We start from the raw sequence: 102640 nt of genomic DNA, 5'->3' as shown, positions 1-102640 counted from the left end.
GTCACCGCCACGGGCCGGGCCATGCCCCGGCCCGTGGCGACCACAACTCTGACAGATCCCGGACACACAAGGGGTCGCGCCGTCCTGTCCGCCGCTCGCGGCTGATCCGTTCATTAACCCCTCATCCGACCTCGCTCCGCGAGGCCACCTTCTCCCGCAAGGGGAGAAGGAAGACCGCTCATGCCACCGCGTGGTCCTTCAGCACGCCCAGCGGCACCACCGCCAGCATCTCCTCGTGGGTGGCCTCCAGCACCACCCGCGGGGCGACGCCGGCGTCCAGGGCCTCCTTCCAGCGGCCGGCGCACAGGCACCAGCGGTCGCCGGGCAGCAGGCCGCGGAAGGCGTATTCGGGGCGCGGGGTCGACAGGTCGTTGCCGGTGGCCGCCGAGAAGGCCAGGAATTCGGCGGTCATCACCGCGCAGACCGTGTGCAGGCCCAGATCATGCGGCCCGGTCTCGCAGCAGCCGTTGCGGTAGAAGCCGGTCACCGGGTTCAGCGAGCAGGGCTGCAGTTCCTGGCCCAGGACGTTCTTGGCGGTGTCGTCATAGCGCGTGGTCATGGCGTCAGCTTAACCCCATTCCGGGGATTTCGACCGGGGAATCTGGGCCCCGTTCGGCTGTTGCGGCGCGTGACGGCTTCCGGTGGCGTCGTTCCGGTGCTTAAGAGGAAGCGCAAGAGCAAGACGTCTCGCGGGAGCCTCATGTCCGACCTCGTCCGGCCGCGCCGCAGCGCCCTCTACATGCCCGCCTCCAACGCCAAGGCGGTGGACAAGGCGCGCACCCTGGACGCCGACGTGATCATCCTGGACCTCGAGGACGCCGTCGTCCCGGAGATGAAGGACGCCGCCCGCGAGGCCGCCGTGGCGGCGGTCAGGGCCGGGGGCTTCGGCCCGCGCGAGATCGTCGTCCGCACCAACGGCCTGGACACCCCCTGGGGCGAGGCCGACCTGAAGGCCGTCGCCGAGGCCGGCCCCGACGCGGTGCTCGTGCCCAAGGTCAACGACGTCGCCGACGTCCACGCCTACCAGGCCGCCCTGCACGCCGCCCCGGCCCACACCCGGCTGTGGACCATGATCGAGACCGCCAAGGCCGCCTTCCACCTGTGGGAGATCGCCGCCGCCGCGCGCGCTACCCGGCTGAGCGGCTGGGTGATGGGGGTCAACGACCTGGCCAAGGAGATGCGGGCCCGCCAGACGCCGGGCCGCGAGGCCTTCCTGCCGATCCTGTCGCTGTCGGTCGCCGCCGCCCGGGCCCATGGCCTGGCTATCCTGGACGGGGTGCACAACGACATCGACGACCTTGCCGCCCTGGAGGCGGTCTGCGGCCAGGCGGTCGACTTCGGCTTCGACGGCAAGACCCTGATCCATCCCAAGCATCTGGAGATCTGCAATCGCGCCTTCTCGCCCACCGCCGACGAGATCGCCTGGAGCCGGGCGGTGATCGCCGCCTTCGCCGCGCCCGAGAACGCCGGCAAGGGCGCCCTGCGGGTCGAGGGCCGGATGGCCGAACGCCTGCACCTGGTCCAGGCCGAACGGCTGGTGGCGGTCGCCGCCGCCATCGCCGAACGCTCGGCCGCCTAGATTCGAAAGACCGTCAAAGCTTCTCATGCGCGCGCTCCTGATCTCCCTGCTGGCCCTTTCCGCCGCCCCCATCGCTTCCGGCCAGGCCTGGGCCCAGGAGGCGCCGGTCGTAACCGCGCCCGTCTCGACCGCGCCCGTCTCGACGACACCCGTTCCGACCGCGCCGGCCCAGACCGCGCCCGCCCCCGCGCTGAGCGACCCGAACGCCGTGCCCGTCGTGGCCGCGCCGCCGGCCCCGGACACGGCGGTCTCGGCCGACCAGGCCGTCGATCCCCTGGCCGACCTGATTTCCCAGAGCGGCCCCCAAACCACCGACGAGGAAGACGCCGCGCCCCAGGCGCCGGCCCCGCCGCACAAGCCGACCATCCTGCCGATCCCCACGCCCGACCCCGACGAGCAGCCCGGCCATGCCATCCCGCAGGGCGGCTACGTGCCGGTGGCCGAGGCCTACGACCTGCGGGTCAAGGGCTCGATCCTCGCCGCCCAGGGCCTGCAGGGGCCGCTGGACGGCGGCTGGTCGATCGAGGGGACGGATGGCGCGACGCTGTACCGGCTGCAGATCGTCGACAAGGTCGGCGGCGGCGACGCCCTGGAAGGCGCCTGGCGCGACCCGCGCCGCACGGGCGCGGTGGGCTCCACCGGCCTGATCGATTTTCTCGACCGCTCCGACAGCGGCTTCCTCGCGCGGTTCTCGCCGCGCCCGGGCCAGCTGGCGACCCTGGACCTGACGCCGCGCGGCGACGGGTCCTGGACCGGCAAGCTGAACGAGAACGGGACCGAGACCCCGGTCACCGCCCGTCGCGTGGCCCAGGCGACCGTGCCGGCCGGCTACGTCCCGGTGGGTCGGGGTCCCGTCATCTGGGGCGCGCGCCCGGCCGCGCCGCGCCTCGTGGCCGCCGCGCCCGCCAAGGCGCCGGCCTGCTCGACCCGCGGCAAGAAGGGCAAGGCCCTGAAGGCCGCCAAGGCCAAGTGCGCCGCCGCCGCCCGCAAGGCCGGCAAGGGCAAGGCCACGGCGGCCAAGGGCAAGAAGGGCGGCAAGGCCAAGGCCGTGGCCTCGCGGAAGGGCGGCAAGAGCAAGGCGGCCAAGGGCTCGAGCCGCAAGAAGCGCCGATAGGCGGCTAGACGCCCAGCGCCGCTTTCGCCGCGACCGTCGCCCGCTCCAAGGCGTCGGCCGCGTAGGCCAGACCCGGCGAATGGCCCCAGACCGGACCGGGCCAGGCGGGGTCCCCGACCCGCCGGCCCAGGACGTGGACGTGCAACTGCGGAGTCACATTGCCCAGGGCGCCGACATTGAGCTTGTCGACCGCCAGGCCCAGCGCCTGGGCCACGGCGCGGACGGCGGCGCCGGCCAGCACCGTCTCCTCCATCAGCCGCGCGCGGTCGGCCGCGGCCAGGTCCTCCAGCTCCCGCATCGCGGGGCGGCGGGGGATCAGCACCACCCACGGATAGCGGGCGTCCAGCTGCAGACGGGCCTGGCACAGCGGCAGGTCGCCCAGCGGCGCGGACGTGGCCACGAAGGCCGGGTCGAGGACGAACTCAGCCACGCTTCGGAACCGCCGCCCAATGGTCGAAGTCGAGGATGACGCCCGGCGCATAGGCTCCGGTATCGTCCTTGTCGGGAAAGTCGGCGCAGGGCCGGTCGACCGTCGCCACCAGCCGCAGGCGAAGGGCCCCGACCGTCGGCGACAGCTCGGCCTTGTCCAGCACCTGCGACCAGGCGAACACCGTGCCGCCGGCGAAATAGGGGCTGACATGGCGCCCGCCGTTGATCGCCAGGATCAGCCCGGCGTTCTGCAGGCCATTGAACGACAGGGCCTTGGCCGTCGAGATCACCACCCCGCCATAGACCAGCCGCCGGCCGGAGGGGTCTTTCGCGCGCTCGAACTGGTTGAAGTGGACCTTGGCGGTGTTCTGCCAGAGTCGGGTAGCAAGCTGGGCCTCGGCTTCCTCGACCACCATGCCGTCGACATGGTCGATCTTCTCGCCGACCGCGTAGTCCTCGAAGGCGTGCGGCGCGCCGGCGTGGGCGAAGTCGTACCGCTTGAAGTCCAGGCCCGGCGGCGGGACCAGGGCGGCGGCGGCCACCGCGGTCGCCAATTCCGGAACCGACGCCCCCTCGACGATCGCACCGGGGTCGCGCTTGCGCACCATCACCCAGCGCACATAGCTGAGCACCGCCACGCCGCGCTGGTTCACGCCGGTGGTGCGGACATAGACGACGCCGGTCTTGCCGTTGGCGTTTTCCTTCAGCCCGATCACCTCGGACCGGGCCGACAGGGTGTCGCCCGGGTGCACAGGGGCCAGGAACCGGCCCTCGGCGTAGCCGAGATTGGCCACGGCGTTCAGGCTGATGTCGGGCACGGTCTTGCCGAACACCACGTGGAAGGCGATCAGCGGGTCGACCGGCGCGGGCTCCAACCCGCAGTCGCGCGCGAAGACGTCGGACGAGAACAGCGCGAAACGGGGCCCATACAGCGCCGTGTACAGGGCCACGTCGCCGGCGGTGATCGTGCGCGGGGTGGCGTGGACGATCACCTGGCCCAGGCGGAAGTCCTCGAAGAAGCGTCCCGGATCGGTCTTGCTCATCCCCGCATGTCCTTATCGCCGTTCAGGCAGTCTTGCCGCACCGCGGCGAAACGGGAAAGAGGGCTTGAGACTGAACCGCAGCGGGCGTAGACCGCGCCCCGACATTCATCGTCCACAGCCTTGACGGAGACCCCATGGCTCGCGCGAAGATCGCCCTCATCGGCGCCGGCATGATCGGCGGCACCCTGGCCCACATCGCCGCGCGCGAGGAGCTGGGCGACATCCTGCTGTTCGACATCGCCGAAGGCACCCCGCAGGGCAAGGCCCTGGACATCGCCGAAGCCTCGGCCGTGTTCGGCAAGGACGTCGCCCTGAAGGGCGTCAACGACTATGCCGACATCGCCGGCGCCGACGTCTGCATCGTCACCGCCGGCGTGCCGCGCAAGCCGGGCATGAGCCGCGACGACCTGCTGGGCATCAACCTGAAGGTCATGAAGGCCGTCGGCGAAGGCATCAAGGCCCACGCCCCCGACGCCTTCGTCATCTGCATCACCAACCCGCTGGACGCCATGGTCTGGGCCCTGCAGCAGTTCTCGGGCCTGCCCAAGGAAAAGGTCATCGGCATGGCCGGCGTCCTGGACTCGGCGCGCTTCGCCTACTTCCTGGCCGAGAAGACCGGCGTGTCGGTGGAAGACATCCACGCCTGGACCCTGGGCGGCCACGGCGACGACATGGTGCCGATGGTCCGTCACTCGACGGTCGGCGGCCTGCCGCTGCCGGAACTGGTCAAGCAGGGCTGGATGACCCAGGAAGAGCTCGACGGCATCGTCAAGCGCACCCGCGGCGGCGGCGGCGAGATCGTCGCCCTGCTGAAGACCGGCTCGGCCTTCTACGCCCCGGCCGAAAGCGCCATCGCCATGGCCACCAGCTACCTGAAGGACAAGAAGCGCGTCCTACCGTGCGCCACCTTCCTGACCGGCCAGTACGGCCTGGACGGGCTCTATGTCGGCGTGCCGGTCGTGATCGGCGCCGGCGGCGCGGAGAAGGTCATCGAGTTCGAAACCAACGACGAGGAAAAGGCGATGTTCGCCAAGTCCGTCGAGTCGGTTAAGGGCCTGATGGAAGCCTGCAAGGGCATCGACAGCTCGCTGGTGTAAGCTTTCCGGCCTTCGGAATACAGAAAGGGCGGCTCCGGAAGGAGCCGCCCTTTTTCTTTTCACCCTCTCCCGGAGGGGAGAGGGAGGGGCCCAAGCAAAGCTTGGAAGGGTGAAGGCGCTCGACGGCGTGCCAGCACGCCGGCCAGCAACCTAACCCCTCATCCTCCCACGCCTGCGGCGCGGGCCCCTCCTTCTCCCTCTGGGAGAAGGTGTTATTGAGCCGCCGCCGTATCCGCCGGTTCCGCCGAGATCTCCTCCAGCGTCTTGCCGACCTGCTTGGCGCCGTAGTCCTTGGCCACGTCGCCCAGCGACAGGATGCCGGTCAGCTTGCCGGCCTCGTTGAGCACGACCAGGCGGCGGATCTGGTGGCTGGCCATCTTGGCGGTGGCGTCGGCCAGGATGTCGTCCTCGCGGACGCTCTGGACGTCGCCCTCGCTCATCGCCTCGGAGATGGGGCTGTCGAAGCTGCGGCCCTCGGCGACCACGCGCAGGACGATGTCGCGGTCGGTGACCAGGCCCACCACCTTGCCGTTCTCGACGATCGGCACGGCGCCGGTTTCGACGTGGGCCATCACCTGGGCGACCTTGCGCACGGTGTCGGTGGGGGCGGCGGTGGAGACCTGGCTGGTCATGGCGTCGCTGACTTTCATCGGGAAGGCTCCTGAAGGAGTGAATTGAACCCCTAGGAAACCCCGCGCCGCCGCGCCCGTTCCGCCGGCCTAGCCCAGCGCCGCCCGGTTAGCCTCCAGGAACGCCGCCACCGAGACCGGCGCCTGGCCCGTCAGCGTCTCGACCACGTCGGTGACGATGGCGTGCTGGCCCTCGGCGGCCGCGACGTCGAAATCGACCAGCACCGCGACCAGCGAGGGCGGCAGGCCCGCGCCGAGCAGGCCCTGGCGCAGGGCGTCGGCGGGCAGGGCGTGGTGGGTGACCGGCTTGCCCGAGAGCTTCGCATAGAGGGCGGCGACCTCGTCCTGGGTGACGGCGGCGGGCCCCGAGACGTCGAGGATCCGGCGGCCCTCGCCCTGGAGCAGGGCCGCGGCGTCGGCGCGGGCGCAGTCCTCGCGGCTGACATAGGCCCGGCCGGCCCCGGCGGCAGCCGAATAGAGCGCGCCGCTGGCCACGGCCTGGCCCGCGCCCATCAGCAGGATTTCCGCATAGATGTTGTGGCGCAGGATGGTCCAGCCGGGGACGGCGCTGGCGGCCAGGGCCTGCTCGGTCCAGAAGTGGTCGTCGATCACCCCGCCGCCCTCCTGGGGCCGCGCGCCCGGCGCGGAGGTGTAGACCACGTGCTTGACGCCGGCCGCTTCGGCCGCGGTGATCGCCGCGCGATGCTGGGCGATGCGCCGGCCCGGCTGGTCCAGGCTGTCGGTGCTGACCAGCAGCAGGCGGTCGACGCCGGCGAAGGCGGTCGCCAGCGAGGCCGGCTCGTCGAAGTCGACTCGACGGGTCTCGACGCCGCGCGCCGCCAGCTCGGCCAGTTTGGACGGATCGCGGCTGGCCGCCACGATGTTCGGCGCGCCGGCCTCGAGCAGCAGCTCGACCACGCGGCGGCCCAGCTGACCGCCGGCGCCGGTGACCAGGAGGCGGGGAGAAGAGGCGCTCATGGGATGATCCTTGCTTTGGTCTCTGATTGAGACCACGTATAGATGTGAGACTATGGTCCGGCCGTAAAGACGGCAGGTTTTCGGGAGATAGGCAGCTTGAAGGAACCACCTGAAACAGTCGAGCCGTCCGCCGGCCAGACCCTGTCGGCCTCGTTCCAGGCCTGGACCGACCAGGAACTGAACGCCCAGGCCTGCCCGGTGCGCGACGTCCTGGACCACCTGGGCGACAAGTGGAGCACCCTGCTGATGATCGCCCTGGCCGGCGGGCCGCTGCGGTTCGGGGCCCTGCGCCGCGCCGTGCCCGACATTTCCCAGCGGATGCTGACCCAGACCCTGCGCGACCTGCAGCGCGACGGCCTGATCGAGCGCCGGGTGTTCCCGACCAAGCCGCCCAGCGTCGAATACAGCCTGTCGCCGCTGGGAACGTCGCTGCAGGAGCCGCTGGCCCAGCTGGTCGGCTGGGCCGAGCGTCATCACGCCGAGATCCGCGCCGCCCGAGCCCGGTTCGACGCCGAAACAGAGGCCGCCTAGGGTCCGTCCTCAATTGCGTTTCGGTGATACCCAAGCGAAATCAGCGCTGTAATTCGTTGTCATCCCGGAAAGCGCGTAGCGCTTGTCCGGGACCCAGGGGCCGGCGCAATGCGGTCGCCCCTGGGTCCCGGCTCTACGGTCCGCCAGGCGGACCTTCGGCCGGGATGACAATTGAAAATCAACGATCCAATCGAGTCCGGACCCTAGCCCGGCGCGCCGGGCTTGGCGGCGAGCGCCTTCAGGGCCGCGGCCTCCTGGGCCGGCAGGTCCAGGCGGCGGGCGGCGTCCAGCACCTGGCGCCGCAGGGCCTGGGCGGCCTCGACCCGGCCCAGGGCCTCCTCGGTGTCGGCCAGCGACAGCTGGGAGAAGGGCGCGAACACCTCGAAGCCGATCTTCTGGCGGATCTCCAGCGAGCGGGCCATCAGGTCGCGGGCCCCGGCCTTGTCGCCGGCCGCCTCGCGCACGGCGGCCTGGTGACGCAGCACGTAGGACAGCTCCAGCTCGCAGCCGCCGGCCGTGGCGGCCTGGAACGCCTCGGCCAGGGGTTCGGTCGAAGCCGCCACGTCGCCCGCCGCCTGCGGCATCAGCCCGGCGAAGAACAGGGCCTCGGCCTTCAGGCAGGGATCGGTCAAGCCGGCGGCGGCCTCGCGATAGGCCGGCTGCAGGGCCATGGACTTGGAGACGTCCCCGGCGGTCAGGTCGTGGAAATAGGTCGAGGTCGTCTGGCGCAGGCTGGCCAAGGCCAGCAGGCCAGGGTCCCGGACATGGGGCAGGAGCACCTTGACGGCGCCCAGGGTGATCCTCTCGTCCGGGCTGACCTTGCCCGACAGCCGCTGGGTCTGGTGCACCCGCACCCGCTGGAGCAGGAGCCGCAGGACCTCCTCGGGATCCTCGGAGACGGCGAGGGGCGCGGCCAGAGATTCGGACGCGGCTTCGAAGGCCCCGGCATAGACCGCCTTCTCCGAAGCCCGCAGCGCCTGCTCCGTCCGGGCCGGAACCGGGCCCCGCGCCATGGCCGGGCCCGCGCACAGCAGCAGGGCGGCGACGACCAGGACCAGGCGACGAAGGAGCGGAGCGAAGGCGTCGGTCATGGCGGACGGGCTTGAAGGCTTGGAACGACGATCAGGCGTCACGGCGGCGCTCCCCTTTTCCAGCCGGTCTGGCTCACGGCGATCCGGCGCGCTAGGACTGCGCCCTTCTCAGCGGAGCTCCCATGACCCTCACCATCCATCAAGCCAGCGTGCCGGTCTTTGTCCAGGGCCTCAAGGGCCTGAAGGGCGTGCTGACCAAGGCGGGCGCCCATGTCGAGACCCGCAAGCTGGACCCCGACGCCCTGCTGAAGGCCCGGCTGTTCCCCGACATGTTCCCGCTGCTGCGCCAGGTGCAGATCGCCACCGACTTCGCCAAGGGCTGCGCCGCGCGCCTGGCCGGCGAGGAGGTCCCGGCCTGGGACGACGTCGAGACGACCTTCGACGCCCTGATCGCCCGGATCGACCGCGCCATCGCCTATGTCGAGGGCCTGGACCCCGCCCGGTTCGAGGGCGCCGAGGACCGCGACATCACCCTGACCCGCCGCGGCGAGACCAGCGTGGTCAAGGGCCTGGCCTATCTGCAGGCCCAGGCCCAGCCGAACTTCTTCTTCCACCTGACCACCGCCTACGCGATCCTGCGCAAGAACGGCGTCGAGATCGGCAAGAAAGACTATCTGGGCGTGGCTTGAAGCCTGAACCCGGGGTCCCCGGCGGAAGCTCAAGGCTTCCGCCGGAAGGCCCACACCAGGGTCGCCAGGGCGGTGAACACCCCCGCGACCGCCGACAGAATGATCGGCAACTGACTCAAAAGCTCCTTGTCCATGACCGCACCCACTGACCCGCCAACAGCGGCGGGCTACGCGCCAGAATGACTCCCGGCCACGTCGAGTCCGGACGTATGTTCGCTTTTTGTTCCGGTCTTCCGGCGTCCTGAGACAAAGTGATGCCACCAGCGAAACGGCCGCTAAGCATAGGTTCCTAGGTCGTCGCCTTAGCCTTCGCGTGCAGCGATTCCTTGTAGCCCGTGTTGCAATATGGATGGGTGAGTTGGGCGTTCTCCACGGTCGCCATGCCGCCATCCTCACGCCGGTCCCTATGATCGATCGATAGCGCCTGCGTCGGTACGAGACCCTTACAGATCGGGCATCGGGAAGCGTTACCGATTAGCTCGCGGATCACCAGGCCAGATTTGACCTGCATCGAATAACGCGTTGGAGCCACGCCCTCATAAGGCGTTTCAGCAGGCTGCAAATACGAGTAGCCGTCCATTTTTACGAGTTCGTTCGCGATCAACTCGGAGGACGTCCCTTGGTCGATCAGCGTGAACACGTTGTCGTAGAAGGTCCGTAGGTGTTTAAGGCCCGAGTCCTTCGTTCCGAATTTCCGGACGATTTGATTCACAAGCGTTCGGTTTGCGATGAGGAAGCCCTCAAAGGCCTCGCGACGTCGAATGAAGTCCGGGAGCTTCTTGGCACGATCCAGATCCACCAAAATTTGCGCCATCGCCAAGAGAAGGACAGGTTGTTGTTTTCCGGTCCAACTATAGAAATAGATGGCGGGATGCAGCCCTATCGACGCTGGCTTATTACTGATCAACAACTCGGCAACACGCTTCGTGCGCTTCAAATATTCAATGGTACGCAGACCGGTCTCGTCGTTCTCCCCCGACTCCACGCCGACGCTCAACCGGACAAATTCAAAGACCATGCGCAGAGTAGGGGCGGAATAGACCGTCCCACCAGCCGGCAAGTCCAAGGACTTGATCGGGTAGCTGAGCGGGGGCTCGAATAGTAGAGCATAAACCTCGCCAGCCAGGCGGCGTAGCTCATCTTGAACGGGCTTTCCAAATGCCGACCAGTGTTGGTGTCCGGTACCCCGTCGGATAATCGCGCGAGCCGCCATGACAGCGGGCTGGCGCCGTCCCCGAAGCAATTCCAGCTCTTGAGGGGTAATCATCGCGGCCTGTTGATTGATCCGCACGAAGGATTGTTCGGCCTTAGTGTGGTCGCCGCGCACCCACTGGACGTTCAGCACTCGACTGGCCAGGGCCCGAGCGCGGGCGACAATATCAGGTCCGAATTCAGCCGGGTTCTCCGCTGCCGCAACGTGATCCGCGTACGATCCCAGTTCCTTTGAGACCATCTCCCGCGTCCGTTTTGCGAAGTTCGCCTGTTCGATAGGAACGGCATGCCCGAAGAACTTCTGTGACGTCTCGCCATCGCCATAGTCATCGTGGACCCAAGCGATGAGTGCACTTAGCCGGTGCGAGCCATCGATAACGAAAAGTAGGTCGCGGTGTTTCCAGAGGATGATCGCCGGAATCAAATCGCCTTCGATAAAGGTTCGGATGAGACCTACGACCCGCTTGGGGTCCCACTCCGAGGTTTCGCGTTGAAAGTCCGGTTTGCGAACCGCCGGATAGAAGAATGACCGCGTTTCAAGATCGCGAACCGCAATGGCTAAGAGGGAGGTGGCGTCGTCATTGCCCGTCTCAACCTCGAAGTCTTCCCGCGCGATCAGGGCATCCAGATTGACGTTGGTAGCCATAGCTCCCCCAGCGAGCCGCCGTCGAACTAGCATCCTAGCCCTCCGCACGCTGGAGTCGAGAAGATCGTCTCCTCCAAAGGCGAAGGCGAATCCGCGACCTCAAACCGCATGGCCGACCGATCAGCGTAAACGCCCCTTAACCCTCTTGGGTCACAACATCGGGGTTCTACGAGTGCAAGGTGACTTCTGATGGCGCGAGCGGCGCGGCGATCGAGCATTGAACTGGTCTGGGACGCGGTGCGCTATGGCTGGGCCCAGCCCTGGTCGGCCCGGTTCCGGGGCGGGGTGATCTGCGTGGTCGGGGCGGGCCTGCTGCTGTCGGTCGCCACCTACAACGCCGCCGATCCCAGCCTCAACGCCGCCACCGGCCTGCCGGCCACCAACGCCCTGGGCGGGGCCGGCGCGGCCCTGGCCGACATCGTCATGCAGTCGATGGGCCTGGCCGGCTGGATGGCCGCCGCCCTGATGCTGGTGTTCGGCATGTCGCGCGTCACCCAGCCCGACCCGGCCGCCCATCGCCGCGACCTGCGGGTCCGCGCCCTGGTCGGGGGCCTGGGCCTGCTGGCCCTGGCCGGCCTGCTGGCCGCGCCGCCGCGTCCGGCGGCCTGGCCGCTGGCCAAGGGCCTGGGCGGATTCTGGGGCGACGGCGTGCTGAACCTGCTGGCCGGCGTGCTCGGTTTCGCCCGCCTGCCCGGCGCCCACTTGATCGCCGCCCTGCTGCTGGCGGTCGGGGCGATCGTCGCCCTGGGCTATGCGATCGGCGTCCGCCGCATCGATCCCGAGGCCGTCGGCGACCTGATCCACGGCCTGATGCAGCCGCGCGAGCGCGACCCCGCGCCCGTCCAGGCGCCCCAGCCCGAACCCGCCGCCCGACCGCGCGCGCCGCGCAAGGCGGCCGCGCCGGTGATCGACATCGAGCCCGAGGCCGCGCCCCGCAAGGCCGCCAAGCCTTCCAAGGCCCCGCCGCCGCCGGTGGAGGACGACGACGCCTTCGAGCCCAGCTTCGAGGTCCGTCCCCTGGCCATCGCCCAGCCCAAGGTCCCGGCCAAGTCCAACAGCCGCGAGCAGCGCGAGCAGCAGAAGGCCTTCGACTTCGAGGACGAGGGCGGCTTCCAGCTGCCCGAGCTGGCCATGCTGGCCAAGCCCAAGCCGCGCTCGGCCGAGTTCGACGAGGAGGCCCTGCGCCAGAACGCCCGCCTGCTGGAAAGCGTGCTGGCCGAATTCGGCGTGCGTGGCCAAATCGACCAGATCCGCCCGGGCCCGGTGGTCACCATGTACGAGCTGGTGCCGGCCGCCGGCACCAAGACCGCCCGGGTCGTGGCCCTGGCCGACGACATCGCCCGCTCGATGAGCGTGATCTCGTGCCGCGTGGCCGTGGCCCAGGGCCGCAACGCCATCGGCATCGAGATGCCCAACTCGCGGCGCGAGACGGTCTACCTGCGCGACCTGCTGTCGTCGTCCGACTACGACAAGGCCACCCATATCCTGCCCATGGCCCTGGGCGAGACGATCGGCGGCGAGACCTATATCGCCGACCTGGCCAAGATGCCCCACCTGCTGATCGCCGGCACCACCGGCTCGGGCAAGTCGGTCGGGGTCAACGCCATGATCCTGTCGATCCTCTACAAGCTGCCGCCCGAGAAGTGCCGCTTCATCATGATCGACCCGAAGATGCTGGAACTTTCCGTCTATGACGGCATCCCGCACCTGCTGGCCCCGGTCGTCACCGATCCCAAGAAGGCGGTCGTCGCCCTGAAGTGGACGGTGCGCGAGATGGAGGACCGCTATCGCCGGATGTCGAAGATCGGCGTGCGCAACATCGGCGGCTTCAACGAGAAGGCCGTCGAGGCCCTGGAGAAGGGCGAGCACTTCGAGCGCACCGTCCAGACCGGGTTCGACGACGCCGGCCGGCCGATCTACGAGACCGAGAAGATCCGCCCCGAGCCCATGCCCTACCTGGTGGTGGTGATCGACGAGGTGGCCGACCTGATGATGGTGGCCGGCAAGGACATCGAAGGCGCCGTCCAGCGCCTGGCCCAGATGGCCCGCGCCGCCGGCATCCACCTGATCATGGCCACCCAGCGCCCGTCGGTCGACGTGATCACCGGCACCATCAAGGCCAACTTCCCGACGAGGATCAGCTTCCAGGTCACCTCCAAGATCGACGCCCGCACCATCCTGGGCGAGCAGGGCGCCGAGCAGCTGCTGGGCCAGGGCGACATGCTGTACATGGCCGGCGGCGGCCGCATCACCCGCCTGCACGGCCCGTTCGTCAGCGACGGCGAGGTCGAGGCGGTGGCCAAGTTCCTGCGCGACCAGGGCATCCCCAACTATCTGGAGGAGGTCACGGCCGGCGGCGACGAGGAGCAGGAAGAGGCCATCGAGGGCGCGTTCGCCGGCGAGGGCGGGGCCAACGACCTCTACGACCACGCCGTGGCCGTGGTCACCCGCGACCGCAAGGCCTCGACCAGCTACATCCAGCGCCGCCTGCAGATCGGCTACAACCGCGCCGCCTCGCTGATGGAGCGGATGGAGAAGGAGGGCGTGGTCGGCGCCGCCAACCATGCCGGCAAGCGCGAGATCCTGGCCCCGCCGCCCCCGCCGATGTAGCCACCGCCGGGGACAGGCGCAGGCGCCTGTCCCGCCCATCGCAAGGTCCTGGCGCGTCCTGGAAACCTGGGCCGTTCGCCGGCGTTTCCCCTCGCTCCAACCGCCCGAACCTGAACGCCGCTTCATCGCAGCGCCGGAAAATGGTCGCGTCGTGGCCTTTCGCTCGTCGCACCGTCAGGGCAAAGGTTGAGCCATACCGTGACGGGCGTTCCGTTCGCAAAGCCGCGCACATCTTTGCGGAACGCCCTCGAGGAGATCGCATGAGCACCACCACGACCCCGACCCGTCGCCTGATCCTCGCCGCCGGCCTGGCCGCCGCCGCGGGCGGACAGGCCTTCGCCGCGCCGAGGCCGCAGGCCGCCGTGCTGTCGGCCGAGGACCAGGCCCTGGTCGACAAGGCCACGGCCTATATCCAGACCCTGGGCTCGGCCAAGGGCCGCTTCGTCCAGACCGACGCCCGCGGGACCCAGACGCAGGGGACCTTCTACCTGCAGCGCCCGGGCAAGGCCCGCTTCGCCTATGACGGCCCGGCCGGCCTGCTGGTGGTCAGCAACGGCAGCGCCGTCAACATCTTCGACAGCCGGCTGAAGACCTTCGAAAGCTATCCGCTGAGCCGCACGCCCCTGAACCTGCTGCTGGCGCGCGAGGTGCGGCTGGACCGCGGGGTGGTCATCACCGGCGTGCGCAGGCTGTCGGACGGCTTCACGATCACCGCCGTCGACGCCAAGCGCCAGACCCTGGGCCGCATCGCCCTGAACTTCAGCAACGCCCCGGCCCTGACTGGCTGGACCGTCACCGACGTCAAGGGCGGGGAGACCCGCGTTCGGCTGGTCGACTTCGAAAACACCGCCGGCCTGGACCCGAAACTTTTCGTCCTTACCGATCCCAGGCGCCGGGTCGGCAAGCCCTAGTTGCAATCCGGCGGTTCGACGCGGCCGGAATGCGACAATTTCACAACATGCAAGTTGTTAACGCGATTGTCCTTGACTTAGATTCTCGCCGTGGCAGATTTAACACGCATGGCGAGGAGCGCCCGACCCGCTCTTCGCAACCGTGCCGGACCTATCCCCTCCCGGCGGCGGCATGAGAGACCCGACTTTCGCCCAGGCGCTTCCGGCGCCTGGGCGTTTTTCGTTAGCCCGGACCTCGTTCGCGCTCTAGAGGAACGGCATGCGCCTCCGTATCGCCACCTGGAACGTCAATTCCGTCCGCCTGCGCGCCGAGCAGGCCGCCCGCTTCGTCGACGAACAGGCGCCGGACGTGCTGTGCATGCAGGAGATCAAGTGCCAGGAGGGCGAGTTCCCCCGCGAGGCCTTCGTCGCCATGGGGCTGCCGCACATCAAGATCATGGGCCAGAAGGGCTGGCACGGGGTGGCCATCGCCTCGCGCCTGCCGCTGGAAGACGCCCCGGTCCTCAACGCCTGCCGCGAGGGCCACGCCCGCTGCGTGTCGGCCAAGGTGGCCGGTGTCGAGATCCACAACTTCTACATCCCGGCCGGCGGCGACGTCCCCGACCGCGCCCTGAACCCCAAGTTCGACCACAAGCTGGACTTCTACGAGACCCTGACCGCCGAGATGAAGCGGCGCGACCCCAAGGCGCCGCTGATCCTGACCGGCGACCTCAACGTCGCCCCCGGCGAGAACGACGTCTGGAGCCATCGGCAGATGTCCAAGATCGTCAGCCACACGCCCATTGAACTGGAGGCCTTTGCAGGCCTCGTGGGCGCGATGGACTTCCTCGACCTGCCGCGCCTGGCCACGCCCGAGCCGGAGAAGCTGTTCTCCTGGTGGAGCTACCGCGCCGCCGACTTCCGCAAGTCCAACCGCGGCCTGCGCCTGGACCACATCCTGGCCAGCCCCGGCCTGCGCGACGCGGCGATCGTCGATGGCAAGGTCTCGTCCAAGGTCCACGACACGGTGCGCGAATGGGAACGGCCCAGCGACCACGCCCCGGTGACGGCGGACCTGCGGGTCTAGGCTCCGGACTCGATTGGATCGTTGATTTTCAGTTGTCATCCCGGCCGAAGGTCCGCTTGGCGGACCGTAGAGCCGGGACCCAGGGGCGATCGCATTGCGCCGGCCCCTGGGTCCCGGACAGCCTCTGCGAGGCTTCCGGGATGACAACCAATTAGGGCGCCGATTTCGCTTGGGTATCACCGACACGCAATCGAGTACGGGCCCTAGAGCAAGCCGCGCGATGCTCTAGGCCCCGCCGCCCAGGTCCGCATGGCTGGCCAGCCGGAACAACGCTTCGGTGTCCGGATCCGCCGGCCGGCCCATGACCCGGTCGGCCAGGTAGTCGCCGACCAGCGGCCCGTGCTTGAAGCCGTGGCCGCCGCCGCCGCTGGCCAGCCAGACATTGTCGTAGTCGGGATGCCGGTCGATGATGAAATGGCTGTTTTGGGTATTGTCGACCTGGCAGGCCCGGGTCTCCAGGATCGGGGCGTCGCGCATGTCCGGGAACCGGCGGCCGATATAGTCGCGGCCGCGCTTGAGCAGATAGTCGGTCGGCAGGCGCTCGGCGGTGTCGGGATCCTGGGTGACCCGGCCGCCGGCCTCGGGCGAATATTTCAGCCCCCGCTCCAGGCTGCCGAAGCCATAGCCGCCGGCGACATGGTCGTGCCAGGCCGGCTGGTGGGGCCAGGAGAACCGCGCGTCGCCGGCCGGCGGACCCCAGTAGAAATATTCGCTGCGCCAGACCGCCACCTTGGGGCCGACCAGCCTTGGAAACAGCTTCGGCGCCCACGGGCCGCAGGCGAAGACGAACTGGCCGGCCGCCAGGGTCCCGCCGTCGCCGAGCGCCAGGGCGTCCATGCGGCGGCCGGTGGCCGCACCGGGCAGGGCGCGGGCGATGCGGAACTGGCCGCCCTTCTTCTGGAACACCTCGGAGACCACGATCATGCTCTCGCGCGCCTTGATGACCGCGGCGCTGGCCGCCGTCTCGACGAAGGCGAAGTCGACGTCATCGAACGCCATCTGCGGATAGCGGACCCGCAACTGGTCGCGCGACAGGATCTCATAGGGCAGCTTCAGGTCGTCGAAGATGCGACGCTGGGCGACCATCTCGGGCAGCCAGCGGTCGGCCAGCTCGATGCGGTCGTTGGCGTAGAGCAGGGTGCGGCCGAACTCGGCCTCCTTCAACCGCCACAGCTTCAGGGCCTTGACCGCCCAGGCCGAATAGAACCCCTGGGCCCCGTAGCCGGCCCGGATCGAGCGGGTCTCGCCGGCCGAAGAGGCGCGGGGATTGGCCGGGCCGTATTCGTCGAGCGACACCACCGACAGGCCGCGCTCGCGCAGGGCCAGCGCCGCCCAGCCGCCGAACGCCCCGGCCCCGACCACCACCACGTCCGGCGCGCCCTTGACCAGATGGGCGGCGGCCGGCCCGGCCGCGGCCAGGGCTCCGCCGGCCGTGAGGTTCAGAAAGCCCCGCCTGTCGATCATCCCGCTAATCCCGCCTCGAGTCCGCGCTCCGGCGATCAAGCCTGGACGCGGCGGGCGCGGCGATGAAATCCGCCGCGAGCGTGGCCGGGCTCGCCGCCAGGCCAGCGATTGTCCGGTCACTGGGCGCCGACGCCTGCGGGATGAGCGGGAAGGGTTTTCCTCCGAACGGGATGGCTTCACTGGCAGGCCGATGGAAACGGAGCCGGCGCCGAGGGTCGCTCGCCCCGTTGCGGACTGGCCGCCGGGGGCGGACTTGGCAAGGGCCGGGAAGAGCGCGGGAAAAACTTGTCCTCATCGCTCCCAGCGTAGTTTCTCAACGAATTCAACGCGCCAAAATCGTTTATCCTCCCCCTTTCGCGTCCGCTGCATAATCAACCCACTTCAAGGCGATGGGGAGGGCGTGAGGCCTGCGACCTTCGCGGCCTTGGAGGACGGTCGAGCGGGAAGCGCTCGTCGGCGGCGGTTCCACCAGGGGCCGCGACCTCGTCATCTGGTGCCGGCCGGGCCCGTTTTACGGATACGGCGTTGACGAAGGGCCGAAGAGGGCGACAGGCCTGCGGTGACGCAGGCGTTCCGGGACCGGGCTCCGCAAGCCCGGCCCGCCCGTCGGGGGCTAAGGTCGGCGAGGCCCGAACAGGGCCGACCGCCGGGCGCTCCTGAGACAACGATCGCGCGGAGCGTCGGTCCTGGTCGAAACGGTAATTCTTACAAAGCTTCCGGGCCCGGCCCGGCGCTCCGCCTCCCTCCCCACCTTCAGCGGCTCGCCGTGTGAGGCGGCCCCGTCATGCCACGAGGAGAGACATGCCCAGATCCAAGACCCGCGCCCTGATCCGCGCCGCCGCGCGGACGGCCCGCGAGAACGCCGGCGAAACGGACGATGACAGCGGCCGCACGCCCGCCCGCGTCGACTATGTCCGCCGCGAGATCCGCAGGCGGCTGGGGCTGAGAGACGAGGTCAAGGCCCGGCAGGCCGCGCGCCTGGGCGAAGACCCGTGAGGCGGCGTGAAGCGTTCAGGCCTCGACCACCACCCCAACGCCGAACTGGATCCAGACGGCCTTGTCCTTGAGGTTCTTGCGCACGAACGCGGCGTGGATCTCGCGCTCTTCCTCGGTCGAGCGCGGGGCCAGCGGCCGGGGCCGGGCGCCGTACGACCCGGCGCGGGCGGCCGAAACGGCGGTGGCGGCGACCACCTGGGTCAGCTCCAGCGCCCGCTCCTTGCCGCCCTGCAGCTCGAGATAGACCTCGGCCAGCAGGTGGGCGTCGATCAGGGCGCCGTGCTTGTCGCGGCTGTCGAGGCTGATCTTGAAGCGTTTGCACAGCGCGTCGAGCGAGTTGTACATGCCCGGGAAGCGCTTCTTGGCCATGGCCAGGGTGTCGACCCAGCGGCTCTCGGGCACCGGCGCGCGGCCGCACTTCTCCAGCTCGAAATTGACGAACTGCCGGTCGAACGCGGCGTTGTGGGCGATCACCGGGCTGTCGCCGACGAACTCCAGGAAGCGGTCGGCGATTTCGTGGAACTTGGGCTTGCCGGTCAGGAAGGCCGACGACAGGCCGTGCACCTTCTCCGCCTCGGCCGGCATGTCGCGCAGGGGATCGCAATATTCGTGGAACGACCGGCCCGTGGGCATGTAGTCGACCACCTCGATGCAGCCGATTTCGACCAGGCGGTCGCCGGTCTTGGAGTCGAAGCCGGTGGTTTCGGTATCGAGGATGATTTCCCGCGCCATCGGATTCTAATGGGCTTGTTCGTCCCGGCCTTCAAGCGCGGCCGGCGATCCGAGGCGAGTCAGGATGTCGCGGACCTGGTCGCGGGCGGCGTCCAGGCCCCGGCCGGTGTCGATGACGAAATCGGCCCGGGCCCGCTTTTCGGCGTCCGGCGTCTGACGGGCCAGGATGGCCTCGAACTTGGCCGGATCCATGCCCGGCCGGGCCAGGACCCGCTGGCGCTGAACATCGGCGGGCGCGGAAACCACCACCACCTTGTCGACCTTCCGGTCGCCGCCGGTCTCGTAGAGCAGGGGGACGTCGAGCACGACGATGTCGGCGCCCCGGGCCTTCGCGTCCTCGAAGAAGCCGATCCGGTGGGCGCCGACCAGTGGGTGGACGATCGACTCCAGCGCCGCCAGGGCCTCGGAATCGCCCATCACCGCGGCGCTGAGCCGGGCGCGGTCGATGGCCCCGTCGACCACCACGCCCGGAAAGGCGGCCTCGACCGGCGCGACCGCCGCCCCGCCGCTGGCGTAGAGCGCGTGCACGGCCGCGTCGGAGTCATAGACCGGCACGCCCTCGTCGACGAACATCCGGGCGGTCGTCGACTTGCCCATGCCGATGGAACCGGTCAGGCCCAGGACGATCATCCGGCCGCCTCGCCCAGTTGCGCCAGGGCCAGGGCCCGGACGTCGACCCCGGCCGGCGGGGCGACGCCGAAGAAGGCCTCGAAACTGGGGACCGCCTGGCGCAGCAGCATCTCCAGCCCGTCCACGGTCCGGCGACCGGCCGCCTCGGCGCGGCGCAGGAACTCGGTGCGCAGCGGCTTGTACACCATGTCGACGACCACGGCGTCGGCGGGGGTCAGCTCCAGGCGCGCCGCCGGACCGGTCCCGCCGCCCAGGCCCAGGGAGGTGGCGTTGATTACCAGGCCGGCCCGGGAGAGCAGGGCGTCGAGCTGGTCCTCCGACGCGGCGGCGACGCCAAGGCCGATGGAGGCGGCGAGGGCCTCGGCCCGGGCGACGGTGCGGTTGACGATGCTGACCCCGGGCGCGCCGGCCAGGGCCAGGGCGGCCGCGGCCCCCCGGGCCGCGCCGCCCGCGCCCAGGATCACCACCGGCGAGGCGGCCAGGTCGAAACCCGGCGCCTGGGCGGCGATGGCCCCGATCAGGCCGGGGCCATCGGTGTTGTCGGCGACGACCGTCCCGTCGGGCTCGAACACCAGCAGGTTGGCCGCGCCGGCCAGCCTGGCCAGGTCGCTGCGGCGGTCGGCGCAGGCCAGGGCCTGTTCCTTGAACGGGATGGTGACGTTGAGCCCTCGGATCGCGCCGCCGCGCAGGCCTTCGACGAAGGTCTCGAAGCCATTCTCGGCCGGGGCGAAGGGGACGTACGCGGCGTCCAGGCCGGCGGCGGCGATCCAGGCGTTGTGGATCACCGGGCTCATCGAATGGCGGATCGGGCGCCCGCAGACCCCGGCGATGACGGCCGCGCCCGTAATCTTGCCAGAAGCCGCGCTCATGCCTCGAGGGCTCCATGCAGGCGAAGGAAATCGAACAGGCCCACGACCGGCAGGCCCAGGATGGCGAAATAGTCGCCGTCGATGCGGTCGAACATCTGCACCCCCTCGCCCTCGAGGAAGTAGCAGCCGACCGAGGACAGGATGTCGGGGGCGTTGCGTTGCAGATAGCCGTCCAGCCAGGCGTCGCTGAAGTTGCGGACCGAGAGCTTGGTGGTCTCCACGACCCGCCAGATCGGCCGGCCGTCGCGGGCCACGACCACGGCCGAGTGCAGCTTGTGGACCTTGCCGCGCAGCGCGACGAGCCGTTCGCGGGCCGCCTCGACGGTGTCGACCTTGTCGAACAGGGCGCCGTCCAGTTCGAGCGTCTGGTCAGAGCCGATCACCAGGCCGGGGCGCTTGGTCGAGACCTTGAACGCCTTCAGCTCGGCCAGGGCGTCGGCCACTTCCCGCGGCGAGGCGCCCTCGGCCAGCAGGCCCGCCTTGGCGGCGTCCTCGTCGACGCTCGAACTCACCGCCTCGAAGGCGACGCCGGCGTTGCGCAGGATCGCCTGGCGGGCGGCGCTCCTGGACGCCAGGGTGACGGGGGTGCGCGGTGAGCCGGTCATCCCAGCACCTCGACCTGGCCGCGGCCGCCCGACAGCAGGTTGATGATCGCCGCCGCGGTCTCCTCGACCGACCGCCGGGTGACGTCGATGATCGGCCAGCCCTGGCGCTCGAACAGCCGGCGGGCGGCGATGATCTCCTGCCGGACGGCGTCGGTGTCGATGTAGTCGCTCTCGCGGTTCTCCTTCAGCGACAACAGGCGGTTGCGGCGGATCTGGATCAGCCGCTCGGGCGAGGTCATCAGGCCGACGATCAGGGTGCTCTTCAGGGTGAACAGCTCGTCGGGCGGCGGGCGGCCCGGCACCAGCGGCACATTGGCGGCCCGCACGCCGCGGTGGGCCAGGTAGATGCAGGTCGGGGTCTTGGACGTGCGCGACACTCCCACCAGGATCACGTCGGCCTGGGTCAGGTCCTGGCCGCCCTGGCCGTCGTCGTGGGCGATGGCGTAGTCCAGGGCCTCGATCCGGTCGAAATAGTCGTTGTTCAGCGCGTGCTGGGCGCCGACCCGGGTGGAGATCCGCGCGCCCAGATAGCGCGACATGGCGCTGACCACCGGGTCGAGAGCGGCGATGCACGGCATCTCCAGCCGCCGGCAGCCTTCCTCCAGCGCCGCGCGCAGGTTGGCGTCGATGATCGTGTGCATGACCACGCCGGGCGCCCCGGCGATCTCCTCCAGGGCCCGGTCGAGCTGGCGGGTGGAGCGCACCAGGGCGTAGATGTGCTCGATCGGCAGGATGTCGGTGAACCGGGCGCAGACGGCCCGGGCCATGGCGTTCAGGGTCTCGCCCGTCGAGTCCGACACCAGGTGGATATGGAAATAGGTCGCGAACCGCGGCGCGGTCCTTTCGCTCTCGGGAGCCCCAGCTTCCTGTGGATCATCCGTTAACGGTTGCTTAACCACTGGCCTGGCCCCTGGGGATGAGCGGGGGTGAATCCCGGCTCGTTACGGTGCGTCGAACTGACCCTGTGTTAAACGGTCGCGTTGATCGCGGACAATCCCCAGTCTCGGTTCGTCTTCACAGCCCGTGCGAATCCGATTCCCCCAAAGCGGGGATGAGCGGACGCTCATGGTTACAGCGCTGTTCACCATATTAACGTTTCATTAGTAATTTCGAAGCACTAGCGGACTGTCCCCAAAGTTCACAGCCCCGCGCCCACATGTGGGCCGAGCCTGGATGGTTTTGTGACGGGCGGGTGACAGGCAGCGTCGCGAACGGGTTTTCCCCGTTAGGCACTTGCTCACCATCTCCTACAATCTTCCTTAAAATCTTCTTAAAGAATGAAGGAAGAAGGGAAGAAGGCCTCCGGGGAGATACGGGCTTGAGCCCAAGGGCCTGACGGGATTTAAGCCTGACATGACCTCGCCCTCGAAGCCCTCCGTCCAGCCCAAGCTCCTTTCCGTCCTGGACGGCGCAAGGACCGAACGCCCGCCCGTCTGGTTCATGCGTCAGGCCGGGCGGTACCTGCCGGAGTACCGGGCCGTTCGGGCCACCGAACCGACCTTCATCGATTTCTGCCTGAACCCGGAGAAGGCCGCCGAGGTGACCCTGCAGCCGATGCGGCGGTTTCCCTACGACGCCGCCATCGTCTTCGCCGACATCCTGCTGATCCCCCAGGCCCTGGGTCAGAAGGTGTGGTTCGAGGCGGGCGAGGGGCCGAAGCTGGGGGAACTGCCGTCCATCGAGTCGATGCGCGCGCTGACGGGCCAGGCCGGCCAGGCGCTGGGCGCGGTGGGCGAGACCCTGAGCCGGGTGCGCTCGGCGCTGGAGCCCGAGCGGACCCTGATCGGTTTCGCCGGCGCCCCCTGGACCGTGGCGACCTACATGATCGAGGGCGGATCCAGCGATCGTTCCGGCGCGCGGACCTTCGCCTACCAGAACGCCGAGCAGCTCGACGCCCTGATCCAGGTGCTGGTCGACGCGACCATCGACTACCTGGCCATGCAGGCCGCCTCGGGCGCCCAGGTGCTGAAGCTGTTCGAGAGCTGGGCCGAGGGCCTGTCCGAACCGCTGTTCGACCGGCTGGTGACGAAGCCGCACACGGCCATTGTCGAGGGCCTGCGAGCCCGGGGCGTGACCACGCCGGTGATCGGCTTCCCGCGCGGGGCCGGAACCCTGGTCGAGGCCTATGCCAGGACCGCGCCGGTCCAGGGCGTGGCGCTGGACACCCAGGCCTCGGCGGCCCTGGGCCAGGCGATCCAGAAGACCAAGGCCATCCAGGGGGCTCTGGACCCGCTGCTGCTGCGGGCCGGCGGCGACGCCCTGCTGGCGCGGGTCGATCAGCTGCTGGAACAGTGGGGACAGGGTCCCTACATCTTCAACCTGGGTCACGGCATCCTACCCGACACGCCCATCGCCCATGTCGAGGCGGTGCTGGCCCGGGTCACCGGCAAGTGACCGCCAAGCGCGGGAATGGGCGCAAGATCGCCGTCGTCCTGTTCAATCTGGGCGGGCCCGACGGGCCGGACGCGGTGCGGCCGTTCCTGTTCAACCTGTTCCGCGACAAGGCGATCATCGGGCTGCCCGCCCCGCTGCGCTATCCGATCGCGGCCCTGATCGCCGGGACGCGCGCCAAGCTGGCCAGGCAGAACTACGCCCTGATGGGCGGCGGCTCGCCTCTGTTGCCGGAGACCGAGAAGCAGGCGAGGGCGCTGGAAGCGGATCTCGCCGCGCGGTTTCCCGACGCGGACGCGCGCTGCTTCATCGCCATGCGCTACTGGACGCCGCTGACCGACGACACCGCCAAGGCGGTGAAGGCCTTCGCACCGGACGAGGTGGTGCTGCTGCCGCTCTATCCGCAATATTCCTCGACCACGACGGGGTCATCGCTAAAGGCCTGGGCGCGGGCCTATCGCAAGGGCCCTGGCCGGGTCTCGACGGTCTGCTGCTATCCGGTGGACGAGGACCTGGTCCAGGCCCATGCCGAGCTGATCAAGGCCGCCTACGACAAGGCCGGACGCCCGGGTCCGGCGCGGCTGCTGTTCTCGGCCCATGGCCTGCCTGAGAAGGTGATCCTGACCGGCGATCCCTACCAACAGCAGGTCGAGGCCACGGCCGCGGCGGTGGCGGCCCGGCTGGGCGAGGGCTGGGATTGGCGGGTGACCTACCAGAGCCGGGTCGGGCCGATGAAGTGGATCGGCCCGTCGACCGAGGACGAGATTCGAACCGCCAGCCAGCAGGGCCTGGCGCTGGTGGTCACCCCGATCGCCTTCGTCTCCGAGCACATCGAGACCCTGGTCGAGCTGGACCACGAGTATCGCGAGGTGGCGATCAAGGCGGGGGGTCCGGCCTATGTCCGTGTCCCGGCCCTGGGCGTCGCCCCCGATTTCGTTCGTGGCCTGGGCCGCGCCGTCCAGGCGGTCCTCGGGGCGCCGGACCGGGTCATCACGACCTGCGCTTGGCGCTGTGGCGCTGATCGCACCCAATGTCCGAACCCGCGGGGAGCTTGCGCATGATGGACGTCCTGGCCGGTCACTTCGACCTGATCCGCGGCCTGCACATCATCTTCGTCATGGCCTGGATCGCCGGCATGCTGATCCTGCCGCGCCTGTTCGTCTATCACATGAAGACCGAGCCCGGTTCGGACATGGACGCGGTGTTCAAGCTGGCCGAGCTGCGGACCCTGCGGATCATCATCAACCCGGCGATGATCCTGGCCCTGCTGATGGGCCTGCTGCTGGCGATGATCGACACCCAGCGCCTGGGTCCCGACTTCTACCTGAAGCCCTGGGCCCTGACCAAGATCGCGGCCCTGGTCTTCCTGTTCGCCTGGCACGGGTTCGTCTCCAAGGCCCGTCGCCAGTTCGCCGCCGGGACCAACACCCGGTCGGAGAAGTTCTGGCGGATGACCAACGAGCTGCCCTTCCTGGCGGCGATCGTCATCGTGCTGTCGGTGACGACCAAGTTCCTGGGTCACTGAGGCTGGCAGGCGATAAGGCGGGCTTCGCTTGACCGGCGAGGCCGCTTGTGGTTCCCATCCGGGAGACAGGTCGCCTCGCGGCCTGTTCCCGCCTCTTACGGACTGGCGCTCGTCCTGACGCGCCCCCGGAGCTTTGGCTTCGAAGGTCTGTCCCCCGATCGATACGCGCCGTCGTCATGGCGCGACCCGCTCGCCGTCTCACCGCGACGAGTCCGTTCTAGAACCAAGGCCCGGCTCGCAGCTTCGCGGGCCGTGCGACGTTGAGTGTCATCATGACCGACCAAACCGAAAACCAACCGGGCCTCGAGCTGGAACCCGTCGTCGACACGACGGTCGAGCCGGCCGCCGAAGCCCCGTCCGCCAACGGCGACGACAACGACGACGACTCCGAGATCAGCGCCGCCGTGGCGGCCATGGGCCTGAAGACCATGTCCCTGCAGGAGCTGAAGGAGAAATCCCCGGCCGACCTGCTGGCCTTCGCCGAGACCTTCGAGGTCGAGAACGCCAACTCCATGCGCAAGCAGGACATGATGTTCGCGATCCTGAAGACCCTCGCCGAGGAAGGCGTGGAGATCTCGGGCTCGGGCACCATGGAAGTGGTGCAGGACGGCTTCGGCTTCCTGCGCTCGCCGGAAGCCAACTATCTTCCGGGTCCGGACGATATTTACGTGTCGCCCTCGCAGATCCGCAAGTTCGGCCTGCGCACCGGCGACACCATCGAGGGCGCCATCCGCTCGCCGCGCGAAGGCGAACGCTATTTCGCCCTGACCGGCGTCTCGAAGATCAATTTCGAGAGCCCGGACAACGTCAAGCACAAGGTCCACTTCGACAACCTGACGCCGCTCTATCCCGAAGAGCGCCTGCACATGGAACTGCCCGACCCGACCATCAAGGATCGTTCGGGCCGGGTCATCGACATCGTCGCCCCGCTGGGCAAGGGTCAGCGCTGCCTGATCGTCGCCCCGCCGCGCGTCGGCAAGACGGTGATGCTGCAGAACATCGCCAAGTCGATCGAGACCAACCACCCCGAGTGCTACCTGATCGTCCTGCTGATCGACGAGCGCCCGGAAGAAGTTACCGACATGCAGCGCACGGTGAAGGGCGAGGTCATCGCCTCGACCTTCGACGAGCCGGCGACCCGTCACGTGCAGGTGGCCGAGATGGTCATCGAGAAGGCCAAGCGCCTGGTCGAGCACAAGCGCGACGTCGTCATCCTGCTGGACTCGGTGACCCGCCTCGGCCGCGCCTACAACACCACGGTGCCGTCGTCGGGCAAGGTTCTGACCGGCGGCGTCGACGCCAACGCCCTGCAACGCCCCAAGCGCTTCTTCGGCGCGGCGCGCAATGTGGAGGAGGGCGGCTCGCTGTCGATTATCGCCACCGCCCTGATCGACACCGGCAGCCGCATGGACGAAGTGATCTTCGAAGAGTTCAAGGGCACCGGTAACTCGGAAATCGTCCTGGACCGCAAGGTCGCCGACAAGCGCATCTTCCCGGCCATCGACGTGCTGAAGTCCGGCACCCGCAAGGAAGAGTTGATCACCCCGCGCGACCAGCTGCAGAAGACCTACGTCCTGCGCCGCATTCTCAACCCGATGGGCGCTTCGGACGCCATCGAGTTCCTGCTCGAGAAGATGCGCCAGTCGAAGACCAACGGCGATTTCTTCCAGTCGATGAACACTTAAGCTTGGTGTTTCACGTGAAACACGAAGGGCGGCCGGTGCGAACCGGCCGCCCTTTTTGCGATCCTCTCCCGAGAAGTGTTGGCAAGGCGGACGGGGGCTCGAGGACTCATACCGGCGGCCTGGTCCCGACCAGGGGGAAGACCCCCTCAGTCGCTCCGCGACAGCTCCCCCAGAGGGGGAGCATCTATCACGGCGATCCTCCCTCTCCGGGGGAGGTGGCCCAGAGGGCCGGAGGGGGCCTCGCGGCGTGTCGATCTTAAAGGCCGGGTATCAGCTCTACGGGATCAACAGGGTCGCCCCCGTCGTCCGTCGACCCTCCAGCGCTTCGTGGGCCGCCCGGGCCTCGGACAGCGGGAAGGTCTGTCCCACCTCGATCTTCACCGCTCCGGACTCCAGCACAGCGAACAGCGCCGCCGCGCTCTCGTCCAGCTCGGCGGTGGTGGCGATGTAGTCGAACAATCGCGGCCGGGTCAGGAACAGCGACTTGGTCCCCAGCTCCAGCGGGGCGATCGCCGGGGCCGGGCCCGAGGCGTTGCCGAACGTCACCAGCGTGCCGCGCCGGCCCAGGCTCTTGAAGCTGGCCTCGAAGGTGTCCTTGCCGACGCCATCATAGACCACGGCCACGCCTTGGCCGTCGGTGATCTCCGACACCCGCGCGGCGACGTCCGCCTCGCCATAGAGGACGACATGGTCGGCGCCGTGATCGCGGGCGAGGGCGGCCTTGGCCTCCGAACCGACGGTGGCGATCACGGTCGCGCCCAACGCCTTGACCCACTGCACCAGGATCGAGCCGACGCCGCCGGCGGCTGCGTGGATCAGCACGGTCTGACCGGGCTGGACCTCGTGACAGCGACGGACCAGGAATTCGGCGGTCATGCCCTTGAGCAGCACCGCCGCGGCGGTCTCGAGGCTGACCGCGTCAGGAACTTTCACGGCGCGGTCGGCCGGGACGACGGCCGCCTGGGCGTAGGCCCCGAGCGTGCCGTTATAGGCGACGCGGTCCCCGGCCTTGAACCGGGTGACGCCTTCGCCCAGCGCCTCGACGACGCCCGCGGCCTCCAGCCCCAGGACGGCCGGCATTTTCAGCGGATAGAGGCCGCTGCGGTGATAGGTGTCGATGAAGTTCAGGCCCACGGCCTGGTGACGGACCAGGATCTGCCCGGGACCCGGCGCGGGGACGGGCAGGTCGACGGCCTCGAGGACCTCGGGGCCGCCGGCGCGGACGGCTTGTATGGCCAGCATGACGGTCAGCCCAGGTTGGACTTGAAGAAGGCCAGGCTGCGGGCGTTGGCCTTACCGGCGTCCGCCGCGTCATAGTGCGCGCCGCCCACCCGGGCGAAGGCATGGTCGCGTCCCGGATAGGTATGGATCTCGATCTGCGGGTGATCCTTCAAGGCGTCGAGGATCACCTTCTGGGCTTCCTTCGGGACGAACTGGTCCTCCTCGGCGATGTGCATCAGCAGGGGCCGGGCCAGCTTCTCGGCCTCGGCGACGTGCTTTTCGGTTCCAACGCCGTAATAGGAGACGCTGGCGTCGGCGTCGGTGCGGGTCGCCGTCAGGAAGGCCAGCAGGCCGCCCAGGCAATAGCCGACCGCCCCGACCTTGCCGTTGACACCGGGGAGGGCGCGGACAGTCGTGATGGTCGCGGCGATGTCCGAAACCCCCGCGTCGACGTCGAAGGCGTTGTAGAGTTCGAAGGCCTTCTTCCACTCGGCCTCGCTCTGGTCGGTGATGTCGATCCCCGGCTCGATACGCCAGAACAGGTCGGGACAGACGGCGACGAAACCCTGGGCGGCCAGGTCGTCGCAGATGTCGCGCATCACCTTGTTGACGCCGAAGATCTCCTGGATGACGACGACGGCGGGCGCGGGGGTCGAGGCGGGACGGGCTACATAGGCGGAGAAGGCGCCGTTGGCGGTGGTGATCGAGAGGGTCTCGGACATGGGGCTCTCCGTATCGCTGCAGGGATCGTTCGGTGTCGATGGGACTTTCGACCGAAGCGCTCTAACGTGCGCCGACGCGGTCAGGGCATAACAATATCGTGCCCCCGTGGCAGGGAACCCCAGATCATGAAGATGACCATTGAGATTGACTGCACGCCGGTGGAAGCCCGGGCCTTCCTGGGCCTGCCGGATGTGAGCGCCCTGAACGACCATCTGGTCAAGGAGATGCAGGAGCGCATGACCTCCAACATGGCCATGCTCGCGCCCGAGGAGCTGATGAAGAACTGGATGGCGTTCGGAGCTGGAGCTCAGGACCAGTTCCGCAAGCTGATGACGGCGGCGGCCGGGGCCGCGGTCGGGGGCATGGGCGGCAAGGCCGAATGAACGACACGATCTACGCCCCGGCCACGGGGGCGGGCACGGCGGCGGTCGCGGTGGTGCGGGTCTCGGGACCCCGCGCGGCCGACGCTGTGCGGGCCCTGGCCGGCGATCTGCCCAAGCCGCGACGCGCGGCGCTGCGTCGCCTGGCCCACGCGGGGGTGGCCCTCGACGACGCTCTGGTGCTCTGGTTCCCGGGTCCGGCCAGCTATACCGGGGAGAACGCGGCGGAGTTTCACGTGCATGGCGGTAGGGCCGTGGTCGGGGCGGTTCTGGACGCCCTGGCGTTAGAAGGCCTGCGCCTGGCCGAACCCGGTGAGTTCACGCGACGCGCCTTCGAGAACGGCAAGTTGGACCTGACCCAGGCCGAAGGCGTGGCCGACCTGATCGACGCCGAGACCGAGGCCCAGCGCCGCCAGGCGCTCGGCCAGCTGGGCGGGGCGCTGAGCCGGCGCTACGACGCCTGGCGCGAATGGCTGGTCCAGGCCCTGGCCATGCTGGAGGCGGCGGTCGATTTCCCGGACGAGGAACTCCCGGAGGATGTGGCGGCCCGCGCCCGGCCGGGGCTACAGGCCCTGGAAGCCGAGATCGCCGCGGCGCTGGTCGATTCCTCCCGGGGACGTCGGGTGCGGGACGGTTTCCGGATCGCCCTGGTGGGGGCGCCGAACGCCGGCAAGAGCACGCTTCTGAACGCCCTGGTCGAGCGCGACGCGGCGATCGTCACCTCCACGCCGGGCACCACGCGCGACATCATCGAGGTTCCCCTGACCCTCGGCGGCTACAAGGTCCTGCTCGCCGACACCGCCGGACTGCGGGACACCGAGGACGCCATCGAGGCCGAAGGAGTGCGCCGGGCCCGGGCCTGGGCGCGTGAAGCGGACCTGCGGCTCTGGGTGATCGACGCGGCGATGTTCCACGTGAAACAGGCCGAGGAAGACGCCATCCAGCCTGGCGACTGGGCGGTGATCAACAAGATCGACCTGGTGAACGCCGTTCGGCTGGAAGACCTGCGGACGGCTTTCGCGCCGCAAGGCCTGAAGACGATCGAACTGGCGGCTCGCAAACCGGCGGGCGCTGAGCGGGCGAGGGCGGCCTTGACGTCCCACGTGGTGGACGCCTTGTCCGGCGCGGAGTTTCCGGCCGCGACCCGCATTCGACACGCCGAGAGTCTGACGGAAGCGCAAGCCTATCTGCGGCGCGCGCTGTCCGACGTCGGCCTGGAGGTCGAGTTGGCGGCGGAGGATGTCCGGTTGGCGGCGCGCGCCTTGTCGAGGATCACCGGGCGGATCGATCCCGAAGATGTGCTGGATCGCGTGTTTTCAAGCTTCTGCATCGGCAAATGATGTTCCACGTGAAACATCGGCTTGAATCGTCCACAGGCTGATCACAGATGTCTCGGGGCTGTTTCACGTGAAACACCCGCGAGTGACTCGCCGATCCGGGGAGTTCCACGTATAAGGCTGAATACGCCCCCGCCGCGACGGGGGCGTTCGCATTGAGGCGCGTCTTGTCCAACACCTGGGATGTCATTGTCATCGGCGGCGGTCACGCCGGCTGCGAGGCCGCCGCCGCGTCGGCCCGTACGGGCGCGCGCACCCTGTTGCTGACCCACAAGCGCGAAACGGTCGGCGAGATGTCGTGCAATCCTGCCATCGGCGGCCTGGGCAAGGGCCATCTGGTCCGTGAGATCGACGCCCTGGACGGCCTGATGGGCCGGATTGGCGACAAGGCCGGCATCCAGTATCGCCTGCTGAACCGCTCCAAGGGCCCCGCCGTGCGCGGCCCACGCTCGCAGATCGACCGCAAACTCTATCGCCAAGCCATGCAGGCCGAGCTGTTCGCCTATCCGAACCTCGATGTGGTCGCCGCCGCGGCGGAAGACCTGATCGTCGAGGACGGCGTCGTGGCGGGTGTGCTCGACGGGGAGGGCGCCGTCTATCGGGCCGCACGTGTGGTCTTGACCACCGGCACCTTCCTGAAGGGCGTGATCCACCAGGGCGAGACCCGCATTCCGGCCGGCCGGGTCGGCGACGCGCCGTCGATCGGCCTGTCGGACCGGCTGTACGCCCTGGGCTTCGACATGGGGCGCCTGAAGACCGGCACCCCGGCGCGCCTGGACGGCAGGACCATCGCCTGGGATCGCCTGGAGATGCAGGCCGCCGACGCGCAACCCGAGCCCTTTTCGTTCCTGACGTCGCACGTGGAGGTGCCGCAGATCCAGTGCGGCATCACCTACACCACGGCCGAGACCCACCGGATCATCGCCGAACGCCTGGGCGAGTCGGCGGTCTATGGTGGCCGCGCCACGGGGATCGGCCCGCGCTACTGCCCGTCGATCGAGGACAAGGTCGTCCGCTTCGCCGACAAGACCAGCCACCAGGTGTTCCTGGAGCCGGAAGGGCTGGACGATCACACGGTCTATCCGAATGGCGTCTCGACCTCGGTCTCGGCCGAGACCCAGCTGCTGTTCCTGCGCACCATGCCGGGCCTGGAGGCTGTCGAGGTCATCCGGTACGGCTATGCGATCGAGTATGACTATGTCGACCCGCGCGAGCTCTACCCGACGCTGGAGACCAAGCGTCTGCCCGGGCTCTACCTGGCCGGCCAGATCAACGGCACGACGGGCTATGAGGAGGCCGGCGCCCAAGGCCTGATGGCCGGGCTCAACGCGGCCCTGGCCGTGCAGGGTAGGGACCCCGCCGTATTCGCCCGCGACGAGGCCTATATCGGGGTGATGATCGACGACCTGGTCACCCGGGGCGTCACCGAGCCCTATCGGATGTTCACCAGCCGAGCCGAGTTCCGCCTGATCCTGCGGGCCGACAACGCCGACCAGCGCCTGACCGATAAGGGCCTGGCCCTGGGCGTGGTGGGTCCGGTTCGGGCCAAGGCCTGGGCCGGCAAGAAGGCCGAGCTGGAGACCGTTCGCGCCTTCGCCCGCTCGGTGACCCTGACGCCGGCCGAGGCCAATCGCGCCGGCTTCAAGGTCAATCATGACGGCCAGCGCCGCGACGTCCTGGCCATGCTGGCCCTGCCGGACGTCACCCTGGACGGCCTGACTTCGGTATGGCCGGAGATTTCCACGTGGAGCCCCATGGCCCGGGAGCAGATCGAGATCGAGGCCGCCTATGCCGGCTATCTCGATCGTCAGCGCAATGACGCCGAAGCCTTCCGCAAGGAAGAGGACCTGCGACTGCCGGCCGACCTGGACTACGGCCTGGTCGGCAGCCTGTCGAACGAGGTGCGCGAGAAGCTGGCGCGGGTGAAGCCGCTGACCCTGGGCCAGGCGGCCCGGATCGAGGGCGTGACGCCCGGCGCCCTGACGGCGCTGCTGGCCCACGTTCGTCGCTCGAAGGCGGCCTGATGTCCGCGAGCGCCGCGCCCTTGGTCGTCGAGGAACTCGACCCGGTCGACGCCGCCGCCTTCCAGCGGCTGACGGGCTGTTCGGACGCGCAGCTGGCCGACCTGGCGCGGTTTCAGGTCTTGCTGGCCGAATGGAACGCGGTGATGAACCTGGTGGGCCCGGCGACGATCGCCACCTATTGGAACCGCCACGCCTGGGACAGCGCCCAATTGCTGCAACTCGCGCCCGAAGCCAGGACCTGGGCCGACCTTGGGGCCGGGGCCGGCCTGCCGGGCGTGGTGCTGGCGATCCTGCTGAAGGACACGCCAGGGGCCAAGGTCCACCTGGTCGAAAGCATGGCCAAACGCTGCCGCTTCCTTCGGGTCGTGGCCGATGAGCTGGCCCTTCCCGTCGAGATCCACAACGCCCGCGCCGAGGACCTGGACCTGAAGGTCGACGTCGTGACGGCACGGGCCTGCGCGCCGATGGTCAGACTGCTGGGCTATGCCCAGCCCTACCTGAAGCGCGGCGCGACCGCCTGGTTCCTGAAGGGACAAGATGTCGCGTCCGAGTTGGCGGAAGCCGCCACATATTGGAAATTCGAGTCCGACCAGCGGCCATCCCGGAGCGACCCGCGAGGCCAGATCGTGCAAGTGAAGGGGCTTAAGAGTGTCCGCAAAGTCTGACCAACCGCTGCGCGTTCTCGCCATCGCCAACCAGAAGGGCGGGGTCGGTAAGACCACGACGGCGATCAATCTGGGCACGGCCCTGGCGGCCTGCGGCGAGCGCGTGCTGCTGATCGACGCCGATCCGCAGGGCAACTGCTCGACGGGCCTGGGCATCACCCGCCTGCAGCGGCGGACCACGCTCTACGACGTCCTGATGGGCGAGGCCCCGGTGGTCGACGCTGCGGTCAGGACCGAGCTGCCGGGCCTGGATGTGATCCCGGCCGACGCCGACCTGTCGGGCGTGGAGATCGAGCTGGGGCAGCAGGCGCGGCGTTCCTATCGCCTGCGCGACGCCCTGGAGCCGCTGCGCGCCAACGGCCCCTACACCTATGTCCTGATCGACTGCCCGCCGTCGCTAAACGTGCTGACCGTCAACGCCATGACCGCCGCCGATGCGGTGTTCGTGCCGCTGCAGTGCGAGTTCTTCGCCCTGGAGGGCCTGACCCAGCTAATGCGGACCATCGAGCGGGTGCGCGGCAGCCTCAATCCCAAGCTGGAGATCCAGGGCGTGGTTCTGACCATGTACGATCGCCGCAACAGCCTGTCGGACCAGGTGGCGCGGGATGTCCGGGAGCACTTCGGCGACAAGGTGTATGACGCGGTCATACCCCGCAACGTCCGGGTCTCGGAGGCGCCGTCCTTCGGTAAGCCCGTGCTGCTCTATGATCTCAAATGCGCCGGCAGCCAGGCCTATCTGCGGCTGGCGCGCGAAGTGATCAGCCGCGAGCGCAGCCGCCAGGCCCAGGCGGCGTGAAGCCCACCTGAGGATAACCATCCAAGTCTTTGTCGAAATTGAGTATCGAGCGCGTGAAGGAGTCGGTCGTGGTGGGAGAGCCGGGGATGTCTGAAGGTCGTCGTGGGTTGGGTCGCGGCCTTTCCGCCCTGCTAGGCGAGGTCGAGTCCGCCCCCGCCCAGGCGCCGGGCGACCCCAGCGGCGGCTCGCGCGAAGCCCCGATCGAGCTGATCCGCCGTAATCCCGACCAGCCCCGCCGGACCTTCCGGGAGGAAGACCTGGTAGAACTTTCGGACTCGATCCGCCAGAAGGGCGTCCTGCAGCCGATCCTGGTGCGACCGGCGCCGGGTGCCTCGGGCGAGTACCAGATCGTCGCCGGTGAGCGTCGCTGGCGGGCGGCCCAGCGCGCCGGCCTGAAGACCCTGCCGATCATGGTCCGCGAGCTGGACGATCTGGCCGTCCTAGAAATCGGCATCATCGAGAACGTCCAGCGCGCCGACCTGAACGCGATCGAGGAAGCGCTGAGCTACAAGGTGCTGATCGAGAAGTTCGGCCAGACCCAGGAACTGATCGCCCAGACCGTGGGCAAGAGCCGCAGCCACGTGGCCAATACTCTGCGCCTGCTGTCGCTGCCGGACTCGGTGCAGGGCTATGTGACCTCGGGCGAGATGACGGCCGGCCATGCCCGGGCGATCGCCACGGCGGCCGATCCCGCGATCCTGGCGCGGGAGGTCATCGCCAAGGGCCTGTCGGTCCGCGACACGGAGGCCCTGGCCCGCCGTACCCCGAACGCCGCGGGCGAGGTGCGGACCAAGTCGAGCGGCGGCCGCCCGCCGAAGTCGAAGGATACCGACACCCAGTCGCTGGAAGCCGATCTGTCGTCCTTGCTCGGCCTGGATGTCGAGATCGACGACCGCGGCGGCGCCGGCGCCCTGACCATCCGCTACGCCACGCTCGAGCAGCTGGACGACCTCTGCAACCGCCTGACCCGAGGGGCGTGAGGCTTCGGACAGGGTCGTCTGTGACGCACGGAAGACGGCTTGGCCGTGGTCCTGTCCGCCGAATTCTCGACAGGGCGCGGCCGGCAGTGGGCAATTTTGGATCAAGATATTGATATTTATCCGAAAATACCGCTTTTCAGTTCGAATTCCAACGGCCCTGGCGAACCGGGCTTCCACAGGAAATTTCCGAACTGAAGCCTAACGGCTTTGACAGAATGCCCGACTCGCGGGTGACGGCCGCGTCGGCTAGTGGCTCAAGGCCTTGCCCAGCCATTGTCGGACCCTGCCCAGGATCGACCGGCCGATTGTCCCGGACATCGGCGGCCGGGCTTCCGCCGTCGGCGGGTTGGCGGTCGATCCGGCCCTGACGCCCGGGATCGCGGTGGCGGCCTCGATGGCGTGGCCGAACGATCCGGCGGCCTCGAAGACGCCCTTCACCCGAAACGCCCGTTTACCGGCGAGGTCGTGCTCCCCGCGCGGGAAGAAGGGTCCGCCCAACGCCTCGAAGAGATGAAAGTCGCCCTGCAGCGCGCTGCATTCCGAGCAATGGTTCGCCCAGTAGGCGCTCCGGGTCGTCTGGCTGAAGGCGCGCCGATAGCGCGGGGCCCGCATGATCGCCTGGGCCGCGATCGGCGAGGGCAGGGCGTCGATGTGGAAGGCGAAGCACCAGCCTTCGCCGCCGCCCCACCGGCCTTCGCCGTCGAGGTCATCCTCCCAGACGCTGAAATCCTCGAAGCCCGGCGCCATCAGGAAGCCGGCGACGATGGTGGTCTGGTCGCAACGCCAGCACCGCCGAGGCGCGGTGACCACGTAGGTTTCCAGGGACCGGAGGTTCAGTCCGGGAACGCCCGGGTCTTGCTTGGGAAACCAGCGCCGGAAGGGAAGAAGATCCACGCCGTCCGGCACATACCAGCAGCGACGCGAAGGCTCCCAGCGCGCGCCGAGGGCCTCGGCCTGCTCCTTCTCCGCATAGGGCACATCGAGGTCCATGACGGCTCGCCTTGGGTCACCAACGCTCAAGATAGACGACGGCCAGGGATTCCAAAGCTTGGCCGGCGCTACAGTCCCAGCCGCCGCGCCTTGCCGGCGATCTGCAGGGCTAGGCGTTCGGAGATCAGCTGGTCGGGCGAGCCCGAGGTCTTGCACGCCTTGTCGGCCGCCAGCACCTCGGCCTGGACCAGTAGCAACTGGTCCAGGGTCCAGGCCCGGGCCTGGCGCAGGAATTCGCGCTCGCTCTTCCAGAACACGCCGGAGGCCTTGGCCGCCGCCGCCAGGTCGACGCCGTTCTTGTGCAGCGTCAGGGTGCGGCGCAGGCGGCCCAGATGGTAGCCCATGGCCCGCACGGCGGCGGGTCCGCCTTCGCCCTCGGCGGCGGCGCGCCGCAACCCCGCCTGGGCGGGGCCGACACGGCCGCCGAAGGCGTCGATGGCGGCATCGCCCAGAGACGCCTCGGGCTCGACCCCCAGGAAGTCCGTCAGGTCGGCCGGTGTGGCCACGACGCCGCTGCCGGGACCGAGATAGAGGGCCAAGCGCTCGATCTCGGCGCGGGCCACGCCGCGCTCCTTGGGCAGGCGCGAAACGAACAGGTCCAGCGCTTCGCCGTTCAGGCTGACCTTGTCCTTGGCCAGGGTTTCCCGCGCCAGGCGCGCCAGGTCGCCGGCCTCGTCCTCGTAGCAGGGGATCACCGCCGCGCCGCTGACCTTCTCGGCCGCCTTGCGCAGGGCGGAGTCCCGACCCAGGGCGCCGGCCTCGACCAGGAAGAAGGCGTCCGGGTTCAGCTGGCCCTCGACGTGACGAACCAAGGCCTCGGCGGCCTGCTTGTCGGGGCCGCCCTTCTCGCCGGTCAGGCGCAGGCGCACCAGGCGCCGGCCGCCCATCATCGACAGGGCCGACAGTTCGTCCTCGAGCTTGCCGGCCTGGCTGTCCAGGTCGCTTTCGGTCAGCTGGGCGGTGTCGAACGGATCGTCCGGGCGCTCGAACAACCGCTTGGCCAGCTGGTCGGCGCGGTCGCGCACCACGCCGCGGTCGCGGCCATAGATCACCACGGCGCGAACGTCGGCGGCCGGATCCCGCAGGAAGCGTTCGACGTCCGGCCGTTTCGACAGGATCATGTCGGGACCTTAAGCCTTGGCCTTGCCCGCCAGCCAGGTGGCCAGGTCCATCTGGATCCGGCGGGCCAGTTCGGTGGCGGCGCGTTCCTGGCTGTCCTGCTGGGCGGCGATCGAGGCGTAGGGCTGGTCGGCCGAATCGTAGGTCACCGCCGCGCTCGTCGTGCCCGACCGAACCTGCTGCCCGGTCTTGACGTCCAGAAGCCGCCACTTGGCCGTCAGGTTCAGTTCGTAGCGGTTGGCGACGTTGTCGACGCGGACGCCGCGCGCATAGCGTCTTTCCTCGATCGTGTAGACCAGGCGATGCGACGGCAGCAGGTTGACGTTGCGCGCGAAGGCGTCGTCGAGCTTCTCGCGCAGCAGGTAGCCGGCGCGCCCGTCGGCCGCGATCACCTCGATGGTGCTGAGCCCCTTGGTGACCGATTGGGGGCCGTAGAGGGGCGTGAAGCCGCAGGACGACAGGGCGAGGGCCGTCACGGCCAGGAGGGCGGCGGGAAGGGTCTTGGAGAGCGGAAAGCGCTTCATGGATCAGCCGGCCACGATGTTGACGATACGGTCTTTCACCACGATCACCTTGCGAACGGTCAGGCCCTCAAGGTGGGCCATGACGGCGGCGTCCGCCAGAGCGATTTTCTCGACCTCGGCCTCGGCCGTGCCGGCCTTGACCTTGATCTCGCCCCGGCGCTTGCCGTTGATCTGGATCGGCAGCACGCGCTCGTCGTCGGCCGCCAGCGCTGGGTCGGCCTTGGGCCAGGGCGCGTCGACCACCATGCCGCCCTTGCCCAGCTGCGCCCAGGCCTCCTCGGCCAGGTGGGGGGTGAAGGGGGAGATCAGTCGGGCCAGGATCTCCAGCGCCTCGGCGCGGGCCGCCAGGACGCCCTGGGACGCGCCCTCGGCCGGCGCGGCCTTCAGCATGTTCAGGAACTCGTACAGGCGCGCCACGCCGCTGTTGAAGCGGAAACCCTCGATCGAGTCGGTGACGAAGCCGATCAGGCGGTGGGCCCCCTTGCGCAGGGCCACGGCCGCCGCGTCGGCCTCGTCGTGGGCGAAGTCGCCGGCCGGCTGGCTCTCGAACTCGTTCCAGACGCGGTGGGTGAAGCGCCAGGAGCCCTCCACGCCGCTGTTGGTCCACTGCACGTCGCGCTCGGGCGGGCTGTCGCTCATCACGAACAGGCGCGCGGCGTCGACGCCATAGGCCTCGAAGATATCCTCGGGGGCGACGACGTTCTTCTTGGACTTCGACATCTTCTCGATGTCGCCGATGGTGATCGGCTCGCCGGTCGTGGCGTGGGCGGCGGTGCGGGTATTGCCCTCGACCGTGATGCGGACGTCGGAAGGCTCGACCCATTCGCCGGCCGCGTTCTTGTAGGCCTCGTGGGTGACCATGCCCTGGGTGAACAGGCCGGCGAACGGCTCTTCCACCGAGACCAGGCCCTCGTCCTTCAGGGCGCGAGTGATGAAGCGGGCGTACAGCAGGTGCAGCACCGCGTGCTCGACGCCGCCGATATACTGGTCGACCGGCATCCAGTGATCGGCCGCGACCTTGCTGATCGGCTCGGCGGCGGTCGGATCGGTGAAGCGGGCGAAGTACCAGCTGCTGTCGACGAAGGTGTCCAGCGTGTCGGTCTCGCGTTCCGCCTTGCCGCCGCAGCTGGGGCAGGTGGTGTGACGCCAGGTCGGGTGGCGCAGCAGCGGGTTGCCTGGCTTGTCGAAGGCGACGTCGTCGGGCAGCACCACGGGCAGCTGGTCTTCCGGCACCCCGACCGGGCCGCAGGCCGGGCAGTGGATGACCGGGATCGGACAGCCCCAATAGCGCTGGCGCGAGACGCCCCAGTCGCGCAGGCGATAGACGGTCGCGCCCTGGCCCTGGTCCATGGCCTCGATGCGGTTCACCGCCTCGGTCTTGGCCGCCTCGATGTCCAGGCCGTTCAGGAATTGAGAATTGAAGATCGCCCCGGGGCTGACATAGGCCTCCTTGCCGATCTGGAAGGTCGCGGCGTCTTCGCCCGGCGGCAGGACCACCGGCTTGACCGGCAGGTCGTACTTGCGGGCGAAGTCCAGGTCGCGCTGGTCGTGGGCCGGGCAGGCGAAGATCGCGCCCGTGCCGTAGTCCATCAGGATGAAGTTGGCGATCCACACCGGCAGGGTCTGGGTTGGGTCCAGCGGGTGGACGACGCGCAGGCCGGTGTCGCGGCCCAGCTTCTCGGCGCCCTCGATGTCGGCCTCCGAGGTGCCGCCCTTGCGGCATTCGGCAACGAAGGCGGCCACGGCCGGATCGGCCGCCGCCAGTTGCTCGGCCAGCGGATGCTCGGGGGCGATCCCGACGAAGCTGGCGCCGAACAGGGTGTCGGGGCGGGTGGTGTAGACCTCCAGGCCGTTCTCATGACCCGTCGGGGCCGAACCCCCAAAAGTGTCTTTGGCGAACTTGAACGTGAACCGCAGGCCCTTGGACCGGCCGATCCAGTTCTCCTGCATGATGCGGACCTTCTCGGGCCAGCGATCCAGCGTCTTCAGCCCGTCGATCAGGGCGTCGGCGTAGTCGGTGATGCGCAGGAACCACTGGGTCAGCTTGCGCTTCTCCACGGTCGCGCCCGAGCGCCAGCCCTTGCCGTCGATCACCTGCTCGTTGGCCAGGACGGTCATGTCGACCGGATCCCAGTTGACCGAGGCTTCCTTGCGATAGACCAGGCCGCGCTTCAGCAGGCGCAGGAACCAGGCCTGCTGCTTGCCATAGTATTCCGGGTCGCAGGTGGCGAACTCGCGCGACCAGTCGACCGACAGGCCCAGGGCCTTCAGCTGCTCGCGCATGGCGGCGATGTTGTCGTAGGTCCAGCCCTTGGGGTGGACGCCGCGCTCCATGGCGGCGTTCTCGGCCGGCATGCCGAAGGCGTCCCAGCCCATCGGGTGCAGGACGTTGAAGCCCCGGGCGCGCTTGTACCGGGCCACCACGTCGCCCATGGCGTAGTTGCGCACATGGCCCATGTGGATGCGCCCCGACGGATAGGGGAACATCTCGAGCACATAGTACTTCGGACGCGCGTCGGGAGCGACCGGTGTCAGGAAGGTGTTGGCGTTCGCCCAGGCGGCGCGCCACTTCGGCTCGATGTCTTTGGGATTGTAGCGGGCCATGAAACCAGACTTTGGGGGCAGGAACACGCGCCTGGGGCGCGGTCCGCGGAAGTCTTAAGCGGTTTCGGCCAGGGCGCGCTTCTATAAAGTGCGAACGGGAGCCTTTTGTCGCCAGGACGAAAGGCTCCCGCGAAGAACCAGGGGAACCCTAGTTCTTGATGTTGGAAAGTCGAAGCTGACGGGCGCGGGTCAGGATGGCGTTCTCGATGTCGGTCGCCGTCTGATCCGTGGCCGCCGTGTCCGTCCAGCCGCCGGCGGCGTCCTTGATCTGCTTGAAGATCGTGACGTTCAGGCCGTCGGCGCGCAGGCGGGTGTCCAGGATGTAGACGGTCGCCTTGAAGCGCTCGTCCGGCTTTTCCGGATTGGTGTACCAGTCGGTGACGATCACGCCGCCGTAGGGGTCGGCCGAGGCCAGGGGCATGAAGGCCAGGGTGTCGAGGCTGGCGCGCCACAGGAAGCCGTTGACGCCGATCGCGCCGGCCTGGGGCGCCGACTTGCCGCCACCCCGGCCCTTGAACGGGTTGAAACCCGGTTCGTTGTCCTGGGTGGTGAACTGGCCGCCGCCCTTGTTGCCGCCACAGGCCGAAACCCCGGTCAGAACAGTCAGCGCCAGAACGCCAGCGGCGACGCCGCGCAACACCGACCCACGCTCAAACGCCATAGTACCTCGCTCCAATGTCTCGCCGACGCGTTCGCGCATCACTGACGCGCATCTCTGGCGCGCCCCCGCAGCCGGAAGCCGGTCTATAGCATGGTCGCGCTGCGTCAAAACAGGAATCGCGTGGCAGGACCGCCACAGGCGCCGCTTGAATCGACTCCTGCGACGTCTTGCGTAATCCAAGCGCGGTTGACCGCGTTGTATCAGAGCCTTTAATCGATATTCAGGGAGCCCGCTCCTATATAGGGTTTGACTCTATTTGAGGCGCGGGTTGGGGATTGGGTTCGAGTAACATGTTCGCCGTACGGTATTTCATGGCAGGGGCCGCCACGCTGATCCTTCTGGGATCGGCTTCGGGAGCCTATGCCCAGAGCAAGCCGCGCACGACCACGCCCGATTTCGCCGTCAAGAGCGACTTCGGCAACCCGGCCTCGATCGCCCCGTTCAACCCGCAGCAAGGCCCGAAGAAGTCCCTGAAGTGGGACGACAAGAAGGGCAAGTGGGGCCTCAAGCTCGATCTCGACCAGCCCGTGGGCCGCGAGATGGAAGCCAAGGACGTCCAGGCCGGCGCGTACTACAGCGTCACCCCGTCGATCCGCGTCGGCGGCGCCGTGGCCCTGGGCGACCAGAACCCGGCCCTGGCCGCGCGCCGGAACGAGATCCAGGAACCCGCGCCGCGGGTGAAACTGGAAACCGCGTTCAAGTTCTAGACCGCGATCAGGCGTCCAGAGGGGCGCTCAGCGCTTCCACCGCCGCGATCCCGACAATTCCCGTGTCCAGCAGCAGCGTGACCGTGTCCGCGCGCACCCCGCCCAGGGCGTAGACCGGCGTCTCCACGGCTTCGACGATCCTTTTCAAGCCCGCCACGCCCAGAGGCGCGCCCGCCGAGGGACTACGGCTGGGAAGGACCGGCGACGCCACCAGGGCGTCCGCGCCCGTCGCCGCGCCGGCGCGGGCCGCGTCCAGGCCGTGGGCGGCGACCGTGATCAGCCAGTCGGGCCGCGTTCCGCGCAGGCCGGGCAGGGACGGGGCCAGCCGCTCGGGCAGGTGAAGGCCGTCGGCCTCGACCGCCATCGCCAGCGCCGCGTCCGCCCCGATCAGGAGCATCAGGCCCCGCCGTCGGGTGATCTCGCGCAGCCGCGCGCCCCGCTCCGTCGCGTTGGCCGCCCCGAACGCCCGGAACACCACGCCCGAGCCCGGGGGCAGGCGCTCGGCGACCCGTTCGGGGTGGGGCGTCCGCTCCGGATCGGTGAAGAACAACAGGTTGGGCAGCGGCTTTCCGCGCACCGGCCATGGGCGAAGGCGCGCCGCCGTTCTAGACAGGGTTTCCATCTCGTCGCTCGCGTGCTCGAAGCCCATGTCCTCGCCCATGTCCTCGCCCATGTCCTCGGAAGTCCTCTCAGCCTACGCCTCGATCCAGCGCCGTATCCAGGCCGCCGCCCTGGCCGCCGGCCGCCCGGCCGACGCGGTCACCCTGGTGGCGGTGTCCAAGCTGCAGCCCTGGGATCATATCGCGCCCATTCTCGCCGCGGGCCAGCGGGTGTTCGGGGAAAATCGCGTCCAGGAGGCCATGGGCCGCTGGCGCGAGCGCCGGGGCGAGGTCGAGCTGCGCCTGATCGGACCCCTGCAGAGCAACAAGGCCCGCGACGCCGTGGCCTTCTTCGACGTCATCGAAAGCCTCGACCGCGAGAAGCTGGCGCGGGCTCTGGCCGGCGAGATCCAGGCCCAGGGCAGGGCGCCGCGCCTGTTCGTCCAGGTCAACACCGGCGAGGAGCCGCAGAAGGCCGGCGTGGGCCCGAACCAGACCGACGCCTTCATCACCCTCTGCCGGAGCCTGGACCTGCCCGTGGAGGGCCTGATGTGCATCCCCCCGGCCGATCTCGACCCCGCCCCGCATTTCCGCCTGCTGGGCCAGATCGCGGCCCGCAACGGGCTGGAAAAGCTGTCGATGGGCATGAGCGACGACTTCGAGACCGCCATCGCCTGCGGGGCCACCTCGGTGCGGGTGGGCTCGGCGCTGTTTGGAAGCCGAACCTAGTCCGCCGCGATCTCGACCACGTCGCCGGGTCTGGCCGCCGCCAGCAGAGCCTCGACGTCCTCCCGCGCCAGGGCCACGCAGCCTTCGGTGCCAGGAAAGCCGTCGCGGGCCAGGTGCAGGAAGATCGCCGAGCCCAGGCCGGCCACGGGCGGGTCGTCGTTGTGGCCCAGCACCACCACCAGGTCATAGACGTGATCGTCGCGCCACAGCCGCTCGGCGCTGGCGGGGTAGGGCAGCTTGACCGGCCGGTTGTAGGCCGGGTCGCCCGGCGCGTCGCACCAGCCGTCGTCAGGCGTGATCGGCCTGGCCTCCAGCGCGGTGATCGGGCCCCGCGGATAGACGTCGGGCCGGTAGAGCACGTGGCGGACCGGCCAGGCGCCCGTCGGGCTGCGGTTGTCGCCCTCGCGCTTGTCGGCGGCGGCGATCACCCCGGCCTTGCCCAGGGCGGCGCGCGCGGACTTCCGGTCCCCCTGGCCATCCCAGTCGATCCGGCCGTCCCAGGGGCTGGATCCGTCGGGGCGGGCGCGAAAGATCGTCAAGACGCGGTCTCCAAGGGGGTTGCGACGCCAGGAGCGAGAACCGCCCTTGGCGCCGGGGGCCGCAGCGGTGCATGTTCCCGCTCATGGCGCAACGCAAAACCCTTCTCCTGGTCGACGACGACGATGATCTGCGCGGGGCTCTGGCCGAGCAGCTCGCCCTCCACGAGGAGTTCGCGGTCGCCGAGGCTCCCACCGCCGGCGAAGGCGTGCGGATGGCCAGGGAACTCAAGCCCGACCTGGTCCTGCTGGACGTCGACCTGCCCGACATGGACGGCCGCGAGGCCTGTCGCCTGATGCGCAAGAACGGGGTCACCGCGCCGGTGATCATGCTGACGGCCGCCGCCAGCGACAGCGACACCATCCTGGGCCTGGAATCGGGCGCCAACGACTATGTGACCAAGCCTTTCCGCTTCGGCGTCCTGCTGGCCCGCATCCGCGCCCAGCTGCGCAGCTACGAGGCCTCGGAAGACGCCCTGTTCCGGATCGGCCCCTACGAGTTCCGGCCGTCGGCCAAGCTGCTGATCGACGAGAAGCAGAAGAAGGTCCGGCTGACCGAGAAGGAAACCAACATCCTCAAATACCTCTACCGCGCGGGCTCCAAGCCGGTGTCGCGCGAGGAGCTGCTGACCGAGGTCTGGGGCTACAACGCCGGGGTCACCACCCACACGCTGGAAACCCACGTCTACCGCCTGCGCCAGAAGATCGAGCCCGATCCGACCGTGGCGCGGATCCTGATCACCGAAATGGGCGGCTATCGCCTGCAGCCCTGACGCCGCGAAGACCCCCTCCGGCCCTTCGGGCCACCTCCCCCAAAAGGGGAGGATCTATCTGGTCGCAGATGCTCCCCCTCTGGGGGAGCTGTCGCGGAGCGACTGAGGGGGTCTTTCCCGCAGATACGAAAAAGCCCCGGCCGCTTGGAGCGACCAGGGCTTTTCAATTTCAGACGCTCGGCCCGCGATCAGGCGTTGCCGACCACTACGCCTTCCGCCTGGGCCTTGCGCGCGGCGTAGACGCCGGCGAAGTCGATTGGGTCGATCAGGAAGGGCGGGAAGCCGCCCTCGGTGGTGACGTCCGAGATCAGGCGGCGGGCGTAGGGGAACAGGAAGCGCGGGCACTCGATCAGCAGCACCGGCTCCAGCTGGTCCTCCGGCACGCCGGCGATGTGGAACAGGCCGCCGTACATCACCTCGACGTGGAACACCGGCTGCTCGTCGCGGGTGGCGCGCGCCGACAGCTTCAGGTCGACCTCGAACAGGCCGTCCGGCCGGCCCCGGGCGTTCATCTCGACGCCCATGTCGATGGCCGGCGGCGCGCCGCCGGCGCGCAGGGAGTCGGGGGCGTGCGGGCTCTCGAACGAGAAGTCGCGCACGAACTGGGCGATGATGCGGATGCCGGTTTCGCCGGGCGCGCCGTCTTCGGAAGCGGCGGGCGGAGCGGCGGTGGTGTCGGTCATGTGCGATAAATCCGTATTCGGCGTCGAAATTGGCCGCTAGGAGAGAGCCGGGCTGCTAACACGGGGGCGGCTGGCGCGCAACGCCAGGCGCCTGACGCGCGAGCCCGTTATCGCCTATATAGGTTCCGACAAGGCGCCTTGGCCGAATGAGCGGAAAATATCGTGTTTGAATGGATTATCCTGGCGGCCCTGGCCGCGGTCATCCTCTACCAGCTCTACGCCACTCTTGGGCGCCGGGTTGGACGCCAGCCGGAGGACGCGCCCGCCGTGGTCCCGGCCAGCGCGCCGCAGCGTGACCTGAAGACCGTCGAGGCGCCGCCCGAAGTGCTGTCGGGCGTCGCCGCCCTGCGCGCGCGCCAGGGCGACTTCGACATCGGCCAGTTCCTCAGCGGCGCGCGCCAGGCCTATGAGATGATCGTCAAGGCCTTCGCCGCCGGCGACCGCGAGACGCTGCGGCCGCTGCTGTCGCCGGAGGTGATGGCCAATTTCGAGACCGCCATCGCGGCCCGCGAGGCCCAGAACCGCACCGAGAAGGCCGAGTTCCTGGTCACGCCGCGCACCGACCTGGACTCGGTCACGGTCGAGGGCGATGTCGCCAAGGCGGTGGTGCGTATCCTGGCCGAGATCCGCACGCGCTCGACCAGCGCCGAGGGCGAGGCGGTCGACGACCGCCGCACCGCCGATCTGTGGACCTTCCAGCGCGACCTGAAGAGCAAGAACCCGAACTGGACCCTGGTCCGCGTCGACGTCGCGGAGGCGTGATGCCGCGCCAGGGCCTTGTCGCCGCCTTCGCCCTGCTGGCGCTGGCGGCCTGCACGACCGCGCCGGTGAAGCCGGCGGGCCCGGTCGCGCCGGGCGCCGGTCCGGCGTCGCCGCCGGCCGCCTCCACCGGCCCCTCGACCCCCGTGTCGTTCAGCGACCTGGTCGGCTGGTCGCAGGAGGATCACCTGGGCGCCCTGGACGCCTTCCGCCAGGGCTGCGGCGCGGCCCGGGACGCGGCTCTGGTCGAGGTCTGCGCTAGGGCCCGCGCCGAGCGGGCTTCGAACGACGACGACGCCCGTCGGTTCCTCGAGGCCAATTTTCGTCCTGAAGCCATTCCCGGCCAAGGCCTGCTGACCGCCTATTTCGCGCCGGAGTACGAGGCGCGGATGTCGCGCTCGGCCGAGTTCAGCGCGCCCATGCGCGGCAAGCCCGCCGATCTGGTCACCCTGGACCTCAGCCAGTTCGATCCGGGCCTGGCGGGCAAGAAGGTCGCCGGCGAGATCGAAGGCGGCCAGGTTCTGCCCTATCCTGATCGCGCGGCCATCGAGGCCGTGCCGGAGCCCCGCCCCCTGGCCTGGATGCGGCCTGAGGACCTGTTCTTCCTGCAGATCCAGGGCTCGGGCGTGCTGGTCCTGCCCGACGGCCGGCGGGTGCGCGCGGCGTTCGCGGCCCACAACGGCCGACCGTTCGTCGGCATCGCCACGCCGATGCGCGATCGGGGTCTGCTGCCCGACAACAACACGTCCGGCGACGCCATCCGCGCCTGGCTGGCCAATCATCGCGGCCCCGAGGCCGACGCCATCATGCGGCTGAACCCGCGCTATGTGTTCTTCCAGACCCTGCCCGACGATGGCAAGCAGGCGGTGGGCGCGGCGGGGCTGCCGCTGCCGGCCGGCCGGGCCATCGCCGTGGATCCCAGCAAGCACGCGATGGGCGAACTCTACTGGCTGGACGCCAGCGCGCCCAAGCTGGTGGGCGGCTTCCCCACCTATCGCCGCCTGGCCGTGGCGCTGGACGTCGGCGGGGCGATCAAGGGGGAGGTGCGGGCCGATCTCTACACCGGCACGGGCGCGGCGGCCGGGGCCGAGGCGGGACGCGTACGCCACGACCTGCGCCTCTACCGCCTGGTTCCCCGGGGCTGACGATCGTGAAGCGCCCTCCGCGCCAGGACGAGCTGCGGCTGTGGGGCATGGTCACGGCCACCGTGAAGGCCAAGCCGACCCAGAAGGCCGCCGGCTGGACGCCGAAGGCCGGCAAGTCGCTGGTCCAGCCCACCAGCCTGCAGCCGATGGCGCCGCTGCTGGTCGATCCCCGGACGATCCGGCCCACGGACGCCAAGCGTTCGCCGGGGCCGCTGGAGGGCATCGAGCCCAATCGCCGCCGGAAGATCGCCCGCGAGCACGCGCCGCTGGACGCGCGCCTCGACCTACACGGCCTGGACCAGGATCGCGCCCGGCCGGTGCTGGAGGCCTTCCTGCGCCGCGCCTGGGAGGACGGACACCGCGCGGCCCTGGTGGTCACCGGCAAGGGCAAGCTGGGGGTGGGCGTCCTGCGGGCCCGCACGCCCGAATGGCTGGCCGGCCCGGCCTTGCGTGACATCGTGGCGGGCGTGTCGCCGGCCGACAAGCGGCACGGCGGCGACGGCGCCCTGTACGTGGCGCTGAAGCGGCGTCCGCCGAAGATCTGACCCGCCGCCGCCGCGCCCTCGCCATGATCCCGGCGCCAAGCTCCACCGCGTTCGGAGAGGCGAGATGGACATCGAGATCGGGGCCGAGGCCAAGGACAAGAGCTTCAACCGGCGGGTGGCGATCACCGTGGTCGCCCTGTCGATCTTCATGGGGCTGTGCGGGGTCAAGGACGGCAACATCGTCCAGGCCATGCAGCAGGCCCAGTCGGACGGCGTCGACGCCTGGAACGAGTACCAGGCCACCAAGACCAAGCTGCACATCGACGAGACGGCCGTGACCCAGGCGCGTCTGCTGGCGCTGTCGGGCGGGGAGGCGACGCGGGCCGCCGTGAGCGTGGAGACCGCCCGGCTGGAGGCGGACATCGGCAAGTACAGGGCCGAGATCCCGGCGCTCAAGACCAGGGCGCAGGGTTTCGCCGACCAGTACGACGCGCTGAACGTCCATGACGACCAGTTCGACGCCGCCGACGCCCTGATCTCCATCGCGGTGTCGATCGCGGCGGTGGCGGCGCTGGTCGAGATCCCGGCGGCGCTGTGGGCGTCCTGGGCGTTCGGCGCGCTGGGCGTGGTGATGGGCCTGGCGGGCTTCCTGGGCTGGAGCCTGCACTCGGCCTTTCTCAGCAAGCTGCTGGGCTAGGGGTTCCGCGAGGCCTTCTCGGCGACGCCCGACGTGCCCTCGCGCGCCGCCAGCTTCTCGGCCACCGCGTCCAAGGAGACGCCCGAGGCGGCCATCAGGGCCAGCCAGTGGTACAGCAGGTCGGCGCTCTCGGCGGCCAGGGCGTCGGGACCCTGGGCGACCGCGGCGATCACCGTCTCGACGGCCTCCTCGCCCAGCTTCTTGGCGGCCAGGGCCGGGTCGTTCAGCAGCCTGGCGGTGTAGGACACGGCCGGATCGCCGCCCTTGCGAGTCTCGATGGTCGCGGCCAGGCGCTCAAGGACCTCGAACAGCGTACTCACGCGGCCCCCTTCACGTCGTCCAGGCGCACGGGAATGCCGGCCTGGGCCATGGCGCGCTTGGCCTCGCCGATGCTGATCTCGCCGAAGTGGAAGATCGAGGCGGCCAGCACCGCGGCGGCGTGTCCGTCGCGAGCGGCCTCGACCAGATGGTCGGTCTTGCCGGCGCCGCCCGAGGCGATCACCGGCACGGTCACGGCGCCGGTCACGGCCCGCAACAGCGGGATGTCGTAGCCGATCTTGGCCCCGTCGCGGTCCATCGAGGTCAGCAGGATCTCGCCCGCCCCGCGCTCGACCACCTTGGCGGCCCAGTCGACGACGTCGATCCCGGTGTCCTTGCGGCCGCCATAGGTCCAGACATTCCAGCCCGAGCCGTCCTCGCGCGCCTTGGCGTCGATGGCCACCACCACGCACTGGGCGCCGAACGCGTCGGCGCCGGCGGCCACCAGGTCGGGGTTCTCGACGGCGGCGGTGTTGACCGAGACCTTGTCGGCGCCGGCCAGCAGCAGGCGGCGCATGTCCGACACCTGGCGCACGCCGCCGCCGACCGAGACGGGCATGAAGCAGACCTCGGCGGTGCGGGCGATCACGTCCAGGATCAGGCCGCGGCCCTCGCTGGAGGCGGTGATGTCCAGGAACATCAGCTCGTCGGCGCCGGCCGCGTCATAGGCGCGGGCCTGCTCCACCGGGTCGCCGGCGTCGCGCAGGGCCACGAAATTGACCCCCTTGACCACCCGGCCGTCCTTGACGTCCAGGCAAGGGATGATCCGGGTCTTCAGCATCAGGCGGCCGCTATGGTCAGGGCTTCGGCCGGCTTGATCGTGCCGGCGTAGAGCGAGCGGCCCAGGATGGCGCCGGCGATCTCGACGCCCGGACGGGCCTTCAGCCGCTCGATGTCGGCCACCGAGGCGACGCCGCCCGAGGCGATGACCGGGATCGACACCGCGTCTGCCAGTTCGCCCACGCCCTCGACATTGACGCCGGTCAGGGCGCCGTCGCGGCTGATGTCGGTGACGATCAGGGCGGCCACGCCCACGTCCTCGAAGCGCTTGCCCAGGGTGATGGCGTCCAGGTCCGACAGGCCGGTCCAGCCGTCGACCGCCACCTTGCCGTCGCGCACGTCGACGGCCACGGCGATCTGCTCGGGCCACAGGCGGGCGGCCTTGCGGACCAGTTCGGGATCATGGACGGCCACGGTGCCCAGGATCACCCGGCTGACGCCGGCCTCGATCCAGGCCTCGACGCCTTCCAGGGTGCGGATGCCGCCGCCCAGCTGCACCGGGATCGAGATGGCTTCCAGGATCGACTGCACCGCGGCGGTGTTGACCGACTTGCCCTCGATGGCGCCGTTCAGGTCGACCACGTGCAGCCAGGAGAAGCCGTCGCGCACGAAACGCTCGGCCTGGTCGGCCGGGCTGGTGTTGAAGACCGTGGCCTTTTCCATGTCGCCGTGCAGCAGGCGCACGCACTGGCCGTCCTTCAGGTCGATGGCGGGATAGAGGATCATGGGCGCCATTCCAGGAAGTTGGCGAGCAGGGCGAGCCCCGCGGCTTGGGATTTTTCGGGGTGGAACTGTACGCCAGCGACATTGCCCTTGGCCACAGCGGCCGTGAACGGGCCGCCATGGTCGGTCGTGGCCAACACGTCGGCCGTGTCGGTCGGGGTCAGGGCGAAGGAGTTGGCGTAGTACATGTGGGCGCCGGTCTCGACGCCCTTGAACAGAGGGTGAGCGCGCGTGAAGGCGATCGCGTTCCAGCCCATGTGCGGAATGGTCAGGGCCGGATCGTTCGGCGCCAGCTTCTTCACCTGACCCTGGATCCAGTCCAGGCCCGGCGTGACGCCGAACTCCAGGCCCTCGCTCGCCAATAATTGATGGCCGACGCAGATGCCCAGGAACGGCGCGCCCTTGCCGTGCACGGCCTCGTTCATCGCTTCGTAGACGCCCGAGGCGTCCAGGCCCGCGCGGCACGAGGCGAAGGCCCCGACGCCGGGCAGCACCACCCGGTCGGCGGCGGCCACGAGGACGGGGTCGGCGGTGACAACGATGTCAGCGTCGATGCCGTGGCGGCGGGCCGCCTCGCGCAGGGCCTTCTCGGCCGAGCGCAGGTTGCCCGACCCGTAATCGATCAGGGCGACGGTCTGCATGAAATCGGTTTCCTACAGCACGCCCTTGGTGGAGGGGGCATGGCCGCCGGTCTTGGGGTCGATCTCGACCGCCTGGCGCAGCGCCCGGGCCAGGGCCTTGAACCCGCTCTCGGCGACATGGTGGGTGTTGTCGCCGTAGAGGGTCTCCAGGTGCACGCACGCCCCGCAGTTCATGGCGAACGCGTGGTGGAACTCCTTGAACAGCTCGGTGTCCATCTCGCCGACCTTGGGCCGCTTGAAGTCGACCTTCCAGATCAGGTAGGGCCGGTTGGACAGGTCGATGGCGCAGCGCGTCAGGGTCTCGTCCATCGGGATATAGGCATGGCCGAAGCGGCGGATGCCCTTGAAGCCGTCCAGCGCCTTGTGGATCGCCTGGCCCAGCACGATGCCGGTGTCCTCGACCGTGTGGTGCATGTCGATGTGCAGGTCGCCCTTGGTCTCGACCTTCAGGTCGAAGCCGCCGTGGCGCGCGAAGCTCTCCAGCATGTGGTCGTAGAAACCGATGCCGGTGGAGATCGTCGAGGCGCCGGTCCCGTCGAGATCGATCCAGACCCGGATCTGGGTCTCCTTCGTCTCGCGGACCACTTCAGCGGTGCGGGCCATGGGCTTCCTTAGGGTCCGTGCTCTTTCTAGAGACCGTTTTGGGCGGCCAGCTTCCGCAGATTGACCTGCGGACGCGGACCATAGTGGTCGATCACCTCGGCGGCGGCCAGGGAGCCCAGCTGGCCGCAGACCGGCAGCGGACGGCCCTGGGACAGGCCGTAGAGGAAACCAGCGGCGTATTGGTCGCCTGCGCCGGTCGTGTCCACGACTTTTTCCACCGGATAGGCCGAGATTTCGTGCAAGGCCCCGCCCGAGGCGACAATCGAGCCCTTTTCACTACGGGTGACCGCGGCGATATCGACCCGACTGGCCAGGGCCTTGACGGCGGCGTCGAAGTCGTCGGTCTCGAACAGCGAACAGACTTCGCTCTCGTTGGCGAAGACGAGGTCGCACTGGGTCTCGATGAAGCCGAGCAGGGCGCCGCGGTGGCGGTCGACCATGAAGCTGTCGCTCAGGGTCATGGAGATCTTGCGGCCCGCGCCGTGGCTCAGGGCGGCGGCCTTGGCGAAGGCGCGGCGGGCTTCGGGCGGGTCGAACAGATAGCCTTCCAGGTAGGAGAACTGGGCGGCCTCGATGATCGCCGGATCGACGTCGGCCGGGTTCAGCTCGACGCAGGCGCCCAGATAGGTCGACATGGTGCGCTGGGCGTCGGCGGTGACGTTGATCAGGCTCTGGGCCGTGGCCGGGCCTTCCGCCAGCGGCGGGGTGGTGAAGTCGCAGCCGATGGCCTTCATGTCGTGGCGGAAGACGGCGCCCAGCTGGTCGTCGGCGACCTTGCCGATGAAGGCGACCTTGCCGCCGAAGCTGGCGACGCCGGCGGCGGTGTTGGCGGCCGAGCCGCCCGACGCCTCGATGCCCGCGGCCATCGCGTCGTACAGGCTGGCGGCGCGCGTCGGGTCGATCAGGGCCATGGAGCCCTTCACCAGGCCTTCCCGCTCGAGGAAGGCGTCGTCGCACTGGGCGATGACATCGACAATGGCGTTGCCGATGGCGGCGACGTCGTAGAGCGCGGTCATGAAAGGTCTTTTCCGAAAAGGGCGACGCGCGCGAAGTACCGGATCGGGGGCCGCAAGGCAACGCGAGCCTTGCTCCGACGCGCGCGGCGTTCTACCGCCAGGGCATGATCCCAGTCTCGACCGACGTCCTGATCCTGACCCCCGCGCCGGACGAGCCCCGTTTCGCCAACAGCTGGTCGCCCCTGTTCGAACGCCTGGCGGCGCCGCTGCGCGCCCGGGGCCTGAGGGTCGAGGCCGTCAGCTGGGTCGACGCCGACACGGCCGACGCGCGCGTGGTGCTGCCGCTGCTCAGCTGGGGCTACCATCTGCGGTCCGACGCGTGGTTCGCCCGGCTGGACGCCCTGGAAGCCGTCGGCGCGCGCCTGGCCAACCCGGCCCCGGTGTTGCGGTGGAACACCACCAAGACCTATCTCGCCGACCTGGCCGCCAAGGGCGCGCCCGTCGTGCCGACCCACGCCGTAGACCGGTTGACGATGGAAGCGCTGGACCGCGCCCGCGACCTGTTCGGCGTCGATGTCCTGGTGACCAAGCCTCAGATCTCCGGCGGCTCGCAGGACACGGTGAAGCTGCGCCACGCCGACGGCCTGGCCGGTTGCACGGACGGCTCGGCCCTGATCCAGCCCTTCCTGCCCGCCGTGGGCGAGGAGGGGGAGCTGTCGCTGTTCTATTTCGACGGCGCGTTCAGCCACGCGGTGACCAAGGTGGCCGTGGCCGGCGATTTCCGGGTCCAGCCGCAGTTCGGCGGCCAGGTCAGCGGCGTCGCGCCCGAGCCGGAGGCCCTGCGCGCGGCGCGGATGGTGCTGGAGGCGGCCGGCGCGCCCCTGACCTACGCCCGGGTCGACCTGATCCGCGGCCTGGACGGGACTCCGCAGCTGATGGAGCTGGAGGTCATCGAGCCCGACCTGTTCCTGGAGCACGCGCACGACGGCGGGGCGGCGTTCGCGGCGGCGGTGGTCAAGGCGCTGGAGTGACCCCCCTCAGTCGGCTTTGCCGACAGCTCCCCCAGAGGGGGAGGTGGCCCGACGGGCCGGAGGGGGTCAGGCTCCCAGAAACAGCTCCCGGGACGGACACAGGTCCGCGATCCGACACACCTCGCACTTGGGCTTCCGCGCCACGCAGACATAGCGCCCGTGCAGGATCAGCCAGTGGTGGGCCCGGGTCTTGTAGCGGTCGGGGACCACCCGCATCAGGTCGTCCTCGACGGCGTCCGGCGTCTTGCCGGCCGACAGCTTCAGGCGGTGCGAGACCCGGAACACGTGGGTGTCGACGGCGATGGCCGGCTCGATGTCCAGCTCGTTCAGCACCACGCTGGCGGTCTTGCGGCCCACGCCGGGCAGGCTTTCCAGCGCCGCGCGGTTCAGCGGAACCTCGCCGCCGTACTGGTCCACCAGAATCCTGGCCGCGGCGATCACGTTCTTGGCCTTGGTCCGATAGAGGCCGATCGAGGCGATGTAGGGGACCAGCCCTTCTTCCCCCAGCTCCAGCATCTTGGTGGCGCTGTCCACCTTGGCGAACAGGGGCCCGGTGGCCTTGTTGACCTGGACGTCGGTGGCCTGGGCCGACAGGGCCACGGCGGTCACCAGGGTGTAGGGGTTGGAATAGTGCAGCTCGGTCTTGGGGTGGTCCTCCAGGCTCTCGAACCGCGAGAACAGCACCTCGACCCGCTCGCGTTCGGCGGGCGAGACGCGCTTGGCGAGGGGACGCTTTCTGGTGAGGGGCTTGCGAGCGGGTGGGGCCATGGGCGGCGACCATGCCGTGATGCGCCAGGATCGCCAAGCCAGGAGGTTCGCGGGCCTCGCCAGACCGCTCTGTCGGGCCTAAATCAGCGCCATGGCCCTGCCGCTGTACATGGACGCCGTGATCAAGCCGAACCGCTCGATGAGCCGGCGCGGCCTGCATGTGGTGCTGGGCGTGATGATCGCCTTCAACCTGATGGTCGCGGTGTTCCTGCTGGTGCTGGGCGCGCCGCCGGTCCTGCCGTTCCTGGGCCTGGACGTCCTGGCTGTATGGCTGGCCCTGCGCGCCAGCTTTCGGGCGGCCGAGCGCGCCGAACGGGTCCGTGTCACGGCCGAGGCGGTGACGGTGAGCCGCGAGGACGAGAAGGGCGCGCGCATCGTCTGGAGCTCGCCGACCGCCTTCACCCGGGTGGGTGTCGACCAGCCGGGGGAGCACGAGACCCGGGTGCGGCTGATGATGTCGCGCAAGCGCCTGACCCTGGGCCGGGCGCTCAGCCCGCCCGAGCGCGTCGATTTCGCCCGGGCGCTGGAGCGGGCGATCCTCCAGGCCCGGTCCGAACGGCACGCCTGAGGGGCCGCAAGAACCGGGCGGACGAGCGCCGGTCGCCGCACTATCTTCTGCCCATGGCCCTCGATATCTCCCCTTCGCAAGCCTTCGCCCACCTGACCGAGCGGTCGGCCGACTACGACCGCATGGCCAAGGCCCTGGCCTGGCTGGCCGACCGCTGGCAGGAGCGCCCGTCGCTGGACGAGGCCGCCCAGGCCGTCGGCCTGTCGCCGTTCCACTTCCAGCGGGTGTTCAGCCGCTGGGCCGGGGTCAGCCCCAAGACCTTCGTCGCCGCCATCGCCCACGCCGAGGCCCGGCGATCGCTGGAGGAGGGCGCCAGCGTGCTCGACGCGGCCTATGACGCGGGCCTGTCGGGCCCCTCGCGCCTGCACGACCTGTTCATCGCCCAGGAGGCGGTCACCCCCGGCGACGTGCGCCGGCGCGGGGAGGGGATCGACCTGACCTGGGGCTGGGCCCCGACCCCCTATGGCAAGGGCCTGTTCGTCATGGCCCCACGCGGCCTGGCGGGCCTGGCCTTTTCCGACGGCGACGACGCGGCGACCTTCGAGGACATGCACCGGCGCTTTCCGGCCGCCGGCTGGCGCCGCGACGACGAGGCGGCGGTCCGCACGGCCATCCATGCCTTTGCCGGCGGCGAGCAACCGCTGCCGGTGGTGCTGATCGGCTCGCCGTTCAATGTCCAGGTCTGGAAGGCCCTGCTGCGCATTCCGCCGGGCCGGACCAGCACCTATGGCGAGATCGCCGCCTGGGCTGGCAGTCCGCGCGCCTACCAGGCGACCGGCGGGGCGATCGGGGCCAATCCGATCTCGCTGCTGATCCCCTGCCATCGGGCCATCGCCCGCGACGGCCGCCTGACCGGCTACCATTGGGGCCTGGGCCGCAAGGCGGCGATGCTGGGCCTGGAAGCGGTGGAGGCCAGCGCCCGGCTTTCGGCCTGACGCGGCAAGGCCTAGTCTCGGATCGACGGCCCGGCCGTCTTTCGGGGAGCACCGCATGACCGCCGCGATCAAGGCTTCGGCCAAGGCCTACGAGGCGTGGCTGGGCGCGGCCCTGGGCGGCGACCTGGTCGAGGCCGACCTGGCCGAGAAGCACGACAAGATGCGGGACGGCCCGTTCCCGTTCCTGCGGGCGACCTATTGGCGCTGGGCCGAGACCATCTTCGAGGTCTGTCCCGACCTGGCCTCGGCGCCGCCGGTGCTGGCGATCGGCGACACCCATGTCGAGAACTTCGGTTGCTGGCGCGACGCCGAGGGGCGGCTGGTCTGGGGCGCCAATGACTTCGACGACGCGGCGGCCATGCCCTGGCCGCTGGACCTGGTGCGCCTGGCCGCCAGCGCCCTGCTGGCCCGCGGCGACGAAGAGGTCGGCGCGCGCGAGATCTGCCAGGCGATCATCGAGGGCTACGCCGCCGGCCTGGCCGCGCCCCGGCCGTTCATCCTGGAGCGCGACCACAAGTGGCTGCGCAAGGCGGTCGTGTTGCCCGAGCCCGACCGCGCCGCCTACTGGGCGAAGTTCGCCACGCCCCCGGATCGGCCGATCCCGCCGCGCTATCGCGCCGCCCTGCGCGCGGCCTTGCCGGACCCCGCCGCCTTCGAGACCTTCCCGCGCACGGCGGGGGTCGGCAGCCTGGGCCGGCCGCGGTTCGTCGCCCGGGCCGACTGGCGGGGTGGGCCGGTGCTGCGCGAGGTCAAGGCGGTGGTCGTCTCGGCCTGGACCCTGCGGCACGGCGGCGACCCGGCGATCCGGGCGGGCCAGATCGCCGAGGGCCAGTTCCGGGCGGTCGATCCGCACTACCGCGTCGCCGACGGCCTGGTGGTCCGCCGCCTGTCGCCCAACAGCCGCAAGATCGAGGCCAAGGACTCGATCGACGACCTGCTGTCGCGCGACATGCTGAGCGCCATGGGCCAGGAGATCGCCAACTGCCACGCGGGGGATCCGAACGGCGCGGCGGCCTTGACCCACTTGCGGACTCTGCCGCCGGACTGGCTGCGCGACCACGCCAAGGCGGCCGCGCGCCAGGTCGAGGTCGATCAGGCCGCCTTCTCCTGAACCGTCTCCCGGAGGGGAGAGGGAGGGGCCCATCGCATCGCGATGGGAGGGTGAGGGGTGAAGGCGTTCGAAGGCACGCCGGCCAGCAACCTAACCCCTCATCCTCCCACGCCTGACGGCGCGGGCCCCTCCTTCTCCCTCTGGGAGAAGGTGCTTAGAGGATGAACCGGCTAAGGTCGGCGTTGGCCGCCAGGGCCCCGATGCGGCTCTTCACATAGTCGGCGTCGACCGTGACCGTCTCGCCGGAACGGTCGGCGGCGGTGAAGCTGATCTCCTCCACCACCTTTTCCAGGATGGTCTGCAGCCGGCGGGCGCCGATGTTCTCGACCGAGGCGTTGACCGCCACGGCCGCGTCGGCGACGGCGTCGATGGCCTCTTCCGAGAACACCAGGGTGACGCCCTCGGTCAGCAGCAGCGCCTGGTGCTGGCGGATCAGGTTGGCTTCCGGCTCGGTCAGGATGCGGCGCAGGTCGTCGCGGCTCAGCCCCTTCAGCTCCACGCGGATCGGCAGGCGGCCCTGCAGCTCGGGCAGCAGGTCCGACGGCTTGGCCACGTGGAAGGCGCCCGAGGCGATGAACAGGATGTGGTCGGTCTTCACCGGCCCGTACTTGGTCGAGACCGTCGTGCCCTCGATCAGCGGCAACAGGTCGCGCTGCACGCCTTCACGGCTGACGTCGGCCCCGCCGCGCTGGCTAGAGGACGCGACCTTGTCGATCTCGTCCAGGAAGACGATGCCGTGGTTCTCGGCCAGCTCCAGGGCCTCCTGGGTCAGGGCCTCCTGGTCCAGCAGCTTGTCGCTTTCCTCGGCGATCAGCGGGGCCCAGGCGCCGGTGACGGTGGTCTTATGGGTCTTGGTGCGACCGCCGCTGAACGATTTCATCATCTCCGACAGGTTCAGCACCGAGGCGCCCGGCTGGCCGGGGATCTCGAACATGCCGCCGCCGCCCGTGTCGGCCAGCTGCAGTTCCACTTCCTTGTCGTCCAGCTCGCCGGCCCGCAGCTTCTTGCGGAAGCTGTCGCGGGCGGCGGTCGAGCCGGGACCGGTCAGGGCGTCGAGGATCCGCTCCTCGGCGGCCGCCTCGGCCTTGGCCTTCACGCCCGCCCGGCGCTTGTCGCGGACCATGGCCAGGGCGCTTTCCACCAGGTCGCGGACGATCTGGTCGACGTCGCGGCCGACATAGCCGACCTCGGTGAACTTGGTGGCCTCCACCTTCAGGAACGGCGCCTGGGCCAGGCGGGCCAGGCGACGGGCGATCTCGGTCTTGCCCACACCGGTGGGGCCGATCAGCAGGATGTTCTTGGGCGTGACCTCGTCACGCAGGTCGGCCGGCACGCGGCGGCGGCGCCAGCGGTTGCGCAGGGCCACGGCGACGGCCTTCTTCGCCTCGGTATGGCCGACGATGTAGCGGTCCAGTTCGGAGACGATTTCGCGGGGGGAGAATTCGGTCATGTGTCCGTGTTCAAGGTCTCGAAGATCAGGCGCCAGCCTTCGGGGCGCCTTTGCCAGACATGCATATAGTGCGTGTTGACCGGGCTGTCAGAACCGCCGGTCCAACGGGCCGTCCCGTAGGTCCAGACGAGGTCGCCGGCCGCCGAGGCGCCGCCCCCGTCCATGCGGATCATCATGCGGACGGGGCGCAGGGCGATCCGGCCGGCGAGGTCCGAGGGGACGAGGTCTTCGGTTCCGGCGGGCCCTGTCAGCCAGGCGTCCGGCGACAAGGCCGCGCGATAGGCCTGGACCGCATCGCCGTCGGCCCTTTTGGCCAGCCGGGCCTCGGCCTCGCGGACCGCCGCCAGGGCCCTGGCCGGCGATCTCGCGCCGAGGGTCGCGACCGGGCCCTGGATCGCCGGAGTCTCCGGACCGGGCGCCTTGGCGGCCGGCGCCTCGGCTCCCCCGTCATAGATCCACTTCCACTGGCCGTCCGGACCCTTGCGCCAGATCGTGGCGTAATAGCCCCCGCGCTCGCCGTTGACCGCGGAGGGACCGACCGACAGGCCCAGGTCGCCGGACCGGGCGATCACCACCTTCTGCGGCCACCATTCCAGCCGCGGGGCCTTGCTGGACGGTCGACCTTCGTACAGCGCCTTGGCGCTGACCGGCCCTGGCCGGAAGACGATGGCGTCGTCGGCCATGTGCCTGAGGAACGAGTCCCGCACGCCCAGGGCCAGGCCGTCGGCGGCGAAGGCGCGCTCAGCCTTCTCGATCTCGGCGGGCGAGGGCGTCGCCGCCAGGGCTGGTGTCGCGGCCAGCAAGGCGCAGGCGATCAGGACGGTCTTGAGCATGGTGAAGCCTCCCGCGTCGAACTAAGCGCCGCGCGGGGCCGTTGGCTCGTGAATTCCGCGTAACCCCGCGAAATCAGAGGCTTTCGACCGTCAGGTTACCGTTGGTGTAGACGCAGATCTCGGCGGCGATGGCCATCGCCTTGCGGGCGATCTGTTCGGCGGTCAGGTCCTGGTCGATCAGGGCCTTGGCCGCGGCCAGGGCGTAGTTGCCGCCCGAGCCGATGGCCGCCACCGAGCCGCCGCCCTGGCTCTCGCCGGGCTCCAGCACGTCGCCCACGCCGGTGACCGTGTAGATCGAGGTCGCGTCGGCCACCAGCAGCATGGCCTCCAGCCGGCGCAGGTAGCGGTCGGTGCGCCAGTCCTTGGCCAGGTCCACGCAGGCCCGGGCCAGCTGGTCGGGATATTGCTCGAGCTTGGCTTCCAGCCGCTCGATCAGGGTGAAGGCGTCGGCCGTGGCCCCGGCGAAGCCGGCCACCACCTTGTCGCCGGCCAGGCGACGCACCTTGCGAGCGTTGCCCTTGACGACGGTTGGGCCCATGGAGACCTGTCCGTCGCCGGCGATCACGGTCTGACCGTTCTTGCGCACCGCCAGAATGGTGGTGCCGTGCCAGTCGGGGAAGGAAGTCGAGCTTTGCATGGCTTCGCATGTGGCGAGGCCGGGCACGAGGGTCAAGCGCCATGAGGTTTTCGCCGTGAGCTTCTCGCCAGACGAGGTCGAACGCTACGCCCGCCACCTGGTGCTGCGCGAGATCGGCGGACCGGGCCAGCAGAAGCTGAAGGCGGCGCGGGTGCTGGTGGTCGGGACGGGGGGGCTGGGCTCGCCCGCCGCCCTCTACCTGGCCGCCGCGGGGGTGGGGACCCTGGGCCTGGCCGACGCCGACACGGTGTCGCTGTCCAACCTGCAGCGCCAGGTGCTGTTCGCCACCGCCGACACGGGCCGCCCCAAGGTCGAGGCGGCCGCCGAGCACCTGACCGCCCTGAACCCGCACCTCACGGTCGAGACCCACCCGGTATGGCTGAACGAGACCAACGCCCGGGCGGTCATATCGCGGTATGACCTGGTGCTGGACGGCACGGACGACTTCGCCACCCGCTTCGCTGTCAGCGACGCCTGCCTGGCGGAGGGCAAGACCCTGGTCAGCGGCGCCCTGGGTCGCTGGACCGGCCAGGTCGGGGTGTTTCAGGGCCAGCCCTGCTACCGCTGCCTGGTCCCCGAGATCCCGCCCGACGCCGAGACCTGCGCCCTGGTCGGGGTGGTCGGCGCCCTGGCCGGGGTGATCGGCGCGATGATGGCCCTGGAGGCGGTGAAGGCCATCACCGGCGCCGGCCATACCCTGGCCGGCCGCCTGCTGATCTACGACGCCCTGGCGGCGGAGACGCGGACGGTGCGGATCGGCGCGGACCCGGGGTGCCCGAGCTGCGGCGGCAAGGTCTAGGCCTTGAACGCCTTGCCGATGTGATCCACGGATCGTTCGTACACGACTCGCCAGTTGTCTGGCCGCAGGTCACGGTGGCCGACGCCTTTCATCTCGATCAGTTCGACAGGCTTTCCGGCGTCGCGCAGAGCCTTGGCCATGATCCGCGACTGCCTGGGAGCCACGATCGTGTCATCGAGGCCATGGATCAGGAGCACGGGCGCGGCGATCTTGTCGGCGTGCAGGGCGGGCGAGGCGGCTTCCATCATCGCCCGGTCCGTGTCCGGATCGCCGATCGAGCCCAGCCAGTAGAGGTAGGAGGAGGAATCTTTCCCGTCTTCCGACTTGGCGAAGGCGATCGACTCGAACAGGTCGGAGTCGCCGGCGATCGACACCACCGCCTTGTAGAGGCCGGGGTTGCGCACGGCGCCCATCAGGGCCGCATAGCCGCCGTAGCTGCCGCCGCAGATCGCGACCTTGGTCTTGTCGACCCGCCCGGTCGCCATGACCTGGGCGAGGGCGTCCTCGACGTCTTCCTGCATGCGGTCGCCCCAGTGCTTCCTGCCGGCGTTGGCGAAGGCCCTGCCGTATCCGCTGGAGCCGCGGAAATTCGGTTGCAGCACCATCCAGCCCTGGGCGGCCAGGACCTGGGCGAAGTCGTCGAAATCGACCTGGTCGCGCGACTCCGGGCCGCCGTGCGGCATGACCACCAGCGGGCGTGGGCCTGAAGCCAGGGGCACGGTCAGGTAGGCGGTCAGGACAGCGCCGTCCCGCGTCTTGACCGACAGGGTTTCGACCGGCGCCAGGCGCTGGCGGGTCAGCCAGGGCCGGCACTGGCCGATGCCGCCGAAACGCTTGGCCGCGCTGTCGTAGTAATAGAATGCACCCGATTCCTGAGGCCCGGTGACTCGAGTCAGATAGCGATTGGCGTCGCGGCTGACGTCGACGATGTCGATGTTGCACGCGTCGTTCAGATACTTGTTCAGGCCCCGGAAGTGGGCGGTCATCTTGGGATCGACGAACTGATAGGCCGTGCGGTCGTCGACGTAGCGGCTGCCCAGCACACGCCCATCCGGGGCGACGACGACATTCTCGATGTCGCGGCCAGGACGGCTGGCCACCACGTCGCCCAGGGCCATGGTCCGCAGGTCGAACTTGCGGACCGCCAGAACGTCCTGACCCTCGAGATAGGCGTAGACCAGCATGACGCCCGGCTCTTTGGCGGGCCCCAACAGCCAGAATTCCTGCTTGGTCCAGTCGTCGCGCCGCAGCTTGCGGAAGAAGGTCCAGTCGGCGGCGCCGGGCGCGCGAAGATAGAGGGTGGTGACGGTGCCGCGAGGGTTGATGTCGTAGCGGACCACCGGCACGCCGTTCTGGGTCAGCCACTTCCAGGTCCTGGCCGTGCCGCGCTCGACGATCTCGGCTGCGCCGGTGTCGGCATCGACCTTGCACAGGATCGCCACGCCGGTGGTCGGTTGCCAGGCGTGCATCAGGATGTGACGTGGGTCGTCGGGCAGGCTGTCGACCACGATGCTGAGGTCATAGATGTAATCCGCATCGAAAAGGCCGTCCTTGAACAGCATGACGCCGCGTCGTCCATCGGTGTCGATCGCGAAGATCCGTCGCACGGAGATCTTGTTCGAATCCGGCTTGGGCGGCAGCAGCGTCCCTGTCGCCGCGTCCCGGCGCTTGGGCGCGAGATCGTAGCGAATCCGGATCAGCAGGCGCTGGTCGTTGGCCCAAGCGACCGTTTCGACATCCAGTTCGCCGATCTGGACGACCGCCGTCTTTTCGGGATTGTCGGCGTCCATGATCGTGACGGAGGCGATCGTCTTCTGGCCTTCGGTGCGGGCCGAGAGGATGGCGATCTGCTTGCCGTCAGGCGAAAGGGCGACGTCGCGATCGATCGACGGCCTGAGGAAGTCATCAATGGTCGGCGGCGAGGCCGGGGCGTCCGTTCCGGCGGCTCGCGACCAGGCCGCTTGCAGGAACAACGGAGACGCCAGGGCGCCCGCCATGGCTCGACGACGCGAAATCATACTTGAGGCTTCCCGACACAACCTCCGCGAAGTCAGCGCATCGGCACGTCAAGGTCAAGCTTGTGTCGCCTACAGCATCGACGGGATCACCCGGTCCGGCGGGCGGTGGCCGTCCATGAAGGTCTTGACGTTGACGATGACCTTCTCGCCCATGTCGATGCGGCCCTCGACCGTGGCCGAGCCCATGTGGGGCAGCAGGACGACGTTGGGCAGCTTCAGGAGCTTGGGATTGATGGCCGGCTCATGCTCGTAGACGTCCAGCCCCGCCCCGGCGATCTCGCCGCGCGCCAGCATGTTGGCCAGGGCGCCTTCGTCGATCACCTCGCCGCGGGCGGTGTTGACGATGATGCTCTGAGGGCGCAGCAGCTTGAGCCGGCGGGCCGACAGCAGGTGGTAGGTGGCCGGGGTGTGCGGGCAGTTGACCGAGATGATGTCCATCCGGGCCAGCATCTGGTCCAGGCTTTCCCAGTAGGTGGCCCCGACCTCTTCGGCGATGCGCGGGCTGACTGGCTTGCGGTTGTGGTAGTGGACCTGCATGCCGAAGGCCTTGGCGCGGCGGGCCACGGCCTGGCCGATGCGGCCCATGCCGATGATCCCCAGGCGCTTGCCCCACAGGCGCCGGCCCAGCATCCAGGTCGGCGACCAGCCGTGGAAGCCGCCGGCCTTGACCACCTCGGCGCCTTCGACCACCCGGCGCGAGGCGGCCATGATCAGGGTCATGGTCAGGTCGGCGGTGTCCTCGGTCAGCACGCCGGGGGTGTTGGTGACGATGATGCCGCGGGCGTTGGCGGTGGCGACGTCGATATTGTCGACGCCGGCGCCGAAATTGGCGATCAGCTTGAGCCGGTCGCCGGATCGCGACAGCAGGCGGCCGTCGATGCGGTCGGTGATGGTGGGCACCAGCACGTCGGCCTGGTTCATGGCCTCGACCAGTTCATCGGCCGTCAAGGGTTTGTCGGTGACGTTCAGCTGGGTGTCGAACAGCTCGCACATCCGCGTCTCCACCGGATCGGGGAGTTTGCGGGTGACGATGACTTTGAGCTTGCGAGCTGACATGAGCGGTTCGAAAAGCCTTCCCCAATTGGGTGTTTCCCAGCGGGTGTTTGAAATCTGTAGCAAAGGGGCCCCATGCGGCCAAGCAACATGCCGACGAATTGCAAACATCGTTCGCGCGGCGCCCTGGCCTTCGTCGTGCTCGGCTGGGCGAGTCTTGGCGGCGGCGCCTGGGCCCAGGCGCCGAAGATCACGCCGTCGGGCATGGAGGTGCCACGCTACGTGTCGCTGAAATACGGCGAGGTGAACGCGCGCGTCGGGCCCGACGAGGCGCACCGGCTGCTGTGGATCTACAAGGTCAAGGGCCTGCCGGTGCAGGTGGTGGCCGAAACCCGCGAGTGGCGCCGGATCTGCGATCCGGAGGGCAACCTGGCCTGGGTGCACAAGCGCACCACCGACGGCCGCCGCACCGCCATGCGGGTCCAGGCGACGCCCCTGCCCCTGAGGGCCCAGCCCAAGGCCGACGCCCGGGTCGAAGCCTATCTGGCCGGTCGCGCGACCGCCAATCTCGACCGTTGCGAGAAAGGCTGGTGCAAGCTGAAGGCCGATGGCGAGTCAGGTTGGGCCCCGCAGGCCGAGATCTGGGGCGCGGCGCCTGAGGTGCAGTGCAAGGAATAGGCGGTTTTCGTCCCTTTGCAGCGGTTGCCGTTCACGGGCGTTACCGAAAGTAACATTGAGGCGCGGCCCGCCGCCGTGCTAGGGCGAGGCCATGCAACAAAGTTCCTACACCTTCGACGAGCTTCTGGCCTGTGGCCGCGGCGAGATGTTCGGCCCCGGCAACGCCCAGCTGCCCGTGCCTCCGATGCTGATGTTCGATCGCATCGTCCGCATCGAGTCCGAGGGCGGCAAGTACGGCAAGGGCTATGTCGAGGCCGAGTTCGACATCAATCCCGACCTCTGGTTCTTCGCCTGCCACTTCATCGGCGACCCCGTCATGCCCGGCTGCCTGGGCCTGGACGCCATGTGGCAGCTGGTCGGCTTCTTCCTGGGCTGGTCGGGCGCCCCCGGCCGCGGCCGCGCCCTGGGCGTGGGCGAGGTGAAGTTCACCGGCCAGGTCACGCCGGACGTGAAGAGGGTCACCTACAAGATCGATCTCAAGCGCGTGATCATGCGCAAGCTGGTCATGGGCATCGCCGACGGCGTGGTGGAGGCCGACGGCAAGCCCATCTACGAAGCCAAGGACCTGAAGGTCGGTCTGTTCACCGCGGACCAAATGGCGTCTTGATCCACCTGTAGGGCGGCCGTCCAGAGCCGCCCCTTCTGGACCACGGGGAAGAAAAGAGGATTGTTCATGCGTCGCGTCGTCGTCACCGGACTGGGGATCGTCTCGTCCATCGGCAACAACGCCAATGAGGTGCTCGCCTCACTGCGTGAAGCCAAGTCGGGCGTGGTCTCCGCGCCGGAATACGCCGAGCTGGGCTTTCGTTGCCAGGTCCATGCCGCGCCCAAGATCGAATGGGAGTCCCTGGTCGACCGCCGCGCCGCGCGCTTCCTGGCGCCCGGCATGGCCTACGCCCACATCGCCATGGAACAGGCGATCGCGGATTCGGGTCTCGAAGACTCGCAGATCTCCCATGAGCGAACCGGCCTGATCGTCGGCTCGGGCGGCCCGTCGACGCGGGTGATCGCCGAGGCGGCGGTCACCACCAAGGAAAAGGGTCCCAAGCGGATCGGCCCGTTCGCGGTGCCCAAGGCGATGTGCTCGGGCCCGTCGGCGGTGCTGTCGACCTGGTTCAAGATCCGCGGGATCAACTATTCGATCAGCTCGGCCTGCGCGACCAGCGCCCACTGCATCGGGGCGGGCGCCGAACAGATCCAGATGGGCAAGCAGGACATCGTCTTCGCCGGCGGCTGCGAGGAGCTGGACTGGACCCTGTCCAACCTGTTCGACGCCATGGGCGCGATGAGCAGCAACTTCAACGACCGCCCGGCCGTGGCCAGCCGCGCCTACGACAAGGACCGCGACGGCTTCGTGATCGCCGGCGGGGCTGGAATTGTCGTTCTTGAAGAGTACGAGCACGCCAAGGCGCGGGGAGCCAGGATCTACGGCGAACTGGTCGGCTACGCGGCCAATTCCGACGGCTACGACATGGTCGCCCCGTCGGGCGAGGGCGCGGCGCGCTGCATGAAGATCGCCATGGCCGAGGCCGGCGGCCGGACCATCGACTATCTGAACCCGCACGGCACCTCCACACCGGTCGGCGACAGCAAGGAGATGGGCGCGGTCCGCGACGTGTTCGGCGACAAGGCCCCGCTGATCTCCTCGACCAAGTCGCTGACCGGCCACAGCCTGGGCGCGGCGGGGGCGCAGGAGGCGATCTATTCGATCCTGATGCTCGACAACGGCTTCGCCGCCCAGAGCGCGAACATCGAAAACCTCGACCCCGAGTTCGCCGACCTGCCGATCCTGCTGGAGCGCTCGGACAAGCCGCTGACCACGGTGATGTCCAACAGCTTCGGGTTCGGCGGCACCAACGGCACGCTGATCTTCAGCAAGGCCGACTGATCCGGCGCGGAGGGCTCCCCGGGTCCCGATGACCGCCCGCCAGGCCTACGATCTCTTCCGCGCCGGCCGCACGCCCCAGGCCGCGGCGTTGTGCGAACGCGTGGTGGCCGACGATCCGGGCTCCGTCGAGGCCTGGCACGTGCTGGGCGCGGCGCGCCTGGCCCTGGGCGAGGCGGCCTTGGCCCTGGCCGCCCTGGACCGGGCCCTGGCGCTGGATCCGGTCCGCGCCGGCGTGTTGGCGGCTCGGGCCGCCGCCCTGGTCGTGCTCGGCCGCGATGACGAGGCCCTGGCGGCCAGCGACGCGGCCCTGGCCCGCGATCCCGCCAATCCGACGGTGCTGAACGCCCGGGGCGTGGCGCTGCGCCGCCTGGGCCGTCCGGCCGAGGCCCTGGCGGCCTATGACCAGGCCCTGGCCGCTTCGCCCGGCTTTGTCGACGCCCTGTGCAACCGCGGCGTGGCGCTGTCGGACCTGGAACGGTTCGACCAGGCCCTGGCCGCCCACGACAAGGCCTGCGCCGCCGCGCCGGACCACCCCCAGGCCCTGGCCAACCGCGCCGCCCTGCTGATGCTGCTGGGCCGGGCGGTCGAGGCGGCGCGCGACCTGGAGCGGGTCGTCGCCCTGGATCCCCGCCATCCCCGCGCCCTGGGCGACCTGCTGCACGCCCGCCGCCAGGTCTGCGACTGGCGCGACGACGCGGCCCTGCTGACGGCGATCCGCGCCGAGCTGGCGGCGGGGCGAGCCGCTATCGGCCCGTTCGCGGCCCTGTCGGCCTTCGACGACCCGGCCCTGCATCGGGTCGCCGCCGGCCTGGCGGCCCCGCCCGCCGCGCCCGCGCCCGTCTGGCCGCCGCGCCCGCCGGGCCAGCGGATCCGCGTCGCCTATCTGTCGGCCGACCTGCACGACCACGCCACCGCGCGGTTGATGGCCGGCCTGCTGGAGGCCCACGATCGCCAACGGTTCGAGATCCTGGCCCTGTCGTACGGCCCCGACCTGGGGGGCGCCCTGCGCGAGCGGATCGACGCGGCGTTCGAGCGCCGGATCGACGTGCGCCGGATGTCCGACGACGCCGTCGCGGCCCTGGCCCGGGCGCTGGGCGTCGACATCGTCGTGGACCTGAAGGGCTATACCCAGGACGGCCGGCCGGGAATCCTGGCCCATCGCGCCGCGCCGGTCCAGGTCAGCTGGCTGGGCTATCCCGGGACCTTGGCGGCGCCCTATGTCGACTACGCGATCGCCGACGCGGTGGTGGCGCCGCCCGGGGCGGAGGGCGATTGGAGCGAGGCGGTGGTTCGCCTGCCGCTCTACCAGCCCAACGACGCCCTGGCGGTCTTCGAAGCGACGGCCCGCCGCGCGGACGCCGGCCTGCCGGACGACGCCTTCGTGTTCGCCTGCCTGAACAACCCCGCCAAGATCACCCCGGAGACCTTCACCGCCTGGATGGCGATCCTGGCGGGCGCGCCCGGCGCGGTGCTCTGGCTCTATGAAGGCTCGCCAGGCGTCGTCGCCAACCTGCGGGCCGAGGCGGGAAGGGCGGGGATCGCTCCCGGCCGGCTGATCTTCGCCGCGCCCGTCCCGCACGCCGACCACCTGGCGCGCCAGGGCCTGGCCGACCTGATGCTCGACACCTGGCCTTATGGCGCGCACACCACCGCCAGCGACGCCCTGCGGATGGGGGTTCCGCTGCTGACCCTCCCGGGAAAGGGCTTCGCCAGCCGGGTGGGCGCCAGCCTGCTGACCGCCCTGGGCCTGCCCGAGCTGATCGCGCCCGACGTCAGGTCCTATGTCGCCGAGGCGATCCGCTGGGCCGGGGATCCGTCCGCGCTGGGGCCCTTAAGACGCAGGCTGTCCGAGGCCGCGCGAGCCTCCGCGGTCTTCGACCCCGTGGTCTTCGCCCGAACCTTGGAGCGGGCCTATCACGCGCTGCACGCGCGTCATGCGGCGGGCCTGGCCGCCGATGGTCTGACGATCACATAGCTTGGGCATAAATCGAAACCTCAGGTTGATTTCTCCGATCGATCGTGGCTATGAGGCCCTCGTAGTCGCGTGGGGCGTCAGACGATGTGTTTCGAGGATGAGGCCGAGGTTCCCTGGGCCGAGAGCGACCGGGTCGAGGCCTATCTCGCGACCGTCGGGACCGACGAGGTCCAGCGCCGTTTCGTGACTGATCTGCACCGCGACGGCGCCGCCGTCATAGACCTGGGTCCCGAGGGATTGGCGCTTTGCGACCAGGTGATCGCCGAGACCGAGACATACTTCGCCGGTGGCGCGCGCCGCGCCCAGGACGCCTGGCGCCGGTCGCCGGCGGTACGCGCGCTTTCGACCCTGCCGATCGTCGAAGACAGGCTCCGCCTGGCCTATGGCCGCGAACCGTTCGCCTTCCAGACCTTGAATTTCCACCGGGGCAGCGAGCAGAAGGCCCACAGCGACGCGATACACTTCCACAGCGAACCGCAAAGGTTCATGTGCGGGGTCTGGTTCGCCCTGGAGGACGTCGCCGCCGACGCCGGGCCGCTGTTTTTCCACCCCGGCAGTCATCGCCGGCCCGTGCTGGACATGCGCGAGGCCGGGATCACCGACCGCGCGCCGACGGCCGAGGAATACGAAAGCCACTACGAACCGGCCTTCGCGCGGACGCTGGACGGCGAGCCTCGGCTGGCGCTGCTGAAAAAGGGCCAGGCCCTGGTCTGGGCCGCCAATCTGGCGCACGGCGGCCTGGCCATCGCGCGCGAGGGAGCTACCCGCCGCTCGCTGGTGGCCCACTATTATTTCGAAAACTGCCTCTATTTCACGCCGCGCTACTCCGACGCCGAGCGGGGCAGGCTGTATCTTCGGCTGCCCTCGAACCTGAGGACCGGAGGCTGGGTCTGGCCGCGCCGGGACGGCAAGCGGGCCCCCGTGAGCGTCCGGGCCCTGGCCGGCTTCATCGGCCGGACCATGCTGCGGTCGGTCCGCGTCAGCTAGGCGCGGGGTTCCACGGCGCGATGGGTCCTGCTAGCTAGCGCTCAAGGATTCCAGGAGAGCCAAGCCATGGCCGACGATTACGCATTCCCCAAGGGCGAGCTGATGCGAGGCAAGAAGGGCCTCGTCATGGGCGTGGCCAACCACAACTCCATCGCCTGGGGCATCGCGTCTCAGCTCGCCGCCCAGGGCGCCGAGATGATCTTCACCTACCAGGGCGAGGCCCTGGAGCGCCGCGTGCGGCCGCTGGCCGAGAGCATCGGCGTCACCACCCTGGTCCCGGCCGACGTCACCGACGACGCCTCGATGGACGCCGCCTTCGCCGCCATCGAGGCGAAGTTCGGGACGATCGATTTCGTGGTCCACTCGGTGGCCTTCGCCAACAAGGACGAGCTGAAGGGCTCGTTCGTCGACAACACCACCCGCGAGGGCTTCCTGACGGCCCTGAACATCTCGGCCTTCAGCTTCGTCGACGTCGCCAAGCGCGCGGCCAGGATCATGCCCAACGGCGGCTCGCTGATCACCATGACCTATCTGGGGTCGGAGCGGACCATCCCGAACTACAACACCATGGGCGTGGCCAAGGCGGCCCTGGAAGCGGCGACCCGCTACATCGCCCGCGACCTGGGGCCCAAGGGTATCCGCTGCAACGCCATCTCGGCCGGCGCCATGCGCACCCTGGCCCTGGCCGGCATCGCCGGCGGCCGCGGCATGATCGCCCAGGGCCGGGCCTTCAGCGCCATGAAGGAGGACACCTCGATGGAAGGCGTCGCCGGCGCGGCGCTGTGGCTGGTCTCCGACCTGGGCCGTTCGACGACCGGCGAGGTCGTGCACGTCGACGCCGGCTTCCACATGATGGGTATGCCCGACGAGGCGGAAGCCTAGAGCCTGTCGGGATCAGATGGAATCATCTGATCCCGATGAACAGGCTCTAGATTCAAACATTTAGAGCGCGCCTACGGCGCGTAGGCCCGCATGAAGCGCCGGGCGGCCTCGCGGGCGACGCCGTCGAACTCCGCCGCCGTCTTGTCGGACGGCAGGCGCAGCAGGGCCCGCAGCTGGCTGTGGCCCATGACCATGCCCGAGAAGAACTCGGCCGCCTGATCGAAGTCCTCGACCTTCAGGCGGCCGAGCTGGGTCTCCATCTCCAGGAAGGCGGCCAGCTGGCGGCGGGCCTGGCGCGGCCCGGCCTCGAACACCTCCTGGGCGACGTCGGGCATTTCGCCCGCGCCCTGGATGATCACCCGCAGGATCGAATAGCTCTTGGTGGTGGTCACCGTCTCCAGCATCGAGCGGGCGTAGGCCTCCAGCGCCTCGCCGGGATTGTCGATCGCGCCGGGCTCGCGCAGCGGGGCGGTGATCGCCGCCACGCGCCGGGCCATCAGGGCCCGGACCAGCTCGGCCTTGGAGCCGTAGTGGTTGTAGACCGTCTGCTTGGAGACGCCCGCCCGCTTGGCGATGGCCTCCATCGGCGCGCCCAGGCCGCGCTGGCCGATCACCTCGACGGCGGCGTCGAGAATGGCCTCGGTCTTGGCGACGTCGATCTGTCCGGCGACTCTAGGCATGGGCGGCTCTGGGCATCAGTGGGCGTCCGAAGGCGGGGGAGGGGCGTTCCTGGCCGGCCTGGCCAGCAGCGAGACCACGGCGGCGGCGAAACAGCCATAGGCCAGCAGGGTGAAGCTGTCGCCGAAGGCCAGCACCGTGGCCTGCTGGCTCAGCATGCCGCCGATCGCCTTGCGCGCGGCGCCGTCGGGATCCGTGACGCCCAGCTGGGCCATGCGGGCGGCCAGGCCCTGCATCATGCCGGCGATCCGGGCGTCGCCCTGGCTCAGCTCGTCCGACAGGCCCATGTAGTAGAGGGCCGTCTGGTTGGTGATCGTCGTGGCCAGCAGGGCCAGGCCGACCGCCCCGCCGGTGTTGCGCGACAGGTTCACCAGGCCCGAGGCGTTCTTGACCATGTGTGGGGGCAGGGTGCTCATCGTCACCTGCTGGGTGGCGATCATCGCGATCATCACCCCCACGCCCCGGCAGGCCTGGACCCCGGCGAACTCCCAGAACCCCCAGTCCTTGGTCACGCCATGGGCCATGTACATGCCAAAACCCGCCAGCATGAAGCCGATGAACATCGGGATCCGCGGGTCCATCTGGCGCACCAGCCGGCCGGCGATCGGGCCGGTGGCGAACATCGACAGGCCCGACACCACCATGGTGGTGCCGACTTCCGAGGCCGAATAGTGCCGCACCCGGCCCAGGAACTGCGGCAGCAGGAAGGTGCCGCCGAACAGGCTGGCCCCCGACACGGCCGTCATGACCACGCCGATCGAGAAGTTGCGGTTGGCGAAGGCGCGCAGCTCGACGATCGGGTTGCGGTAGCTGAGCGAGCGCCAGATGAAGACAACGCCGGTGACGCAGGCCAGCACGGTCAGGCCCAGGATGCCGCTGTCCTCGAACCAGCCGTCCTTGGAGCCTTCCTCCAGCACGAACTGCATGCTCATCAGGAAGGTGGCCATCACCGCCAGGCCAAACCAGTCGAAGCCCTTGGCCAGGCTGGGATCGCCCTTGTCGAACTGGCCCCAGCGCGCCACGCCGAACAGCACGACCAGGCCCGTCGGCACGTTGATGAAGAACAGCCAGCGCCAGCTGAGCCATTCGGTCAGGTGGCCGCCCAGGGTGGGACCGACGGTCGGGGCCAGGGTGACGATCAGGCCCATGATCACGCTGGCCGTCACGCGCCGTTCGGGCGGGAAGGCCGTGAAGGCCACGGCGAACACCGTCGGGATCATCGCCCCGCCGATGAAGCCCTGCAGGGCCCGGGTGATGATCATCATGTCGATCGACGAGGACAGGCCCGTCAGCACGCTCATGATCATGAAGCCGGCGCACGAGATCAGGTAGACGCGCTGGGTGCCCCACAGCCGCGACAGGTATCCCGACAACGGGATCATCACGACCTCTGGGATCAGATAGGCGGTCTGGATCCAGCTGACCTGGTCGGCGCTGGCGCCCACCCCGGCCTGGATCTGCGGCAGCGAGGCCGCCACGATCTGGATGTCGAGGATGGCCATGAACTGGCCGATGACCATGGCCCCGAAGCCGAGGAGCAGCTTGCCCCATTCGACCTCTTGAGTCGAAGAAGGCGGGGCCGCCGGCTTGGCGGCGGCTGGCGCGGACTGGGCGGGAAGGGCGGCGTCGGTCATGGCGGCGATCCCGGACCGCGCCCTAGCGCGCCTGGCCCTGCTGGGCGTACTGAGCCGCGTTGGGCAGGCCGGCCTCGGCGAAGGTCGGGCCCGAGCGGTCGCGGACGTCGACCTTGACGTCGACCGACAGGCCGGGACGCAGGGCCGAGCCCAGTGGCGACCTGTCGACCAGGATCTTCACCGGCAGGCGCTGGGTGATCTTGGTGAAGTTGCCCACGGCGTTCTCGACCGGGATCAGGGCGAACTCCTGGCCGGTGGCCGGGGCGAAGCTGTCCAGCCTGCCGTGGATCACGCTCTTGCCGAAGGCGTCGGCCTTGATCTCGACCGGCTGGCCCACGCGCAGGCGGGCGACCTGGGTCTCCTTGAAGTTGGCGACGATATAGCCCTGGCCGACCGGGACGATCGACATCAGGGCCACGCCCGGCTGGACCAGCTGGCCGGGGCGCACGGCGCGGGCCCCGACCACGCCGGCGGCGGGGGCGCGGATCACGGTGCGGTCCAGGTCGATGCGGGCCTGCTCAACGGCGGCGCGGGCGGCGGCGGCCTGGGCCACCGTCTGGGCGCGGGCCGAGCCCAGGGACTGGGCGGTGCGGCGCTCGGCCTCCAGGGCCGCCTGGGCGCTCTGGACGGCGGCGGCCGACTGGGCGGCGCTGGCCTGGGTGGTCTGGACCTTCTGGGTCGAGACCCAGCCCTGCCTGGCCAGGGCGTCGTAGCGGACGAGGTCGGCCTTGGCGCGGCCCTGGTCGGCCTGGGCGCTGGCCACGCCGGCGGCGCGCTGGGCGATCATCGCCTGCTCTAGGACGGCCTTGTCGTCGACGCCCTTGATGGCGGCTTCCAGGGCCTCGGCGTTGGCGATCGCCTGGTCCAGCTTGGCCTGCAGCGGGGCGGGATCGATGCGGGCGACGACCTGGCCGGCCTCGACGCGCTGGTTGTCGGCCACCAGCACCTGCGCGACATAGCCGGAGACCTGCGGGCTGACCTGCACGGTGTCGGCCTGGACGAAGGCGTTGTCGGTGCTTTCGTAGCGCTGCTTGTCGACGAACCACAGCCCGCCGCCGATGACCAGCGCCACGACGGCCACGCCGCCGACGATCAGGGGAACAAGCTTCTTCTTCGAGGCGGCGGTCATGGACGTGAGGATCCCGAAATCAACCCGATGGACCGGGGCGATATATCGGACCTTCGCCTCGGGCAAGGGATAAATGGACGCATCCGTCCAGAAATCAACCGGATGCGGAGCCAAAACTCAAGGTTCGCGTCATCATGCCGCGCGGAACGCCAGACGTGTCCGCCGCGAGGTTTCGCGCCCAGCGCGAATCGCGTCTTGATCTTTCCGCGTCGGCGCAACCGAGACGCTTGGCGCGCGTATCTCCCAGGTCCGGAGCGCTCCCGCTCCGCGCTGTCGCTCAGGAGCCGCCCATGGACGCCCACGGCCCGCTTTCGATGCTTCGTCCCATGCTCTGGCTGGCGGCCGCCGCCTTCGCGACCGGGTTCGGCGGCTATCTCGCGATGTCGCCCGTCTTGCACAGGGGCTGAAGGCGCGGGCGCGGGTCGCCGCCGCGCCCTCCTCCCGCTATTTCGCGCCGGTCGAGCCGAAGCCGCCCGCGCCGCGCGCCGTTTCGTCCAGGCTGGTGGTCAGGCCCCACGAGGCCTGGACCACCGGGGCGATCACCAGCTGGGCGATGCGGTCGCCGCGGCGGATGGTGAAGTCCTCCTCGCCCAGATTGATCAGGATCACCTTCACCTCGCCGCGATAGTCGCTGTCGATGGTGCCGGGGGTGTTCAGGCAGGTCACCCCGGCCTTGGCGGCCAGGCCCGAGCGCGGCCGCACCTGGGCCTCGAAACCCAGCGGCAGGGCGAAGGCCAGGCCCGTGGGGACCATGAACCGCGCGCCCGGCTTCAGCACCAGGGGCGCGTCTTCGGCCACCGCCGCCCGCAGGTCCATGCCGGCCGCGCCGTTGGTCTCGTAGGCGGGCAGGGGCAGGCCCTGGGCGTGGGCCAGCTGGACGACGGGAATGTGCGGCGTGGTCATGAAAGGCTCGCTGTCAGGTTTTGGGCTATGCGTTGGGCCAGGTCGTGGGCCACGGACTCCTTGGCGGCCCGCGTCCAGCGTTCGGTCTTGTCCTTGGAGATCAGCAGGACGGCGTTCTCGTCGCCGCCCATCACGCCGGGCTCGGTGACGTCGTTGGCGATGATCCAGTCGCAGCCCTTGCGCGCCAGCTTGGCGCGGGCGTGGGCCTCGACGTCGTTGGTCTCGGCCGCGAAGCCGATCACCAGTTTCGGACGCTTCGGGCCGGAGGCGGCCAGGGTCGCCAGGATGTCGGGGTTCTCGACGAAGGTCAGGGCCGGCGGCCCGCCCTTCTCCTTCTTCAGCTTGGTCCCGAACACCTCGTCGATGCGCCAGTCGGCGACCGCGGCCACGAACACCCCGACGTCGGCGGGCAGGGCGGCCTGGCAGGCGGCCAGCATGTCGCGCGCGGTCTCGACATCGACCCGGTCGACGCCCAGGGGCGTGGCCAGGGCGACCGGTCCGCTGACCAGGGTGACCCGGGCTCCCAGCCTGGCCAGGGCCCCGGCGATGGCGTAGCCCTGGCGGCCGCTGGAGCGGTTGGTGATCCCCCTGACCGGGTCGATCGGCTCGAAGGTCGGGCCGGCGGTGATCAGGGCGTGCCTGCCGGCCAGCGGTTTCGCGGCGGGCCCCTCCAGCGCCGCCATGATCGCCTCGAAGATCACGGGCGGCTCGGCCAGGCGGCCCGGGCCGAATTCGCCGCAGGCCATGGCCCCCTCGTCGGGGCCGACGAACAGCACGCCGTCGGCCTTCAGGGTCGCCAGGTTGCGCTGGGTCGCCGGGTGCAGCCACATCCGCACGTTCATGGCCGGGGCCATCAGCACGGGCTTGTCCGTCGCCAGCAAGGTGGTCGAAGCCAGGTCGCCGGCCAGGCCGTGGGCGGCCTTGGCGATCAGGTCGGCGGTGGCCGGGGCCACCACCACCAGGTCGGCCGAGCGCGACAGCTCGATATGGCCCATCTCGGCCTCGTCGGTCAGCGAGAACAGCTCGGCGTAGACCTTGTCCTCGGCGAGGGCCGACAGGGTCAGGGGCGTGACGAACTCGGCGCCCGATCGGGTCAGGATCGGTCGCACGCCCACGCCGGCCTTGCGCAGCAGGCGCGTCAGCTCCAGCGCCTTGTAGGCGGCGATCCCGCCGCCGACGATCAGGAGAACCCGCCTGGGGGTGGTGGAGTCGGTCATGTCATCGGCCTCCGGCGGGTTTCGCCCCAAGGCGCATAGAGCGACGCGGCGTCCAGCGTAAGCCCCCATGCGCAAAAAACCTTAACGGGGACTCGACATCCGTTCCGTCTTCGTTCTTACTCTCAAAAGTAGAGGAAATGTTCGGAGATCGATCATGACGGTACGGTCCGCGCCCTGGTTCCCGGCCTTCGCGGCCTTAGGTCTGGCCTTGGGGGTCGCCGCCTGCGACGGCGGCGCCTCCGCGGTGAAGGCGCCCAAGGCGGGCGACGTGGCGGCCGCGCAGCCGGCGTCCGATCGCGACACCCCGTCTTATGGCGGCGGGGCCTATGACAGCGCGTCGACCCGGCCCGACCCGCGTGACGCCCCGGTCCGCAAGGTGGCGGGCAAGCCGATGTGGGCCGCCAACCGCACGCGGACGGCCGAGGAGAACGCCCAGCGGGGCTTCGAGCGCTATGGCGCCGCGTTCGCCGCCGCCGATGTCGACGACTATGTCCGCAAGACCCACGCCTTCGTCGCCCACCCGCCGGCCGGCGCGCAGACCCTGACGCGCGCCAATGGCGACACCCTGATCTACGACCCCAAGGACAACGTCTTCGCGGTGGTCACCCGGGCCGGCGCGCCGCGCACCATGTTCAAGCCCGACGATGGCGCGGCCTACTGGGCGGCCCAGAAGACGGGCCAATCCCGACGGACGGCGGCGGCGCGGGATCGACCGGCCAGCACCGACAGCTAAGGCGTTTCCCACAAGCGCGCCTGGGGGAAGGCGCCGGGGCGAGGGCAGGGCGCGACGGCGCCGGCTCGCCTCGTCAGCCCGGTCGGCCTGACGGGCGACCGGGACCCAGGGGCGGTGCGCAACGCCCCTGGGCGAGCTTGCCGAGGGTCTGGGCGTTCCGATCCGTCTACCGGAAGCGGGGCCGTCACCTAGCCAAGACGGCTGTCATCCCGGACGAGCGCGCGGCGCGAAGATCCGGGATCGATGCGAGGACTCGGCGCTTGTGGTGGCCCTGCGTCTTCGCCTTGCTCCGTCCGGAACGACAGCTTCCGACGTCGGCGATCCATGGACGGACGCCCGCGCCCGGAGGGGAGAGGAGGGGAGGGAAGGCGCCGGCCGAGTAACGGTGGGAGGGTGACGCCGTTGGACGGCGGGCCAGACGCCGCTCTGACGGGCTCGTTTCACGGGCTTGGGCATCCCGCGCCGCCCTGGGTGACCAGCGTCCGCCGGGAGGGGTCCCTAGGGTCCGTCCTCAATTGCGTGTCGGTGATACCCAAGCGAAATCAGCGCTGTAATTCGTTGTCATCCCGGAAAGCGCGTAGCGCTTGTCCGGGACCCAGGGGCCGGCGCAATGCGCTCGCCCCTGGGTCCCGGCTCTACGGTCCGCCAGGCGGACCTTCGGCCGGGATGACAACTGAAAATCAACGATCCAATTGAGTCCGGACCCTAGGCCAACCCCATCCTCGCCGCGAAGAGTCCGGCCGCGAACGCCAGCCCCGCTACCGCCGCGCCGGCCAGGAACCACACCAGCGGCCGGGCGGGACGCGGCTGGACCATGGCGACCGCGGGCGCCGCCGGCGCTTCGGCCAGGCGGGCCAGGGCGCGGATCGCGCGCACGGCCTCATCGGCGAAGTCGCGCACCTTGGCGGCCGGCGACAGTTCGCGGGCGATCCAGCGGCGCACCACAGGGTCGGCGGCCGCCCACAGGTCGTGGCTCGGATCGATGCGGCGGGCCACGCCCTCGACCGTGACCATGGTCTTCTGCAGCAGCACCAGTTCCGGCCGCAGGGCCATGTCGAACAGGGCGGTGATCTCGAACAGCTGGGCCAGCAGCTTGCCCATAGACACGCCGCTGGCGTCGCGGCCGAACACCGGCTCGCCCACCGCCCGCAGGGCCTGGGCGAAGGCGTCGCGATCCTGGTGGGCGGGCACGTAGCCGGCGTCGAAATGCACCGCCGCGACGCGCGGATAGTCGCGATTGAGGAAGCCGTACAGGATCTCGGCCAGGTACTTGCGCTCGGCCGGGCCGAGGCGCCCCAGGATGCCGTAGTCGACCGCGACGATCGAGGGCCCCTCTCCTTGAATCGGGGCGCTGACGAACAGGTTGCCCTCGTGCAGGTCGGCGTGGAACAGGCCGTGGTCCAGGGCCTGGGCCAGGAAGCCACGCGTCACGGCCTCGGCCAGGGCCTTGCGGTCCAGGCCCGGCTGCTCCAGGGCGGCGGGGTCGGACAGCGCCAGGCCCGGCGCCCAGGTCAGGGTCAGGAACCGCTTGCCGACCCCGTCCCACACCACCTCCGGCGCGCGCATGTAGGGATCGACCTTCATGGCCTCGCCCAGCTCCGCGCAGCCGGCCGCCTCGAACCGCAGGTCCAGTTCCAGGTCCAGGGCCCGGATCACGACCTCGACGAACTCGCGCGGCCGCAGGCGGCGGGCGGCGGGAACCCAGCGCTCGGCCAGGGCGGCGGCCAGGCGCAGGGCGGCGCTGTCGCGGGCGACCTGGCGCTCGACGCCGGGCCGCAGCACCTTGACCGCCACGCGGGTCCCGTCCAGCAGGGTGGCCGAATGGGCCTGGGCCAGGGAGGCGGCGGCGATCGAGGCCTCGAAGCTGGCGTAGAGGGTGTCGAGCGGCCGGCCCAGGCCGCGCGCGATCTCGGCCTTGGCGACCTCGAGCGGGAAGGCGGGCAGGCGGTCCTTCAGGTGCGACAGGTCCTCGGCGAACGCGGTCCCGAAGATGTCGGCCCGGGTCGACAGGAACTGGCCCATCTTGATGGCCGCCGGCCCCTCGCGCTCCAGCACCCGCGCCAGGCGCTCGCCCGGCCGGCCCTTGCGGGCCGCCCCGCCGGCGAACAGCCGCAAGGCGCGACCGGCCAGCCGCGCCGAAGGCGGCAGAACCGGCTCCAGCTCGCGCGGGACCAGGGCGTCGGCCCGGACCAGGGCCCAGCCGGCGCCGATCAGGCGCGGGAACGCGGCGAACCGGCTCATGCGGCGGGGGTCTCGCTCGACGAGCGGCGGGGCGGAGGCGCAAGGAACGTCATGTCCCGGCCTGAAAGCCCGCTCCGCGCGCCCCGGTCAAGGCCGCTTTCACCGCCGACCCGCCGCCAGCGGCGAAAAGCGGGTTCCGAAAGCTGGGCTGGGGTAGAAAGGAAGTCGGCTTTTACCATAGCCGACGTAAGCGGCGACCGGACCGCATAATCCCGCCGCCTTGTCGTCAGACCTTGTAGCGCAGGCGTTTGGTGACGCCGTAGGTGGGATTGATCTCGCCCCAGGCCCAATAGATCTCCGGTTCACGCGTGTCTCCAACGCGCCGCCAGCGCCCTTCGTTCTGGGGCGTTGAGGGCTGAGACTTGCCGAGGAAATCGGGCATCTTGCCACGCGGATCAGGCAGGAACTCCCAGAGCTGATCATCGACCCGCAGGGTGATCCCCTCGGGGAAGTTTCGGTCCGCTCCCGGCCGGACCACGGCATCGACGGAGGTCGTGGCCGTTACGGTCTCCTTGTCCGTCGTGGTCAGGGCGAAGCCCCATTTGTCGTGGCCGGCGCTGAAATGCCCGCCCTCAAACGACCCGTCCTTATAACGGGTTCCCCAGGTGTACCAGGTGGTGTGCGTGTGGTCGCCGGCGAGAGGGTCGCCGTGGCCGTACATCACCGCGTCATCGCCCATGTAGGTGAAGTCAGCGCAGACAAAGCCCTTGACCGGACGTCCACCGATCATGCCCTCAACCTGGAACATCGCCGAGACGTAGTAGATGCCGGCGTCGGACTGGGGCAGATACCACTGTAGCCCCGGGCCGCAGAGGACGCCCTTGAGATCGATGACGCCCTCTTCCCGCCAAGCGTAGGCGCCTGGACTATAGGTGATCTCATAGGCGCGCCCGTCGGCGTCCTTTGGGCTTCGGCGATAGGCCGTCTCTCCTTCAGTCCCGATGACGACGCCCTTGCCAGTCGCCGCGCCTTGGAACAGGGCTGGGTCGAACCTCAAGCATCCTTCGTCGTTCCGCGTCGACTGCACCAGCAGGGTGTCACGCCCGCCCTTCGCCGGGTTCACGGTGAAGCGGCGCGTCAGCGAATAGATGTGGCCCTCGTCATCGCGGACGGTTCCGTACTGGAAGGCGGCCTCCAGGCTGAGGCCGAAATAGCCTCGGGTCTCGACCATCCGGCGAGGTTCATAGAGATAGGGGCCGACGAGTGGGCGATATCCAAAGTTGCCGCGTTGCGGCCACTGCAAGTCTTGGGTCACGTGAGCGCTCCGAGTTCATTATAGGTACGACTTAGTACCTTTTATCAACGCGGCTTGGAGCGCAAGGCGATACCATGGACGGTCCCTCTCAGAACCCCGCCCCCGCCAAACGCGGTCGCCCTCCGAAAGGAGCCCCCGACGGGTCGAAACGGCTGATTGAGGCTGCAAAGACCGAGTTCCTGCGAGTCGGCTACGCCTCCTCCACCATGGATGCGATCATTTCCAGGGCTCGGATGTCGAAGCGGACGGCCTATGCCTACGGCAACAAGGCCGCGCTTCTTGAGGCCGTGGTTTCAGCCCACATTCGAAATCAGTTTGAACCGATCGAAGCGTTGCAGCCCGATGGCATGACCGCAGAGGATTTTCTGGTTTCGATAGGCGCAGCCTTCCTGGCCGCCGCCAGTGATCCCGGCACGCAGCTGATCGATCGCCTGCTCATGGGAGAGGCCAGGCAATTCCCGGAACTTGCCGACAGGTTTCACTCTGAAGGTTTGGGCCGGGCGAAGGCCCTGGTTCGGACCATCTTCGCAAGGTTGGAGGTGGCCGACACGGAACTCGCCTGCGACGCCTTCTACGCCCTTCTGGTCCTCCAGCCCTTGAGGGCGCCTGCTCCAGGCGGCCCCAGCCAGGCGCAATACGCCCGCAGGGTCGTGGACTTGATCTTGCGCTGAGCAGCGCCACCAGGAACTCATGAGGTCCGCTCGCCACCCATTGCAGCCGTTCATCGGGTCTGATTGCGGTCGGCCCGATGTCGCCTAACATCCTGCCGCCCTCCGAAGTGGTATCAGCGAGCGATGCCGGAAGAGATCACGACGCATCGTCTCGCGCGCGAGAAAGCCGAGGCGATCGTGATGTTCTCCTATAAGCTCTGACCCGTCGCCGGGTTCGTTTTCCGCACCATCGCCCGGCGGACAGCCTTCATAGCTTCGGCAGCTAGCCCTCGACCCCGGGCGTCGGGTCGAGGGGCCAGACCTCGACGACGCCCTGCGCCACCGCGCAGGGGCTGCGGGCCGCGATCTCGATCGCCGCGTCCAGGTCCGCCGCCTCGATCAGGGCGAAGCCGGCGAGGGGCAGGTCGGCGGACAGGAACGGACCTTGCGTGACCTCCACCTGGGCGGCGTCGTGGTTGCGCACCTGCACGGGCTTGCCGGCCACGCCCATGACGTCGCCCGCGCGCACCCGCCCGGCGTCGGCCGCGTGCGCCGCGTCGCGCACCGCCTTCGCCGTCCGCTCGTAGCCGGACCTGTCGCCGTAACCGATGGTGACGAACCTGGGCATGCGGAGTCGAACGCGCGGGTCCGCCGGAGGGTTCGGCGAAGGGCCCCGGCCCCTCCCTAGATCGCCCAGCCCTGGTGCATCGCCGCGACGCCGCCGGTGAAGTTGGTGATCGTCACCCGCTTGAACCCGGCGGCTTCCATCATCCCCGCGAAGGTCTTCTGGTCGGGGAAGCGGCGGATGCTCTCGACCAGGTACTGGTAGGCGTCGCGGTCCTTGGCCAGCCATTCGCCGAACTGCGGGATCAGCTTGAACGAATAGGCGTCGTAGGCCTTGGCCAGGGCCTCGGTCACCGGCTTGGAGAACTCCAAGCACAGGAAGCGGCCGCCGGGCTTGAGCACCCGCCGCGCCTCGCGCAGGGCCGCGTCGATGTCGGTGACGTTGCGGATGCCGAACGAGATCACATAGGCGTCGGCATAGGCATCGGGCAGCGGCAGCCGCTGGGCGTCGCCCACCGTCCAGGTGATCTCCGGCGCGCCGCCCTTCTCGATCCCCGCGCCGATCATCTCGGCGTTGTAGTCGATGATGTTGATCAGGGCGTCAGGGCCGCCGCGACGCTCCTGGGCCGCACGGGTCATCCTGGCGAAGCGACGGGCCATGTCGCCGGTGCCGCCGGCGCAGTCGATGATGACCTCGCCCGGCTGCGGGTTCAGGCGCGCGGCCACCGCGTCCTTCCACAGCCGGTGCACCCCGCCGCTCATCACGTCGTTCATCAGGTCGTAGTTCTTGGCGACCCGGTCGAACACGCCGCGCACCAGGCCGGCCTTGGCCGAGGGATCGACGTCCTTGAATCCGAAGGTGGCGGAGGCCTTGGTCATGCAATCGCTCGAACTCGAAGGGGGCGCGGCCCGGTCTGGTCCGCTCTTATAGCCGCCCGCGCCCCGCCGTCACCGGTTTTGCGCGGCTGGGCCTAGGAAGCGCGCCGGACATGGCTGATATCTGGCGCCCCAACCCGACCCGAGGTCCCGCCTTGCCCGAACTGCCCGAAGTCGAGACCGTGCGCCGCGGCCTGGAGCCCGTGTTCGCCGGCGCCCGCCTGGCCCGCGTCCGCGCCAACCGCCCCGACCTGCGCTTTCCCCTGCCCGACGGCTTCGTCCAGCGGCTGACCGGGGCGAGGATCCTGCGGCTGGACCGCCGGGCCAAGTACCTGCTGGCCCCGCTGGACCGCGGCGACACCCTGGTGATGCACCTGGGCATGACCGGGCGCTTCGAGATCGCCGCCCCTGAAGGCTCGACCCGGCCCGGCGACTTCGCCCGCCAGGTCACCCCCGACGACAAGCACGCCCACGTGGTGTTCGAGACGGAAGGCGGCGCGACCGTCACCTATTACGACCCGCGCCGGTTCGGCTTCATGGAGCTGGTCGCCACCGACCGGCTGGACCGCCATCCGTGGTTCGCGACCATGGGTCCCGAACCCCTCGGCGACGCCTTCGACGCCAGGACCCTGGTCACGGCGTTCGCCGGCCGCAAGCAGGGCCCCAAGACCCTGCTGCTGGACCAGAAGACCGTCGCGGGCCTGGGCAACATCTATGTCTGCGAGGCCCTGCACCGGGCCCGCATCTCGCCGTTCAAGCCGGCGGGGATGATCGCCAGCAAGCGGCTGGGCCCGCTGGCGGCGGCGATCAAGGCCGTGCTGGCCGAGGCGGTCGAGGTCGGCGGCTCGTCCCTGAAGGACTTCGCGGCGACCGACGGGGCCCTGGGCTATTTCCAGCACCGCTTCCGGGTCTATGACCGCGAGGGCCAGCCCTGCCCCACGCCCGGCTGCAAGGGAACGATCGCCCGCGAGGTCCAGGCCGGCCGCTCGACCTTCTTCTGCCCGGTCTGCCAGGTGTGAAACGGCGTACGGCCGCTCAGCTATCGGACGGCGTCATGGGTCTTCGACTCCACCAGCCCGGTCACCGGCAGCTTGAGGAACACATTGCCCGCGGCGGTGGGCTGGGGAAGCGCGCCGGCTAGAACATTCACCTGCAGCGCCGGCAGGATCAGCGTCGGCGGCGCCAGGGTGGCGTCGCGGGCCCGACGCATGGCGACGAACGCGTCTTCGTCCAAGCCGTCGTGAACATGGACATTGCCCGCGCGCTCCTCCGCGACCGTGGTCTCCCAGCGATAGTCGGAACGCCCAGCCGGCAGATAGTCGTGACCCACGAAGATCCGCGTTTCCGGGGGCAGGGCCAGGACCTTGCGGATCGACCGGTGGAGGGTGCGCGCGTCGCCGCCCGGGAAGTCGGCGCGGGCCGTGCCGTAGTCGGGCATGAACAGGGTGTCGCCAACGAAGGCCGCGTCGCCGATCAGATAGGTCATGCATGCGGGGGTGTGGCCGGGCGTGTGCAGCGCCCCGATCTCCAGTTCACCCAGAACAAGGCTGTCGCCCTCTTGCATAAGCACATCAAAAACCTGGCCATCAGCCGGCTCGTCGATCTCGAAAATCGGCATGAAGGTCTTCTGCACCTCGACGATCCTGGCCCCGATGACGATCCTGGCCCCGGTCTTGCGCCGGATGTAGTCGGCCGCCGACAGGTGGTCGGCATGGGCGTGGGTTTCCAGCACGTAGGCCAGGCTCAGGCCCCGCGCCTCCACCGCGGCCAGCAGGGCGTCGGCCGAGGCCGTGGACAGCCGACCGGCCTTGGGCTCGAAGTCGAGGACGGGATCGATGATCGCCGCCCTCCGGGTCGCCGGATCGGCGACCAGATAGCTGGCGGTGAAGGTGGCGGGATCGAAAAACGCTTGAACGTCGGGTCGCATGATCGGAGCCTCCTGTCGCGAGGCCTTTTATATAAGTACTTGCTAATTTAGCACAAGCTAATATATGGCGTTCATGTTCGATCTCTCGCGTTTCGATGTCAGCCAGTTCGAGGCCAGCGCCGCGGAAGCCGCCAAGCTCCTGCGCGCCCTGGCCAACGAGCGGCGGCTGATGATCCTGTGCCAGCTCGCCAATGGCGAACGGTCGGTGGGGCAATTGCTGCCCCTTGTCGGCCTGTCGCAGTCGGCGCTCTCGCAGCACCTGGCGGTGTTGCGCGAGGAAGGTGTCGTGGCCACGCGCCGCGAGGCCACAAGCGTCTGGTACCGAATCGCCGACCCCGCCGCCCTCAAGGTGGTCGGCACGCTCGCGGAGATCTTCTGTCCCCCTGGCAGGAGCGCCGCCGATGACCTCTCCCCTGATCTCCCTCAAGCCTGACGCCGCCGCCCGGCGCCTGGCCGACCGCCGCGCGGTCCTGGTCGATATCCGCGAGCCGGATGAGTTCGCGCGGCGTCGGGCTCGGGGCGCCCTGTCGCGCCCGCTCTCGACCTTGGAAGCCGACATCCTGGGTTTGCCCGACGGGCGTGAGGTGATCTTCACCTGTCGCTCGGGCATGCGGACCGGCGCCAACGCTCAGGGTCTGGCCAGGGCCTGCGGCCGGAGCGCCTATGTCCTGGAGGGCGGCCTGGACGCCTGGGAGGCGGCCGGCCTCCCAATTGAGATCGACGCCAAGGCGCCGCTGGAAATGATGCGCCAGGTGCAGATCGTCGCCGGCCTGTTGGTGCTTGCGGGCGTGATCCTGGGCCTTCTCGTTTCGCCGTGGTTCTTCGGCGTTTCAGCCTTCGCCGGCGCGGGCCTGACCCTGGCGGGCGTCACCGGCTTTTGCGGCATGGCGCGGATCCTGGCCTTGGCGCCGTGGAACCGGCCGGTGGCGGCCTGAGGTCATGGACCTGGTGTGGACCTATGGCGTCGCCGCCCTGAGCGGCGCGCTGGTCGCCTTCCTGCTGACCGTCTTCGGCGGAGGCGGCTCGGTGCTGGCCACGCCCCTGCTGCTCTACGCGGTCGGCATGAAGGACACCCATGTCGCGATCGGCACCTCGGCCGCCGCCGTGGCCGTGAACGCGGCGGCGGGCCTGGCCGCCCAGGCCAGGGCTGCTCGGATCAAGTGGCCTTGCGCCCTGGCGTTCGGCGCGCCGGGTCTGGTCGGTTCGCTGGTCGGCGCCCACATCGCCAAGGCGCTGTCGGGCGACGCGCTGCTGGTCTGGTTCGCGGTCGCCATGGCCGCGGTGGGGCTGGCCATGTTTCGCAGGCCAGGCTCGCCCGGAGATCCTGACGTCCATATCGACGTCGGCAAGACCATGCGGCTAGCGCCTCTGGGGGCGCTGACGGGCCTGGCCGCCGGCTTCTTCGGGATCGGCGGCGGCTTCCTGATCACGCCCGGCCTGATGGCGGCGACCGGCATGGCCCTGGCCAACGCCGCGGCGTCGTCCCTGGTCTCGGTCACCCTGTTCGGCGCGGCGACCAGCGTCAGCTACGCGGCCTCCGGCCTGGTTGACGGCCCCATTCTCCTGGCTCTGATCGTCGGCGGCGTGGGGGGCGTGGCGGTCGGCGCGCGCCTGGCCCCGGCGCTGGCGACCCGGGCGCTGCTGGCCCGCCGACTGTTCGCCGCGATGATCGTCGTCACGGCGGCCTATGTCGCCTGGCGCGCCCTGGCAGTCGGATAGCGCATGCGGCCGATGCGACGGGTCCGGCGTGCGCCAGTTGCAGTCATTGCTTCGGGCCACATCCGGTGTCGATGAGGGCCGGAGCCGAGCTTTGGCTGACCGGTCCACCACGCCGCCAGGACTCCCCAATGCCGTCGGCGCCTCTATAACGGCGACGCGCAACAGGAGACCCGCCGATGGCCGCGTACCAGACCCTGATCGTCGAGACCCCCGAGGCCGCGCCCGGCGTGACCCTGATCCGCCTGAACCGGCCCGAGGCGCTGAACGCGCTGAACACAGCCCTGCTGGGTGAGCTGGGCCAGGCCCTGGCGGCCGCCCAGGCCGACGACGCCGTCGGCTGCATCGTGATCACCGGCTCGGTCAAGGCCTTCGCGGCCGGGGCCGACATCAAGGAGATGTCCGACAAGTCCTACGCCCAGATGTTCAAGGACGACTTCTTCGCCGCCGGGGCCCGGGCGATCGAGGGGACCCGCAAGCCGATCATCGCCGCGGTGGCCGGCTATGCCCTGGGCGGCGGCTGCGAGCTGGCGATGATGTGCGACTTCATCCTGGCCGCCGACACGGCCAAGTTCGGCCAGCCCGAGATCAATCTGGGCGTCGCCCCCGGCATCGGCGGCACCCAGCGCCTGACGCGCCTAGTCGGCAAGTCCAAGGCCATGGACATGATCCTGACCGGCCGGATGATGGGCGCCGAGGAAGCCGAGCGCGCCGGCCTCGTCTCGCGGATCTTCCCGGCCGACACCCTGGTCGAGGAGGCCCTGGCCGTGGCCGCCAGGATCGCCGCCCAGTCGCCGCTGGCGACGGCGATGAACAAGGAGCTGGTCAACGCCGCCTACGAGACGACGCTCAGCACCGGCGTCCAGCTGGAACGGCGCCTGTTCCACTCGCTGTTCGCCTTCGATGACCAGAAGGAAGGCATGGCCGCCTTCGTCGAGAAGCGCAAACCGGCGTTCAAGGGCTCGTGAAGGCTCGTGCGCGCCGTGGCGTCAGATTCTGGGCGCCCGATGGATTGACCCACGGCGGCCGTTCCCGTATATCCGCGCGCTCTTGATTTCTCCTGCTTCGCGGCTGCCCGCGCGGCTGTCCGTTTGAAGGTCCGAACCATGGCCAATAATCCCGGCGCCAAGAAAGCGATCCGCAAGATCGCCCGTCGCACCGAAGTGAACACTGCTCGCCGCTCGCGCGTGCGCACCTTCCTGCGCAAGTTCGAAGACGCCCTGGCCGCCGGCGACAAGGCCGTCGCCAAGGCCGCGTTCATCGAAGCGCAGTCGGAACTGATGCGCGCCGTCTCCAAGGGCGTCGTCCACCCCAACACCGGCTCGCGCAAGGTTTCGCGCCTGGCGGCTCGCCTGAAGAAGCTTGATCAGGCCGCGGCCTAATCCAGTTTCTCGCCGAACGCTGTTCGGCTAGCGAAATCAAAGACTTAGAAAAGCCGATCGAGGAAACTCGGTCGGCTTTTTCTATTGCCTTTTTTCAAACTGAAGATTGTCCCCGGGACATTCGGCCGGGTGAACATCGGGCTCCGAAATAGCATTCCCTTGGCGGGCGAGGACGTCTGTCGAGTCAACAGAAATATCCGCCGACGGACGCAAGTTTTCCGTTTGACCGGCGGGGGCCGCTGGCTAGTTTAAGCGTCTCAACGCTCTTCCAGTCCATGGAGATCACTGGCGGCGGCCGAACCCTTGCGTTCGCCGATCAAGCCCCTGTGTCTGCTGGACAACGAAGGACTTGGGACGCGGTCGTGCGCCATGGGGGGCGGCGATCGGGGATGACACGACATAATACCGAGGCGGTGATCGATGACGACCAAAGGCGGGGTAGTGACCCAAGAGTTCTCGGCTGCGTTCTCGACGGTTGCCTGCGAGCCTGCGGGCGCCGTCTGGAACAAGGTCTGCGTGGTGCTGAAGCGTGAGCTGGGCGACGCGGCTTTTGGCTCGTGGATCGCGCCCGCCATGCTGCGTGAAGGCCAGGCCGGCGACGTGGTGGTGGTGACGCCGACCGGGATCGCGCGCGACTGGATTCGCCGCAGCGCCTGGCGGCGCGTCAGCGAGCTGTGGGCGGCCAACGATCCCACGGCGCGCCGGCTGGACCTCAAGTCGCGCCTGGAGTTCGAGGCGGCCGGCGGCGCGACCGCGTCCATGGGCGGGGCCGGCTATGAAGCCAAGGCCGAGCCGATCGAGATCGTGCTGCCGGTGTCCAGCGACGTGCCGGCCCTGGCCCCCGCGCCGGCCAGCGGCGCCAAGGCCTCGCCCGTCCAGGGCCTGCAGGAACGCTTCACCTTCGACACCTTCGTGCCCGGCCCGGCCAACGAGTTCGCCCACGCCGTGGCCCGCCGGGTGGCCAGCTGGGCCGACGGCCACTTCAATCCGGTGCTGTTCCACGGCCCCTACGGCTTCGGCAAGACCCACCTGCTCAACGCCCTGGCCTGGGAGGCCATGCGCCAGGCCCCGACCAAGCGCGTGGTCTACCTGACCGCCGAGCGCTTCCTGTCCACCTTCGTGCGGGCGGTGATGGATCGCCAGACCGCGGCGTTCAAGGAAGAGCTGCGCGGCGCCGACCTCTTGATCATCGACGACGTGCACTTCATCGCCGGCAAGCAGTCGAGCCAGGAAGAGCTGTTCCACACCCTGACCGCCCTGGTCGAGGACGGCCGCCGGGTGGTGTTCTCCTCGGACCGCGCCCCGGCGGCGATGACCGAGATGGACGCCCGCCTGCGCTCGCACCTGTCGGCGGGCCTGGTCTGCGGCCTGGAGCCGGCCGACCGCGCCCTGCGCCTGGGCATCCTGGACCGCAAGCTGCAGGCGTTGTCGCGCCAGCACGGCTTCGAGCCGACCCTGCGCGCCGAGGTGCTGAACTTCCTGGCCGACCGCTTCACCGACAGCGTCCGCGAGCTGGAAGGCGCGCTGAACACCCTGTCGGCCCGGGCCGGCGAAGGCGTCTCGCGCCTGACCCTGGACGAGGTCCAGGCGATCCTGCGGCCGCACCTGCGGGCCGGCGAGAAGCGCATCACCATCGACGACATCCAGAAGGCCACGTCCGAGCACTACGGCATGAAGCAGGCCGACCTGCTCAGCGAGCGCCGCAACCGGGCCATCGCCCGTCCGCGTCAGGCGGCCATGTGGCTGGCCAAGCAGCTGACCACCCGCTCGCTGCCCGACATCGGCCGGCGGTTCGGCGGCCGCGACCACACCACCGTCCTGCACGCCGTGCGCCGCATCGAGGCCCTGCGCGCCGAGGACCCGACCCTGAGCCAGGACCTGGAGACGATCACCCGCAAGCTGCGCGGCTGAGGGTTTCGGTCTTTCAGGATGAGCAAGGGGCCGTCCGGTTGGGCGGCCCTTTTTCGGTTCTGGAAGGTCCCACAGGGGGAGGACCCCGGTTAGGCCACCCTCGCCCTTCTCAGGGTGATGTTGATCCGCCCTCCCCCCGGCACCAGGCCCGACGATCCCGCCAGGATCCGGTCCACCCCGTGGAAGGCCAGCCGCGCCGGGCCGGACAGGCGGCAGACGTCGCCGGACGACAGTTTCAGCGAGCGGGTCGGGTCCCGGCGCGAGGTCCCGCCGATCCGGAACACCGCCGTGTCGCCCAGCGAGATCGACAGCACCGGAAAGCGCGGATCGGCCTCGTCGCGGTCCTGGTGCAGGCCCATGCGGGCGTCGCCGCGATAGAGGTTGATCAGGGCGGAGTCCGGCGGGGTCTTCGGATCGCCCAGCGCCGCCCAGAGATCGAGCAGGACCTGGGGCATCGCCGGCCAGGGCTCGCCCGTGCCCGGATGGCGGTCGGCGTAGCGATAGCCGGCCTTGTCGCTGGTCCAGCCCAGCGGGCCGAAGCTGCTCATGGCCACGCTCATGGCCTTGCCATGGGCGGTCTCGTAACGGGCCGGCGGCGCGGCCTCGAGCGCCGCCTGGACCCGGCGCAGCAGATCAGCCTGCGCCCCGGGGTCCAGCGCGCCGGGCCACAGGTCGAAACCGGGCAGAACCTTGATAGATCTGAACATTACGCAGATTTAATGGGCCAGATGCGGCGCGACTGTGCTGGTTTGCGCCGCCGGGCAGGCCGGCCGAACAAATTTTGCAATCCAAGGCCGTTCATGCGTCGACTTCTCTCCTCCGCGGCTGCCGCCGTGCTCGTTTTTGCCGCCGGATCGACCCTGGCCGCAACCGCCGCTCCAGCCAAGTCGACCGTCGCCGCCGCCACCGTCACGACCCAGCTGCCGCGCGGCGTGGTCCCGACCCACTATGATCTGGCCTTCACCCCCGACGCCGACAAGCTGACCTTCACCGCCTCGGTGAAGATCGACATCGATGTCGCTGCCCCGACCAGCACCATCACCCTGCAGGCCGCCGACCTGACCTTCGCCAAGGCGCAGATCGCCGGCCCAGGTGGCGTCAAGGGGGGCGCGGCCAAGGTCAGCGTCGACGCCCAGGCCCAGACCGCCACCTTCACCTTCGACAAGCCGATCGCCAAGGGCGCCCACGTCCTGGCCATCGACTACAGCGGCAAGATCTACAAGCAGGCCGCGGGCCTGTTCGCCCTGGACTACGACACCGACCAGGGCAAGAAGCGGGCGCTCTACACCCAGTTCGAGAACTCCGACGCCCGCCGCTTCATCCCCTCGTGGGACGAGCCGTTCTTCAAGGCCACCTACGACGTGCAGGCCACGGTCCCGACCGGCCAGATGGCGATCGGCAACATGCCGGTCAGCAAGACGCAGGACCTGGGCGGCGGCAAGACGAAGGTGACCTTCGCCACCTCGCCGAGGATGTCGACCTACCTGCTGTTCTTCGGCCTGGGCGAGTTCGATCGCGCCACCGCCAAGGTCGGCGACGTCGAGATGGGGGTGATCACCAAGAAGGGCGACCTGGCCAAGGCCGACTTCGCCCTGAAGTCCTCGGGCCCGATCCTGCAGTGGTACAACGACTATTTCGGCGCGCCCTACCCGCTGCCGAAGCTCGACCACATCGCCGCTCCCGGCCAGAGCCAGTTCTTCAGCGCCATGGAGAACTGGGGCGCGATCTTCTACTTCGAATACGCCCTGCTGGACGACCCGGCGATCTCGACCCAGGGCGACCGCGAGAACATCTACACCACCGTGGCCCACGAAATGGCCCACCAGTGGTTCGGCGACCTGGTCACCATGTCCTGGTGGGACGATCTGTGGCTGAACGAAGGCTTCGCGTCGTGGATGGAGGGCCGGGCCACCGAGCGCTTCCATCCCGAATGGAACAGCCATCTGGGCGCGGTCGGCGGTCGCGAATACGCCATGGGCCTGGACTCGCTGTCGACCACCCACCCGGTGGTCCAGCACGTCGAGACCGTCGACCAGGCCAGCCAGGCCTTCGACGGCATCACCTACCAGAAGGGCGAGGCGGTCATCCGCATGCTCGAGGCCTATGTCGGTCCCGACGCCTGGCGCGACGGCGTGCGCCGCTACATCAAGGCCAACGCCCTCGGCAGCACCCAGACCGACGACCTGTGGCGCGAGGTCGAGGCCGCCGCCGGCAAGCCGATCACCGCCATCGCCCACGACTTCACCCTGCAGCCGGGCGTCCCGCTGATCACGGTCGAGGCCGGCGCCTGCGTGGCGGGCAAGACCCCGGTCGCCCTGACCCAGGGCGAGTTCAGCCGCGACAAGCCGACCAAGACCCCCCTGGCCTGGCGCGTGCCGGTCTCGGCCCAGGTCGCCGGCTCCAGCGCCGTGTCCAAGACCCTGGTCGAGGGCGGCAAGGGCTCGCTCAGCGTCGACGGCTGCGGCCCGGTGATCGTCAACGCCGGCCAGGCCGGCTATTTCCGCACCCTCTACACGCCCAAGGCCTTCGCCGGCGTCTCGGCCAGCTTCGCCAGGCTGCCGGCCATCGACCAGCTGGGGGTGATCTCCGACGCCTGGGCCCTGGGCCTGAACGGCCAGCAGGCCGTCACCGACGCCCTGGACCTGGTCATGGCCACGCCGGCCGACGCCGATCCCCAGGTCTGGGGCAAGGTCGCGTCCGTCCTGACCAATGTCGACGGCATGTACGACGGCGCGCCGGCCGAGCGGGCCGCCTTCCGCAAGCTGGCCGTCGCCCGCCTGGCGCCGGTGTTCCAGCGGGTCGGCTGGACCGCCAAGGCCGGTGAACCGGCGCCGGTGGCCACCCTGCGCACCAGCCTGATCGGCGCGCTCAGCACCCTGGGCGACCCCGCCGTGGTCGCCGAGGCCAAGCGCCGCTACGCCGCCGAGAAGACCGACCCGGCCGCCGTGCCCGGCCCGCTGCGCAAGGCGATCCTGGCCTCGGTCGGCCGCAACGCCGACGCGGCGGCCTGGGACGCCCTGCGCGCCCAGGCCCAGGCCGAGAAGACCCCGCTGATCCGCGACGAGCTCTTCAGCCAGCTGGCCTCGGCCCAGGATCCGGCCCTGGCCGCCAAGGCCCTGGACCTGGCCCTGAGCGGCGAGCCCAGCGAGACCCTGTCGGCCAACATGATCTCGACGGTGGCCAAGCTGCACCCGGACCTGGCCTTCGACTTCGCCGTCGCCCACAAGGACGCGGTGAACGGCAAGGTCGACGCGGCCTCTCGCACCAAGTTCATCCCCGGCCTGGCCAAGGCCTCGGCCGATCCGGCGATGATCGACAAGGTGCGGGCCTACGCCGCCGCCAACCTGCCGGCCGGCTCGCGCGGCGAGGCCGAGAAATCGGTGGCCTCGATCACCGACCGCATCAAGGCCCGCAAGGCCGCGCTGCCCCAGATCACCGCGTGGACGGCCAGGAAGGGCTGAGGCGAACAAGGCCTCCAACCGCCGGGCGAGCGGATTCAGCGAACGCCAGTTGAGGCTTTCGGGCCGCTCTGGGCGCCTATCTGACGGAAGGACCGCGCTTTTTCGAGCGCGGTCTATTTCGTCATAGGTCACGATTCCCCTTCATTCCCTGCGGGATTGGGCTTGCAGGCTGGCGCCTATCCCCCATATCGGGCATCGAAGCGGGGTTGACGGGCTCGTCAACTTCGATTGAACGAACGCTTGCCGCTCGAACTCGTTTGGGCGGTGAGGATTTGGATCAACCGTTAGAACGCGACCAGACGGGGACGGCTCGAGAAAAACCGGGGCGCTTGCCTTAAGGCCCTTGTCACCGCCGTCCGCCATTCAGGAGCTGCAGGTCTCAACATGAGCAAGATTATCGGTATCGACCTTGGCACCACGAACTCGTGCGTGGCCATCATGGACGGCAAGACCCCGAAGGTGATCGAGAACGCCGAGGGCGCTCGCACCACCCCTTCGGTCGTCGCCTTCCTCGAGGATGGCGAGCGCCTCGTCGGGCAGCCCGCCAAGCGCCAGGCCGTCACCAACCCGACCAACACCCTTTTCGCGATCAAGCGCCTGATCGGCCGCAACGCCGCCGATCCGGTGGTCGAGAAGGACAAGGGCATGGTGCCCTACGAGATCGTCAAGGGCCCGACCGGCGACGCCTGGGTCAAGGCCCACGGCAAGGACTACAGCCCGCAGGAAGTCTCGGCCTTCATCCTGCAGAAGATGAAGGAAGCCGCCGAAACCCACCTGGGCGAGCCGGTGACCAAGGCGGTCATCACCGTTCCGGCCTATTTCAACGACGCCCAGCGCCAGGCCACCAAGGACGCGGGCAAGATCGCCGGCCTTGAAGTCCTGCGCATCATCAACGAGCCGACCGCGGCGGCCCTGGCCTATGGCCTGGAAAAGAACGACGGCAAGAAGATCGCCGTCTACGACCTGGGCGGCGGCACCTTCGACGTCTCGATCCTGGAGATCGGCGACGGCGTCTTCGAGGTGAAGTCGACCAACGGCGACACCTTCCTGGGCGGCGAGGACTTCGACCTGCGCGTCGTCGACTACCTGGCCGACGAGTTCAAGAAGGAACAGGGCGTCGATCTGCGCAAGGACAAGCTGGCCCTCCAGCGCCTGCGCGAAGAGGCCGAGAAGGCCAAGAAGGAGCTGTCCAGCACGGCTCAGTACGAAGTGAACCTGCCCTTCATCTCGATGAACGCGTCGGGCCCGCTGCACCTGAACATCAAGCTGTCGCGCTCCAAGCTCGAGGCCCTGGTGGAAGACCTGATCGCCCGCACCATCGGTCCGTGCGAACAGGCCCTCAAGGACGCCGGCCTGAAGAAGAGCGACATCGACGAGGTGATCCTGGTCGGCGGCATGAGCCGCATGCCCAAGGTCCAGCAGGCCGTGCAGGACTTCTTCGGTCGCGAGCCCCACAAGGGCGTGAACCCCGATGAAGTCGTGGCTCTGGGCGCCGCCGTCCAGGCCGGCGTGCTGCAAGGCGACGTCAAGGACGTGCTGCTGCTGGACGTGACCCCGCTGACCCTGGGCATCGAAACCCTCGGCGGCGTGTTCACCCCGCTGATCGAGCGCAACACCACCATCCCGACCAAGCGCTCGCAGACCTTCTCGACCGCCGACGACAATCAGTCGGCCGTGACGATCCGCGCCTTCCAGGGCGAGCGTCCGATGGCCGTCGACAACAAGTTCCTGGGTCAGTTCGACCTGCAGGGCATCCCGCCGGCGCCGCGCGGCGTGCCGCAGATCGAGGTCACCTTCGACATCGACGCCAACGGCATCGTCAACGTCCACGCCAAGGACAAGGCGACCAACAAGGAGCACTCGATCCGCATCCAGGCCAATGGCGGCCTCTCCGACGCGGACATCGAGCGCATGGTCAAGGAAGCCGAGGCCAACAAGGCCTCGGACGAGAAGAAGAAGGCGCTGGTCGAGGCCAAGAACCAGGGCGAGGCCATCGTGCACTCGACCGAGAAGGCCCTGGCCGAGCACGGCGACAAGGTCGGCGCGCCCGAAAAGGCCGCGATCGAGACCGGCCTGACCGACCTGAAGTCGGCGCTGGAAGGCGAGGACGTCGAGGCCATCCAGGCCAAGACCCAGGCCCTGATCCAGGCGTCGATGAAGCTGGGCGAAGCGATGTACAGCGCCCAGCAAGGCGCTGAAGGCGGCGAGGACGCCGCCGCCGATGACGGCGTCGTCGACGCCGAATTCGAAGAAGTCGACGACTCCAAGCCGTCGGCGTGACCATGGGTCGCGGGGCAGAACACCTGACCACGGTTTCCCCCGCGACATCTTTGGGGAACAAGGCTCCTGCCCGCCGCTTGCGGCCGGGCGGGGGCGCTCCCACCTCCTATTCCAACATGACTAGTGATCGACCCTGACGATGCGCGACTATTACGAAGTCCTGGGCGTGGCCCGTGGCTGCGATGACGCCGCCCTCAAGGCCGCCTTCCGCAAGATGGCGATGGAGCACCATCCCGACCGCAACGGCGGTTGCGAGAACGCCTCCTCGCGGTTCAAGGAAATCAACGAAGCCTATTCGGTGCTGTCGGACGCCCAGAAGCGCGCCGCCTACGATCGCTTCGGCCACGCCGGGGTGAACGGCGCCCAGGGCGGGCCCGGCGGCTTCGGCGGCGCCGACGCCAGCGACATCTTCAACGACGTGTTCGGCGACGTGTTCGGCGAGATGTTCGGCGGCGGCCGTCGCCAGTCGAACGGTCCCCAGCGCGGCCAGGACCTACGCTATGACCTGGAGATCACCCTCGAGCAGGCCTATGCGGGCGCCGAGGTCGAGATCAAGGTTCCCGCCGCCATCACCTGCGAGGTCTGCGACGGCTCGGGCGCCAAGCCCGGCACCAGCCCGACGGTCTGCGGCGCCTGCGGCGGGGCCGGTCGCGTGCGCGCCACCCAGGGCTTCTTCGCGGTCGAACGCGCCTGCCCCCGCTGTAGCGGTACGGGCCGCCTGGTGCTCGACCCCTGCCAGAACTGCCACGGCCACGGCCAGGTGCGCCGCGAGCGCGTGCTGTCGGTGCGCATCCCGGCCGGGGTCGACGACGGCGCCCGGATCCGCCTGGCGGGCGAAGGCGACGCGGGCGTGCGCGGCGGCCCGCGCGGCGACCTCTACCTGTTCCTGTCGGTCATCCCGCACGAGTTGTTCGAGCGCGACGGCCTGGACCTGCTGTGCACCGTGCCGGTGCCGATGACCGTGGCCGCCCTGGGCGGCGAGATCGACGCCCCCTGCCTGCTGGGCGGCGAAAACTGCGACGGCTCCAACCGCATGACCGTCAAGGTCCCGGAAGGCGCCCAGACCGGCAAGACCGTCCGCCTGAAGGGCAAGGGCATGCCGTCCCTGCGCAGCCGCCAGCGCGGCGACCTGGTGGTCGAGCTGTTCGTCGAGACCCCGACCCAGCTGTCGGCCCGGCAGAAGGAGCTCCTGCAGGAGCTGGCCGGCCTGTGCGGCGAAAAGCAGAACCCCAAGTCGGCCAATTTCGTCGGCAAGGCCAAGCGCTTCTGGGAAGAAGTGACGGGCAGCTAGGCCCTGGCCGCCTGTTTACAGGTCGCCGGAAGGTAAGCCCCGCAAGCTATACAATTTGAGATTGACGTTCGCGTGATTCTACGCGGACGTGTGCCTGCGCGTGTTGCGCGTTTCGCAGGAGATATCTCGATGAAGAATCGTTCTCTCGGACTGAAATTGGTGGGCGCCGCCTTCGCGGCCGGCGCATTGCTCAGCGCGGCGACCGTCACGCCGGTGCAGGCGCAACCCGACCGCTGCCGGGCCGAGGCCTGGGTCTTCTGCGATCCGTACTGGGCCCGGACCACGCCCGAGTGGCAAGCCTGCGTCGAGGACTACATCGCCAACTGCGTGATCAGCGACCCCGACCCCTGCGGCATCTATTCGCCCTGGTGCAGCATCAGGACGCCGAAGGCTCCCAAGGCCAGCAAGGCCTCGATCGTGAAGATGCTCGAGAAGCACAAGATCGCCTGATCCCGGACGGCCGCGCGGAAACGGCTCCCGCGCGGCCTGAGCGCCACGGTCGAGCGCGATCTGGTGGGTTTTCGCGGGATTAGTCCCCAGGGCTTGTGGATATCCCGCGCCGAACCCTTAACGGATGGGCCGACGCTCTGTACCTTCCCGCGGGATGAACGCCCCCGCCTCCCCTACCGTCCAGACCTATGACGCCACCGGCGCGACGCCGGTGATGCAGCAGTTCTTCGAGATGAAGGCGCGGCAGCCCGACGCCCTGATCTTCTTCCGGATGGGCGACTTCTACGAGCTGTTCTTCGACGACGCCTACAAGGCCGCCGCCGCTCTGGGCATCAGCCAGACCTTCCGGGGGACCCATAACGGCCAGCCGATCCCGATGGCCGGGGTGCCGCAGCACGCGGCCGAGGCCTATCTGTCCAAGCTGATCCGCATGGGCTTCAAGGTCGCCGTCTGCGAGCAGATGGAAGACCCCGCCGAGGCCAAGAAGCGCGGCTCCAAGTCGGTGGTCCGCCGCGACATCGTCCGGGTGGTCACGCCCGGCACCCTGACCGAGGACGGCCTGCTGGACGCGCGCGGCGCCAACCGCCTGGCGGCCGTCGCGGTGCGGGCCGGCCAGGCGGCGGTGGCCGCCGTCGAGCTGTCCACCGGCGAGGTCGAGTGCTTCCTGGTGGCCAAGGACGCCGTGGCGGCGATCCTGGCCGCCCTGGCTCCATCCGAGACGTTGGTCGCCGACCGCCTGTTGTCGGACGAGCACCTGTCCCAGACCCTGAAGATCTGCGGCGGGCTGATCCAGCCCATGCCCTCGGCCCTGTCCGAGCCCCAGGCGTCGGAAACCCGGGTCAAGCGGCTGTACGGCGTCGACACCCTGGACGGGTTCGGCGGTCTCTCGTCGGCCGAGATCGGCGCCCTGGGCCTGATCGCCGCCCACCTGGAGATGACCCAGGCCGGCAAGCTGCCGGCCCTGCGCGCGCCGCGCCGCGCGGCCGAGGCCGACGTGATGGCCATCGACCCGGCCACCCGCTCCAGCCTGGAGATCGACCGCACCCAGGGCGGCGACCGCAACGGCTCGCTGCTGGCCTGCATCGACCGCACGGTGACCGCCGGCGGGGCCCGCCTGCTGGCCTCGCGCCTGGCCCGGCCGCTGCTGGACCCCGCCGCCATCGACGCCCGCCTGGACGCGGTGGAATGGTTCGTCGACCACCGGACCCTGCGCGAGCGCCTGCGCGAGGTGCTGAAGGGGGCCGGCGACATGGCCCGCGCGCTGTCCCGCCTGGCCCTGGGCCGCGGCGGGCCGCGCGACCTGGGCTGCCTGAAGGACGGGCTGAAGACCGGCGAGAAGCTGGCCGGCATGGTCGGCGGGACCAGCGACCCGCTGTCGCCGCCGCCCGCCGAGCTGGAAGCGGCGCTGAAGGCCCTGACCCCGTCGCTGCAGGTGGGCCTGTCGCGGCTGCTGGACGCCCTGGAGGTGGGCCTGGGTCCCGACCTGCCGGCCCTGGCCCGCGACGGCGGCTTCGTGGCGCCGGGCGTGCGGCCCGAACTGGACCAGGCCCGCGCCCTGCGCGACGACAGCCGCCGGGTGGTGGCCGCCCTGGAAACCCGCCTGTGCCAGGAAAGCGGCGTGCCGCTGAAGATCCGCCACAACGGCGTGCTCGGCTATTTCGTCGAGGCCACGGCTGGCAAGGCCGACCCGCTGTTCCAGCCGCCGCTGAACGCCACCTTCATCCACCGCCAGACCCTGGCCAACCAGGTGCGGTTCACCACGGTCGAGCTGGCCGACCTCGACGCCCGCATCGCCCAGGCGGCCGAGCGGGCCCTGGCCATGGAGGTCGCGGCCTTCGAGGACTGGCGCGCCGAGGCCGTGGCCCTGGCCGAGCCGATCCAACTGGCCGCCGAGGCCCTGGCCCGGCTGGACGTCGCCGCCGCCCTGGCCGAATGGGCCGAGGACGCCGGCGCGGTGCGCCCGACCGTCGACCGGTCCCTGGCCTTCGACGCCCGCGCCGCCCGCCACCCCGTGGTCGAGGCGGCGGTCAAGCGGGCCGGCGACCCCTACACCCCCAACGACTGCCGCCTGGACGCGGCCGGCGAGGCGGGCGCGCGGCTGTCGATCGTCACCGGCCCGAACATGGCCGGTAAGTCGACCTTCCTGCGCCAGAACGCCCTGCTGGCCATCCTGGCCCAGTCCGGCTGCTACGTGCCGGCCAAGAGCCTGCGCCTGGGCGTCGTCGACCGGCTGTTCAGCCGCGTCGGGGCCGGCGACGACCTGGCCCGGGGCCGTTCGACCTTCATGATGGAGATGGTCGAGACCGCCGCCATCCTCACCCAGGCCAGCCCGCGCAGCCTGGTGATCCTCGACGAGATCGGCCGGGGCACGGCCACCTATGACGGCCTGGCCATCGCCTGGGCCTGCGCCGAGGCCCTGCACGACGTCAATCGCTGCCGGGCCCTGTTCGCCACCCACTATCACGAGCTGGCCACGCTGGAGACGCGGATGGCCCATGTCTCGAACCTCAGCCTGCGGGCCAAGGAGTGGAACGGCGACCTGGTCTTCCTGCACGAGGCCGCCGCCGGCCCCGCCGACCGCTCCTACGGCGTCCAGGTGGCCAAGCTGGCCGGCGTGCCGCCCCAGGTCGTGGCCCGCGCCAAGGAGGTGCTGGACCGGCTGGAGAGCAAGGCCGAATCGCCGGCCAAGCTGGACGAGCTGCCGCTGTTCGCCGCCTCCGCCCCGGTCTCGGCGCCTGTTCAGGCGGCGCCCAGCCGCACGGACGCGGCGCTGGAGGCGCTGGACGTCGACGGCATGAGCCCGCGCGAGGCGCTCGACGCGCTCTACCGTCTTAAGGCTCTGCTCAAGACCTGACATCGTATAGTGAAGGCGGCGGCGCGGCGGACCGGCTTGACGGGTTCGACGCGCGCGCCCGGGAACCCCATATAGTCGCCATGCCCCGCCGTCTTCGCCCCACGCCCTTGGAACATGTCGTCGACGGCCACGCCCTGCGCGCCCGGCTGTCGGCCGCCGCCCTCGACCTGATCGGCGACGAGGCCGGCCAGCGGACCCGCGCCATCGAGATCCTCAAGCAGGCGCTGTTCCGCGGCCGGATGATCGCCAAGGAGCGGCTGGAGAACGGGGCCGGCGGCCTGGAGACGGCCCGCCTGCTCAGCGGCGTCACCGACGAGGTGATCACCGCCCTCTACGACTTCACCACCGTCCACGTGTTCCGGGCCCGCAACCCGACCGAGGGCGAGCGCCTGTGCCTGCTGGCCGTGGGCGGCTACGGTCGGCGCACCCTGGCGCCGTTCTCGGACATCGACCTGCTGTTCCTGCGCCCCTACAAGCAGACCCCCCACGCCGAGAGCGTGATCGAGTTCATGCTTTACGCACTGTGGGACCTGGGCTTCAAGGTCGGCCACGCCTCGCGGACCATCGAGGAGTGCGTCAAGCTCTCCAAGGAAGACTACACGATCCGCACCTCGATCCTGGAGGCCCGCCGCCTGACCGGCGACGAGCGCCTGGCCGACGAGCTGAAGAAGCGGTTCCGCGACGACGTCATGAAGGGCACCGGCGCGGCCTTCGTCTCGGCCAAGCTGAAGGAGCGCGACGACCGCCAGGCCCGGGCCGGCGCCAGCCGCTACATGGTCGAGCCCAACGTCAAGGAGGGCAAGGGCGGCCTGCGCGACCTGCACACCCTGATGTGGATCGCCGAATACCTGCACCCGGTCGACCGGCCCGAGGACGTCTTCCTGCTGGAGGTGTTCGACCGCCGCGAGGCCAAGGGCTTCATCCGCGCCTTCGACTTCCTGCACGCCGTGCGCGCCCACCTGCACTTCGCCACCGGCCGGCCCGAGGAGCGCCTGACCTTCGACCTGCAGCCGGAGATCGCCCGCCGCATGGGCTATGGCGACCGCGGCGACGCCCCGGCGGTCGAGCGCTTCATGCGCCGCTACTTCCTGGTGGCCAAGGAGGTCGGGGCCCTGACCCGCGCCTTCTCGGCCAAGCTGGAGGCCGAGCACTTCAAGAACGAGCCCAAGGGCATCTCGCGCTTCCTGCCCGGCGGCGGCAAGCCCAAGCGCAAGGCCCTGGACGTGGCCGGCTTCTACGAGGACGGCGGCCGGCTGAACATCGACGGCCCGCGGGTGTTCGAGGCCGACCCGGTCAACCTGATCCGCCTGTTCAAGACCGCCGACGACCGCGACCTGGACCTGCATCCCGACGCCTTCACGGCGGTGACCCGCAACCTGAACCTGATCACCTCGAAGGTCCGCCGCGACCCCCTGGCGACCCGGGCGTTCCTCGACCTGCTGGCCCGGGGCAAGCGCTCCTACCGCACCCTGACCCTGATGAACGACGCCGGCGTGCTGGGGCGGTTCATCCCCGAGTTCGGCCGCATCGTCGCCCAGATGCAGTTCAACATGTACCACTCCTACACGGTGGACGAGCACACCCTGCGGGCCGTGGGCCTGATCGGCGACATGGCCGCCGGCCGCCTAGTCGACGACCACCCGCTGGCCGTCTCGATCATGCCGCTGATCGAGGACCGCGAGGCCCTGTTCCTGGCCATGCTGCTGCACGACACCGGCAAGGGCGGGGTGGGCGGCCAGGAGAAGGCCGGGGCCCGCAGCGCCCGCAGCGCCTGCGAACGCCTGGGCGTCGAGCGCGCCAAGGTCGAGCTGGTCGCCTGGCTGGTCGAAAATCATCTCGTCATGAGCGACTTCGCCCAGAAGCGCGACGTGGCCGACCCCGGCACGGTCGCCGCCTTCGCCCGCATCGTCGAGAACCCCGAACGCCTGCGCCTGCTGCTGGTGATCACCGTGGCCGACATCCGCGCCGTGGGCCCGGGCGTCTGGAACGGCTGGAAGGGCCAGCTGCTGCGCGAGCTCTACAACGCCACCGAGGCGGTGTTCCGGGGCGGGCGCGGGAGCGACGCCGCCGCCCATGTCCAGCGCCACCAGGAAGCCGCCGCCGAGGCCGCGCGCGAGGCGCTGGTTACGGCCGACCCCGCCGCCAAGGGCTGGGCCCAGGCCATGGAGGCGGCCTATTTCGGCGCCTTCTCGCTGGACGACCTGAAGGCCCACGCGGAACTGGCCCGTCGCGCCGCGATCCAGGGCGGGGCCGCCGCCGAGGGCCGGGTGCCCGCCGGGGCCAACGCCGCCGAGATCGTGGTGGCCGCCAAGGACCGTCGCGGCCTGTTCGCCGACCTCGCTCTCGCCATCTCATCCTTGGGGGGAAATGTGGTCGGGGCCCGGGTCTTCACCTCCCGCCAGGGCCAGGCCCTGGACGTCTTCCATGTGCAGGACGTGACCGGCGCGGCCCTGGGCTGCGAGAACCCGCGCGCCCTGCGCCGCCTGGCCGACGCCCTGGAGGCGGCCGGCCGCGGCGAGCCGATCGCCGTCGAGCCCCGGCGCGGCGCGGAGCTGTCGCGCACCGCCGCCTTCTCGATCGCCCCCTCGGTCGTCATCGACAACGAGGCCTCCAACGAGGCCACCGTGGTCGAGGCCTCGGGCCGCGACCGGCCTGGCCTGCTGCAGGCCCTGGCCCGCACCCTGGCCGACAACGGCCTGTCCATCCAGTCGGCCCATATCGACGGCTATGGCGAGCGGGCGGTCGACGCCTTCTACGTGCAGACCTCGGAAGGCGGGAAGGTGGCCGACACCAGGAAGGTCACGGCGCTGAAGGCCGACCTGCTGGCGGCCTTGGAGCAGAACGAGGCGGGGGCGCCGAACACCCGGCCGGGCCTGAAGCGGGCGCGGGCCAGCGTGGCGCGGTAGGCGGTGGATTGGGCTGTGGCCTTGGTCTGCTCCGCCTCGAAGGCAACCCGAGGTGCGCTTGCGGCGCGAGCGCTAAAACCCGCTTTCGACCCGTTCCGGACGTCATAAACGTCCGCTTATGGTTGAGGGGCAAGTCTCGACTGCGACTAGCTCGAAGGGAAGAAATGACCGAAACTCGCGTCTACAAGTTCCTCGATCGTGAGCACGTGCCGCTTGTCTTGAAGGGTAGCCTCAAGTTTGGCCGGGCCGGAACCTACCGCGTTCTCGAGATCGTCTCTGAAGAAGACTGGATTGGTGACGTGATGGAGGCCGTGGCCATCACTCGTGTCAATCGAACGCTACTATCGAACATGGATCCAGAAATTCGGCAGGAGATGCGTGCTAACGGCGTCAGCATCGAGGCCGGAATCCAAGTGCACATCGACATGGATTTCCATCGCGCGGCCGAGTGCTGGATCTTTTCTTTGGCGGTCGGCGAACTAACTGAGCTTACCCGAACGATGTGCCGGGCACCTGATCGTCAAAACTACGACGGCTGCATTGAAGTGCTTGACCTTGACCTTCTGGTCAAACGGATAATGGATGCACCCTTCGGTTCGGGCCGACGGCTGTCGGAGGTCTTTGAAATCACTCATGGCAAAGTTCGGTACGGTGATGACCGTGGCGAGCGAGAGGGAGTGATTGCGAACGCCGATCCTTTTGTGAAATCGAACAGGTTCCGCCCGCAGAACGAATACCGGATCGTTCTCATGCCGCGAGCCGATGTCCCGGTGACCGACATCTTTTTGGAAATCGACCCGACCGGTGTCTTCTCTGAGCAAAGGGTTCTTGGTCTCAAGTCGAAGGAGCGGGCAACATTATTAAGCGCCAGAGAGGCCCTCGAATACATCCGAAGTGTCGTCATTCCCCGCCTTAGTCCGGGAAATAATACGTTTGAAGAAATGTCACGAACAGACAATGCTGATCTCGCGCGCGCCTTTTATGCATGTCATCGTCCGGACGTCACGGTAGAAAACGCCTTTGCGCGGGGCGAGCACCGATCAGTAATCACACTGGCGCTAGAATATTGGCTTCCAAATGGTTCTTGGGATAGCAACTGGCAGGCTCCAACGAAAGGCTCTCTTTGGGCCACCGCCGAAGAGTAATGCACTACAGCTTGGACGCCAATTCGGTCACCTTGCTAAGCGCGTTCAATCTAGCACCCCATAGCAGCGGGCGCGGGGTCCGATTTCGGGAAGGATAGCAAAGACCGCAACTCCACCTTTCCTGGAAGTTCCGAAGGTCCGCTTGGTGCAAGCCCCCATCCGCCCCGGATGGGGCCTCACCTTAAACCCTTGGTGGATCGGAGCTCTGGCGTCTGGCCGTGTCAAGGATCGCCCCGCAGGGGCGACCGCGGCGCGGCCGGCCGG

At 69.5% G+C, this 102640-nt stretch carries 101 protein-coding genes and 2 pseudogenes; 55 read left to right on the top strand and 48 right to left on the bottom strand.

Annotation, left to right across the window (positions count from 1 at the left end; genetic code table 11):
* Positions 1–178: 178 nt before the first annotated feature.
* Positions 179–559 carry a DUF2237 domain-containing protein gene (locus tag AC07NX_RS16960; RefSeq protein WP_019848015.1) on the bottom strand — a complete coding sequence of 127 codons (381 nt, stop codon included), beginning with the start codon at positions 557–559 and terminating at the stop codon, positions 179–181.
* A gap of 141 nt (positions 560–700) precedes the next feature.
* Here AC07NX_RS16960 and AC07NX_RS16955 point away from each other — a divergent pair, with 141 nt between their 5' ends.
* On the top strand, positions 701–1579 hold the full coding sequence (locus tag AC07NX_RS16955) for an HpcH/HpaI aldolase/citrate lyase family protein (RefSeq protein ID WP_494643355.1): 879 nt from the start codon (positions 701–703) through the stop codon (positions 1577–1579).
* A gap of 25 nt (positions 1580–1604) precedes the next feature.
* Positions 1605–2693, top strand: a complete 1089-nt coding sequence (locus tag AC07NX_RS16950; protein WP_494643353.1) for a hypothetical protein — start codon at positions 1605–1607, stop codon at positions 2691–2693.
* A gap of 4 nt (positions 2694–2697) precedes the next feature.
* Here the strand turns inward: AC07NX_RS16950 and AC07NX_RS16945 are convergent, their stop codons facing one another.
* Positions 2698–3123 (bottom strand): HIT family protein, encoded by a 426-nt coding sequence (locus AC07NX_RS16945; RefSeq protein WP_494643351.1) that lies wholly within the window; start codon positions 3121–3123, stop codon positions 2698–2700.
* Positions 3116–4165 (bottom strand): MaoC family dehydratase, encoded by a 1050-nt coding sequence (locus AC07NX_RS16940; RefSeq protein WP_494643350.1) that lies wholly within the window; start codon positions 4163–4165, stop codon positions 3116–3118. The genes AC07NX_RS16945 and AC07NX_RS16940 overlap by 8 nt, the downstream gene beginning before the upstream one ends.
* A gap of 134 nt (positions 4166–4299) precedes the next feature.
* Here AC07NX_RS16940 and mdh point away from each other — a divergent pair, with 134 nt between their 5' ends.
* Complete coding sequence (gene mdh / locus AC07NX_RS16935; protein ID WP_494643349.1) at positions 4300–5262, top strand: malate dehydrogenase; 963 nt, start codon at positions 4300–4302, stop codon at positions 5260–5262.
* 212 nt (positions 5263–5474) lie between these two features.
* Here mdh and AC07NX_RS16930 read toward each other — a convergent pair whose 3' ends face one another.
* Complete coding sequence (locus tag AC07NX_RS16930; RefSeq protein ID WP_494643348.1) at positions 5475–5912, bottom strand: CBS domain-containing protein; 438 nt, start codon at positions 5910–5912, stop codon at positions 5475–5477.
* Positions 5913–5981: 69 nt separating this feature from the next.
* Entirely contained in the window at positions 5982–6869 is an 888-nt protein-coding gene (locus AC07NX_RS16925) for an NAD(P)H-binding protein (protein WP_494643347.1), read from the bottom strand.
* Between the two features lie 96 nt (positions 6870–6965).
* Here AC07NX_RS16925 and AC07NX_RS16920 point away from each other — a divergent pair, with 96 nt between their 5' ends.
* Positions 6966–7400 carry a winged helix-turn-helix transcriptional regulator gene (locus tag AC07NX_RS16920; RefSeq protein ID WP_494643345.1) on the top strand — a complete coding sequence of 145 codons (435 nt, stop codon included), beginning with the start codon at positions 6966–6968 and terminating at the stop codon, positions 7398–7400.
* Between the two features lie 40 nt (positions 7401–7440).
* On the opposite strand, the pseudogene AC07NX_RS16915 reads toward AC07NX_RS16920, so the two are convergent.
* Together AC07NX_RS16915 and AC07NX_RS16910 are read right to left on the bottom strand one after the other, a co-directional pair.
* A pseudogene (locus AC07NX_RS16915) lies at positions 7441–7591 on the bottom strand (hypothetical protein).
* 12 nt (positions 7592–7603) lie between these two features.
* Positions 7604–8491, bottom strand: coding sequence for a hypothetical protein (locus AC07NX_RS16910; protein WP_494643344.1), 888 nt, complete (start codon positions 8489–8491; stop codon positions 7604–7606).
* A 122-nt stretch (positions 8492–8613) separates the two neighbouring features.
* On the opposite strand from AC07NX_RS16910, the gene AC07NX_RS16905 reads away from it, so the two are divergent.
* Positions 8614–9120 (top strand): DUF1993 domain-containing protein, encoded by a 507-nt coding sequence (locus AC07NX_RS16905; RefSeq protein WP_494643343.1) that lies wholly within the window; start codon positions 8614–8616, stop codon positions 9118–9120.
* 289 nt (positions 9121–9409) lie between these two features.
* Here AC07NX_RS16905 and AC07NX_RS16900 read toward each other — a convergent pair whose 3' ends face one another.
* Entirely contained in the window at positions 9410–10978 is a 1569-nt protein-coding gene (locus tag AC07NX_RS16900) for a GmrSD restriction endonuclease domain-containing protein (protein WP_494643342.1), read from the bottom strand.
* Positions 10979–11167: 189 nt separating this feature from the next.
* Here AC07NX_RS16900 and AC07NX_RS16895 point away from each other — a divergent pair, with 189 nt between their 5' ends.
* The 3 genes from AC07NX_RS16895 (at position 11168) to AC07NX_RS16885 (ending at position 15565) form a co-directional block, all read left to right on the top strand.
* Entirely contained in the window at positions 11168–13588 is a 2421-nt protein-coding gene (locus AC07NX_RS16895) for an FtsK/SpoIIIE family DNA translocase (RefSeq protein WP_494643340.1), read from the top strand.
* A 260-nt stretch (positions 13589–13848) separates the two neighbouring features.
* Positions 13849–14499 carry an outer-membrane lipoprotein carrier protein LolA gene (locus AC07NX_RS16890; RefSeq protein WP_494643338.1) on the top strand — a complete coding sequence of 217 codons (651 nt, stop codon included), beginning with the start codon at positions 13849–13851 and terminating at the stop codon, positions 14497–14499.
* Positions 14500–14758: 259 nt separating this feature from the next.
* Positions 14759–15565: an exodeoxyribonuclease III gene (locus AC07NX_RS16885; RefSeq protein WP_019848028.1), complete on the top strand. Its 807-nt coding sequence runs from the start codon at positions 14759–14761 to the stop codon at positions 15563–15565.
* 225 nt (positions 15566–15790) lie between these two features.
* Here the strand turns inward: AC07NX_RS16885 and AC07NX_RS16880 are convergent, their stop codons facing one another.
* Positions 15791–17029, bottom strand: coding sequence for an FAD-dependent oxidoreductase (locus AC07NX_RS16880; protein WP_494643336.1), 1239 nt, complete (start codon positions 17027–17029; stop codon positions 15791–15793).
* An 801-nt stretch (positions 17030–17830) separates the two neighbouring features.
* Here AC07NX_RS16880 and AC07NX_RS16875 point away from each other — a divergent pair.
* Entirely contained in the window at positions 17831–18025 is a 195-nt protein-coding gene (locus AC07NX_RS16875; RefSeq protein WP_494643335.1) for a hypothetical protein, read from the top strand.
* A gap of 15 nt (positions 18026–18040) precedes the next feature.
* Here the strand turns inward: AC07NX_RS16875 and dnaQ are convergent, their stop codons facing one another.
* From dnaQ to AC07NX_RS16850, 5 genes are read right to left on the bottom strand one after another with little or no spacing between them, the layout of a single operon-like run.
* On the bottom strand, positions 18041–18757 hold the full coding sequence (gene dnaQ / locus AC07NX_RS16870) for a DNA polymerase III subunit epsilon (RefSeq protein ID WP_494643334.1): 717 nt from the start codon (positions 18755–18757) through the stop codon (positions 18041–18043).
* 6 nt (positions 18758–18763) lie between these two features.
* The gene (coaE, locus tag AC07NX_RS16865; protein WP_494643332.1) at positions 18764–19387 is read right to left on the bottom strand and encodes a dephospho-CoA kinase; all 624 of its coding nucleotides are present in this window, start codon (positions 19385–19387) and stop codon (positions 18764–18766) included.
* Positions 19384–20256, bottom strand: coding sequence for a shikimate dehydrogenase (aroE, locus tag AC07NX_RS16860; RefSeq protein WP_494643330.1), 873 nt, complete (start codon positions 20254–20256; stop codon positions 19384–19386). The genes coaE and aroE overlap by 4 nt, the downstream gene beginning before the upstream one ends.
* Positions 20253–20861: a Maf family protein gene (locus AC07NX_RS16855; protein WP_494643328.1), complete on the bottom strand. Its 609-nt coding sequence runs from the start codon at positions 20859–20861 to the stop codon at positions 20253–20255. Before AC07NX_RS16855 ends, aroE begins: the two co-directional genes overlap by 4 nt.
* The gene (locus AC07NX_RS16850; protein WP_494643327.1) at positions 20858–21760 is read right to left on the bottom strand and encodes a pyruvate, water dikinase regulatory protein; all 903 of its coding nucleotides are present in this window, start codon (positions 21758–21760) and stop codon (positions 20858–20860) included. The genes AC07NX_RS16855 and AC07NX_RS16850 overlap by 4 nt, the downstream gene beginning before the upstream one ends.
* Before the next feature lie 454 nt (positions 21761–22214).
* Here AC07NX_RS16850 and hemE point away from each other — a divergent pair, with 454 nt between their 5' ends.
* The 4 genes from hemE to rho all read left to right on the top strand — a co-directional run bounded on the left by hemE (position 22215) and on the right by rho (position 26462).
* Positions 22215–23255 carry a uroporphyrinogen decarboxylase gene (hemE, locus tag AC07NX_RS16845; RefSeq protein ID WP_494643326.1) on the top strand — a complete coding sequence of 347 codons (1041 nt, stop codon included), beginning with the start codon at positions 22215–22217 and terminating at the stop codon, positions 23253–23255.
* Positions 23252–24313: a ferrochelatase gene (gene hemH, locus AC07NX_RS16840; RefSeq protein ID WP_494643324.1), complete on the top strand. Its 1062-nt coding sequence runs from the start codon at positions 23252–23254 to the stop codon at positions 24311–24313. The genes hemE and hemH overlap by 4 nt, the downstream gene beginning before the upstream one ends.
* Entirely contained in the window at positions 24310–24777 is a 468-nt protein-coding gene (locus AC07NX_RS16835) for a CopD family protein (protein WP_035081091.1), read from the top strand. Before hemH ends, AC07NX_RS16835 begins: the two co-directional genes overlap by 4 nt.
* A 272-nt stretch (positions 24778–25049) precedes the next feature.
* On the top strand, positions 25050–26462 hold the full coding sequence (rho, locus tag AC07NX_RS16830) for a transcription termination factor Rho (protein ID WP_035081093.1): 1413 nt from the start codon (positions 25050–25052) through the stop codon (positions 26460–26462).
* A 276-nt stretch (positions 26463–26738) separates the two neighbouring features.
* On the opposite strand, the gene AC07NX_RS16825 is transcribed toward rho, so the two are convergent.
* A complete protein-coding gene (locus AC07NX_RS16825; protein ID WP_494643322.1) occupies positions 26739–27704 on the bottom strand; it encodes a quinone oxidoreductase family protein in 966 nt (321 codons plus the stop codon).
* A 5-nt stretch (positions 27705–27709) separates the two neighbouring features.
* Complete coding sequence (locus tag AC07NX_RS16820) at positions 27710–28405, bottom strand: dienelactone hydrolase family protein (protein ID WP_494643321.1); 696 nt, start codon at positions 28403–28405, stop codon at positions 27710–27712.
* A gap of 126 nt (positions 28406–28531) precedes the next feature.
* On the opposite strand from AC07NX_RS16820, the gene AC07NX_RS16815 reads away from it, so the two are divergent.
* From AC07NX_RS16815 to AC07NX_RS16785, 7 genes are all read left to right on the top strand, one after another.
* Positions 28532–28789: a DUF6489 family protein gene (locus tag AC07NX_RS16815; protein ID WP_019848772.1), complete on the top strand. Its 258-nt coding sequence runs from the start codon at positions 28532–28534 to the stop codon at positions 28787–28789.
* Positions 28786–30126: a tRNA uridine-5-carboxymethylaminomethyl(34) synthesis GTPase MnmE gene (gene mnmE, locus AC07NX_RS16810; RefSeq protein WP_494643320.1), complete on the top strand. Its 1341-nt coding sequence runs from the start codon at positions 28786–28788 to the stop codon at positions 30124–30126. Before AC07NX_RS16815 ends, mnmE begins: the two co-directional genes overlap by 4 nt.
* A 164-nt stretch (positions 30127–30290) precedes the next feature.
* A complete protein-coding gene (mnmG, locus tag AC07NX_RS16805; protein WP_494643319.1) occupies positions 30291–32147 on the top strand; it encodes a tRNA uridine-5-carboxymethylaminomethyl(34) synthesis enzyme MnmG in 1857 nt (618 codons plus the stop codon).
* A complete protein-coding gene (gene rsmG / locus AC07NX_RS16800) occupies positions 32147–32812 on the top strand; it encodes a 16S rRNA (guanine(527)-N(7))-methyltransferase RsmG (RefSeq protein ID WP_494643317.1) in 666 nt (221 codons plus the stop codon). Before mnmG ends, rsmG begins: the two co-directional genes overlap by 1 nt.
* Positions 32796–33608 carry a ParA family protein gene (locus tag AC07NX_RS16795; RefSeq protein WP_019848768.1) on the top strand — a complete coding sequence of 271 codons (813 nt, stop codon included), beginning with the start codon at positions 32796–32798 and terminating at the stop codon, positions 33606–33608. Before rsmG ends, AC07NX_RS16795 begins: the two co-directional genes overlap by 17 nt.
* An 86-nt stretch (positions 33609–33694) precedes the next feature.
* Positions 33695–34588 (top strand): ParB/RepB/Spo0J family partition protein, encoded by an 894-nt coding sequence (locus AC07NX_RS16790; RefSeq protein WP_494643316.1) that lies wholly within the window; start codon positions 33695–33697, stop codon positions 34586–34588.
* 39 nt (positions 34589–34627) lie between these two features.
* Positions 34628–34783, top strand: coding sequence for a hypothetical protein (locus AC07NX_RS16785; protein ID WP_494643315.1), 156 nt, complete (start codon positions 34628–34630; stop codon positions 34781–34783).
* Between the two features lie 51 nt (positions 34784–34834).
* Here the strand turns inward: AC07NX_RS16785 and AC07NX_RS16780 are convergent, their stop codons facing one another.
* The 5 genes from AC07NX_RS16780 to AC07NX_RS16760 form a co-directional block, all read right to left on the bottom strand.
* Positions 34835–35578 carry a DUF5710 domain-containing protein gene (locus AC07NX_RS16780; RefSeq protein WP_494643314.1) on the bottom strand — a complete coding sequence of 248 codons (744 nt, stop codon included), beginning with the start codon at positions 35576–35578 and terminating at the stop codon, positions 34835–34837.
* A gap of 68 nt (positions 35579–35646) precedes the next feature.
* On the bottom strand, positions 35647–36699 hold the full coding sequence (holA, locus tag AC07NX_RS16775) for a DNA polymerase III subunit delta (RefSeq protein ID WP_494643313.1): 1053 nt from the start codon (positions 36697–36699) through the stop codon (positions 35647–35649).
* Between the two features lie 9 nt (positions 36700–36708).
* Positions 36709–37221 (bottom strand): LPS assembly lipoprotein LptE, encoded by a 513-nt coding sequence (gene lptE / locus AC07NX_RS16770; protein WP_494643311.1) that lies wholly within the window; start codon positions 37219–37221, stop codon positions 36709–36711.
* Between the two features lie 3 nt (positions 37222–37224).
* Positions 37225–39825 carry a leucine--tRNA ligase gene (leuS, locus tag AC07NX_RS16765; RefSeq protein WP_494643310.1) on the bottom strand — a complete coding sequence of 867 codons (2601 nt, stop codon included), beginning with the start codon at positions 39823–39825 and terminating at the stop codon, positions 37225–37227.
* A 148-nt stretch (positions 39826–39973) separates the two neighbouring features.
* Positions 39974–40501, bottom strand: coding sequence for a DUF3576 domain-containing protein (locus AC07NX_RS16760; protein WP_494643362.1), 528 nt, complete (start codon positions 40499–40501; stop codon positions 39974–39976).
* Positions 40502–40776: 275 nt separating this feature from the next.
* Between AC07NX_RS16760 and AC07NX_RS16755 the strand changes: the two genes are divergently transcribed.
* Complete coding sequence (locus AC07NX_RS16755) at positions 40777–41193, top strand: NtrZ family periplasmic regulatory protein (RefSeq protein ID WP_494643309.1); 417 nt, start codon at positions 40777–40779, stop codon at positions 41191–41193.
* Positions 41194–41200: 7 nt separating this feature from the next.
* Here AC07NX_RS16755 and AC07NX_RS16750 read toward each other — a convergent pair whose 3' ends face one another.
* Positions 41201–41866 carry a thiamine phosphate synthase gene (locus AC07NX_RS16750; RefSeq protein WP_494643308.1) on the bottom strand — a complete coding sequence of 222 codons (666 nt, stop codon included), beginning with the start codon at positions 41864–41866 and terminating at the stop codon, positions 41201–41203.
* Here AC07NX_RS16750 and AC07NX_RS16745 point away from each other — a divergent pair.
* Positions 41865–42521 (top strand): YggS family pyridoxal phosphate-dependent enzyme, encoded by a 657-nt coding sequence (locus tag AC07NX_RS16745; RefSeq protein ID WP_494643306.1) that lies wholly within the window; start codon positions 41865–41867, stop codon positions 42519–42521. The genes AC07NX_RS16750 and AC07NX_RS16745 overlap by 2 nt on opposite strands.
* Here the strand turns inward: AC07NX_RS16745 and AC07NX_RS16740 are convergent.
* Complete coding sequence (locus AC07NX_RS16740) at positions 42518–43060, bottom strand: L,D-transpeptidase family protein (protein ID WP_494643304.1); 543 nt, start codon at positions 43058–43060, stop codon at positions 42518–42520. The two genes, AC07NX_RS16745 and AC07NX_RS16740, sit on opposite strands and share 4 nt — an antisense overlap.
* 83 nt (positions 43061–43143) lie before the next feature.
* Between AC07NX_RS16740 and AC07NX_RS16735 the strand changes: the two genes are divergently transcribed.
* A complete protein-coding gene (locus AC07NX_RS16735; RefSeq protein WP_494643303.1) occupies positions 43144–43830 on the top strand; it encodes a response regulator transcription factor in 687 nt (228 codons plus the stop codon).
* A gap of 188 nt (positions 43831–44018) precedes the next feature.
* Here AC07NX_RS16735 and secB read toward each other — a convergent pair whose 3' ends face one another.
* A complete protein-coding gene (secB, locus tag AC07NX_RS16730) occupies positions 44019–44513 on the bottom strand; it encodes a protein-export chaperone SecB (RefSeq protein ID WP_132093100.1) in 495 nt (164 codons plus the stop codon).
* A gap of 162 nt (positions 44514–44675) precedes the next feature.
* On the opposite strand from secB, the gene timA reads away from it, so the two are divergent.
* From timA to AC07NX_RS16710, 4 genes are all read left to right on the top strand, one after another.
* Positions 44676–45275: a TIM44-related membrane protein TimA gene (gene timA, locus AC07NX_RS16725; RefSeq protein ID WP_494643301.1), complete on the top strand. Its 600-nt coding sequence runs from the start codon at positions 44676–44678 to the stop codon at positions 45273–45275.
* Positions 45275–46417, top strand: a complete 1143-nt coding sequence (gene mltA / locus AC07NX_RS16720; protein WP_494643299.1) for a murein transglycosylase A — start codon at positions 45275–45277, stop codon at positions 46415–46417. The genes timA and mltA overlap by 1 nt, the downstream gene beginning before the upstream one ends.
* Positions 46418–46422: 5 nt before the next feature.
* Positions 46423–46962, top strand: a complete 540-nt coding sequence (locus AC07NX_RS16715; protein WP_494643297.1) for a Smr/MutS family protein — start codon at positions 46423–46425, stop codon at positions 46960–46962.
* A gap of 64 nt (positions 46963–47026) precedes the next feature.
* A complete protein-coding gene (locus AC07NX_RS16710) occupies positions 47027–47599 on the top strand; it encodes a DUF4337 domain-containing protein (protein WP_494643295.1) in 573 nt (190 codons plus the stop codon).
* On the opposite strand, the gene AC07NX_RS16705 is transcribed toward AC07NX_RS16710, so the two are convergent.
* Genes AC07NX_RS16705 through AC07NX_RS16680 form a run of 6 tightly spaced genes read right to left on the bottom strand, consistent with a single transcriptional unit; the run spans position 47596 to position 51680 of the window.
* A complete protein-coding gene (locus AC07NX_RS16705) occupies positions 47596–47919 on the bottom strand; it encodes a phosphoribosyl-ATP diphosphatase (protein ID WP_494643293.1) in 324 nt (107 codons plus the stop codon). The genes AC07NX_RS16710 and AC07NX_RS16705 overlap by 4 nt on opposite strands.
* On the bottom strand, positions 47916–48698 hold the full coding sequence (gene hisF, locus AC07NX_RS16700; protein WP_494643292.1) for an imidazole glycerol phosphate synthase subunit HisF: 783 nt from the start codon (positions 48696–48698) through the stop codon (positions 47916–47918). The genes AC07NX_RS16705 and hisF overlap by 4 nt, the downstream gene beginning before the upstream one ends.
* Positions 48698–49432 carry a 1-(5-phosphoribosyl)-5-[(5-phosphoribosylamino)methylideneamino]imidazole-4-carboxamide isomerase gene (gene hisA / locus AC07NX_RS16695; protein WP_167337083.1) on the bottom strand — a complete coding sequence of 245 codons (735 nt, stop codon included), beginning with the start codon at positions 49430–49432 and terminating at the stop codon, positions 48698–48700. Before hisA ends, hisF begins: the two co-directional genes overlap by 1 nt.
* Positions 49420–50061 (bottom strand): imidazole glycerol phosphate synthase subunit HisH, encoded by a 642-nt coding sequence (gene hisH, locus AC07NX_RS16690; RefSeq protein WP_494643290.1) that lies wholly within the window; start codon positions 50059–50061, stop codon positions 49420–49422. Before hisH ends, hisA begins: the two co-directional genes overlap by 13 nt.
* Before the next feature lie 12 nt (positions 50062–50073).
* Positions 50074–50664 carry an imidazoleglycerol-phosphate dehydratase HisB gene (gene hisB / locus AC07NX_RS16685; RefSeq protein WP_019848747.1) on the bottom strand — a complete coding sequence of 197 codons (591 nt, stop codon included), beginning with the start codon at positions 50662–50664 and terminating at the stop codon, positions 50074–50076.
* A gap of 26 nt (positions 50665–50690) precedes the next feature.
* On the bottom strand, positions 50691–51680 hold the full coding sequence (locus AC07NX_RS16680; protein ID WP_494643289.1) for an adenosine kinase: 990 nt from the start codon (positions 51678–51680) through the stop codon (positions 50691–50693).
* Between the two features lie 104 nt (positions 51681–51784).
* Here AC07NX_RS16680 and AC07NX_RS16675 point away from each other — a divergent pair, with 104 nt between their 5' ends.
* A complete protein-coding gene (locus AC07NX_RS16675; protein ID WP_494643288.1) occupies positions 51785–52651 on the top strand; it encodes an ATP-grasp domain-containing protein in 867 nt (288 codons plus the stop codon).
* A gap of 66 nt (positions 52652–52717) precedes the next feature.
* Here AC07NX_RS16675 and nth read toward each other — a convergent pair whose 3' ends face one another.
* Complete coding sequence (gene nth / locus AC07NX_RS16670) at positions 52718–53419, bottom strand: endonuclease III (protein ID WP_494643286.1); 702 nt, start codon at positions 53417–53419, stop codon at positions 52718–52720.
* Between the two features lie 91 nt (positions 53420–53510).
* On the opposite strand from nth, the gene AC07NX_RS16665 reads away from it, so the two are divergent.
* Genes AC07NX_RS16665 through AC07NX_RS16655 form a run of 3 tightly spaced genes read left to right on the top strand, consistent with a single transcriptional unit; the run spans position 53511 to position 56033 of the window.
* The gene (locus tag AC07NX_RS16665) at positions 53511–53987 is read left to right on the top strand and encodes a DUF2244 domain-containing protein (protein ID WP_494643285.1); all 477 of its coding nucleotides are present in this window, start codon (positions 53511–53513) and stop codon (positions 53985–53987) included.
* Positions 53988–54040: 53 nt separating this feature from the next.
* Positions 54041–54922 carry a methylated-DNA--[protein]-cysteine S-methyltransferase gene (locus tag AC07NX_RS16660; RefSeq protein ID WP_494643283.1) on the top strand — a complete coding sequence of 294 codons (882 nt, stop codon included), beginning with the start codon at positions 54041–54043 and terminating at the stop codon, positions 54920–54922.
* 55 nt (positions 54923–54977) lie between these two features.
* Entirely contained in the window at positions 54978–56033 is a 1056-nt protein-coding gene (locus AC07NX_RS16655) for a DUF2252 family protein (RefSeq protein ID WP_494643281.1), read from the top strand.
* A 154-nt stretch (positions 56034–56187) separates the two neighbouring features.
* Here AC07NX_RS16655 and hslU read toward each other — a convergent pair whose 3' ends face one another.
* From hslU to hslV, 3 genes are all read right to left on the bottom strand, one after another.
* Positions 56188–57483: an ATP-dependent protease ATPase subunit HslU gene (hslU, locus tag AC07NX_RS16650; RefSeq protein ID WP_494643280.1), complete on the bottom strand. Its 1296-nt coding sequence runs from the start codon at positions 57481–57483 to the stop codon at positions 56188–56190.
* Positions 57480–58316 carry a DUF4440 domain-containing protein gene (locus AC07NX_RS16645; protein WP_494643279.1) on the bottom strand — a complete coding sequence of 279 codons (837 nt, stop codon included), beginning with the start codon at positions 58314–58316 and terminating at the stop codon, positions 57480–57482. Before AC07NX_RS16645 ends, hslU begins: the two co-directional genes overlap by 4 nt.
* Before the next feature lie 73 nt (positions 58317–58389).
* Positions 58390–58989: an ATP-dependent protease subunit HslV gene (gene hslV / locus AC07NX_RS16640; protein ID WP_494643277.1), complete on the bottom strand. Its 600-nt coding sequence runs from the start codon at positions 58987–58989 to the stop codon at positions 58390–58392.
* Positions 58990–59008: 19 nt separating this feature from the next.
* Between hslV and AC07NX_RS16635 the strand changes: the two genes are divergently transcribed.
* On the top strand, positions 59009–59752 hold the full coding sequence (locus AC07NX_RS16635; protein WP_494643276.1) for a HesA/MoeB/ThiF family protein: 744 nt from the start codon (positions 59009–59011) through the stop codon (positions 59750–59752).
* On the opposite strand, the gene AC07NX_RS16630 is transcribed toward AC07NX_RS16635, so the two are convergent.
* Together AC07NX_RS16630 and AC07NX_RS16625 are read right to left on the bottom strand one after the other, a co-directional pair.
* Complete coding sequence (locus AC07NX_RS16630; RefSeq protein WP_494643275.1) at positions 59749–61770, bottom strand: alpha/beta hydrolase family protein; 2022 nt, start codon at positions 61768–61770, stop codon at positions 59749–59751. The genes AC07NX_RS16635 and AC07NX_RS16630 overlap by 4 nt on opposite strands.
* A 69-nt stretch (positions 61771–61839) precedes the next feature.
* Positions 61840–62826, bottom strand: a complete 987-nt coding sequence (locus AC07NX_RS16625) for a 2-hydroxyacid dehydrogenase (RefSeq protein ID WP_029589390.1) — start codon at positions 62824–62826, stop codon at positions 61840–61842.
* Between the two features lie 72 nt (positions 62827–62898).
* On the opposite strand from AC07NX_RS16625, the gene AC07NX_RS16620 reads away from it, so the two are divergent.
* The 6 genes from AC07NX_RS16620 to AC07NX_RS16595 all read left to right on the top strand — a co-directional run bounded on the left by AC07NX_RS16620 (position 62899) and on the right by AC07NX_RS16595 (position 69173).
* Positions 62899–63441 (top strand): SH3 domain-containing protein, encoded by a 543-nt coding sequence (locus tag AC07NX_RS16620; RefSeq protein WP_494643274.1) that lies wholly within the window; start codon positions 62899–62901, stop codon positions 63439–63441.
* A 91-nt stretch (positions 63442–63532) separates the two neighbouring features.
* Positions 63533–64048 carry a 3-hydroxyacyl-[acyl-carrier-protein] dehydratase FabA gene (fabA, locus tag AC07NX_RS16615; protein ID WP_019848734.1) on the top strand — a complete coding sequence of 172 codons (516 nt, stop codon included), beginning with the start codon at positions 63533–63535 and terminating at the stop codon, positions 64046–64048.
* Positions 64049–64114: 66 nt separating this feature from the next.
* On the top strand, positions 64115–65329 hold the full coding sequence (fabB, locus tag AC07NX_RS16610) for a beta-ketoacyl-ACP synthase I (RefSeq protein ID WP_494643272.1): 1215 nt from the start codon (positions 64115–64117) through the stop codon (positions 65327–65329).
* Positions 65330–65357: 28 nt separating this feature from the next.
* A complete protein-coding gene (locus AC07NX_RS16605) occupies positions 65358–67304 on the top strand; it encodes a tetratricopeptide repeat protein (RefSeq protein WP_494643271.1) in 1947 nt (648 codons plus the stop codon).
* Positions 67305–67388: 84 nt separating this feature from the next.
* Positions 67389–68291 (top strand): phytanoyl-CoA dioxygenase family protein, encoded by a 903-nt coding sequence (locus tag AC07NX_RS16600; RefSeq protein WP_494643270.1) that lies wholly within the window; start codon positions 67389–67391, stop codon positions 68289–68291.
* A 66-nt stretch (positions 68292–68357) separates the two neighbouring features.
* Complete coding sequence (locus AC07NX_RS16595) at positions 68358–69173, top strand: enoyl-ACP reductase FabI (RefSeq protein WP_035081178.1); 816 nt, start codon at positions 68358–68360, stop codon at positions 69171–69173.
* A gap of 71 nt (positions 69174–69244) precedes the next feature.
* Here AC07NX_RS16595 and AC07NX_RS16590 read toward each other — a convergent pair whose 3' ends face one another.
* From AC07NX_RS16590 to AC07NX_RS16580, 3 genes are read right to left on the bottom strand one after another with little or no spacing between them, the layout of a single operon-like run.
* Positions 69245–69853, bottom strand: coding sequence for a TetR/AcrR family transcriptional regulator (locus AC07NX_RS16590; RefSeq protein WP_494643269.1), 609 nt, complete (start codon positions 69851–69853; stop codon positions 69245–69247).
* A gap of 15 nt (positions 69854–69868) precedes the next feature.
* The gene (locus tag AC07NX_RS16585; RefSeq protein WP_494643267.1) at positions 69869–71485 is read right to left on the bottom strand and encodes a DHA2 family efflux MFS transporter permease subunit; all 1617 of its coding nucleotides are present in this window, start codon (positions 71483–71485) and stop codon (positions 69869–69871) included.
* 22 nt (positions 71486–71507) lie between these two features.
* Positions 71508–72614 carry an HlyD family secretion protein gene (locus tag AC07NX_RS16580; protein ID WP_494643266.1) on the bottom strand — a complete coding sequence of 369 codons (1107 nt, stop codon included), beginning with the start codon at positions 72612–72614 and terminating at the stop codon, positions 71508–71510.
* Positions 72615–72904: 290 nt separating this feature from the next.
* Here AC07NX_RS16580 and AC07NX_RS16575 point away from each other — a divergent pair, with 290 nt between their 5' ends.
* A complete protein-coding gene (locus AC07NX_RS16575) occupies positions 72905–73021 on the top strand; it encodes a hypothetical protein (RefSeq protein WP_494643265.1) in 117 nt (38 codons plus the stop codon).
* Positions 73022–73058: 37 nt separating this feature from the next.
* Here the strand turns inward: AC07NX_RS16575 and dut are convergent, their stop codons facing one another.
* Complete coding sequence (dut, locus tag AC07NX_RS16570; RefSeq protein WP_494643264.1) at positions 73059–73517, bottom strand: dUTP diphosphatase; 459 nt, start codon at positions 73515–73517, stop codon at positions 73059–73061.
* The gene (gene coaBC / locus AC07NX_RS16565) at positions 73514–74734 is read right to left on the bottom strand and encodes a bifunctional phosphopantothenoylcysteine decarboxylase/phosphopantothenate--cysteine ligase CoaBC (protein WP_494643262.1); all 1221 of its coding nucleotides are present in this window, start codon (positions 74732–74734) and stop codon (positions 73514–73516) included. Before coaBC ends, dut begins: the two co-directional genes overlap by 4 nt.
* Positions 74735–74888: 154 nt before the next feature.
* Here coaBC and AC07NX_RS16560 point away from each other — a divergent pair, with 154 nt between their 5' ends.
* Positions 74889–75467 (top strand): hypothetical protein, encoded by a 579-nt coding sequence (locus AC07NX_RS16560; protein ID WP_494643260.1) that lies wholly within the window; start codon positions 74889–74891, stop codon positions 75465–75467.
* 542 nt (positions 75468–76009) lie between these two features.
* Here the strand turns inward: AC07NX_RS16560 and AC07NX_RS16555 are convergent.
* The 3 genes and pseudogenes from AC07NX_RS16555 to AC07NX_RS16545 form a co-directional block, all read right to left on the bottom strand.
* Positions 76010–76160, bottom strand: a pseudogene (locus AC07NX_RS16555) (hypothetical protein).
* 12 nt (positions 76161–76172) lie between these two features.
* Positions 76173–77708, bottom strand: a complete 1536-nt coding sequence (gene ubiB / locus AC07NX_RS16550; protein ID WP_494643259.1) for a 2-polyprenylphenol 6-hydroxylase — start codon at positions 77706–77708, stop codon at positions 76173–76175.
* A gap of 226 nt (positions 77709–77934) precedes the next feature.
* Entirely contained in the window at positions 77935–78963 is a 1029-nt protein-coding gene (locus tag AC07NX_RS16545) for a hypothetical protein (protein WP_494643257.1), read from the bottom strand.
* 74 nt (positions 78964–79037) lie between these two features.
* Between AC07NX_RS16545 and AC07NX_RS16540 the strand changes: the two genes are divergently transcribed.
* Complete coding sequence (locus AC07NX_RS16540) at positions 79038–79634, top strand: TetR/AcrR family transcriptional regulator (protein ID WP_494643256.1); 597 nt, start codon at positions 79038–79040, stop codon at positions 79632–79634.
* Positions 79635–79896: 262 nt separating this feature from the next.
* On the opposite strand, the gene AC07NX_RS16535 is transcribed toward AC07NX_RS16540, so the two are convergent.
* Positions 79897–80241 carry a YciI family protein gene (locus tag AC07NX_RS16535; protein ID WP_494643255.1) on the bottom strand — a complete coding sequence of 115 codons (345 nt, stop codon included), beginning with the start codon at positions 80239–80241 and terminating at the stop codon, positions 79897–79899.
* A gap of 56 nt (positions 80242–80297) precedes the next feature.
* Positions 80298–81056 carry a class I SAM-dependent methyltransferase gene (locus AC07NX_RS16530; protein ID WP_494643253.1) on the bottom strand — a complete coding sequence of 253 codons (759 nt, stop codon included), beginning with the start codon at positions 81054–81056 and terminating at the stop codon, positions 80298–80300.
* Between the two features lie 152 nt (positions 81057–81208).
* Here AC07NX_RS16530 and mutM point away from each other — a divergent pair, with 152 nt between their 5' ends.
* A complete protein-coding gene (mutM, locus tag AC07NX_RS16525) occupies positions 81209–82072 on the top strand; it encodes a bifunctional DNA-formamidopyrimidine glycosylase/DNA-(apurinic or apyrimidinic site) lyase (protein ID WP_494643360.1) in 864 nt (287 codons plus the stop codon).
* Positions 82073–82092: 20 nt separating this feature from the next.
* Here the strand turns inward: mutM and AC07NX_RS16520 are convergent, their stop codons facing one another.
* Complete coding sequence (locus AC07NX_RS16520; protein WP_494643251.1) at positions 82093–82980, bottom strand: MBL fold metallo-hydrolase; 888 nt, start codon at positions 82978–82980, stop codon at positions 82093–82095.
* A gap of 73 nt (positions 82981–83053) precedes the next feature.
* Between AC07NX_RS16520 and AC07NX_RS16515 the strand changes: the two genes are divergently transcribed.
* The 6 genes from AC07NX_RS16515 to dnaA all read left to right on the top strand — a co-directional run bounded on the left by AC07NX_RS16515 (position 83054) and on the right by dnaA (position 87989).
* On the top strand, positions 83054–83413 hold the full coding sequence (locus tag AC07NX_RS16515) for an ArsR/SmtB family transcription factor (protein WP_494643358.1): 360 nt from the start codon (positions 83054–83056) through the stop codon (positions 83411–83413).
* On the top strand, positions 83382–83915 hold the full coding sequence (locus AC07NX_RS16510) for a rhodanese family protein (protein WP_494643250.1): 534 nt from the start codon (positions 83382–83384) through the stop codon (positions 83913–83915). The genes AC07NX_RS16515 and AC07NX_RS16510 overlap by 32 nt, the downstream gene beginning before the upstream one ends.
* A gap of 4 nt (positions 83916–83919) precedes the next feature.
* Positions 83920–84699, top strand: coding sequence for a sulfite exporter TauE/SafE family protein (locus tag AC07NX_RS16505; protein WP_494643248.1), 780 nt, complete (start codon positions 83920–83922; stop codon positions 84697–84699).
* Positions 84700–84875: 176 nt separating this feature from the next.
* Complete coding sequence (locus AC07NX_RS16500) at positions 84876–85664, top strand: enoyl-CoA hydratase (protein ID WP_494643247.1); 789 nt, start codon at positions 84876–84878, stop codon at positions 85662–85664.
* 138 nt (positions 85665–85802) lie between these two features.
* Positions 85803–86078, top strand: a complete 276-nt coding sequence (gene rpsT, locus AC07NX_RS16495; RefSeq protein ID WP_018060940.1) for a 30S ribosomal protein S20 — start codon at positions 85803–85805, stop codon at positions 86076–86078.
* Positions 86079–86498: 420 nt separating this feature from the next.
* Positions 86499–87989 carry a chromosomal replication initiator protein DnaA gene (gene dnaA / locus AC07NX_RS16490; RefSeq protein WP_494643244.1) on the top strand — a complete coding sequence of 497 codons (1491 nt, stop codon included), beginning with the start codon at positions 86499–86501 and terminating at the stop codon, positions 87987–87989.
* A gap of 89 nt (positions 87990–88078) precedes the next feature.
* Here the strand turns inward: dnaA and AC07NX_RS16485 are convergent, their stop codons facing one another.
* Positions 88079–88696 carry an alpha-ketoglutarate-dependent dioxygenase AlkB gene (locus tag AC07NX_RS16485; protein ID WP_494643243.1) on the bottom strand — a complete coding sequence of 206 codons (618 nt, stop codon included), beginning with the start codon at positions 88694–88696 and terminating at the stop codon, positions 88079–88081.
* Positions 88697–88822: 126 nt separating this feature from the next.
* On the opposite strand from AC07NX_RS16485, the gene AC07NX_RS16480 reads away from it, so the two are divergent.
* The 7 genes from AC07NX_RS16480 (at position 88823) to AC07NX_RS16450 (ending at position 102376) form a co-directional block, all read left to right on the top strand.
* Positions 88823–91450, top strand: coding sequence for a M1 family metallopeptidase (locus AC07NX_RS16480; protein ID WP_494643242.1), 2628 nt, complete (start codon positions 88823–88825; stop codon positions 91448–91450).
* A 384-nt stretch (positions 91451–91834) separates the two neighbouring features.
* On the top strand, positions 91835–93730 hold the full coding sequence (gene dnaK / locus AC07NX_RS16475; protein WP_494643240.1) for a molecular chaperone DnaK: 1896 nt from the start codon (positions 91835–91837) through the stop codon (positions 93728–93730).
* A 139-nt stretch (positions 93731–93869) separates the two neighbouring features.
* Entirely contained in the window at positions 93870–95021 is a 1152-nt protein-coding gene (dnaJ, locus tag AC07NX_RS16470) for a molecular chaperone DnaJ (RefSeq protein WP_494643239.1), read from the top strand.
* Between the two features lie 129 nt (positions 95022–95150).
* On the top strand, positions 95151–95471 hold the full coding sequence (locus AC07NX_RS16465; protein WP_436030012.1) for a hypothetical protein: 321 nt from the start codon (positions 95151–95153) through the stop codon (positions 95469–95471).
* Positions 95472–95625: 154 nt separating this feature from the next.
* Positions 95626–98325, top strand: a complete 2700-nt coding sequence (mutS, locus tag AC07NX_RS16460; RefSeq protein ID WP_494643237.1) for a DNA mismatch repair protein MutS — start codon at positions 95626–95628, stop codon at positions 98323–98325.
* Between the two features lie 80 nt (positions 98326–98405).
* Positions 98406–101231, top strand: a complete 2826-nt coding sequence (locus tag AC07NX_RS16455; protein ID WP_494643235.1) for a [protein-PII] uridylyltransferase — start codon at positions 98406–98408, stop codon at positions 101229–101231.
* A gap of 164 nt (positions 101232–101395) precedes the next feature.
* The gene (locus AC07NX_RS16450) at positions 101396–102376 is read left to right on the top strand and encodes a hypothetical protein (RefSeq protein WP_494643234.1); all 981 of its coding nucleotides are present in this window, start codon (positions 101396–101398) and stop codon (positions 102374–102376) included.
* The last annotated feature ends 264 nt before the right edge of the window (positions 102377–102640 follow it).

The sequence above is a fragment of the Caulobacter sp. GW821-FHT09A05 genome (genome assembly GCF_059418465.1).
Note: the sequence above shows the minus strand (reverse complement) of the source record. Positions and strands in the feature narration are given on the sequence as shown.

What these genes read in the sequence shown, in the direction of transcription:
- AC07NX_RS16955 (WP_494643355.1), top strand. Translation starts at nt 701, where the DNA reads ATGTCCGACCTCGTCCGGCCGCGCCGCAGCGCCCTCTACATGCCCGCC.
- fabA (WP_019848734.1), top strand. Translation starts at nt 63,533, where the DNA reads ATGCAACAAAGTTCCTACACCTTCGACGAGCTTCTGGCCTGTGGCCGC.
- nth (WP_494643286.1), bottom strand. Translation starts at nt 53,419, where the DNA reads ATGGCCCCACCCGCTCGCAAGCCCCTCACCAGAAAGCGTCCCCTCGCC.
- dnaA (WP_494643244.1), top strand. Translation starts at nt 86,499, where the DNA reads ATGACGACCAAAGGCGGGGTAGTGACCCAAGAGTTCTCGGCTGCGTTC.
- hisA (WP_167337083.1), bottom strand. Translation starts at nt 49,432, where the DNA reads ATGGCGCCCATGATCCTCTATCCCGCCATCGACCTGAAGGACGGCCAG.
- hisB (WP_019848747.1), bottom strand. Translation starts at nt 50,664, where the DNA reads ATGGCCCGCACCGCTGAAGTGGTCCGCGAGACGAAGGAGACCCAGATC.
- AC07NX_RS16660 (WP_494643283.1), top strand. Translation starts at nt 54,041, where the DNA reads ATGGCCCTCGATATCTCCCCTTCGCAAGCCTTCGCCCACCTGACCGAG.
- AC07NX_RS16710 (WP_494643295.1), top strand. Translation starts at nt 47,027, where the DNA reads ATGGACATCGAGATCGGGGCCGAGGCCAAGGACAAGAGCTTCAACCGG.
- AC07NX_RS16520 (WP_494643251.1), bottom strand. Translation starts at nt 82,980, where the DNA reads ATGCGACCCGACGTTCAAGCGTTTTTCGATCCCGCCACCTTCACCGCC.
- mnmE (WP_494643320.1), top strand. Translation starts at nt 28,786, where the DNA reads ATGAACGACACGATCTACGCCCCGGCCACGGGGGCGGGCACGGCGGCG.
- AC07NX_RS16910 (WP_494643344.1), bottom strand. Translation starts at nt 8,491, where the DNA reads ATGACCGACGCCTTCGCTCCGCTCCTTCGTCGCCTGGTCCTGGTCGTC.
- AC07NX_RS16675 (WP_494643288.1), top strand. Translation starts at nt 51,785, where the DNA reads ATGATCCCAGTCTCGACCGACGTCCTGATCCTGACCCCCGCGCCGGAC.
- AC07NX_RS16960 (WP_019848015.1), bottom strand. Translation starts at nt 559, where the DNA reads ATGACCACGCGCTATGACGACACCGCCAAGAACGTCCTGGGCCAGGAA.
- AC07NX_RS16620 (WP_494643274.1), top strand. Translation starts at nt 62,899, where the DNA reads ATGCGGCCAAGCAACATGCCGACGAATTGCAAACATCGTTCGCGCGGC.
- holA (WP_494643313.1), bottom strand. Translation starts at nt 36,699, where the DNA reads ATGATCCTGTCGAAACGGCCGGACGTCGAACGCTTCCTGCGGGATCCG.
- AC07NX_RS16780 (WP_494643314.1), bottom strand. Translation starts at nt 35,578, where the DNA reads ATGGACCTCGATGTGCCCTATGCGGAGAAGGAGCAGGCCGAGGCCCTC.
- hemE (WP_494643326.1), top strand. Translation starts at nt 22,215, where the DNA reads ATGACCTCGCCCTCGAAGCCCTCCGTCCAGCCCAAGCTCCTTTCCGTC.
- rsmG (WP_494643317.1), top strand. Translation starts at nt 32,147, where the DNA reads ATGTCCGCGAGCGCCGCGCCCTTGGTCGTCGAGGAACTCGACCCGGTC.
- coaBC (WP_494643262.1), bottom strand. Translation starts at nt 74,734, where the DNA reads ATGACCGACTCCACCACCCCCAGGCGGGTTCTCCTGATCGTCGGCGGC.
- AC07NX_RS16535 (WP_494643255.1), bottom strand. Translation starts at nt 80,241, where the DNA reads ATGCCCAGGTTCGTCACCATCGGTTACGGCGACAGGTCCGGCTACGAG.
- AC07NX_RS16925 (WP_494643347.1), bottom strand. Translation starts at nt 6,869, where the DNA reads ATGAGCGCCTCTTCTCCCCGCCTCCTGGTCACCGGCGCCGGCGGTCAG.
- AC07NX_RS16835 (WP_035081091.1), top strand. Translation starts at nt 24,310, where the DNA reads ATGATGGACGTCCTGGCCGGTCACTTCGACCTGATCCGCGGCCTGCAC.
- AC07NX_RS16630 (WP_494643275.1), bottom strand. Translation starts at nt 61,770, where the DNA reads ATGATTTCGCGTCGTCGAGCCATGGCGGGCGCCCTGGCGTCTCCGTTG.
- AC07NX_RS16560 (WP_494643260.1), top strand. Translation starts at nt 74,889, where the DNA reads ATGACGGTACGGTCCGCGCCCTGGTTCCCGGCCTTCGCGGCCTTAGGT.
- hisF (WP_494643292.1), bottom strand. Translation starts at nt 48,698, where the DNA reads ATGCTGAAGACCCGGATCATCCCTTGCCTGGACGTCAAGGACGGCCGG.
- AC07NX_RS16950 (WP_494643353.1), top strand. Translation starts at nt 1,605, where the DNA reads ATGCGCGCGCTCCTGATCTCCCTGCTGGCCCTTTCCGCCGCCCCCATC.
- AC07NX_RS16885 (WP_019848028.1), top strand. Translation starts at nt 14,759, where the DNA reads ATGCGCCTCCGTATCGCCACCTGGAACGTCAATTCCGTCCGCCTGCGC.
- AC07NX_RS16895 (WP_494643340.1), top strand. Translation starts at nt 11,168, where the DNA reads ATGGCGCGAGCGGCGCGGCGATCGAGCATTGAACTGGTCTGGGACGCG.
- AC07NX_RS16645 (WP_494643279.1), bottom strand. Translation starts at nt 58,316, where the DNA reads ATGCTCAAGACCGTCCTGATCGCCTGCGCCTTGCTGGCCGCGACACCA.
- dnaJ (WP_494643239.1), top strand. Translation starts at nt 93,870, where the DNA reads ATGCGCGACTATTACGAAGTCCTGGGCGTGGCCCGTGGCTGCGATGAC.
- AC07NX_RS16665 (WP_494643285.1), top strand. Translation starts at nt 53,511, where the DNA reads ATGGCCCTGCCGCTGTACATGGACGCCGTGATCAAGCCGAACCGCTCG.
- AC07NX_RS16485 (WP_494643243.1), bottom strand. Translation starts at nt 88,696, where the DNA reads ATGTTCAGATCTATCAAGGTTCTGCCCGGTTTCGACCTGTGGCCCGGC.
- AC07NX_RS16595 (WP_035081178.1), top strand. Translation starts at nt 68,358, where the DNA reads ATGGCCGACGATTACGCATTCCCCAAGGGCGAGCTGATGCGAGGCAAG.
- AC07NX_RS16500 (WP_494643247.1), top strand. Translation starts at nt 84,876, where the DNA reads ATGGCCGCGTACCAGACCCTGATCGTCGAGACCCCCGAGGCCGCGCCC.
- AC07NX_RS16890 (WP_494643338.1), top strand. Translation starts at nt 13,849, where the DNA reads ATGAGCACCACCACGACCCCGACCCGTCGCCTGATCCTCGCCGCCGGC.
- dnaQ (WP_494643334.1), bottom strand. Translation starts at nt 18,757, where the DNA reads ATGGCGCGGGAAATCATCCTCGATACCGAAACCACCGGCTTCGACTCC.
- AC07NX_RS16580 (WP_494643266.1), bottom strand. Translation starts at nt 72,614, where the DNA reads ATGACCGCCGCCTCGAAGAAGAAGCTTGTTCCCCTGATCGTCGGCGGC.
- AC07NX_RS16540 (WP_494643256.1), top strand. Translation starts at nt 79,038, where the DNA reads ATGGACGGTCCCTCTCAGAACCCCGCCCCCGCCAAACGCGGTCGCCCT.
- AC07NX_RS16510 (WP_494643250.1), top strand. Translation starts at nt 83,382, where the DNA reads ATGACCTCTCCCCTGATCTCCCTCAAGCCTGACGCCGCCGCCCGGCGC.
- AC07NX_RS16680 (WP_494643289.1), bottom strand. Translation starts at nt 51,680, where the DNA reads ATGACCGCGCTCTACGACGTCGCCGCCATCGGCAACGCCATTGTCGAT.
- dut (WP_494643264.1), bottom strand. Translation starts at nt 73,517, where the DNA reads ATGACCACGCCGCACATTCCCGTCGTCCAGCTGGCCCACGCCCAGGGC.
- hisH (WP_494643290.1), bottom strand. Translation starts at nt 50,061, where the DNA reads ATGCAGACCGTCGCCCTGATCGATTACGGGTCGGGCAACCTGCGCTCG.
- hslU (WP_494643280.1), bottom strand. Translation starts at nt 57,483, where the DNA reads ATGACCGAATTCTCCCCCCGCGAAATCGTCTCCGAACTGGACCGCTAC.
- AC07NX_RS16590 (WP_494643269.1), bottom strand. Translation starts at nt 69,853, where the DNA reads ATGCCTAGAGTCGCCGGACAGATCGACGTCGCCAAGACCGAGGCCATT.
- AC07NX_RS16625 (WP_029589390.1), bottom strand. Translation starts at nt 62,826, where the DNA reads ATGTCAGCTCGCAAGCTCAAAGTCATCGTCACCCGCAAACTCCCCGAT.
- AC07NX_RS16940 (WP_494643350.1), bottom strand. Translation starts at nt 4,165, where the DNA reads ATGAGCAAGACCGATCCGGGACGCTTCTTCGAGGACTTCCGCCTGGGC.
- mutS (WP_494643237.1), top strand. Translation starts at nt 95,626, where the DNA reads ATGAACGCCCCCGCCTCCCCTACCGTCCAGACCTATGACGCCACCGGC.
- AC07NX_RS16505 (WP_494643248.1), top strand. Translation starts at nt 83,920, where the DNA reads ATGGACCTGGTGTGGACCTATGGCGTCGCCGCCCTGAGCGGCGCGCTG.
- AC07NX_RS16455 (WP_494643235.1), top strand. Translation starts at nt 98,406, where the DNA reads ATGCCCCGCCGTCTTCGCCCCACGCCCTTGGAACATGTCGTCGACGGC.
- lptE (WP_494643311.1), bottom strand. Translation starts at nt 37,221, where the DNA reads ATGAAGCGCTTTCCGCTCTCCAAGACCCTTCCCGCCGCCCTCCTGGCC.
- AC07NX_RS16515 (WP_494643358.1), top strand. Translation starts at nt 83,054, where the DNA reads ATGTTCGATCTCTCGCGTTTCGATGTCAGCCAGTTCGAGGCCAGCGCC.
- AC07NX_RS16905 (WP_494643343.1), top strand. Translation starts at nt 8,614, where the DNA reads ATGACCCTCACCATCCATCAAGCCAGCGTGCCGGTCTTTGTCCAGGGC.
- AC07NX_RS16825 (WP_494643322.1), bottom strand. Translation starts at nt 27,704, where the DNA reads ATGCTGGCCATACAAGCCGTCCGCGCCGGCGGCCCCGAGGTCCTCGAG.
- fabB (WP_494643272.1), top strand. Translation starts at nt 64,115, where the DNA reads ATGCGTCGCGTCGTCGTCACCGGACTGGGGATCGTCTCGTCCATCGGC.
- AC07NX_RS16450 (WP_494643234.1), top strand. Translation starts at nt 101,396, where the DNA reads ATGACCGAAACTCGCGTCTACAAGTTCCTCGATCGTGAGCACGTGCCG.
- AC07NX_RS16815 (WP_019848772.1), top strand. Translation starts at nt 28,532, where the DNA reads ATGAAGATGACCATTGAGATTGACTGCACGCCGGTGGAAGCCCGGGCC.
- AC07NX_RS16655 (WP_494643281.1), top strand. Translation starts at nt 54,978, where the DNA reads ATGACCGCCGCGATCAAGGCTTCGGCCAAGGCCTACGAGGCGTGGCTG.
- rpsT (WP_018060940.1), top strand. Translation starts at nt 85,803, where the DNA reads ATGGCCAATAATCCCGGCGCCAAGAAAGCGATCCGCAAGATCGCCCGT.
- AC07NX_RS16855 (WP_494643328.1), bottom strand. Translation starts at nt 20,861, where the DNA reads ATGACCGGCTCACCGCGCACCCCCGTCACCCTGGCGTCCAGGAGCGCC.
- coaE (WP_494643332.1), bottom strand. Translation starts at nt 19,387, where the DNA reads ATGATCGTCCTGGGCCTGACCGGTTCCATCGGCATGGGCAAGTCGACG.
- AC07NX_RS16820 (WP_494643321.1), bottom strand. Translation starts at nt 28,405, where the DNA reads ATGTCCGAGACCCTCTCGATCACCACCGCCAACGGCGCCTTCTCCGCC.
- AC07NX_RS16750 (WP_494643308.1), bottom strand. Translation starts at nt 41,866, where the DNA reads ATGGGCGAGGACATGGGCGAGGACATGGGCTTCGAGCACGCGAGCGAC.
- secB (WP_132093100.1), bottom strand. Translation starts at nt 44,513, where the DNA reads ATGACCGACACCACCGCCGCTCCGCCCGCCGCTTCCGAAGACGGCGCG.
- aroE (WP_494643330.1), bottom strand. Translation starts at nt 20,256, where the DNA reads ATGAGCGCGGCTTCTGGCAAGATTACGGGCGCGGCCGTCATCGCCGGG.
- AC07NX_RS16930 (WP_494643348.1), bottom strand. Translation starts at nt 5,912, where the DNA reads ATGAAAGTCAGCGACGCCATGACCAGCCAGGTCTCCACCGCCGCCCCC.
- AC07NX_RS16530 (WP_494643253.1), bottom strand. Translation starts at nt 81,056, where the DNA reads ATGACCAAGGCCTCCGCCACCTTCGGATTCAAGGACGTCGATCCCTCG.
- AC07NX_RS16605 (WP_494643271.1), top strand. Translation starts at nt 65,358, where the DNA reads ATGACCGCCCGCCAGGCCTACGATCTCTTCCGCGCCGGCCGCACGCCC.
- mltA (WP_494643299.1), top strand. Translation starts at nt 45,275, where the DNA reads ATGCCGCGCCAGGGCCTTGTCGCCGCCTTCGCCCTGCTGGCGCTGGCG.
- AC07NX_RS16900 (WP_494643342.1), bottom strand. Translation starts at nt 10,978, where the DNA reads ATGGCTACCAACGTCAATCTGGATGCCCTGATCGCGCGGGAAGACTTC.
- AC07NX_RS16790 (WP_494643316.1), top strand. Translation starts at nt 33,695, where the DNA reads ATGTCTGAAGGTCGTCGTGGGTTGGGTCGCGGCCTTTCCGCCCTGCTA.
- AC07NX_RS16745 (WP_494643306.1), top strand. Translation starts at nt 41,865, where the DNA reads ATGTCCTCGGAAGTCCTCTCAGCCTACGCCTCGATCCAGCGCCGTATC.
- ubiB (WP_494643259.1), bottom strand. Translation starts at nt 77,708, where the DNA reads ATGAGCCGGTTCGCCGCGTTCCCGCGCCTGATCGGCGCCGGCTGGGCC.
- AC07NX_RS16600 (WP_494643270.1), top strand. Translation starts at nt 67,389, where the DNA reads ATGTGTTTCGAGGATGAGGCCGAGGTTCCCTGGGCCGAGAGCGACCGG.
- dnaK (WP_494643240.1), top strand. Translation starts at nt 91,835, where the DNA reads ATGAGCAAGATTATCGGTATCGACCTTGGCACCACGAACTCGTGCGTG.
- AC07NX_RS16575 (WP_494643265.1), top strand. Translation starts at nt 72,905, where the DNA reads ATGGACGCCCACGGCCCGCTTTCGATGCTTCGTCCCATGCTCTGGCTG.
- AC07NX_RS16880 (WP_494643336.1), bottom strand. Translation starts at nt 17,029, where the DNA reads ATGATCGACAGGCGGGGCTTTCTGAACCTCACGGCCGGCGGAGCCCTG.
- mdh (WP_494643349.1), top strand. Translation starts at nt 4,300, where the DNA reads ATGGCTCGCGCGAAGATCGCCCTCATCGGCGCCGGCATGATCGGCGGC.
- AC07NX_RS16585 (WP_494643267.1), bottom strand. Translation starts at nt 71,485, where the DNA reads ATGACCGACGCCGCCCTTCCCGCCCAGTCCGCGCCAGCCGCCGCCAAG.
- AC07NX_RS16755 (WP_494643309.1), top strand. Translation starts at nt 40,777, where the DNA reads ATGTTCGCCGTACGGTATTTCATGGCAGGGGCCGCCACGCTGATCCTT.
- AC07NX_RS16875 (WP_494643335.1), top strand. Translation starts at nt 17,831, where the DNA reads ATGCCCAGATCCAAGACCCGCGCCCTGATCCGCGCCGCCGCGCGGACG.
- leuS (WP_494643310.1), bottom strand. Translation starts at nt 39,825, where the DNA reads ATGGCCCGCTACAATCCCAAAGACATCGAGCCGAAGTGGCGCGCCGCC.
- rho (WP_035081093.1), top strand. Translation starts at nt 25,050, where the DNA reads ATGACCGACCAAACCGAAAACCAACCGGGCCTCGAGCTGGAACCCGTC.
- AC07NX_RS16465 (WP_436030012.1), top strand. Translation starts at nt 95,151, where the DNA reads ATGAAGAATCGTTCTCTCGGACTGAAATTGGTGGGCGCCGCCTTCGCG.
- AC07NX_RS16735 (WP_494643303.1), top strand. Translation starts at nt 43,144, where the DNA reads ATGGCGCAACGCAAAACCCTTCTCCTGGTCGACGACGACGATGATCTG.